The sequence below is a fragment of the Lederbergia citrisecunda genome (genome assembly GCF_018343695.1).
Lineage (GTDB): Bacteria > Bacillota > Bacilli > Bacillales > Bacillaceae_C > Lederbergia > Lederbergia citrisecunda.
On the sequence record NZ_JAGYPJ010000001.1, the window covers coordinates 3,030,258 to 3,145,600 of the forward strand.

A 115,343-nucleotide genomic window follows, 5' to 3' on the forward strand; every position below is an offset into this window, starting at 1 on the left:
ACTTCTTTTGAGAATTTTTTTTTGTTTATTTTCATTAATCTGGATTGCCGGCATTGATTTTTTTCCATCAAGATGCTCTTGATATTGTTCGAGTTTCTCTAATTCCTTTTCAAAATCAGTTAACTCTTCCCCATGTAATTGACCTTTTTCATAAGCTTCTAGTTTATTATTAAAATCATCACTCATTTTTTTCACTCACCTTTTTTCCTTCTCATCGCTTGCCTGCCACGAAATAGAACGACTTTAAAATTAGCTAATGACACATTCATAATTGTCGCTGCCTCTGTATAACTTAGATCATGAAAATCATGCAATAGAACAGCATACTTTTGCTTTTCCGGTAAATCCTCTAGTAGGTTAATGATTTCTTGAATATCTTCTTGGATAACGACTGTTTCCTCAGGAGTCTTTTTCCGGTCAAATAGCTTTGAGAAAAAGCTCTCTTGTTTCAGCTCAATACGCTTTTGTTTACGATGGTAATCAATAAAAGCATGATAAGCGACCGTAAATAACCATGACTTAATGCTAGCATTTTCATAATCTTCCACATGCAAATACGCCCGCAAAAAAGTTTCCTGAACCAGGTCTTCAGCCGTATGGTGATTGCGACATAGTGAAAGGAGGAAACGATAGATGTCCTTGAAGTAAAATTGATATATCGATTCTAATGATTCCTTCATTTGCTCCTCCCTTCACCAATAACACGAATTAAAATTAAAAAGGTTACACTAAAATAATTAATTTACAAAACATAAATATTCTTATATATGGTTTATCGTATTCCTATCCATTAATATTATATAGACAAACACTTTCAGCTTTAAATTTACTTTTAGTCGGATCAATTTGTATACTATTAAATTATATTAAAATGGGGGTTTTCTTTTGAAATTACCTTTTGTCGTCTCCAGAATTATTTCGTCTTTCTTGCTTTTAACCGGCCCAGTACTCGTAAATGCGTTTAACCTATCAGTCTTTTTTTATATTTTTTCTTTCATAGGTTTCTGCGGTTATTTTGTCATAGATACTTTTGAAAAGAAACAAAAAGTTAATTGATTTTGTAGCTAAGTATCGAGACATAAAAAAACACAGCTCCATGTAAGAAGCAGTGTAATCAACCCCTATTTTACTGGTATGTAAATATCAATCTCACTTTCTTCCGTTTCCAGTGAGTGAATATCTTCCCAATATTCTACGTCAAATGGCCTTAATGCATAATTGTTAATACGATCATACGTATGACTAATTTCCGATTCCAAACCTACATGTACGAATTTCGCATACCGTCCCGCCGGTACTTTATGAGTTACCATATCGGTAGGAATTTCTCCAAATGAAGAAACCTTTACAGCGATAATATTTTCAAATGGTGTATCTGGAGTCCATCCATTTTCAGAATAAATCTGAATTAAATATATCCCGTTGCCTTCTCGATTTTCAACTTCATTACTTCTTTTATCCAAATCCTCCCGTAATATTCCTACTGTCCTATTGGCCAGGATATCATTAAGACTTTCCATTACGGAAAAACCAACAAGAAGTATTTCTTCCTTCTCCAAGATTTCTACTTGGGTCGTTGTCACCTTATCCACTCCTCAAAAAAGATAATATTATTAATTTCTTCTTTTTTATTAAAAGTCCTTTTTTTCAGAAATTTTACGTTTATATAACAATTCTTCAATCAAAAATTAATATCCGTTTGATATTCTTTAATTACAGGAATAATATTACTCAGATAGGAGTGATGAATAGTATGAAAGTAAAAGTGAGCATATCTTTTTTACTTCTTATGGTTCATTTCTATTTGCTGTAGGAAGCCTTAAAAGGGCTTTTTTTATTTCCCCGTTGAAAACCTACAACCCTGCCGCTCGTTGTACAAACCAAAACAATCCTATCGTAATAATAGATACAGAACTGGCAGATACGAAAGCTGGAAAACGTTTATACTTTCTGAATAAGACTAACAACGGAAAGACGAGTGCAATGATGGCAATCTGCCCTACTTCAACGCCAACGTTAAAAAATAGTAATGAAGAGGCTATTGTACTACGAGATAGTTCCATTTCCTGTAAAATACCTGCAAATCCAAATCCATGAATAAGCCCGAACAAAAATGTGATGATCCAACGATTTTTCGTTTCCCACTTTAATAAATTGGACACTGCAACAAATATAATACTTAGCGCAATTGCTGGTTCAATGATCCTCTCAGGTAAAGTTAAAATCCCTAAAGTAGCAATTCCGAGCGTGATACTATGTCCAAGAGTAAAAGCTGTAATTACTTCCACCATTCTTCCTATCGTAATAGTAGCCGGGATGATAAGACAGAGAACGAACAGTATATGATCATAACCCGTAATAATATGCTCAATCCCTAGTACCATAAAGTTCCACGCTTGTCTAAACCAATTTCGTTCCCCTATGGCCCATTCTCGTTCCGCAATTGTAAACGTAAACTCCTGCGTTTCCTTATTTCCGATTAGAGTGGCGAAGTTTATATGCGATCGGTTTATGTCATCTACAAAAAGTTCATAGGCAATCCGGGTCGATTTCCCTTCACAAGGATATTGAAGCTGGAAATTAGCAACAGGATCTTTATCAATCAAGCGAACCTTCGTTGAAATAAATTGAGGTTCACAAATCATTTCGTCCCTATAGACCCTCATTCCTGTTGAAATATAACCTTTTACTTCATCCTTCTTGGTAGTTAGTGAGGCTTCCAACTGCTCTATTGACGTAGATTCTATATTAATAGGCAGATTCACCACATTAGCTAGTTCTTCATAATCTAGAGTTAGGTCAATTTTAACTTCTGTTGGGTTTTCATAAATGTTCATATAACCATAACTATTCGTATGGGCATTGGCACTGAGAGGAAAAAAACTATTAAATAGAAATGCTATTACAAGTCCTATAAAACTTATAGATAGTAACGAAGTTCGACACATAAATGAATCCCTTCCTTCACGTAATAACATTAATAGAGATGGAACAATTGCCCCATCTCTATTAATGTCTTTCTCAAAACTTACTTTCCTTGCTTTTCTTTTTCCCACTGAGTATTTGTCAACTCTTTTATTTGCTTTTCACCGCTCGGAGTTTTATTGATTTCAAAACCATCGAATAAATTTCCGGTAGCAGTGCGAGCTTCGTACGAGAGTTTATTTCCATTTACACGAATTAATTGGTAAAGCTGCGTATCCTTTATGGAACTTCTAACTTGCGCACCATTCTCGTCCCAATTTTTCGTTGTAAAATCATACATTTTAGGACCTGAAACTGATACAACAAATATAGTGTCACTCTTCGTGCTCATTGCATTTTTTCCTGAAGGCTTGTTGCTCACATAACCACGAGCATAGCTGTGATCATGGCCTTGAAGAACTAAATCAACACTATACTTTTCGATTATAGGTAGTACTTTGTTTCTAATTTCAACGTTATCTCGTCCAGGTGAATTGGCATAAATCGGATGATGGAACGTGATGACTGTCCACTTATTTGGATTATTTGAGAGCGTTTCTTCCAACCATTCCACTTGCTTATCCAAATCTTTCCCTTTGAGATTCGTATCAAGTGAGATAATTCTCATGCCTTGGTAATCTGTGTAATAAACTGTTTCCTCAAAACCAGCTGGTCCGTTTTCAGGCAAAGCAAACTGTGGACGCCAATATTGTGATAGGCCAGATGGTGCTCCTTTCACTATCTTGGAATATTCATGATTTCCTGGAGTAGGAATACTTGGTACCATACCGTTCAACCACCCACCTGCTTTAAACCATTCACCCCATTGCTCATCTGCATCACCATGATTGATTAAATCTCCTGCATGAATGATAAATTTTGCATCAGGGAGGTCAGAGTATGCATTTCTAATGACGCGAGACCAATGTTCAAGAATATCATTTTGAGCATCACCAACATATAGGAAAGAAAATGGTTCAGCTTTATCGGAAGCTGTTGTGAATTCAAACCATTCGCTCCAGTTTGCTCCGTCTCCTACTCGGTATAAGTACTTTGTGTTCGGAGTTAGGTTTTCAAAATTTACAGTGTGAAACTTAGCCGTGTATGGCTGATTTCCCTTTACTTCACTACTGCCTTCAGCTAATACTGTCTTTGCATTCGCTTTAAAAGCTGGTCCATCCTCTGCTACTGCAATTTGAGCTTGTGGGCTAACGACATTCATATCCGTTCGCCAAGTAACAGCTTGTGTTGTAGCTGTGTCACCCTTCCAGTTTAAAATAATCCGATCTGGAACAGGAGTGGGCTTGTACGTCTCTGCATCAGGATACTTTGTGGCAACTAGATCTGCCAATGCAACATTCATCGTCGGGACCGCACCAACAAGGAGCGCAGCAAGTAAAACTGTCCTTGACTTAGGGCTTTTCAGCATCTTTTTCAGTACCATTTACCTTCTCTCCTCCTATGAAAATGATTATTACATCCTCATAATAGCTTGGTAGTTTTAAACACGAATGGATGATTGGTAAATAGTGTGTAAAAAAATGGTTACATTATGTAAAGGTGGTGGAATTATCCTTATTGAAATGTTAGATATTACGAGTAAATCAATGAATGTGCATAAAAAATGACCTTTATTTCATGGTCAATTCAACATTATTTATTTAAAGGCACTTCTATTCTTTCTTCTAACGCTTTTAATATACTTATAAAGGATTTCCAATCTTTCATTATAGTAATATTTAACCCTAAGCCAACTTCTCGTAGATTTGTTCGTAACGCTTCAAAATATTCTTTATCTTCTTTGCTCAATTTTGAAAGAGCATAAAGTTCATCATGTGGATATTGCCTAAGTTTTGAAGAAAACCTTTCTAAGAACTCTCTATCCTTGTTGGATATTGAGTTTAAATACATCCCATTGCTTAAACCTAGATTCAATCCATTTAAAACATCACCCAATTTAGTTGTAACTAAGTTAGGTTCTGACCATTTATTATCTATTTGGTGGGCAATCAAGCCTTCTAACTCAACTAAATTTTCTTGTACTTCCGTAAAGAATAATTGTTCATTAGCAAAATTGTTATTTACTAACACCCATACAATTAAAAGGGCCAATATTATATTTACAAAAATAGAACTCCTAAAAATAATTTTTTGTTTTTTATTCAAAACCATTCTCCTTTAGATAGTAAAAGAACAATTACTAAAAAAGCTTCTACCATTTCTTAAATATTGATAAAAACTCTTCATCCTCCCGTATATTGGAAAACTCAGGTTGCTCTAAAAAACATATGGAAGTAACTAGAACATCAAATTTCTCTAAAAAAGTGAATTGCCATTCATTATGTATATCTACTGGTTTTTTTACAATTCCCCTTATCCATCTTGCGCGCCGCTAGTCCATAATTCCTGAATAACAACCAAAGGACCACGAATATCACAAAAGCCACCGCTTCGAGCGATAAAATATACCAAGGATAAGGACCCAAAAAATCTAGCAAACTTCCATTTACGGGCTTGGCTTTTAAAAACATATAGTTTCCTTGAAAGAAGTAATTAGTCGCAAATACGAACGGAAGTAACACGTTTAAAATAACAAGAGTTTTTATTATCCCTTTAAAGGTAGGAATATAGCCTTTGATCCACGTAAAATATAAGGCCGTTATTATAATGCCTATGTGGGTGTAAAAAAAGTGAAAGTACCTGAAATGAGGAAAACTCAGATCTAAAACTGGGGTTACCATTGCCTGAAGAGCTCCCCCTATTCCAGCGTAAATAACAAAATCATATAAATGCTTATTTCCTGTCCAAAGAAGAATAATAGCTACCATTAAACTAATACTACATAGCTCCAATGGAAGTGAGTCTATCAAACTCCATCTCCCTATCCTTATTAGCCAAATATGGTAAAGAACTTCCATTACCAATAAGGACAGTGCAAAAAGCCGTTCAATGAGGATTAGCTTTTTTGAATGGATTATTAATCTCTTTTTAAAAATAAAAAGTAGGGAGAGGGAAAGAAATGATACGATAATAGACGCAATGTGAGCGGTTGAAAACATTACGAATGTTGGGCCGATTTTTTCTTCCATATCATTCCCCCATTTCATCTGTAATTACATGTTAAGAAATCTATTTGGCAAAGTAATAGACCATCGTCACAGATGTTCCCGATAACCCATATTCCTCAAATCCAAGCTTTTTATATACATGAACTGCCTGCTCATTATGAGGGTCTACGCTTAGTGACAATGATTTATAACCATCTTCCTTAGCCTGATCCATCAATGCGTTCATTAAATGCGAGCCTATCCCCATGCCTCTTGCTTCCGGAGATACCGCAATTCCCAATTCTGGTGTAAAACGATCAATAAATCCATAGCCCTTATTTTGTTCATCAAACAATCGATACCAAGCCGCTCCTAAAGCTTTTCCATCACCTTTTTCTGCTAACAATGCCTGATCTCCAGGTCTCCCCCAATTCTCATTATATTTTTTCAGATGTGGGAGATTTAACAATATTTCTTTAGGAGGCTTATTTTCAAGAATGTGTATGGATTCGTACATCATATCTTGCAAAAATTCAATTTCGTGTTCTTCTAATTTTCTAATTTTATACATAGAAATCACCTCTTTGGATTCTCTACTATTAATTCAATAGTAACGGGGATTTCCCTTCTTTATTTATTTTATTATGTTTAATAAGAGCTTAGGTTTGAGAAATAAATACTCATACAAAGATTGATGACCTTCCTATAGGGTTTTATCACAATTGGTTCCCGCATTTCACTAATGGAAGTAAAAATTTGAGTTTTTCTGATACACTTAGGGAATCGATAACTGGATTGGTGATCTTTTTATTTCATGCTACCAGGAGTACCAACCAAGTTGATACCCATCACGCCTTTTCCATCCTCGAATGACCAATTAAAAAATCCCAGGAGAAACCAAAATTTCCCCCAGGATTTTTCATTCGCTTTATTCAAATCTTACAACTAACTGAGAATCTACTTTCGAATGCTTATTAGAATGAATGAATGTCATTCCATCAACAAGCTCTACTACATAATCATCGCTCGCCAAAACTGATTTATTCGTCTTAAGAGCGATGACATCTTGTGCTTGAGTTAAACGAAACTCGATGTTATCCTCACCGACATGCATGATTTCTGCAGTCGAATAGACAATTTCACCGATACCAAGTTTCACATTCACCGGTAGCATTACACCATCTTTGCTTTGAAGAAGTAACTCTCTGCCTCCAAATGCGACTTCTCCATCACTATATACTCTCAACGTTTTATCAAAACCATCGAGATTTAGAAGATGGATAAAGCGCTCGCCATCTGTATTCGCAGTTGAAGTGCTAAAAATACCATGCTCCTCACAATCATGAGTTAGCTTCGCCACCGCACCCAATTGTCCAAACACTTTTTTATAAAAAGCTAAATCACAAGGATATGCAGCGGCTACTACAACCGCTCGGCCTTTACCTACTACAGCATCAAAAGCGCACACTTCGTCAGTACCGTACACATTCAAAAGTGGTGTGGCGGAATCTGACTCTAAAACTTGTGCAAAGTGGGTTCTCGTTTCTGGACGAGGCCCAGCCCAATTTAGAGCGTTCAATGATAAGTAATATTCCGAGCTATCACGCTTTTCTCCAACAGCTTTTATACGAAGAGCATCCGCTAAAATCGTACAAGGATTTCCCTCCATATCAAATTGTGGGAGTTCACCGTATAAAAGAATCCGCCCACCCGCTTCTAAAAAGTCGACTAGCTTACTCTGAATGTTGGCTGCCATATATTTAGCAGAAGGTAATGCGAGTACTTCTGTATCATTTAAGGAAAGTGGCTTGTTTTGAATATCAATCGCACCAAAACGATAGCCTAGCAGAAGCATGGCCCGGGCCATACTTTCCCAAGAGCTGTATGCTCGATTAGCCTCAATATTCGACAGTACTTCCCTCATCTTTTCACTAGTTGGATAGCGGTATTCCGTCATATAGTAATCCGGAATAAAGGCAAAGGAAATATGATCTCGTTCCTCGTCCATTGCAGCTACCTTATCTGCAACAGCCATCATCGTTTTGATCGATCTTGCCATTCGTGGAAACGTATAATTCAATTTCCCTTCAGGTCCGACAGGTGCAGCGAAGCCATGATGCTCTCCTGTAAAAGCGATCCGATCATTTCCATCGCCTCTTGATGTATCAAAACGATAGTTTTTGCCACCAGCGAATAAGTAATAATTGATCAAACGATTTCCTTGAGCAATGCACATTCTCGCTTTTAAATCGGCCGCTGAAGGATCGTAGCGTCCACTCAAGTTATTACCGAAGTTTCCATCCCCACAATTAAATTCAACGGAAGTAAGCGGCTGATCTGGGAGATGGACTGAATCCATAAATCCGTTAATCAAATACAAATCTTGGAATGTTTCTACCGTTAAATCGCCAAAATAAATATCTGAACCGGATAGATATCCAGGATCCTGAGTATACGTTTCGTATAGCTGACTTATACCGATTGGGAATGTAAAGCCACGCCCGCCACCCGTTCCGTGAATATTGACAACAAACGGAATATCCTTTGCTCCAAATTCTTCCGCATATTCACGAAGCGTCGCAATATATCTTGCAAAGCGGTTCCTCATAAAATAACCGAGGTCTTTCATTAACTCTAAAGAATACGATTCTTTTGGTGAACGAATTGCTTCGTTACGAATATCTTTTTCTTCAATATTAAATGGGTAGCGACTCGCTAAAGTTCCTTGATCATAGGTACTTGATAACCAGGCTGCAAAATCATCTAATACAAAATCTGTTAAATCTGGGCAATTGCTGACCCAAGAAAGCATGCCAATTTCATTATCAAGCTGAAATGCAATAATATTTCCATTTGGATAAAGCTTAGGCTCTACAATCTCCATAACGGCACGATACCAATTTTTCACATCACTTAAAAATCCAGGGTGCAAATAGTCAATCGTTTTTGTCGTCGCTGGCTGCTTGTCCCATCCAGTTGGAATGATTTCTGGGTGCTTTTCGTACACCCAGAAAGGTAATCCTTCATTTTTCATTTCCGCCATAATGAATGGTCCTGGACGAACGAAGAAGTAAAGACCGTTTTCTTCGCAAAGATCCACAAACGCCTTAAAGTCCAATTCAGGACGAGTTTCTCCGGTTAAATCAATCTTCCCTTCCTCAAACTCGTGAATGACCCAAGGAACATACGTAGCAACCGCATTACATCCAGAAAGCTTTAATTTATCGATCCGGTCCTGCCAGTCTGCACGGTCAAGGCGAAAATAATGAATTTCACCACACATAATTAATTGAGGCTTGCCATCAATTAAAATTTGCTTATTTTTAATTTCAATCATAAAGCACCTCAGGCTTATCTTTTCTTCCAGCCCAGCATTTCAATCCCACGCTGAACATATTTGTTTTTCATATATAAATCCCAAACAAGACCTGATCTGTAGTTTTCAAGCATTAGAAGCGTAATTCCTTTGTCAATTCCGATTACATGTTCTGCATACCACGCTGGCTCTACATCCAAATTGTACGCATCCCAGAAACCATATTGTCCCCATAATTGTGGGTGGTTTTCATAGTAATATTCTAACGCTGCAATTGATTCTTCAGGAGTGAAAACAATGGATCCTGCAGCTCCACATGGAGGAACAGTCCCTTCATTATCCGGATTCACATTCGGATAAAATGGCGGAGTACCTGGCACGATATAGCCATTTGGAGAGCCACAAGCCGTTAAGCCCCACGCATTTTCGTGATATGTTTTTCGACCATTTGGATTTTCAATACTATAATGACGGCTTGCTTGTGAAGCTTGCACGGAATTCTCAAACCAATCCGTTCCGTCTTTATCCAAAACCTTTTTAAAATCAATGAACGCATGTGAAAATTGGTGTACGAACAACGCTCCACCTGGTGCGTTGATATATTCGTATGGACCGTATTTTGCAGTTTTTCTTTCAAACCCGTCATAGATTTTTACTGGAACTGGGTTTGTAGGCGAAGCAACCCCTAGAACATATTGAGTCATTTGCTCGGCATATGTTTCCCAGTGATGGAAGCCTCCCCTTTCAGGGTCGTATCCCATATAATACTGGTTTACACTTTCGTCGTAATAAATCGTCCAGTCGATACGCTCATAAATTTTTTCAAACAGCTCTTTAACTTCACCTTCAAAATACTCCGCAGATGTGATTGCTCCATTTAAAAATAAAGTTGTATCTATGATGGAAGCACAATCGTGGAAAGTTTCATTCTTTTTCGCCGTTTTCATATTCAAAAAGTGATAAAAGAAGCCTTCTTCGTGTTCTACATGGTTCAGGAAAGTTTCAAGTGTTCCTTTTGTGCGCTCATATCCCTCTTCACGAGTAATCCACCCTCTTTCGATCCCGATTACAATCGCGGTCAATCCGAAACCAACTGCTGCAATACTCGCTACTTGTTTATTTCCAGACTGATCAAGAATCAATCCGTAACCATCTGAATTTTTATCTGCATTTGCTTCGTTCCAAAAGAAGTCGAAGCACCCTTTTGCTTCTAAGTCCAAAATATTAAGCTGTTCCATGATGTTCTTCCCTTCAAATCATTATTCTCCGGTAATTCCCGTTCGGTCTACACCTTCGACAAACCATTTTTGCGTAATAAAATAAACAATTAATAACGGCAAGATAGACAGTAACGTCCCAGCCATCCTAATTCCTTCATTGATTTGACTGGCGGTTCCCTCCATCCCTGCAGGGAACATTTTTTTATAAGATGCAACAAACTTTTGAAGCTGTAATGGCAATGTCGTCAATTCATTTCCGAAATAAATCGATGCTAAATACGTTTCATTCCAATACCAAACGAAAGAAAAAAGAAATGAAATGATGATTGCTGGAACGGCCATTGGGATCGCGATAGTGAAAAAGATTCGCAGGTGACCCGCTCCATCGATTTGAGCCGCCTCTTCCAATGATTTTGGCATCATTCTAAAAAATTGATAAAAGATTAGAATGAAAATGGCGCTATTGATACCTTGTCCAGATATAGCAGGAAGCATAAAAGCATTCAAACTGCCTAAAATGTTTAACTCATTGAAAAATATATATCTCGGAATAAGCGTGACTTGAGGCGGAATAATAAATGTCGCCAATACGAGTACAAATAAAATATTTTTTCCACGAAAAGTAAACCGTGCTAGTCCATACCCAACAACCGCCGCTACAGCAGTCTGTGCGATGGATGGTAAAACAGTTACATACAAAGTCTCAAGTAATACAGGGAAAAAGTTCAATACTTGATTCGCTTTCGCGTAATTCCCTAGATAAAATTGAGTCGGAATCCAATTTACAAGTGGATTTAAAATGTCATCCAAACTTTTAATACTATACACTCCCATGTGTAAAAGCGGGAATAAATAGACAAAACCGATTCCGATCAATAAACCATATATGAGAATCTTTATAAGGTAACCATCATTTCCACGCATACCTAAGAGCCATTTTTTAGCTTTTAAATAATGATTTTCTATTTTTTGCACATTGAACCCTCCCTTTTTTAAAAGGTAAGAAAGTAAACATTTTTATAGATTTATGTTATTGAAGTTAGGCTTTCTCTTTCTAGCGCAAGCAGCCATCGACTAGCAAACTTCTTGTCTTCTTCCCTACGATAAGTCAACATTGATTCGCCTTATCAGGTTCATCGTGTTTCCTTTATCTCAGTCATAGGCCAAAGAAGGAACGTCGACTAAAACTGCCATGTCCTGTGGCGACGTCGACGGATCCACATCCTGTGGGCCTGTACGTCGATGAACAAGGCGTTTGCGCTTTTCTTTGTCTAGCTCCATCGCCTATCGACTAGCATAGCTTTTTTTCTTCTTTAACGTCATGGCGCCAACTGTGAGTGCAAGTGCAATTGTGATAATGACAAAATAGATCCACGATAATGCTGACGCGTAACCAAAACCAGTGTCTACTCTAAACATGTTTCGTTGAATATGATCAATGACGGGGTTCAATGAAAAGATTGAATACGTCACGACCGTGTAAATGATATTTACAAGAATCATAGGTGCTAAACTAGGTAAAGTCAGTTTCCAGAAACATTCCCATGGTGAGGCACCGTCAATCGATGCTGCTTCATATGTCTGACTGTCCATTTTTTGTAAAGCTGCAAGGAATATCAAAATTTGAACACCGGAAAACCAAAGGATCACAATTAGGTTTTTAATCAAATAAAGCAATATTCCATTGACAAAGGCATCCGGGTTTGAGTTTAACGCTTCGTAAATGGCGTATTTTTCAATGGACGGAATTGTTGTAACTCCTTGATCAATAAGCTCCTTAATTACTGGCCCACTGGAAATAATAACTGGGAGAAAGAAGATAGTCCGAAACATTCCACGGAATTTTACTTTCTGGTTTAACAGCAAAGCAATAATTAAAGAAAATACGATAATGATCGGTACTGAAATAACTAGTTCCTTTAAATAGGTTGTTAGTTTATCAACAAAAATGGCATCTACGCCAAACGCAAATTTATAGTTTTCAAACTTTACAAAAGTCGTTTGAACGCCGCTCGTCGTAATTTTTACCTTTTGAAAACTTAAATACAAAGAATAAAACAAAGGAACGGCAGTGAAGATCAAGAAACCAATGATCCAGGGTAAAACAAATAACCATCCAGTCATGCTATGTCTAGCTCTTAGTCCCCTTAGTCTCACTGCTCTCCCCCCTTGTCCATCACAGAAAAGCCTTTGGCGCTAACTTCAACTCCATCTTTCTTATAGGTTGAATTCGTATAGTTGACGATTAGCGTCTTCCCATTGGAATACGTCACTTCCACGATGCCGTTTTTCGGTACATTTCTACTCTCAATCGTTGTCGATTCTACTTGTCCAAGTGTTTCCTGTATTTGTTTATATTGTTTAATAATATCGTCCTTCCAAACGTTAAACTCTGACGTATACACATTTTTAGAAGGCGTTTTTGCCAGTAAGTGTGAAGACTCTTCTGTTAGTAGGAAGGATGGGTACGCTCCGTACTCAATCATGCGGAGCAACTGATCTTCCTGATTTGAGTTAAAATTTGTGAACGGTGCATAAAAAGGAATATACCCTTTCAGCACAATCTGCATAAATGGCACGGTATCTGTTTCGAATACATAATTCGATGAATTCATTGGAATGTCCAAATATTTATCTGTAGCTGCCCACGCATATACACTCGGTTCATAAAGTGCTGTGTTACCTACATTTTCTTTTAAGACCGAAAAGATATCATTATATGTTTCCAGCGTTTCTTCGCGGGTTAACTTTCTTGATTTGCTAAAATCAGAAAATAACGTATAACCACTGGAGTCAACAGCTAAGTTTTCCATTCCATAAGCATCGTAGTTTTTACGATCCTTTTCCGCGATTTCCAACGACTTTTTAGGCGATAAGTAATATGAAGTGAGATCATTTTCTTTATGGGAAATCGTTTCTGAACTAATTTTTTTAGCGACATCTTTACTTCCAGAAAATCCTGATGCTCTTTCATATGCTGTCGTGTAGTCAGTGTAGAAATACATAGGGATATTGTCATCTTTTAATGTATTAATAACCGCTTTTGTATCCTTTTTGTTGCCTAGTTTTCTTTCCATTGGAAATTTTCCTGGAAGTGATCCTGTTAAACCACCATCTGACCAGCCTTTATAAACAACGAACATATCCTCAACACCATTTTTCCTTAATTCGTTTGTGAAATAAGGAATGCGGTCGATTGGGGTCATCGGAATAACGGAATTCCAAAGTAGACCCTTTTTCATTTCTCCGCCTAAAAATTCTAAGCGGACATTTGCTTGATCTTCTTGTTTCGTCAAAATTTCTTGTTCTATTAAATAGTCTTGATATGATTTTGCCATTCCTACGTAATCAGCATCATTATCACTTAAAAAGATGAATCTAAGCTTTACGTCCATTTTATTCAATTCTTTTTGATAAACATTGATGCCAGTCATACTTTTACTTGTTGGCTGATAATACTCATATCGATAATTAAATTTTGATGAGATGCGATTAAAATCGGTAGAGGCTCCAGCAGGATAAGCAACGATATCTCCATATGAATATCCTTCCTCTACAATGGCGATAAATCCATTGTGCTTAACCCCATGGACTGCTCCAAAAACGGGCATTTTTATTTTTTGGACGGGGACGACATCTTCACTTGCTTTCGCTTTATTTTTGATTCCCTCATCAATTCCAAATATGGATCCTACAAAAGGAGTGCCGCTTGACTTTGCACTTTTTTCATAACGAATGAGTGCCCCGCTTCCATCAGGGATAAACATATAACCTTGGATGTCGTTTTGGTTTACCGCACCCAAAAACGGATAAACTTGCATAGACACAAGCTTATTGCGTTTATCTTCTTTCATTTTTTCCTGTGGAATAGAAATAACTAATTCATTGCCTTTTAGTTGTACATCAAGCTGAAACTTAAGCTTGGATTGAAATAATAACACGTCTGCACTAAAACCATTATCCGAAAGTTTTACAGTCGGACTGGAATCATTCGTTAAAATGCTCTCTGTTCTTAGTTTTCCTTGGCGATCAGTGTAATCAACCGTAATCGCGGACTGGACAATTTGTTCCCATGTTTTATTCAATCTAAAATTTTCCGGATGGTCTAAACCAGATCCCCAAACGTAGCCTGTTTTTTTATTTTGCAGCTTAATCGCCAACGATTTTTCATTCACGAAAAGAACCAAATCATCGCTTTCAGCTGCTTTTGTATATCCATCGAAAGAAGAATCTTGCTTAATTTCTTGACGGTTATCCGACTCTGGCTGAGTGAATTGAGCTGAAGAATACCTTATCGAATGATCGCTTAAATCCATCGTTTCTACAGACTCGTCTGACTTAGCACCAAATGAGTGATTTGCAATGAATAAAACGGGTAATACTATCACAGCAACTGCAAACATCCATTTTTTATACACGCAGCAAGGCCTCCTTTACGACGGAATAAACAAAGTCATACACTTGATCCAGTAAAACAAAAATAACGAACACGACTAATAGTAAAATCGCCATTCCGAATATCGTAACCAATATATTTCTTATCGTTTCCGAAATGGAATAGTTATGAATCTCTTTAACCATAATAAATAGAATAACTAAGCACCAAGCGTAGATAATCCGCATGGAGAATAAGTAAACAAAGTATTCATTTCCGCTTAGCATATTAGAAAGTAATGTAATAGGAAGAATAAATACTAAGTATGGCGCCAGAGAATAAATCGTTCCGATGTAAATATCTTTAAATCTTCCTTCACCGTCATTGATCGTACTTACTAAATAATTGACGATGATAAAAGCGAGCAGCGGAACAAAGATAATTGCAAACTCGAACAACACATTTGTTTCATCACTTCGATATGAAGAAAAGATGAAACCTGTTTGAAAACGATGGATTAAGTAAGCAACAAATAAAAATGCATATAGAATGGTTGCGGATAAAACGGACGCTTTTCCCATCCTCTGTAAATCATAAAAACTATCAATTGGATGCTTGAAAAAACGGAATAAAAAGAGAAGCTCAGATATAAGTTTTCTCTTTTTAACATTGCCCCAAACACGGCGATAACCACCGAAAATATTCTTCTTTTTATCTAAGAATCTGGCAACGTAATATAAGGCGATAAGAACAAACCCAATGACAAGTATTTTTTCAAGATGCTTCTGCATCCATGCATGGCGGACTTCCCAAAATGAATCTGAATAACCCCAAACATCTTCAGCTAGTCTATATTCCGCTAGTGCTTCATCATATTGTTGTTGCTTGTAATACGCCTTTCCCATCGCTGTATGAGCAAGACCAAACGAAGAGTTCAGCGAAAGCACAGACTCCCAGTATTTCTGACTTTGAACATACAGACCATCCTTGTATAAAGCGATACCTTCATGAACCAAATTTGCGAATGCAGTAGGCTCAAAAACTTGTATCATGCCAGTCTCTTTATCTGATACATAAATTCTTCCGGACTGATCAACAGCTATTCCACTTGGTTGTTTAAATAACCCGAGGCGATTCGTCCCATCATCTTTACCGCCGAAGATAAATAAAAAGTTTCCATAGCTATCAAATTCAAAAATTTTTCCAGAAGCATTCATGACGAACATATTGCCGTTTGCATCAACCGTAATGTCTACAAGAGCGGCATCATCTAAAATATAAGGATGTAGCATATTTTGTCCTGCTACATTCAATTTTTTAATGACTTCCGTCTTTGTACCTTGCGTGACGGAATAGATGAGACCTTCTTCATCTATTCCCAAGTTGTCTGGTGCAGGCGGGGTTTTCATAAATAAAGATGCCTTTTGCTTCTCTGAAGCTATTAAATTACGAAGAACTGAACTTAAGGAAACTTCCGTCCGATTTACACCATAGTAGCCAAGAAATTCGCCTTCACGACTAAGCTGCATCATTCCATTCGTTGAGCCTTCTCCGATGACGTAAATATTACCCCTACGGTCAACCGCTACTTTTTGTGGCTTATATGGCGATTTGCTACCGAATAAAGGAGAATCAGGCTTTCCATATTCTTGCTTTAGCTCCCCTTTATTTGAGAAGCGAAATACCTTTTCCTTTTCATAATCCGCTACATATATATCGCCTTGCTCGTCTACAAATACACCTTTAGGTACACCAAAGATTCCGGCACCAATTTCAGCGACAATGTCACCTTTGGAATTTGCAACAAGCACCTTTTTCTTTCCTGAATCCACTACATATATAGAACCTTTATCGTCTATGAAAATATCTTCTGGATTAACGATATCCGCACCAGTAAATAAGCGCCCGAGTGGTTCGTACGCTGTTTGTGTCTCTATCAAATCCCCACTTGGTGATACGGTTAATGTGGTATATGGAGCTGATGCCAAGGCAACCGTAAGAAAGGGAAAAAGGACGAATATCGATGCACATATGATAACTTTGAAAATTTGTCGCATTTGCCTCCCCCTTTCTTACTTGATTCCCGAATGCGCCATTGTATTCATGACTTGACTTTGTAAAATGATAAAAATGATTAAATTTGGTAAGAACATAATTAAAGAAGCTGCTGCTGCAATTCCTTGACCAGCAACTGTATTACCACCTGTTACCTGCGATGCAAGAGTCGACATATAAAATGAGAACGTCTTTAACCCTTCATCATTCACATAAAGTGTCGAGGTTTCAATATTGTTCCAAACTGTCTGGAAGGACAAAATAGCGACTGTAGCGATTGCTGGTTTTATAAGCGGAATAATGATCGTTACAAAAATCCTGAAATCCGATGCACCGTCCATCCTAGCCGCTTCTACTAGTTCATTTGGTATTTGATCAATGAACTGTTTTACCAAAAATAACCCAATTGGCATAGCCAAAAGAGGTAAAATATGAACCCAAAACGAATTAATCAATCCAATCTTTTCAATCAATAAATATCTTGGAATAGCTACAGCTGCAGGAACGAACATTAATGCAAGTGTGTTAATTTCAAAAATGGTTTTCTTTAATAAGAAATTTTTCTTCGATAACGCGTATCCAGCCATCGTACTAAATAGAATCGTTAGAAATACAACAATAATCGTCACAACGATACTATTGAATAAATACCGAGAGATTGGAATGCCTGACGCGTTCGTCTGTGCAAACAAATCAACAAAGTTTTGAAATGTTGGCTTTTGCACAAAAAAACGAGGTGGATAGGCAAACAACTCATCTATTGGCTTGAATGCATGAAAAATAATATAAATAATCGGCAAAGCCATAAATATGGCCAGTGGTACTAAAAACGCATAGAACTTCATCTGACTTTTATGAAACTTTGTCGGGTTTATCTTTGTACCTTGAAAGGCGGACATGTTGTTCCCTCCTTGATCAATGACGCCTTGGCGGAATAGTGAAGATATTATTAGGTTTGCTTGATATATTTTGGTTTTGTCAAAGCTCTGTTGATTATGAAACTTTTGATTTCCGCTACAGGCACTCGCTTTCCGCGGGCGGTTCGGAAGCCTCCTCGGCGCTTGACGCGCCTGCGGGGTCTCCCGTATACCGTTTTTCCCGCGACGGACAGGACGTCCTAGTGTCAACGCAGGCCACAGGACGTGGCCGGCTTTAGTCGACCAGAAGTCTCGCACCTTCCGCTCCAATCAACATGAAATCAACTTAATCTTTTTCCCCAAATAGTTTCCAAGCAAATTTTGAGAATGCATAAACGACAATCAATAATACGACAGAAATCGCTGCAGCATATCCCATTTCATAACGGATGAATCCGTAGTCCTCCAAATGGTTTACCATGAGCTGCCCGGCGTATTGTGGAGTCGGATTTGCGCCGGATAGGGCTACACCAATTGCTCCTGCTTGGAAGGTTCCAACGACAGCCATTACTGCGCCGAATAACATTTGTGGTCTCATGGATGGAATCGTAATATATATAACTTCTTGAAAACGATTTTTAATTCCATCAATATATCCAGCTTCATAAATCTCACTGTCAATGTTCAAAACACCTGACAGCATCGCTAGGAATCCTACTCCCATACTCCCCCATAATGTTACGAAAATCATAATCTTCATTAAGAAATGAGGTGATTGTAACCATTGAATAGGTTCAAAGAGTACACCCATCGTAATTAATAGACTATTTAAGTATCCTGTTTCATCTCCACTAAAAATTATCGTCCACACAACAGCCATTGCGATTCCCGCTGTCATGGATGGAGAATAAATAATTAATGCTAATATCGTTCTCATTGTTTTCGGTACTTGAGCGAGGGCCCAAGCGAGAATAAAAGAGAGGAGATATCCACCTGGTCCAACGATCAATGCAAACGTCAATGTGTTCGGCAAAACGATCTGCATAAACACTTCATCCTGAGTGAGGAGACTGACATAATTGCTCAACCCAATAAAGGATGGAGCTTGGATTGCATTAAAGTACGTAAACGATAAATAGATTGCCGCAACTACCGGGATAATAATGAACGCGGTAAATAAAATGATATACGGTCCAAGGAAGGCCCAATGTGACCAATCCATTTTTTTCTTAATCTTCATTTTTTTCGCCTGCCCAACTCTTCACTTGATCAATGGAAGGAATGTGATAAGGCTTGACCATCTTTCCATTTTTCATATAGCCAAACTCCTCCATTTTCCGGCTGATTTCACGATTAATGGCAATGACGGAATCATCTACTGCCGATCGTGGATTTTCTCCATCAAAGACAATCCGATTCCAAATATTACTTAATTCCCTTTCCACCATATAAGCTCCCGGTGTTTTCGGTACTTCTTGCAAATACTCCCATTGTTTTAAAATGGTCTCTTTATGTTCCTCAGGCCAAGGAAGCTGTTTGAATGCTTCTAAATTTGCTGAATTCCACATATACTCCGGCCCATATAATGTCTGTAAGGTCGTGGCAAAGTCAACTTGTGTATCTGTAGACATCCACCATTTTAAGAACTCCCATGATTTTTCTCGGTCTTTCGTACCTTTGAAAATCATCGATGATTGCCCAGATCCTGTTGCCCATCTCTCTACCGTTCCGTCTTGTTGTTTAATGCCTGGATATGGGGAAATATCCCACCATCCCGCAATTTCTGGAGCCGCAGCGGTTAATTGGACATATGTCGAGAAGTTTGCAATCCCTATTGGTAGCGTTGAATAGCGGAAGTGATTATAAAAATTAGGAACTTGCATCGGCATGCTGTAAATCGTATTTAACTTAGCCATGAATTCGATCGCTTTTAATGAATCTTCTTCACCGATAGCTGTTCGCATTCCATCTTCTTCATACAAATCACCACTAAATTGATATATAAATGGTGCTGTAGTTTGGAACGACTTGAATCCTCCCGCTCCAGCAATCGGAGTATAGTAATTCATCCCAAACCTTTGAAGTTCAGGTAAGATTTTTACAACATCATCCCACGTATCAGGGACAGGAATTTTTAATGCATTAAGAATATCCTTCCGATAAAATTGCACATAAAAATCTTGCGTTTCCGGTAAGGCATATACTGAATCATCAATCATGAGAGGTAAAAAAGCTCCTGGTGAAAATTGATTACTATAATCCTCAAAATCACTGAACTCATGTAAATCAACTGCTGCTCCACGAATTGACAATTCATAAGGAAGCCAGTTACTAATTCCAATCGCAACATCCGGCTGATTATTCGCAGCACTCGCCAAAATTAATTTTCCTTCATCAGGCATAATTGAAAACTTCACTTTAATCCCAGTCTTCGGAGTAAATGTCTGATCTGCCAGGTTTTGGATAATATCAACATATTGACGCTGACGATTGACCCATATTTCAATTGTTTGATCATCTGCACTTGATGCGGAATAATTACCCGCTGAAAACGACTGAACAAAGCGTTTCATTCCATTCCAAGTTTTTGCGAAATAGCCTGGAGTGGGAGCAGGCAACTGATTTTCCCCATGAATATAAAAGCGGTCTACTAGTAATGGCTGCTTTGGTAATTCTAATAATAAGTTTCCGAGTAATTGGGCGACAGAGGATGATCCTTCCGTTAATTCTGTCAATCGATTCGGAATTTCATTCGGATTCTTATTTAATGTCCGTAATTTTTTCACGGCCATGTTCAAAGAAACAATATCTTTTGACTCGTTCCCCTTGTTCAATTCAGTGAGATATTTACTCTCTTCTTCAAGGCGATTTGCCCAACCATCTATTTTCTTTTCGGCATCAGGAAAATACTCGTTAATCTTCCACCCTCTTGAACGGTCATTTTGATTTCCCGTCAGCTTTTTAATAGAAAGGGCGAATTCCTGCATTTCCTTAATCACTTCATTTATAGTAAAAATGGATCTTTCTACAGGAGAAGCATCTGCTTCTAAAGAAATCTCATGATTACCTTTTGTTAAATAGAATAAATAAGGATCTCCTTTTTCATCCTTTAGTGTTGTATTCACCCATTTTTTATTGAACTCAAATGGGAATAATGACACTTCGCTAAATGGAATCTCTCCGTCAATCAATAACTTTCTGAAAACCGTACCGCCTGTCTCTTTCTTTTGTAAAACTTTAAACGTGAGCTGATAATAGCCATCTTCCGCTATTGAAACGTTCCAATTCACGCGTTGACCACTTTCTCGCCAAGAATCTCCACCAACTGTGTTCAACAATAAGTATTTCGGGTTATTCGGAACTACGGAAGAACCGGTAGTAGCCACAGGTCGAATATAGGAACTGTTTTTTGTATATCCTTTTTCAGCCTCTTGGATGATCAAGGAATTAACTTTATGATCATTTTTATTATTTTGTAGATAATCTTTATACGAGATTAACTTAGTCGGAGAATGTACATATACATTCCCAACCAACATTTCACCTTTTAAGTGAGTTAGTGTGATCGTATTCTTACCTTTTTTCAAATAATACTTTAATGATTCTGCTTGGAGGTTACTTGCATCAGTAGCACTGATTTTGCCCCATTCAGGAATAACTTCTTGATTCGGAATAATTTCATTGCCAAAACGATCCGTGTCAAATGTATCCTTTACACTTTTCCACTTAAGTGGAAATACGATTCTTCTACTCTCGTAAAATGGATATTCGCCATTTATGAGGATTGAACCCTCTATTGGAACAACCTCTTTACTAATCGGATAATAGTCAAAAGAGATTTCATATAAACCATCTTCTGGCACCGAAACACTCAATGATAATGATTGATTATGCCAATAGAAGACACGATCCCCATAGTCCTTACTGTTTTCAGATGCAAGCAGGTCATCCTCTTTTACATCTAAAAAGGTAGATGGAGAGATAGACGCCTCAAAATTTGAGGCGTTCTCTACTCCATCTTCCTTCCATTGTTCTAGGATGGTATGATAGCGCTCTTCAACGACATTTTCGATTGTTTGGTCTTTGGAAGCGTCCTTTTCAGCAAACGTGCTTTCCTTTGGAATAACTAATAGCCATAATAAAGCCAAACAAATCATTATTTTCGTCTTCATACTATATATACCTCCTAGTGATGTGGCTTTATTTTAAAGCCTCTGCTGCTTCCTTACTTTTTTCATTTGCTAATTGATTTAATTGTGCTGCGTAATCTTCAACTTTCAAGTCGCCTCTTACAAAGCTGTCTATCATTTGAGCCATATTTGCATTTTCATTTTCTCCTGCTTTTACGCCTGTTGGAGCTTCCCATCTAGATTGTACATATCCAGGAACTGTTTTAACTGGCTCCAAGATTGCTTCACTTAGATTGTCGTATGCTTTACGTAAACCAGGTACATCTAGTTGTGAGAAATACTCATCAAGAATTTCAGGATCAGTATTTACAGGTAATGTATTAACTGTTTTTCCTTCTTTATCAGCAATTTCCATACGTTTCATAAATCCTTCTTTTCCAAAGGACATATATTTAGCAAACAAATATGCTTCTTCTGCATGTTTAGTAGATTTAGAGATTCCAAGTAAGTCATTTGTAATAACAGTTCTTCCACCTGGGATACCGATGAAATCAAATTCAAAGCTAGCATTTTCAGTTAAGCTTGAAATCGCCCAAGAACCATCCCATTGCATACCAATTCCGCCATTTAACCAAACTTGGCTTGGATCTTCTCCATTGAATTTTGCTTTTTGATCATCTGTCAATACTTCATATGCATAACCATTTGTCGTAATTTCTTTTGCCAAGTTTACGCCTGCGATGAACTCTTTGCTATCAAGTGCATATTGTCCATCTTTATATGTGTACCAACCCATATCAGGGTTTGCAGCTGCTGGGTACCAGTCAGGAATGGAGAATGGATTTGTTAGTCCAACTGCTCCTTCATTAACATTCGTTACATCTTTTACTGCTTTCGTAAATTCTTCAATAGATGCTCCCATTTCAGGGTAATCAAGATTTGCTTTATTGAATAAATCTTTGTTTACAAAATATCCTAAAAAGTGCTGTGCGTTTGGTACAGCTGCGACTTTGTCATTAAATACTGCAGATTGGCGAACAACTTCAGGAACATTTTCATAATCTGTATCTGCTGCTGTTAATTCGGTTAAATCTAATAGCCAATCATTAGAAAGAGCTAGTGGCAATTGTGAAATGCTAAATACATCTGGCATTTCCCCTGCACTTGCAGCAGTAGATAATGCTTCATTCCAGTCACCTGCTATTTCAAAAACTTTAATCTTAATATTTGGGTGTGCTTCTTCAAACGCTTTAACCATAAGACGCTCTAAATTTTGTTCTTCTTCTGTTCCAAGAGCCCAGTTTGCATAAGAAAGCGTTACGTTTTCTTGTTTTTCAGCAGGTTTATCATTGTTTTCTTCTTTTTCTTTCCCTGTTTCTTTCGTGTTAGAGCAAGCAGCCATTGTAAACACAAGTGCTAACACTGCTAAAATCGAAAACAACTTTTTCATGGATCATCTCTCCTAATTTAGTAATAATTCTTTTATTGAAATAGAATGGAGCGTACTCCATCTAGATTTCACTAGTTAATTAGCCTGAATTTCTGCTCATTAATTCTACTTTTAACGGTTCCGGCTCAAAATCAAAGTTTTGCTCCAGCATTTTAAATAATGTATTTGCAGCTGTTATACCCCATTTTTTTCGAGGTACACTTATCGTTGTTAAAGATGGGGTAAAGAAATGTGACATGTATATATCATCGAATCCAACAACTGATATATCCTCTGGAACTCTGATTTTACTCTCTTGAATCGCCTTGATGGCACCTATCGCCATTTCATCATTTGCACAAATGATAGCTGTTGGGTTATTACCATTAGCTTTTGCCAAGTAGTTTTTCATTTCGGTATAGCCGCTCATTTCCGTGAAATCAGCTCGGATTAAGTCACTCTCTAAAAACTCTAAACCTTGGTTTGCGACTTCTTTACTAAAACCTTTTAAGCGGGTTTCCCCGTCATATGATGCTTCCGACCCGGCGATAAAACCAATACGTTTATGTCCTTTTTCTTTCAAATGTCTAACTGCAATTGCGGAGCCTTCTTCATTTGGAAGGAGAACATTTTTTATGTATGGATTTATTAATTCGCGGTCAAGTACTACGCACGGTAGTTTTTCACTTGCTAATACTTCTAGCAGTTCGTCTTCCATGTGGTAATTTAATATGATGGCACCATCCACATACCTTTCCACAAGGAGCCTGTGCGTATCTGCGGTTGCACATACGACCAGTTCATACTTATTCTTCATGACTACATCTTGGATGCCTTCGACCATATCATTAAAGAATGGACCAGTAAATCCGCTTAAAAATAAACCGATGATATTCGTTTTTTGCTCTTTTAAATTTTTAGCGAGCCCATTTGGTCGGTAGCCAATTTCCTTTGCTGCTTGAAGTACTTTTTCTTTCGTATCGTTTGTAATAAGTGGACTGTTATTTATGGAATAAGATGCCGTCGAAACACTGACTCCGGCGCGTTTCGCCACATCTTTTAAAGTAACCAAATACCCTCCCCCTTTTAATTGAAACGTTTCAAAAAAATGGCAACACTTTCATTCGAAACGTTTCTATTGGCAGAAGAAAAAAAGAAGCGTCTTTTACTTTTTGCAGTTGAAACGTTTCGATAATATTATAAAACGATGTGTTATCGTTTACAACTATTTATAATATTTTTTTTTAAAATCTTTGCTATCGGTTCACTTTTATTATAATTGGATATATCAGTGATAGATACTGGAATAATCAACCAATTAGTATCATCCAAAAAATGGGGTAATAGTCTAGCCCCCTATAAGGCACTTGTATCAGGAATGTTTTTAAAAGATTTTCCGTTGCTTCACACAGTTCATTAGTAATGCCAAACTGGAGAAATAGAGGAATCGCTCACAATATCTTAATAGAGGCATTATTCTATTGGTCTCGAAAAGGTTGAGTTGGAAATTTTGATGGATAACGACTCCGCTTCAAACCTTTATAAATCAGTAGGATTTCAAGCTATATCAGAAAAAATGCGCTTTTGGAGCGGTCTATAGAAAGAAAAAACGTGAGGCCGTTGATTAACAGCCTCACGTTTTTTAACTCAAACACCATTTGATAGAGTCCGCTACTAGTTTTACTGTTGTCGGGTGTTGCAGAGCTTCCTGAGTATGTGCGGGAGTTAGGCAAAGAACTCTTCCATCGCCATAATGATGGTACCAACCTGCTACGGATTTACCATCCTTTGATTCAGATTGTAGGAATACCTTTGTATTTTCAACATCACAACATCAACAAAGTAATGCTCATCTATGATTTCGAATGACAACTTGGGATCTATGACTTCGTTTTGATTATCAGCACTGTATTTAATATTAGACATCTCAGGGTGATATTGAAAATAGCCTCTAAGCATATTTATGTATGTTTTGACTTCATAAGATGCCAAACCAGAATGCCAAGCAAACCACGCCCCACCATTCTCTACATAATTTGAAATAATGAATGCTTCTTCCTCATCCATCCATATTGCGGTTTGTGGATCTGTAGGATTTATCTTGTTCCCTTTAAATAGAATAACTAAATCCGGCTTCTCCTGAAGTCGGGTAATCAATTCTTTTCCATGAATATACTCTACAGTTACATCCTGATCTAATTGTTTTACTGCAGTGTCTAAAGCATGACGGCACATTGTTTCATCATGATAAAAATCACCTAATGCTGCAAAAACTTTAAAAGTCATACCCGCTCCTCCTATTATGATATTTGCTTAAAACCTTCTTCCTCCAAGTAATTTTCCGCATCGCTTTTCGAACCAAAACTATCAACTAAGTTTAGACCAGCGTAAATATTCCAAAGCATATCTTCATGTATTAATACGAGCGTCTGCCCTTCTTCGTTACTCCAATTATACTCTTGTAGATTTATCACTTCACTACTATCCACGATTTCTTCCGATAAGTATTGAATAGAATCCTTTATCATTTTTCGAAGTTCCTCTTCAGTAGCTTCCCTAATATTGACGAGACCTTTATGATCAGCTTGATATTGAGGCAAATCTCCAACATAGACGAAACCATTTCCATTTGGATGTAGATGATAAACTACAACTGTTTTATCGTATAAACTATCCGCAAAATGATAATTCAACCGCTTCATTGAAACTTCCTTTTTAGAAAGGTGGGGAAATGATTCTATAATTGCTTGTTTCTCTTCAAATGTGAGCATTTTTTGTTTCCTTTCTATTTTTGACTTTATTCTTATTCTATTTTATATAAATTTATTTTCTTAAATACTCGAACGTATGTTCTGATTGTGATAAGATAAAAATAGTAATTGCATAAGCAGGGCGGGCGGGTGGCTACTTCTCCATAAAGGAGGTGATGCCAATGACGATATTCGAATCGATGAGTCTTATGATACAACTTTGTGTTGGAATGATCACATTCCTTACGTTCATAATTACGATGGTCGTCATGATTTCCAAAAAGAAATGACCGTCCCCCTAGACCAAAGGATTGGACGGCCATTCTTGTTCTTTCAAAGGTCAACCGCTCTTCTTGCGGTGTGCAATTGCTTGACCGGGTGGTGGCACACCTGGTCATACCCATATTATGCTTCATTACCTCTATTATACATATGCAAATTCTACAATTCAATGAAAGTCATGTGACTTTAGACATATATCATAATCTATTAAATTAAAATATATCGATTCTGTTCATAGTCATCGCCATTTATCATGCAGAACTTATATTGTATGATAGGAGTAACAAATTTTCCCTATGCGTAAATTTTTTCCTCATAGGAACATTCCAATTTTTTTGCATAGATTATAAAAATAGAAGGCGCATGCCATATGAATCATAAAGGGAGTAAAAAGAATGACAGAAAATGTATTACTTGCATTTGGATTAACACTGTTTGCAGGATTGGCGACAGGAATTGGGAGCCTGTTCGCACTTTTTACATCCACAACGAATACTAAATTTTTATCTTTTTCTTTAGGTTTTTCAGCTGGTGTCATGATTTACGTATCCATGATTGAAATTTTTGTTAAAGCGAAGGATTCTCTTGTTCTCGCTCTAGGGATAGAAAAAGGAAACTGGGCGACTGTTGGAGGATTTTTCGGAGGAATGCTGCTAATAGCTTTAATTGACCAGTTTGTTCCAAAACAAGGAAATCCACACGAACTAAAAAAGGTGGAGGAAATGGACAAACAAGGAAATGGGATTAATGATCATGCATTATTAAAAATGGGAGCATTTACTGCGCTAGCCATTGGAATTCATAATTTCCCAGAAGGAATTGCAACCTTTACAGCAGCATTACAGGACCCCGGCCTAGGAATCGCTATTGCTATTGCCATTGCCATTCATAATATTCCAGAGGGAATTGCCGTTGCAGTACCAGTATATTTTGCAACTGGGAGTCGTAAAAGAGCCTTTAAATTATCCTTTTTATCTGGTTTGTCAGAACCTATCGGCGCAATAATGGCATTCCTTATCTTAATGCCTTTTTTAACAGATGTGATGTTTGGGATAATCTTTTCAGCTGTTGCTGGGATCATGGTATTTATTTCTCTCGATGGCTTATTACCTGCTGCTAAAAAATATGATGAAGCTCATACATCCATTTTTGGATTAGTAAGTGGCATGGTCGTTATGGCTATAAGTTTATTACTTATTATTTGAGAAAGAGGGTTCCCCCTTTCTTTTTTATGTTATGCTTTTAAAAAAATGGGAGAGTGCGAAAATCATGAACACTGGAATGCAAAAAATTGGTCAAATTGGTGTCCCTGTTCAAAACCTTATAAGAGCATTATCGTTTTATAAGGATTCGCTAGAATTACCGTTACTTTTTAACACAGATACAATGGCTTTCTTTGAATGTAATGGAATTAGACTTTTGCTAAGTCTCCCTGAAAAGGAAGAATTCGCCCATCCTAGCTCGGTTATTTATTTCCAGGTTGCAAACATTCATAATACATATGAGAAATTAAAGGCAAAAGGAGTTACTTTTATAGATGAACCCCATCTAATTGCTAAAATGGAAAGCGTTGAAACGTGGATGGCGTTTTTTAAGGATACTGAAGACAATACACATGCGATTATGAGTGAAGTGCAGGTTTGAATTTTGATTAACGATGAAAATTTGTAGTTTTCTCATTTTATTGTTCGCGATGAAACTTTCCATTTCGATTTCATCGCGAACTTTTTTTGAGGTTTCTCAATCCCTACTATTGGGCATCTACTTCTACAGAATTAAGAAAGAAAATTTACTTAGGTGATTCGTTAAATTGTAGAACGCCCCATAGATTACCTTCGGGATCATAAAATTTAAGTACCCAAGCAAAACCGTCATCCTGATACAGTTGGATTTTGGTATCAACTTTTGTCAACCGTTCATGAAGTTCATGAATCTCTGATGTTCGGAATAACAGGACTGGAAAATCTATCCCATTTACTAAATAATGTGCATAAGTTGAATCGTCATTTGTTTGCCATAACATCAGGCATGGTCCTTCCGGCAAGTCTAGGAATGCAATTCGCTCGCCATCGCGGCTACTTAATCGGAACCCCAATTGTTCGGTATACCATTGTATTGCCCGGCCCATCTGACGAACTGGAATTTGCACATGTTCAAGCGACGTTAGCATGATCAACTCTCCTTTATTGTTTTCTCACCGTCTTTTTTAAAACTACTAAATTGCAAATTTATTAGAGTCTACGGCACTAATAGCCTTTAGATAGAACTAAAAATTAGCATAGAGTGCATAAAAACTATTTCTTTAGAACGCCCTTTTAGAATTAACCAACTATCTGTTTGCCAATGCTAGGAAAGTCATTGTACAAGTGTCTCACGATATCTCGTAATATTTTTAACCCAGCCACTTCAGCTGCTCTTGCTTCAAGAAGTATTTTAATAGCTTCAGCTTTCAATAGAGGATCAGATGTGTCTGCACTTTCAGGGAACGGGAATAATTGACGCATCCTAACCCAAGCCTGATAGCTCAACATATAAACTTCAGCTGCTTTCATCATCAATCCTTGGAGTGTATTATCTTGAATTGCCATACAATGTGTAATGGCAGATTGAGTAAAAAAAGGAATTAAATATTGTCGTGAAGATGTAATCCATAAGAGGTTATAACTAGTGAAAAACTCATGTGCTGAACCCAGCTCAAAAGCTGAGATCCAGGCATCAATGGCAGCAATTCCGTTTTTGCTCTCGTTTTCTTCTTGTCCCTCATCATCTATGTGAGTAATGGCGATGTCAAGCGCAGTCCTTAAAGTTTTACGATAGCTTGCATCTTCTTCTTCGGTATATCTTGTAACGTTTAAATGTGGAGTCTCTTTCCGCTCTTTAAGTACCAATACAAACATTTCTGGATTAATTGGCTCTCCATTTCGTGTTCGCCTTCCGAATTCATCATAGGAGAGTTCTCCACCATTTTGTGCATTAATATCATGAATATTTAAAATTCTCCGCTCATCATCATACCCATATATCAGTCCGTGTTCATAGTTATCAAGATTCCACCCTACAACAGCGAGACCACGTTGTATACTTTCACGAATCATATCGAGTGCTTTTTCAACAGTATCTTCTTCCCAATCTCCACCATAAATATTAGCCGAAAGCACCTCCATATCGAAACCGAGATTATTCAGTGCAGCTCGAACTAAACTCCCATCTCCAAAAACATCCATCGGTAAAATAGAGGCATTCCCTGCATTAATGAAAAATGCTTGGCCCGTATATGCTAAAGTATCCTGTAAGCTAATCGACTTGTTCGAATACTTTATAGCTCCATCCAAGGCTTGGGCGAACGAGTTATAACAATCATTCCAATTCAATTGTTGGCGCTCAAGCGTATTCCTTAATGGAAATTTACTTGTTTCTTTTATGCTTTTTCTTTTCCTACGAACAACAATAGGTCTCATTTGCGGATCCCCGGAGTACCCATTCTCCGTAAAGAGATTAGAAACTTCATTATTTAAGAGTTCCCGATTATATATTCGAATATCATCAAGCATTCCATGAAACCAAAATCGTTTCTCCTTGGAATTCTTCTTACCGAAAAAAATAGGTTCTTCCAGATTTGGTACAAATCTTCCTATTTGCTCATCCTGCAATTCCCCATTTACATAAAGTTTATGATGAGTTCCGTTATAAATCGCAACCACGTGATACCATACACCTTGCTGAATAGGATGCTTTCCAACTACATCACGCGCCCCCATTCGATGCCATGTAAAAAAATCACCTTTAGTGCTTAGCTGAAATACACGTTGGGAATTGTTCTTTTGACGACCATGATCGTCCTGTGAAATGATGGCATTATTCCATCCTTTTAGGATTGTTTCCTCATCGTATTTCACCCAAACAGACACTGAAAATGCTTCTGGACTTAGTGCTGGTGGGGGGTCTAAAACAATATAATCTCCCTCTCCGGAAAAGGCATAAGCTTGATCTGTTTCCCCAAAACGGTTGGTTGTTAAAGCAGCACCTTCCACCCTGCCATGGTGACCATTTCCACTAGTATCTTCAGCATTCCCGTTAAATAAATATTCACCTACTAACCCTTGTCTTAAGTTACTCAAATACATTCCTCCTCTTTTTAAAAAATGTGATTGAAAACTTTGAAATTTTAAGCGTTTCATATGTTGTTACGGAAATCATATCATTTCCATTTACACATGTACAGAACATATATTCCTATATTTTAAATCTCTTATATTGATGGTACCTCCACAGGAAAAAGCACCATTACGAGTTATCCGTAATGGCGCCAAACCTTAATTATCAAGTTCAATAACAGAATCCCAACCAAGTTGGTCACACATTTTTTCTAATCTACGCATTTCGCGGGTGGCTGAAATTTTGGTACAGCCTAATTCAATTGCTTTCTTTGCTGTCCAACGAAGCAAATAAACCATAGCATCTGCTTGAGCTTCTCTTGTTGCAAAGTCCAAAAGAATGAGTTCATTATCTTTTCTTGCGATTCGTGCATAGCCCCAATATTCATTTGCCATAACCCAACCTACAAACAAATCTCGGTCCTCAGTTAAACCGTTTACTGTAAGTGGTTCTGATAACTGGTTAAGCCATTTATTTTCAGAATCCATCCCAGTAGGAGCTTGGGCAATTCCCCATTCCATAGACTGCTGTGCTAATATTTGAAGTTCTTCTTTATTTTTTACTACTTGCCAAGTCTGGATTGTGTGTGTGATCTTTTCTGGAGTTGGAACATCGATTGAGATCTTCCAAGTTCTCTCTGAAGGCGTCATATCCAAACCAGTCAATATTTCAGATACTTTGACAGGCTTCAAGCCTTTCTCACGGCCCTTGCGAATTAAAGCTTTTAAAGAACCAGGTGTACCTTTCGCTGCATCATTCGCATGAAAAACGACTATTGCGCCGTTTTTGAAAAAAGGTGTTACATTCTCAATAATTTGTTCTGATGTCAACCCCGCCCAATCTCCGGAGTCGTCACCTTCGATATCCACATATCCCAGTTCAGATAGCCAATCCAAGTTTTCCTCTCTAAAGCTTAAATACGGAAACCTCATAAATGTTGGACATGATTTTCCAGTTGCTTCTTGATACGCCAACTCAGTTTGCTTAATTTCTTCTAAAAAGACATCTTTAGGTATTTCAGCCATCCTTCTATGATAATAAGAATGTGGAGCAAGCTCGTGGCCTCTTTCAATGATCATTCTTGCTTTATCAGGATGTCGATCAATCCACTCACCTGTAAAGAAAAAAGTACCGACTGCCCCACATTGCTCTAACGCTTCTAACCAATTTTCCAATGGAACATGATGTGGTCCATCATCGAAAGTAAGAGCAAAATATGGGTCATTCATATTCCCTCTGAAAATTTGACTAACCATCTAAACTACCCCGTTTCTAAAGTTGTAATTGTTAACTTATGCTTTTATTTCTTTATGATAATCAATTTTATAGGATTCAAATTTCTCATAAACCTCATCAGCCACTTCAATTCCTAAATGATCCATCGCTAAAAGAACCGAACCATAAACGGGTTCAATTTCAGGAATGACGAGTGTAATATCTTTATTTTCTTTTTCAATAGTTGTTTTTAGTGAATCTAGTAAATACGGATCTCTTCCTTTTTGGAATACAGAGCCTACTAATACGATAGGAACATTTTCTCCTGCAAAGCCACCTAATCTCTTAATGACGGAGTTGGCTGCAATCCCTAACTCTTTTCCTGTTTCTCTTAAAATTCGAATGGCGACTTCATCGCCTTCGTTAGCAGCTTCATGAAGAACGACGGTCAACCTTGCAGTCACCCGATAAATTTCGCGGTCCAAATAGTCATTTACAAGCTGTTCCATATTTTCAAAACCGAAAAACTCAGGTACTTTTTTCGTTAAAATAGTAGGACCTTCTCGGAATTCCCAAGATCTAACGGCTGCACGAAACGTTTGTTGTGCCATGTCGGCTCCTCCAGCCCCATCGCCATATAGATATCCCATTCCACCTGTTTGAATGATCATTCCATCTTTATTTCTTCCAGCAGCATTCGTTCCCGTTCCGCAGACGAGCACCACGCCGGTATTCGTTTTACTGCCAATTCTAAGACCTTCATACGTGTCACAAACTAAATCCCAAGACTCAAATGGTAAAGTTTCAAGTGCAGGCAATAGGATGGAGAAATCATATGGTCGATCGGCACCAGCTAGCCCAAATTGCGCAAAAGAAATATCGCTATATTGTAGTCCAGCCATCTCTAATGCTTGATCAATCGATTCTTTTATATTTTTTAACGTACTTTCTATGCTGTGACCTTGATGATTTCCTCTTCCAGATAATCCTTCTCCTACCTTGTTTCCATTTTCATCAGTAATCACTGTGTATGTTTTCGTTCCGCCCCCATCAACACCCAATACATAACGCATCGTGTATCTATCCCCTTCTGTTTTTATTTATTTATACTTAGCATTTCAATCACGAACTTCTACAATCAATTCAATTTCAACTGGTGTATGAAAAGGAAGTTCGCTCGTACCAATAGCTGAACGTGCATGCTTGCCATTTTCACCAAATACCTCTACTAATAAATCAGACGCTCCATTCATTACATATGGTTGATCCGCAAATCCAGGAGCACTATTAACGAATCCAAGTAGCTTTACAATTTTCACTACTCGATCCAAATCTCCTAAATGTGCCTTTATTACGGCTAGACAATTGATAATTGTTTGACGAGCCGCTTCCTGACCTTGTTCAGTCGTCAAGTCTGGGCCAAGTTTACCCGTATACATTAATTCTCCATCAATTCGGCAATCCTGCCCGGAGGTATAAACTAAGTTCCCCGTTTGATTACATGGAATGTATGAAAATTTTGGTTCACCCGGAATCGGTAATGTAATCCCTAGTTCTTGTAATTTTTGTTCAATTTTTGACATATAAGAATCCCCTTTCAACTTTTATACTTAATGGTTACAACAACTACTTGAAGGTATGAAAACACCTTCCCTTACGTTCGTATGCACTCCATTTTGCATCGTCATTTTTCCATTCACCCAAACATAACTAATCCCATTCGGGTAGTTTTTGGGATTTTGATACGTTGCCTCGTCTTGGATTGTGTGTGGATCAAACACAACAATATCCGCCGCATAGCCTGGAACAATTAGTCCCCGTTTCCCCAAATTAAAGCGCTTAACAGGAAACGATGTAAGTTTCCGGACAGCTTGTTCCAAGGATAAAACGCGATCTTCTCTAACATATTTCGCAAAAATTCTTGGAAATGAACCATACAGTCTAGGGTGAGGTTTTCCCGTGTCACAATGTAAACTATCGGATGCAATCAAAGAGTTATCCCATTTCACGACTTGTCTAACATCGTCATCTGACATAAGAAAATAAACAATAGAAACGTTCCCATTTTCCTCTAACAATAAATCAAGCATACAGTCAACGGGATGAATTCCTCTCATCTCACTTATTTCTGCAATGTTTTTTCCTTCTAAACTACGATTCTTCTCAGTTTGTACAGAGGAAATCATGACGTTGTTCCAGCCAGTTGAACAGACTAAATTATCCCAGTCATCCTGCTCTCTACTTAATTCATCTTTAATTTTTTCACGAATTGTTTTATCCCTAAAACGGTTAAGTGTTTGTTGAACTCCGCCTTCAAGCACCCACGGAGGAAGTACCGTTAACAGCATAGTTGAACTTGCCGAATATGGATACACATCACAAGTTACATCAAGGCCTCTTTCCCTAGCGTCCGTAATGATTTCCATCGCGTCTTGAACTAATCCCCAATTCCTTTTCCCAGCTGCCTTCAAATGGCTTACATGCAATGGGACACCCGCTTTTTCGGCAATCCAAATCACTTCTTTTATAGAAGGAATTAAGTTATTTCCTTCACCCCTAATATGGGTGGAAAAAAGACCATTATACTTTGGCAGGACTGAACATAATTCTGCAATCTCTTCCTTTGAAGAATAGCTGCCTGGTGCATATAAAAGTCCAATGGATAAGCCAATCGCCCCAGCCTTTAACCCTTCTTCAAGCAGTACCTTCATCCGCTCGATTTCTTCTTTTGTAGCCGCTCTTTTGGCAAAACCCATCACTAAAATCCTTAATGTCCCATGGGCAACATACGTAGTAATATTTTCAGCAGGTCGTGCCTTTCGAATTGTAGCCACGTACTCCTCAACCGTATTCCACGACCACTCAATTCTTGAAGAGCCGATGACGGGTTGAACATATTCTTTAAGCAAATGCTTGTATTCACCAAAAAAAGGAGCAGGAGAAAGTCCACAATTTCCAACTACTTCTGTTGTTACACCTTGCTGCAGCTTAATTTCGCTATTAGGGTAATTTAAAATCATTAAATCTGAATGGCAATGTCCATCGATAAAACCTGGTGAAATCACTTGTCTTTTAGCATCTACTACTTGATAAGATTCTTGGTCTATGGAACCTACCTTTACGATCATTCCATCTTTAATTCCAATATCACCATAAAACCAAGGGTTGCCAGATCCATCCACAACTTTACCGTTCTTAATTAGACAATCGAGCATTATTCACACACCTTATGAGAGTTTTCCACGAGCGTAAACGATTTTTTCTTTGAATTGGTCGTCATCTTTTAGGAAAACCTTGTCATGTAAATTGACTGTGCTACAAATATGGTTTGGAATGACATGGACGATATCCCCAACCTTAAACCTATCCTCTTTGTTAATTTGGATCATGCCATGTTCTTCCGATAATCGTTCGAAAATGGCATGAGGAGCTTCAATTATATGCCCGAATCCTTTTAAAAATAACGGATCACTATTTGGGCCAACATCTGTTGCAAACGTCTTACTACCACCATCAATGATTATTAAGTTGTCTGAAGGACGACTGACAACTGTTGCTCGAATATAGGCTGCACATTCTTCAAGTGAACATGAACCTAATTCTGCCTGCATCCGGTCATAAAAAACGTATGTACCAGGTCGTACTTCTGTAATTCCTTTGACCATCGCTGCATATGGAGCCGTAGGGGTGGATCCAACGCTTATATCTCGTACCTGGATTCCTTCATTTCGCATCCGCTCAGCCAGATCAACCATTAATTGTCCTTCTTCAATACCGGCTTTTTCCAACTCTAATGTTGGTCTTCCATTCATAAAAAATCCTCGATACGTATAAATCCCTTGGAACTCTATATTGTCCATATTTTGCAGTTCGGCAGCGAGCTTAATCGCATCATCATATAGGACACCCGTTCTTCTAAAACCGATATCCACTTCAAGCCTAACTTGAATTACGATTTGATGACGTTTCGCCACCTCTGAAATTATGGTAGCCCCTTCAAGACTATCAACACCAACTATGAGATTGATAGACTTACTCAGATGGGCAACCCTTTCAATTTTTGACTCGGTGACAATCGGATACGCGATAAAAATATCATGAATGCCATGCTGGGCCATCACTTCCGCTTCCCCTACCTTTGCCACTGTGATTCCATTGGCTCCGGAAGCAATTTGCCTTTTAGCAATGTCAGGAATTTTATGAGTCTTTGTATGGGGGCGAAGCGATACACCATTTTTCTTAGCGATTTCGGCCATCTTTTCAATATTTCGTTGCATCTTTACTTCATCAATAATTAAACTTGGAGTATCAAGCATGTGGATCCTCCTATCATTAAAATTTGAAAGCCCTTAAATTTGTTATAACATATTTTGTGAGTATATGGGTAAAAATAATTTTTAAATTTTATATAAAAAGCTTTAATATATAAAAGTGTATTATTTTTTTATGAAAGGATTTTTCTTCACTTTTATAGAAGTATAAAAGGATTGAAAATTTAGTGAGGTGCTCATAATGACAGTAAAATTTGAAAACTACAAGTATACCAGACCTAATATTGACGAATTTGAATTAACTTTTAATGCTGCCCTTGAAAAGTTCAAAAATGCGGTAAATGTGGAAGAACAAAGTGAAGCGATGAATAAAATAAATGAAATCCGTAATGATCTAGGGACGATGTTCAATATTTGTTATGTTAGACACACGATTGATACAAATGATGAATTTTACAAAAATGAAAATGATTATATGGATGAAATTACTCCTATTATAGAAGGTTTCACTTCTAAATACTATGAAGCACTAGTTTCCTCAAAATTTCGTTCTGAACTAGAAAATAAATGGGGAAAACAATTATTTGATTTAGCTGAATGCCAACTTAAAACTTTTTCTCCAGATATTATTCCGCTATTGCAAAAAGAAAACAAGCTTTCCTCTGAGTACACAAAGCTTGTTGCATCCGCAAAAATAATGTTCGAAGGGGAAGAAAGAACTCTTGCAACGATCGACCCATTTATGGAATCGAAAGATCGGGAAATGAGAAAAAAAGCAAGTGATGCTAAATTTGGTTTTTTTGCTGAGCATGAAGAGGAATTCGACCGGATTTACGATGAGTTAGTAAAGGTAAGAACAGAAATCGCGCAAAAACTAGGATATAGTAACTTTGTTGAACTTGCCTATTATCGTATGACCCGTACAGATTATAATGCAGAAATGGTTGCAAAATTCCGTGATCAAGTGAAAGAATACATCGTACCACTAGCATCTAAATTACGTAAACGTCAACAGGAGCGAATCGGTGTTGATCAATTAAAATTCTATGATGAAGGATTTAAATTTGTTTCTGGTAATGCAACTCCTAAGGGTGCACCAGAATGGATTATCAATAATGGTAAGCAAATGTACTCAGAGTTATCGAAGGAGACAGATGAATTCTTCACTTTTATGAATGAAAATCACCTTATGGATTTAGTTGCGAAAAAGGGAAAAGCAAGTGGCGGCTATTGTACATATATTGAAAACTATAATGCGCCATTTATTTTCTCCAATTTTAATGGTACTTCTGGAGATATTGATGTTTTAACACATGAAGCGGGCCATGCATTTCAAGTCTATTCAAGCCGTGATTTTGAAATTCCTGAATATAGCTGGCCAACGTATGAAGCTTGTGAAATCCATTCAATGAGTATGGAATTTTTCACATGGCCGTGGATGGAATTATTCTTTCAAGAGGAAACAAATAAATACAAATTTGCACATCTGAGTGGAGCACTATTATTTTTACCATATGGTGTTGCAGTTGATGAATTTCAGCATTTTGTCTATGAAAACCCTAAAGTAACTCCTGCTGAAAGAAAGCAAGCATGGAAAAAAATTGAAGAAAAATATTTACCACATCGTGATTATGATGGAAACGAATATTTAGAGAATGGTGGAGTTTGGCAACGACAAGGTCATATTTATGAATCACCATTTTATTACATTGATTATACACTTGCGCAAATTTGTGCATTTCAATTTTGGAAAAAATCACAAGAAAATCATGAAGAAGCATGGAAAGATTACATTCACCTATGTAAACAAGGTGGTAGCAAATCCTTTACTGGCTTAGTGAAAGAGGCTAATCTGATTTCACCATTTGAGGATGGTTGCGTAGCATCAGTCATTGATACGATTCAGGCATGGCTAGATCAAGTCGATGATAAAGCACTATAATAATTACAATAACTATTTAATTAGATTGTTTTAATAAAACTCCTAAAGTGAAGTTGAATTAGGGAAACTACTTATGTCCCTATCCTTCTAATTTAGGAGCTTTTCTTATATTTGCTACTCTTCTAATCTATAGTGTGCATTAAACTTTTAAAGTAAGATTTAGTATCCATCCCCAGATTCTTACCTTTATATTCTTGATTTAAACTTAGTTACTTCTTCCTCACTCAAGTCTCTCCACTTCCCGATTGGAAGATTATTCAAACTAATATGCGCTATCCGTACTCGCTTCAGTTTGACTACTTTATAGCCAAAATGAGAGCACATTCTCCTGATTTGGCGGTTGAGACCTTGCGAAAGAGTAATTTTAAAGCTACGATCATTTATTTTTGCAACCTTGCATTTCTTCGTTGTTGTGTAAGCTTTTTTTACTGGATTAAATATCTTAACACCATTTACCATGCCAGTAATAAAATCAGAAGTGATCTCTTTATTAACGGTTACAATATAATCTTTCTCATAATGATTTTCTTCTCGTAAAATTTCGTTCACTATACTTCCATCACTAGTAAGTAAAATGAGGCCTTCTGAGTCTTTATCAAGTCTACCAATGGGAAAAATCCGCTCTGGATGATTGACAAAATCGATAATATTCCCTTCTATATGCTTTTCGGTCGTACAAGTGATTCCTACCGGCTTATTCAAGGCGATATAAACATCTTGTTGTTTCTTTGTTAATAGTTTACCCTCTACTTCTACTTTATCCTCTGGCCCAACTACAAGTCCTAAAACGGCAATTTCACCATTTACCTTTACTTTTTTCTGGGCAATTAATTCATCCGCTTTTCTTCTCGAGCAAAGCCCTGTTGAGCTAATATAGTTATTTAGACGCATATAAGCCCCCTGTTGACATTTTGTAGAAATAATAATAAATGAAAAAACACGCCCATGTCAAAGCGTGTCACTTATTATCTACCAACTTTGCAAAATCCTCAATTGTAGTCGAGTACTTTACGTAAAGCCTCGGTAAAAGATATCGTTCATCTTGTATTCCCTTTTCGATAAAAGGTTCTGGAATGGTTGTCAGTCCAAAGGAGTAGTACTTTTTTGTTTCTGCTAATACTTTGTCGTTGTATAATCCATACGGATAGGATAGTGCGATAACTGGATGGCCCGTAATACGTTGAATTTTTTCTTTCGATACCTTCAATTCATATTCATAATCTTTTATCTTCCTCAAATCCGGATGATTGGCAGTATGAGACTGGATTGAAAATAAACATGAATCTGCCATCCTTTTTAACTCCAACCACGATAAACGATTTGAACGACCGACAAAATCGGATATGACAAAAATGGTCCCCTTCGGTTTAAAATGATTCGTCTCTAGTTTTTTAAAAATAGCAAAGGCATTTAAATTGTTTTTATACCCATCATCAAAAGTAATAAAAATAGGTTTATCAATGTTTTTCGCATCATTCCACTGCTCGAAAGTTAATAAGGTAAAGCCATGGTCCCTCAAATAAATCATTTGCTTCTCGAAATTTGCCGGACTTACATATAAATCTTCAACACCATGGCCTTTAAATTCATCAATGGAATGATATATCAATATAGGAATTTTCCGCTCAGCCGAAACTGTTGAAGGAAGCATCAAAATAAAAATACATAAAAGAACTAACGCAAGCTTCTTCATATGAATTCTTCACTCCTGATGTTATACTTGCGGAATTCGTTCTTCCTGAATATCTTTTCTTTCTTTATTTTGAAAAACAAACTTTGAAAGGGCGATGCCGATTTCATATAAAATGAACAACGGAAACAACACAATTAATTGTGATACAAAATCTGGTGGCGTAATAATAGCAGAAACAACCGCCATGACCACATAGGCATATTTTCTTATGTTTGATAATTGGCTTGGGGTGACGATATCAACGGCTGTTAAAAACATTAGAACGAATGGAACTTCGAATAAGAAACCCATCGGAATGGTTGTCATTAAAAGAAAGGAAAAATAGCTTTGAGTCGTAATCATCATCTCAAAATTGTTAGTGCCTAGTCTCATTAGAAACTGATAAGCAAAGGGAAACACTACGAAGTAACCGAATGAAAGTCCACTTATAAAACTAAGAAGCATAGCTGGAATATATTTAATCGCATTTTTACTTTCCTTCTCTGTCAAAGCTGGCTGGATAAAACGCCAAAGCAAAAAGCCAATAAAAGGGGCAGACATGCCTAAACTTAAGCTGCCTGCAATCCCTGTGTAAAAACGAATAACATCTAATGGCCCGAGCATCGTCAATTTTTGACTTTTTGTAATGACTGGAATCATTTGCTGAATAAAAATAATAAAGATAGCGAAGCAAATGATGAAAAAAAGACCAGAATAAATAATCACTTTCCGTAAATCTCCCAAATGTTCCGTTAACGCTTTTTCTTCATCCATCATGATCCCTCACTTTTTGACTGGATCCGTTGCCTGCTGAATGACTTCTTCTGCTTTTTTCTCCGTTTCATTAGAGCTCATAATTTCATTTGCGGATTTTTTAAACTCGGATAACGTCTTTCCAAAAGCTGCTCCTATCTCCGGAAGCTTTTTAGGACCAAACAAGATTAACGTAATAATTAATATGATAATTAAACCAGGAACTCCTATTGATTGAAAAAACATATATATTCTCCTTTCTTCTACATGAAAGCAAACTTTTTATACGAGTTGTCCACCAGTTTTACTATACTTTTGTATTCCCTCCGCAGCTCTATAGGCGAGCGCCCCCAATGTTCCAGTTGGATTGTAGCCACTATTATGAGGGAAAGAAGATGCGCCAACGACAAACACATTATCAGCGTCCCACATTTGTGAAAAGTTATTCACTGCTGATGTAGCTGGATCTCCTCCCATGACGACTCCACCGACATTATGGGTTGTCTGATACGGAACAATATTGTAATCTTGCAGTGCTCCATAATTCGTAAGCGTATCTGCGCCCATTTCTTTCATCACTTTATCACTTTTAGTATTTAAATAATCGTTTAATTTACGATCTTGCTCCGTAAAGTTATATGTCATCCGCAACAGAGGTACGCCGTACGCATCTTTAAAAGTTGGATCCAAATCAAGAAAGTTGTTGCGATGTGGCATCGAAGCCCCTTGAAACCATGCATCAATCGTTCTTGTATAATATCTAATGGATTTTTGTTTGAATTCTTTTCCCCATAATGGTGTACCAGGGGGAACCGGATTACTTGCGATCGGCCGAAATCCAGATTGACTGACGACAAAAGATCCTCCATGAATGAAATCGACATCGCTATGATCAAAATTGTCGCCATTAAAATCGTCCACCACTTGGCCAAGAGCACCTGCACCCATATATGAATTAAAACGTTCCTTTTCAAAAAATCCTGTTGTCCCTGGATTAAGTTGATAACAATAGTTTTTTCCAATCACTCCTGCCCCTGTTTTCGGGTCATATGGCTTTCCTAGATTTGAAACGAGTAGAAGCTTCGCATTATTCATTACATAACTCGTTATGACAACAACATCTGCTGGCTGTATCACTTCCTCGCCTTTGACGGTGTCAATATACCTCACACCCGTAGCTTTTCCACCTTTATGAAGGATTTCAACGACATTGGCGTGTGTTCGCAATTCAAAATTCCCTGTTTTGGTCGCAGTTGGAATGACCGTTACATTTGGAGAAGATTTTGCTCCATATTCACAGCCAAAGCGCTCACAAAACGCACAATATTGACAGGCATTAAGCTGCTCACCATCAGGGTTTGTATAGGCTTGGGATAAATTTCCGGCTGGTAATGCAAAAGGATGTAAATTTAATTTTTTTGCTGCATCCCTAAACTTATTTGTCATTACTGTATTTTTCAAAGGAGGAGTTGGATAGTCGCTGCTTCTTTTACCTCCTAATGGATTCGGTTCACCAGAAATACCGCATGTTTTTTCAAACTTATCGTAATAAGGCTCGAGTTCATCATACGTAATGCCCCAGTCTTGGATGAAATAGCCGTCTTTAATTTTTTTCGCACCGTACTTATCAATCGTTTTCGTTTTAATTTCAAAATCATATGGTAAAAAGCGAAACGTATGTCCATTCCAATGAACACCTGCCCCACCCACTCCGGAACCTAGTAAAAAAGAACCCAACTGCCTCATCGGCAATGCACGTTGGTCAGGTTTATTCCGAAAAGTGATCGTCTCCTTTGATACATCTTGCATTAAATCATAGCGAATGGCATATCGCAGCTCATCGTGGACCATTGAATAATCGGCTGTATCTCGATTACCCCCACCTCTTTCCAATCCAACAACCTTTAAACCGTTTTTTGTACATTCGGCTGCTATAATCCCACCAGCCCAACCTACTCCGACTGTAACAACATCTGTTTTCGGTAAAGTTTTCGCCACTTTATTCTTCCTTTCTCGATTTACATATAGTGTCATTTGCCATGTGAAGGCATGTGGGCGTGAAGGCTAACTGGCTCAATTTCCAAAAAGTCTGTTGCTTCAATTTTGTCTAAATAGCTCATTTGATTACCTGGAAAGCCCTTCATTTTCCAACCAGCCATATCTCTGTTTCCTCCGTAAAGAGGATCTGCATAGACACCTTCTAAAACACCCATTCGAAACAAAGTAAAAAAGTCGCTAGATGTGACTCCTTCCATCGGAACATCACCTTTTTCAAACGCTGCTAACACTTCATCCTTCTCTTGATCTGTAAGTTCAGTGAATCTTTTATTATATTTTTGCTGGCTGTACGCTTTTATTTTTCCGATTCCCTGAGTAAAAATCTCATTTCTTTTTAAGTGAGATTGGAACCCCTGTGTTTCGATTCCCGGATAGAATGGCCCCATCATATAATCTCGAGCATTATGCCCCCAAGCTCCAGCTAACTGATGATCAATATAATAAGGAACATCCAAATCTATAGCTCCTGGACCTAGGTCATCTGCTGGAAATATTCGTTCTGAGGCTTCAGCGAGAACATTAAAATCTTCAGGATTTGAAAAATACATCATTGCTTGTGTAAATCGTTCTACTTCTCCTTTTTCCGGAGGGGCAGCACCTTGATTTTTATTAGTCGGCCTTAAAACCTGCTGAGTAATCAATCCTCCCAATACTCCCCCACCAATGGCTCCACCCGCAACATAGCTTCCTTTTCGAATAAACTCTCGGCGCGTCATTTGATTATTTCCTTTTTGTTCACTCATTACATAACTCCTTTCTCCAAAGTGTTGAAGTTATTATTTACAAAAGAAGGAATAATACACATAATCAGGATTAAAAAAAGAAAAGTGGTAGCGCCTTACTCGTTGACGTTTTAACAATAGAAACATGCCGAGCGAAAATAGAGTTCTCATGAACGGCAATAAAACCTGATTGAACGGGAATAGAAACCACTTGAACGAGAATAAAACACTGTCCAACGGGAATAGACGCCACTTGAACGGGAATAAAACCCAATCCAACGGCAATAGAAAGCGAATGAACGGCTTTTGAAAAGATGAATAGACAATTCAAAACCAATCATTGGACTGAATGGAGGAATCGGCCTATCATTTATTTAAAAGCAAATGGTGTGTTAATACCCATTGTGGATTTCGTTACCATATTGATAGGAGCGAAAATCAACATACAAATTTAACAACGCCAAAAGTTAACTAAGGAGTGAGAGAATGACTGGCCATCGAAAATTGTTTAATGACATTCCCTTATCTGTTCTTGATTTGGCTCCTATTAAAAAAGGAAGCACTGCGGAACAGTCCTTTAAAAATAGTGTAGAGTTGGCACAGCGTGTAGAAGCTCTTGGATTTAATCGTTATTGGCTAGCGGAGCATCATAATATGCCGGGGATCGCTAGTTCTGCTACTTCCATCCTGATTGGTCACATTGCAGGTGAAACAAAGAGAATTCGAGTGGGGGCAGGCGGCATTATGCTACCTAATCACGCATCACTTGTCGTCGCTGAACAGTTCGGTACACTGGAATCTTTATACCCAGGACGAATTGATCTTGGTTTAGGTCGGGCGCCCGGCAGCGATCAAGGAACTGCATATGCACTTCGACGAACTTTAGGTAGAGGAGCGGAGGAATTTCCGCAGCAAGTAGAGGAATTACAAGCATATTTTGAACTTAATCCTAATGCCCAAGTTCGCGCTATTCCAGGTGAAGGTTTGAATATTCCAATATGGCTCCTAGGTTCCAGCGGTTTTAGCGCACAGCTTGCGGCTCAAAAAGGCTTGCCTTTTTCTTTCGCTAGTCATTTTGCCCCTGATTATGTTTTGCCAGCGTTAAAGATATACCGTGAAAACTTTAAACCTTCGGCTGTTCTTAATAAGCCGTATGCAATGCTTGGCATCAATATCATCGCTGCAGATACGGATGAAAGAGCACTGTGGCTGTCAACCTCACAACAGCAGCAATTTTTAAGCTTAATCAGAAATCGTCCAACGCAATTGCAACCACCCGTTGAAAACATGGAGGATGTCATGTCTCCAATTGAACGTGCACATATTGAAAAAACGCTCGACTCTCGTTCTACCCTTGTCGGTAGCTATGATACAGTGAAACGAAAACTGGAAGCCTTTATCAAAGAAACGGAAGCAGATGAAATTATAATAAACTCACAAATCTATTATCAGGAAGATCGATTACGCTCTTATGAAATCGTCGCAGAAATGATGGATTGAGGTCTTCTTTGTTCTGGAAAAGTTGACATGTAATAAAGCAAAAATATAAAGTGATAAAGAACTTTCCAGAACGGAGGATTATCTTGTGGCAAAAAAGATTTTTTTGATCATCAGTTTAATAGTATTTTTTGGACTTGCTTTTTCATATGATCTTGCATTTTTTAGAAAAATCGATGTCAATACTCTTGAGTTTTTTGAAGGAATAAGAACTACGTTTTTAAATAGATTCTTTTACTTTTTCACGGAATTAGGATCTAAACACTTTATCATCCCACTTTCAGTAGTAGTGTTAATTTATTTAATCCTTAAGAAGAAATATCTGGAATCTACATTTTTAATCTTAGCATTCCTAGGAATGACCGGCTTAAACCACTTATTGAAAGGATGGATTCATCGTGAGCGTCCCTCCCTTAATCCCTTGATTCACGAAAGTGGCTATAGCTTTCCAAGCGGACATGCGATGGGTTCAATCGTAGTATTTGGATTCCTATTTTATTTGTTTCTCTATATATTAAAAATGGGCCAGAAGCTCTATTATGTATGGTTGACTGTCACCATTGCGCTCATCGTTCTTATTTCGATCAGCAGAATGTATTTAGGTGTACATTACCCAACTGACATCATTGCTGGACTTAGTGCGGGATATGCGTATCTATGTCTCATCATTCTTCCTTACCAGCTTACATCTAAAAGAAAAAATAGTTAAAGCAAAGGCCGCTATCTACTCGTGAGATAGCGGCCTTTCAATTAATTCATTTTTCCTTCTATCATTGTCCATATAACATTGTAATTAGAATCTAGCATAACGAGGTCTGCGTCCATTCGTGGAGCAATTACTCCTTTTGTATTCATCCCTAAAATAGTTGCAGGTGTCGTTGCTGCCATATAAACGGCATCATGTAACGGAATTCCACTTTCCACCGTTTTTCCCAATGCTTCATTCATTGTGACAGTGCTGGAAGCGAGTGTTCCATCAGCCAATCGTGCTTCTCCATTAGCCACTGTAACGTTATGTCCCCCAAATTTATACTCTCCATCCCCCATATACATGGCTTGCAACGCATCTGTAATTAAGACAACCCCTTCCGGTCCTTTAATTCGATGCATAAGGCGAACGATGGCTGGATGAAGATGTACGTGATCGACAATAGCTTGAAGGCTTACATGCTCCTCTTCAAAGGCAGCTACAACAAGTCCCGGGTCACGGTGATGAATTGGGCGCATTCCATTAAAGCAGTGAGTGACATGACTCGCCCCCTTCGAAAAGGCTTCCTTTGCTTCTTCGTACGTAGCATCTGAGTGGGCAATAGCAACAATAATTCCCTTATCTTTTAAAAACTCCACCATTTCAATCCCACCCGGTAATTCTGGCGCAATGGTTACCATTTTAACGAGGTCACCCGCTTCAGATAAGATTTCCTTCATCTCATCAATATTGGGATGGCGTAAATACAACTCATTTTGCATTCCTTTTCGCTTTACATTTAAATACGGGCCTTCCAAATGAATACCGGCAATTTTAGCTCCCTTTTCTGTACCGATAACGTTTTTAACATTTCTGATCATGAGCATAAGATCTTCTATTGATGATGAAACAGAGGTTACAAGAAAAGAAGTGCAGCCTGTTAAAGCACATGTTTTGGATACTTCAAGGATGCTTTCTTTTGTTCCGTCCATCATATCGAATCCATTGGCGCCATGAATGTGGACGTCAATCATTCCAGGGATTAATAATTGCCCCTTTGCGTCGATTACTTCGTATTGTTCAGGAATCTTAGAAGTCGTTTCGTGATCCACCTTTTCAATTATTCCATCTTCAATCCATACCACGGCTATATCATTAGATGTTGCAACTCTTGCATTGATAATGACTTTTTTGTTCACCCTATCTCCCCCACTTATAGAGTAAATTTCTCCTTTACTTCTCCCACAATAATTCCAGCATCATTTTTTATGACGGTAGGTCTAATGTTTCGTAAAGATGATATTGTTTCTTTATTGCTATAGCCGATTTGTTCAAGAATGGAAGCTAATACATTTGGCCATACATCTTCAGATCCTGTTAAAACTTTCAAAGCAAAGCCAATTCTTTCTTTCTTCAAACCGAAGCAATATACTCCTTGCGCTCCACCTTTAGCCACAATATTATCGTCTCTAAGTAAAACCGAGCAGACAAAATCTTCCGATGCCACAATATTAGGATGGAGATTCATGACGTTCGTCATTTTTTTGACCGCTTTTTGCATGTTTTCATCCTTGATTAAATCTGGACATGCTAATTTTAAGTAAGTAATGGCCATATTTTTTAATGGGATTGCAAACACAGGCACCCCGCATCCGTCAATTCCCGTTTTTATCTTTGATTGTGGAACTTCTGACAGTTCCGAAAGAATACCTAATATTTTTTGCTGAAGAGGATGAGTTTCTTCCCAATAGCCTTCTACAGGAAAGCCAAGCTCACGACACATCGTCACAAATCCTAAATGTTTTCCAGCACAATTATGGTACAGCCTTCTTTTACTTTTCTGCTCCCTGATCATCGCTTCTTTAGGAGCAGCGTTTAATGGAAGAGAAGCTGGACAAAAAAGTTCTTCCTCTTTTGCAGGAAGTTTCTTTAATAATGATTCCAAAGCAGCAATATGATATGTTTCACCACGTTGTGAAGCTGTGAACAACGCCGCCTCTTCATCTGTTATATTGTATTTTGAAATAATATCTGATAAAAATATCGGGATAGCTTGTATCGGTTTGGCAGCAGAACGAAAATAAACATATTGCTCTTCGTTGCCTACTTGATAAATAGATTGAAGCTGGTCATTGACCCCACAAATAATCCCATTATGAATATTTTCAACTAAACCGTTTCGAGTTTCTTCAATAAGTACTTCATATTGCATCGTAAATTACGTCCTTTCTGTATAGAGACTCAATTGCACTATATCACGAGATTGAAGCGTTTTCCACTTGAATAAATCCAATTTTACAGGGCAAATTATGAACTGCACAGTACCCTTCTGTGTTAATAAGATAAAACAAACGGAGGCTATTCATCCATGAGTAATAATCCTTCCAAATCTAAACAAAATCAATCGAGCCAGCCGAAGCCATTAAGTGGATCCCACAAAGTAAAAAATCAAAGCCATACACGACAGAAGAAAAATAGTAGTCATGATATGTAATTAGACAATCATTAGGCGCCTGCCTATTAACGACTTGCAAATGTTCTATTCCACCAAAGTCGCTCTTTGACTTTGAGTGGAATAGAACATTTGACCTCGAGCCGATGGCTCCTGAAACTGGACAATAATATTTTCCTAATGATGTCTACAATATTTCCACTTAATAATTTCTAAAATAACAACAAAAACCATGATCTAGTTAAGATCATGGTTTAGCTCATTTAATTGACATAAGCTACTTTGCTTTTTTCTTACAGATTTTACTGTAGACAAAGATTGTTCAGTGGAAAGCATTTCATTTTTCTTTTTCAACAATCTTTGAGTTTCTGACTCTTGTTGAAGTTCATAAATTCTTTGCTTAGCTTCCGTTTCTAAGAAGAAAAACATTTTGATACCTCCTATAGGGAGAGCTCGCCAATATTATTTAAATAAGATGATTTTTCATCCTTGGTTTTGTTTCTTTCTGTAATTTCTCCGTCATTTAATCTAAGAAGGTTTTGTAGACTCCCCTTTAATTTTTTATTTGAAACGATGATTTCGCCCATCAAATCAATTGCTACTATTTTTTCTTGTAGCACCTCCGAATCAACGTCCTCATCTAGCGTAAGCTCACCTCTTACAATGAAGTTTGAAGGCTCCTTTAAAGCTAGAAATTGGTCGTTTGACCATTCCTCTTCATTTTCAATTAAGATGAAGGATTTGTCGTACGCTAGTACTTCTGTATCCAAGAGGCTGCATAATTCGTATATGATATCCTCAACGTCCTCGTGACAAATGATAATTGATGATGAATGGATTTTTGAAAAAGCATTCGAAAGAGCTTCTCGGGAAACGTCAGCATCAATCACGATTGGTCTCCTCGTCATGATATTTTTATTTTTAAAACGGCGAATCGACCGACTATTTAAGCGAAGTTGACTCTCAACCAATTCGAAGCCTGCAGGAATGACTTCAGCAGGTGATGTCGCAAGTGAGGCCATTTTTTTATATAAATAAGCTTCTTGTTCTTCATGAATAATAATTTTTCCGTGAACTTCCATATTACTAATTTTTTCATTAAATAAATCCACATTAAGATCAGGGGAAAATGTGAGAAGTCCATTCACGACTAAATATTGCTGACTTTCTAGAGATTGAAGAAATGAATTGGATAGTGTAAACTTTCCATTCTCAATACGAGGTGGTTCTCCTGGATAAGTAGTGACATTAAGCTCACCATCAGCAAAAAGGTTACTTACAGATCCTGAAAGATGTGCTGGACTGTATACTTTCCCATTCAAAATAAAGTGGAATAACTCCTTTTTTATTTGATCTGCTTGCACATTTTTATCAATAATGACAATTCCGTTTATGAACAGCTTTACAGGTTCTTGGATTGACTCTATATAAGCTTGATCAATGTTCAATATTCCATTGAAAAAGGCATATCCATCCCGAATTGATACGGTCTTTCCAATATTCTCAATATTTAAAGCTGATAAAAGATGAGCGTTTTCCTTCTTATAGATAACAAGCCCTACATTATCAATCCCTTCAATTCCTTGAATGCTTTCCTCAGTTGCGTTTGTTAAATTTAATAATCCTATATTTCCAATTCGCTGTTTCATCATTTTCTTTCCTCCATTTCTATTATGTGTCGCAAGCGTTTGATCGCCATATGAAGCTTATACCTTATCGTCGAAGGCGGGAGTCCTAGTTGCTTCCCAATTTCCTTGCTATTTAGTCCTATCCAGTACCGTTTAAAAACAATATCGCTTAATTCTGCTGGAAGATGTGATAATAGCTCTGCTATCTCGATATGATTTCCGGTATATGCTGGAACAGATATATCGAAATCCTCTTCCCATTCTGATAAACGATTTTCTTTTCTTCGTTCATCAATGAGTTTGTTTTTCATGACGCGGTAGAACCAAGCTTTCTGTTTGTATTCTGGTAAGCTAAAAAGTTCGGTTTCTTTCAATGACTTCATTACGGCATCTTGGATAAGGTCGTATGCCTCATGCTCATGCCGAGATATCGATAAAGCAAATCGATGAAGATCAGTTTTTAACTTTTCATATAGATCACTCGCTTCCATATGGCTCACTCATTTCGTCATTTTTTGCTGGAATAATTGCTTTCGTATAGATAACGTTTGGCATCTAAAAAGTGTTGGGAAAAAAATATTTTTATTTTAAAAGTTTAGTAGACACGTTTTCGATTATATCCATAATTATTCATTATTAATTGGCAATAGGCTATAACTAGCATTATGATGGAACTAGATATATTTTTACAGGAGGTACTCATGACGCGTCTTACGGATCATTTAATCGTCATTTCATTTGATTGTCTTTCAGCATTGGATTTTCCCCTACTCGAGGATCTTCCCAACTTTCAGGAACTATTAAATAAAGGATCATATTGTAAACATGTAGAGACTATTTACCCATCTGTGACGTACCCGTGTCACACATCAATCGTGACTGGAAAATTCCCTAATCGACATGGTGTCATTAATAACACCTTTCTTCAGCCCGGAAATCCTTCTCCTGACTGGTATTGGCATCGATTCCATATAAAAGGGACAACTCTTTATGATGAAGCGAAAAAATCTGGCATGAAAACGGCTGCTTTATTATGGCCCGTTACCGCAAAAGCAAATATTGACTACAATATGCCAGAGATTTTTTCCAATCGTCCTTGGCTTAATCAAATTGCTGTTTCATTAGCAAATGGCAGTGTTTTTTACCAAATCGATATGAATAATCGTTTTGGGCATATTCGAAAAGGTCTCAGTCAACCAGAACTCGATGATTTTGTATTAGAGTCTACTGTCCATACAATTGAAACGAAAAAACCAAATTTATTGCTTGTCCATTTCACCGACCTTGATACGCAGCGACATTACCACGGATTTTCCTCTGAGGAAGCGCAGGCTGCCTTACAACGCCACGATATACGGTTAGGTAGAATCTTACATGCACTTAAAGATGCTGGAATTTATGAAAATTCTACAATCGTGGTTCTTGGAGATCACAGTGCTTTAGATGAATCAAAGGCAGTGAAATTAAATGTCCTTTTGAGGGAACAAGGTTTTATTGATGTGAATGAAAAAGGAAAAGTCGCACATTGGAAAGCATATTGTAAAAGTTGCGACGGCTCTGCCTATATATATGTACATGACATTAATGACACGGAAACGAAAACACGTGTAGGTGAACTATTACAAAATCTATCGCAGGATGAAAATAACGGAATAGAGTTCGTCCTAACAGGTGAAGAAGCAGGAAAAAGAGGTGCCGACGAGAAAGCAGCTTACATGATCGAGGCGCGAAGAGGCTTTTATTTCCATGAACAATTAGAAGGAGAGTTTATTGATTCGATCACGAAAGAAGATGTAGAGGAACGAAGGTATACAGTCGCTTCTCATGGTTATTCACCGAAAAAGGAAAATTACGAAACTGTCATCATCGCTGCTGGGAAAGGAATTCAAGAAAAAGTAAATATTCCTTCCATGAACCTAGTGGACGAAGGACCCACTTTCGCAAAATTGCTAGGTCTTGATCTGGGAGATACTGATGGAAAAATCGTAAAGGAAATGTTAATTTTGTAAAAATTCCAACATTCTAATCCGCTATTCTAGTACAATAAGGATATAAAAAAACAAGGGGGGAAATGGGTGAAAAAGTTTTATTCTAAAGAGGAGAATAGTTGGATTCTTTACGACTGGGCGAACTCAGCCTATTCGATTATCATTACGTCCGCGGTGTTCCCTATTTTTTATAAATCAATGGCTAGCTCTGCAGGAGTGAGCGACGTTGATTCAACCGCATATTTAGGTTATACAATCGCAATCGCAACCTTTATTTTGGCAATGCTTAATCCTATTCTAGGAACGATTGCTGATTATCGGGGGCTAAAGAAAAAGTTCTTCACTTTCTTTTTCGTAATGGGAGTAATAGCAACAGCATTACTCGCTTTTATCCCAGGAGAGCAATGGCAGCTATTATTAATATTTTATATGATATCCACTGTTGGTTTTACTGGATCTATTGTGTTCTACGATGCGTTTCTCGTTGATGTCACAACGGAAGAACGAATGAATCGTATATCTGCTCGCGGGTATAGTTTGGGATATATCGGAAGTACCATTCCGTTTATTATCAGTATTGCAATAATTATCCTCTCGCAGAAAGAGATCATTCCAATCTCACCTGGAGTGGCCAGTAAAATTTCCTTCCTTATTACAGCTGTTTGGTGGGGACTCTTCACAATCCCTATGTTTAAAGATGTTCATCAGCGCTATTATATTGAACGCGAACCGAATCCAATCGCAAATAGCTTTAAACGCCTTGGCCAAACCTTTAAAGATATTCGGAAATATCGAACACTGTTTTTATTTTTACTCGCCTATTTCTTCTATATCGATGGGGTCGGAACGATTATTTCTATGGCCACTGCGTATGGCACTGATATGGGGATTAGCTCTACTACTCTCTTGATTATTTTATTTGCAACTCAAGTGGTAGCAGCTCCTTTTGCTATTTTGTATGGGAAGTTTTCAGATAAATTCGGTGCAAAAAAAATGCTGAACGTCGGAATTATTGTTTATATTATCGTTTGTATATATGCCGTATTTATGAAAACAGCTCTTGATTTTTGGATACTTGCAATGTTGGTCGCAACTTCCCAAGGAGGAATTCAAGCATTAAGCCGTTCTTACTTTGCAAGGATGATTCCAAAAGAAAAATCCAATGAATTCTTTGGTTTTTATAATATTATCGGAAAATTTGCTTCCATCATGGGACCTCTTTTACTAGGGGTCACTGCACAAATTACAGGTCACACTTCATACGGTGTATTCAGCCTCGTCATTCTATTTATAATTGGGATTGCAATCCTTGCACGGGTGCCTGAACAACATGGAAATGAAGCGGATCTTGGGAATTCGAAGATCGTATAATTATATAAAAATAGGGACTGGTTTATAGCTAAGTCCCTATTTTTTATGACTGGACTCAAGTTTCTCCCATTTTAGCAATGGCATTTTCCATCAGTGCACGGTGATTCTATCGGTTTACCAGTGTCGTTATAATATTACTGGTCGTTTGGAGAAGTTTACTGGCTGGTATTTCTATTTTACTGGCCGGCATTCCTTTTTTACTGGCCATTCAGAGACGTTTACTAGCCGCCATTCCTATTAGAGCAAATGCTTATGTTCAAATTTTTCGTTTTAATCAAACGTTTGATTAATGCTCTGCTTCCTATTTCAATTTAATCAATCGTTTGATTAACTTTCTGCTCCCCTTTTCAATTTAATCAATCGTTTGATTAGCTCTTTACTCCCTTAGTAATCCACGGCTATACGGGAGTTTCGGAGCGTTATCCGTGAATTGTGCATCTATAGTCGAATGTTTGTTTAACACGATAATTGCTCCTTTTTTTAAATTCAATCAAACGTTTGATTAAGACTATACATACTGCAAAATGATGAGAACGGGCAACATAGCGTATCAATGATATGCTTTTAATAATCAATATTTTGATATAAAGGAGAATGATAGTTAGTGACGACTATTGGATTTATTAGACATGGAATAACCGAATGGAATGTACTTGGCAAAGCACAAGGAATATCGGATATTCCTTTAAATAATACAGGAAAAGAACAGGCACTAGCTTTAGGAAATAGATTGCAGAATAAAGATCGTTGGGACTTTCTTATTTCAAGTGATCTATCTCGAGCGTATGAAACTGCCAAAATTATTAGTGATCTGTTACATTTACCTGTTCATCTAGATAAAAGGATCCGCGAAATTCATTGTGGAAAAATTGAAGGAACGACAGAGGAAGAAAGAATAAATACCTGGGGGGAAAATTGGCGCGAACTAGACCTTGGGATGGAAAAGTATGAAGAGGTTGCTAAAAGAGGAATTGAGTTTTTAGAATATATGACAGCTAAGCATAAAGATAAAAAAGTGTTAATAGTAAGCCATGGAGCCTTAATCGGTTTAACGTTACAACATTTGCTCCCAGAAAAATTTCCTACTACTTATATCGATAATGCGTCCTTTACTATTCTTGAAAAAACGAATAATCGTTGGAAATGTCCATTATATAATTGTACGGCCCATTTTTTGAAAACGGGGGTATGAAAAATTGAATGACCAAAGCCGAAAAAATAAAATAGCTTGGGAATATCGAGCATATGAGTTTTGGACTCAGAGAGATGGATCACCTCAAGAAAAGACAAAAGTTATTTTAAAAGACCCATTAGCAGCATTAAAAAAACATCAACCGTATTTTGAGAAAATCGAGGGAAAGAAGATTGCGAATCTATGTGGTTCCAATGGACGAAAAGCCGTTCCACTAGCTTTATTAGGTGCTGATGTCACTGTGTTTGATATTTCGGAAGAGAACAAGAGATATGCAATGGAATTAGCAGAGCACGCTAATACCTCTATTCAATATATTGTTACTGATATTTATGATATTGATCTAGACAAATTTGGTGGCCACTTTGACATCCTTTATTTAGAAGGAGGGATTTTACACTATTTTTCTGAGATTGATCCATTCATGTATATCCTATTTTCTTTATTAAATGATGAAGGAATTATGGTATTGAGTGATTTTCATCCATTAAGAAAGTTTGTAAACTCTCAAAATCAATCCGGTTACTTTGACACTGAGCTACGTAATGGAGATTTAGCGTATAAACATTTTTTTGAAGAGGATGAACAGCAGGATTTTCCGGATGTTGTAGTTAAGTCGTATACTCTTAGTGAGATCATAAATTCAGTTATTTCATCTAGTTTTACATTGAAAAAATTTGATGAGCATCGCGGCTGGAAAAATGAAAACATTCCATGGGAATTTACGATTTTGGCAGTTAAATAGAAAAAGGACCTAATTGGCCCTTTTAACTATAAATCCTGTCAATCTCTTTAATTTCAGCTTCTGTTAAGCTAACTTCCAATGTTTTAAGATTATTCAATACTTGCTCTGGTCTTTTAGCGCCTGGGATAACTGTGTCAACGGCGTCTCTTGTTAAGTACCAAGCCAATACAATATGAGCTATTTCTACTTCCTTCGCTTCAGCTATTTTTCTAAGCTGGTCCACTTTTTCTAGATTTTTAATAAATTCTTCCCCTTGGAAATGTGGCTTTCTTGCACGGGCATCTGTAATTTGTGAGTTTTTATTAAATTTACCAGTGAGCAGGCCCGAAGCTAGTGGGAAATATGGCACAAACGAAATGTTGTGTTCCAACATATAAGGGAAAAAATCTTTTTCTGCTGATCGATTTAAAAGATTGTATTCCCCTTGATATACATCTACATAACCGTCAACATTCGCTTCTTTTAACTGGTCCAAGGAAAAATTAGACACACCGATAGAGCGAATTTTCCCTTGATCTTTAAGCTCTTTTAAAACGCCGACCGCTTCAGCTTTTGGAGTATCTTCATCGGGAAAATGGATGTAATACAAATCAATATAATCGGTTTGTAGTCTGTTTAAGCTTTCTTCAACAGAACTCCTCAAAAAGCTAGGAGAATTATCAACAACAATATCCTCCCCTTCAAAACGATGTGCACCTTTTGTAGCGATGATAATCTCACTTCGTTTACCCGTTTCTTTTAACACTTCTCCGATGATTTCTTCCGAGCGTCTCGGACCATAAATAAAAGCTGTATCGAGGAAATTCAAGCCATTTTGGATAGCCGTTCTAATAATATCTCTTCCAAGCTCACCATCTAAATCCGGATTTAAGCGTGCTGCCCCTACTGCATTCGTACCAAGACCGATCGGATTCACATACAAATCCGTTTTTCCAAGTCGTACTTTTTGAGCCATATGTATCTACTCCTTTTATTAATAATCTCATATATAAGCGTTTCGACAAAGATACGTAGATTCCTCCCAAGTTACGTGAAATGCTTAAACTTAAGAGGAACCCTCATTATACTGCCTTCTGGGCAGTCCCTGCATTCATTTGGAGCTCATAGTAAAATCCTTTATGCTCCATTAAAGCATCGTGGTTGCCCCGTTCAAAAATTTCTCCGTCTTTAATGACGAATATAATATCGGCTTCACGAATGGTACTGAGTCTGTGTGCGATGACAAAACTTGTACGGCCTGCCATTAATGTTTTCATCGCATCTTGTATTTGTCTTTCAGTCCTCGTATCAATGCTGCTCGTTGCTTCGTCAAGAATTAATATGTCGGGATCCGCCAAAATGGCACGCGCAATCGTAATAAGCTGACGCTGGCCTTGACTTAAATTACCTCCATCTGCAGATAGTTTAGATTGATATCCTTCAGGTAATTTGCGAATAAAACCATCCGCATTCGCCATTTTAGCTACTTTCACCACTTCCTCATCTGTAGCATCCAAACGTCCATAACGGATATTTTCCAGGACTGACCCACTAAATAAAAAGGCATCCTGCAAAACGATTCCTATACGTTTACGTAAACTATTCCGATCCCACATTTTAATATCAGTGCCATCCACCTTAATACTACCCTTTTCTATATCATAAAAACGGGTTAGCAAGTTTACAATCGTTGTTTTCCCGGCACCTGTAGGACCAACAAGTGCTATATTTTGCCCCTTTTCCGCCATGAAAGAAATGTTTTTCAATACTGCCCCATCGTCTTGGGAATAGGCAAACGAAACATTTTCAAACTCAATTGAATGATTGATACGTGAAAGGTCAGGTAATTTTTCGCGAATATCGTCTTCTTCCACTTCATCCATTACTTCAAATATACGCTCTGCCCCTGCAATTGCAGACTGCAATAAATTGAACTGATTTGCAAGCTCGTTAATTGGTCTACTGAATTGCCGAGAATAGTTTAAAAACGCAACCACAATTCCAATTGTTACAATCTCCTTGAGTGCCATGTAACCGCCAATTCCTGCGATGAGCGCAAAGCCTAAGTTATTCACAAAGTTCATGGAAGGTCCCATCACACCAGCAAAAATTTGAGCTTTCTTGGCAACGTTCCGTAAAGCCAAATTCTTTTCGCGAAATTCCTCTAGCGCTTTCTCTTCCCGGCGATACACCTTAATTACCTTTTGCCCAGATACCGTTTCTTCAATAAAACCATTTAATGAACCTAGTTCCTTTTGTTGGCTACTAAAAAATTTCCGAGTGAACTTCGCTACATTTTTTGTTATCAAAATAACGAGCGGAATGATTAGCATGCTTACAATCGTTAACCATACATCCATCACAAGCATAAAAATGACGACCCCCACCAGTGTCAGCACACTATTGATAAACTGTGCCATGCTTTGATTAAGAGTATTCGAAACGGTGTCCATATCATTCGTCGTTCGGCTCATTAATTCTCCGTGAGCTGTTTTATCAAAATAAGGGATTGGTAGTTTCTGCAATTTATCAAATAAATCCCGACGCATTTCTCTAACTGTATTTTGGGACACTGTAGCCATTACATGCATTTGCAACCACGAAAAAGCAGAACTGCCTATATAAACAAATAGTAAAGCCAAGCATAGCCAAAGTAGTCCATTGTAATTATGCGGAATAATATATTTATCAATCGATATCCCAATTAAATATGGACCTGTCAGCATAAGAACAGCACTTATCGCTGTAAAAATAGTTACGGCAATTAAGCCGGATTTTTGCATGCGTAAATAATGCCATAATCTTTTTAACGATTCCTTCGTATTTTTAGCTTTTACAACCGGTCCCCTTGGCATGTGACGACCTGGCCCATGATGAAAACCCGGAGGAGGCCCTGCTGGCTGGCTTCTTTCTTTGGAATTAGGCATGGAGTATTTCCTCCTTTCGCTGCTGGGATGCATAAATTTCTTGGTAGATTGGACTGTTTAAAAGCAATTCCTCATGTTTTCCTTCTGCTGCAATTTCTCCATTCTCTAACACAATAATTCGATCTGCATCTACAACGGATGAGATGCGCTGCGCGATGAAAATACATGTACTATCGCTCCAATTTGATTGCAAAGCTTTTTGGATGGCAATTTCAGTTTTCACATCAACCGCACTCGTACTATCGTCCAATATGAGAACGGCGGGTTTCAATAAAAGTGCACGAGCAATCGAAATTCTTTGCTTTTGCCCTCCCGATAAATTGACCCCACGTTGGCCTAAAACAGTATCATAACCGTTTGGCATTTTGCTAATAAATTCATGGGCCTGCGCCGCTTTTGCCGCCGCTTCCACTTCTTCCATCGAAGCATTTGGTTTTCCAAAACTAATATTTTCATAGATAGTCCCGCTAAATAAAATAGTCTGCTGAAGCACGAGACCGATATGTTTTCTGAGTTCTTCAAATGGAAAATCCAATACATTTTTTCCATCCAATATGACGGAACCACCTGTCGGTTCATAGAGCCCAGGAATTAAATGAATGAGCGACGACTTCCCCGTTCCGGCAGCCCCTAAGATGGCCACTCTTTCACCACGTCTCGCATCAAAACTAATATTCTTCAAAATTAGTTCTTGGTCTTGTTCATAAGCAAAGGAAACATTTCTAAATTCAATGCTGCCCCCTATATTTTTTAATGGTTGAGCTTTTGGAGTCTGTTTTTCCGGCTCAATGTTCAACACTTCATTAACACGATCAGCGGAAGCTTTTGCTCGAGAAATGGACATCATGAGCATCCCAACCATTAAAAGCGAGAACAAAACTTGAGTAACATAGTTAATAAATGCAACTAAATCACCCACAGGCAGATGACCTGCCCATGTTTGCCCAGCGCCAAACCAAAGGATGGCAACGATCGATACATTCATGATCAACATCATGACTGGCATATTTAAAGCCATAATCCGAAATGCTTTTATAGCAAAATCAGTGTACTCCGTATTTTGTTGATTGAATTTTTCACGTTCAAAATCACCGCGAACAAATGCTTTTACTAATCGCACTCCGCGAAGATTTTCCTGCAAAACGTTATTAACTCCATCTAACCTTGCTTGCACTTTTGAAAACATCGGAAACGCATAGCGGACAAGCAAATACAGTGCTGTAAAAAGCAGTGGCATTGACACAACTAACACTAATGCCAGCTTCGGACTAATGATAATCACCATTACGGTGCTTCCGATTATTAACAATGGAGCACGAACAAATATCTTTAAAAGCATTTCGACAAACAACTGAAGCTGAGTAACGTCGTTTGTAAGCCTAGTAACGAGCTGTCCCCCAGAAAAACGATCTAACTGCTTAAACGTAAAGGTCTGGACACGTTTATATAAATCCTCACGTAAATCTGCTGCAAAATGAACGGATGCAAAGCTTGCAAAAACCGTACATCCGACACCACCTATTACCCCTATAAAGGCGATCAGCAGCATCCAAGCCCCCGTTGACTTCACTAGGGAAAGATTTCCCGTCATGATTCCTTCGTCAATAATCGTTGCCATCAGCCTCGGCTGAAGTAAATCCATACACACTTCAAGCACCATTAAAAGGGGTGCAAGTAATACGAAAAGCCAATGTGGCTTTAAATAAGGGCTTAACTTTCTCACATTTATTTCCCTCCAATTACTTTTTATTTATATAGCGAACCTAAGTATTTATGAGCTTTACTTCTTATCTTCAAATGTCGAAGAAAGATTTGCCTTAAATCTTTCCAAAAGTTCAACGACCATTTGCTGCTCTTCTTTACTAAATTTTGAAAAAGGATCAGAAAGTAATTCAACCCCAGCGCTAGTTATCGTTTCTAAATGGTTTTTTCCTGAATCGCTCAACATGACGATTTTCGTACGTCCATCTTGTGGATCTGTCGTCCTTTGTACAAGACCTGCAAGCTCCATTCGATCAATCATTTGTGACATGGAACTCGAGCGGACTTCTAATTTTTCTGCTAATTCTCCGATTGTGCACGGCTTTTTCCAAAGGTGACGCAATATAAACCATTGAGTCTTTGTTATTCCTTGTGGGGATGCTTGATCACGGACATTTCTCTTTAACATTCTTCCCACATATTGAACTGCATCTATAAATCGTTCTAAATTTTCAGTCTCTTTCATTTGTATTCACCTCATTTGAAAAAGATTATATAGCTATCCTACATAAAATGCAAGCGCATTCACCAATAAAAAAGTGCCCGTTTCCTAAGAAATCAAGGCACTCCATATATTAAAACACATTTTGTATTAAATAAATAACCAACGGACCCATTAATACGATAAAAATCGCAGGGAAAATAAAGAGCATCATCGGAAAAACCATTTTTACAGGTGCCTTCATCGCTTGCTCTCGCGCTAGTTGTGTTCGTTGTTCCCTGATTCTTTCCGTTAATGTGCGCAGGACCTTCGCCATCCCTACACCTAACATATCAGCCTGAATCAAGGAAGTAATCACACCTTGAAACTGATGAACAGGAACGCGGGCTCTTAAATCCGAGAAAGCTTCTCTTCTCGATTTTCCAAGTTTCATATCTTCTAATGTTTGCAAAAATTCTTCGGAAAGCGGCCCCTTCATCTGATTACACACTTTTAAAAGGGAGGCATCCAGTCCCATTCCAGCTTCAATGGATAAATTGACCATATCAAAGAAATCAGGCATCTTCTTTTGAATCTCGAGTCTTCGCTTTTTGATGATTACACTTAAATAAAAGGCAGGATAATACATGCCAAGAGCTGCTACAATCCCAGCTAATAACGTACTGGAAAACGGGTTTGCATCTGATTTATTTAGCAGTAAGTAAAAAATAAAGAATAAAGCTCCTCCAATGATGAGCTGCAAAAATCGGAAATCGATTGGTGATAGTTTAAGGGGATAACCCGCTTCTCTTAACTTTTTTTCCAAGTCTTTTTTACTTGAAGTGGTCGTTTTCTGATCAAGAAACTTTTTTATTTGATCACTAACCGTTTTCAAAAATAAAAATTTCGGTTGATTTTGCTTTCTTTGTTTTGTTTCTTCCTTTTCTTTCTTCGTATCAATGTTGAAATAGTGAGAGATTCTTTTTGAGATAATGATTTCTTTTTTATATAAAAGACTCAGAATCCCTCCAACGAATAAAGTGAAAAATAGAGCACTAAATAGGAGAAAATATATCGTAATCACATTTTACACCTCAATGTGTACAATCTTTTTTATAAATAGCCAACCTAGCAAAATATTTAGACACCCAACAACAACCATCGCCCAACCTAAAGGATGTGAAAATAACATTTGAAAGTATTCAGGATTAACAAGTTTAATATAAAGAGCTAAGGCGATAGGCAAGATGGTAATAACAACTGCCGACATTCTTCCTTGAGCCGTTAATGTTTTTACCTCGTCCTTTACTCTTGTACGATCAATGATCGTTTCCTGCATCGTTTCCATTAAATAGGCCAAATTTCCACCACTCTGCCGCTGAATAAGCAATGTATTTAAGACTAGATCCAGTTCTTTATCCGGAAGTCTTTCTAATAAACTCTCAAAAGCATCTTCGATAGGGATTCCATAATTAATATCCTGCAATGCTTTTGTAAATTCCGGACCAAGCGGATCCTCGATTTCACTTGCGACCATCTTCATCGCTTGCATAAAGCTAAATCCCGCCCGTAATGCATTTGCCATTGTGCCTAAGGCAGATCCAAGCTGTTCCGAACATTTCTGCAGGCGTTTTTTTCGTTTGTTTTTTATATACATAGTAGGCAAGTAAAAGCCAATAATCCCGCAAACTAAAATGACTAGCATATGAAAATCGCGGACGTAACCAAAAAACATACATAATAACGATACAAGAAACCTGCCAATAATTAATTCTCCAGGGGACAGCTTCACTCCGGATTGTATAAGGAGATGTTCTTGTTTGGAAAGATTAAAAACAGACTCGATTCCTTTCGCCGCAGTCTTAATGAAGGAATTCTTTTTACGTCTAGGAGTCTCTTTTTTCTTTTCCATCTCAGCTTGGTTTAGCATGAAAACATATTTTTTTAATCTTTTTTCATATTTTCCTTTTTCAAAAATAAGAGAAAGCACTAATTTAAAGACGACTGTACAAATAATGAACGAGAGAGCAATAATAAGCGGAAGTGAATCTTTCATTTACCACTCCTCCTTAAACAGAGGACGTATTTGATTTCCAGCTAATTCAAGTTGCTCCACACAATGAGGAATAATTCCTGTTGAAACAAATTTTCCACTAACCTTCCCAGTGTGCGGATTTTGCTGTTCACTATATACAAAAATATCTTGGAGCGTAATGATGTCTCCCTCTAGTCCTTGGACCTCTGTTATTTTTGTAATTTTCCTTGTTCCATCTTTTAATCGTGATTGTTGAACGATAAGATTTAGCGCACCAGAAATTTGTTCACGAATCGCTCGTACAGGTAAATCAAACCCGGACATCAACACCATCGTTTCAAGTCTTGCAAGCATATCCCTAGGAGAGTTCGCGTGGCCTGTTCCAAGGCTTCCATCATGACCAGTATTCATCGCTTGTAGCATATCAAGCGCTTCTGCACTTCTAACTTCCCCGACGATAATACGATCTGGTCGCATCCGGAGTGAATTTCGCACAAGATCACGGATTGTAATCTCTCCTTGACCTTCAATATTTTGAGGACGGGATTCTAGTGATACAACATGATCCTGAGAAAGGTTCAATTCCGCAGCATCCTCAATCGTTACAATTCGTTCATTTTTTGGAATGAATGACGACAGGACATTTAACGTACTCGTCTTCCCCGATCCAGTTCCTCCACTTATAAATATATTTAACTTTGATTCTACTGCTGCTTTTAAAAAGTTCGCCATATTTTCACTTAAAGTGCCCATTCGCAATAAGTCATATATCGTAAAAGGCGTATCCGAAAATTTCCGGATTGTAACTGTAGGTCCATTCAAAGCTAGTGGCGGTATAATAGCATTGACACGGGACCCGTCAGGTAACCTCGCATCGACCATCGGAACACTTTCATCAATTCGCCTTCCAAGCGGAGAAACAATCTTTTCGATTACTCGCAATACATGCATATTATCACGAAAATGAATCGCTGTTTTTTCAATTTTCCCGTTTACTTCTATATAAACATCGTTTGGTCCGTTGACCATCACTTCCGTAACTCTTGGATCAGCCAAAAGAGGTGAAATCGGACCAAAACCAGTCAACTCATGAGAAATATCGCTCATTAATTGCTTTTTTTCTTCAAATGTGAGCTGTTCTCCTTCTATTTCTAAAAAATCATTTACGAGCGTTTCAATTAAAAGATCCATGTCCTTATCTTGGTTTTCAGGCTTTTTTATTTCATCAACGAGATGATTGTGGAGCTTCACCTCTAAATCCGTTAACTTTGAAAAGGACCTTGTTTTAATAAAACTTTCCTTTCGTTCTTTAAACTCTTGAGTGGGACCTCCCAATCTTGTCAGTAAAGACATTATGCATGCCCCCCAGCTTGGACTAGTTTTCTTGCCTTTTGCTTTTTCGCTCCAATCCGTACTTCTGGTTTTACTAAAGAATCAGCTACTTTACGAAAGTTCTTTGCTAGTTTTGATCTTGGGTATAAGTAAAAGAGTGGTTGTCCTTCGTTGATGGAAGCAATCACTTTTTTCTCCATAGTAGGGAGAGCAACGAATATTTTTTTGCCGACGACTTTTTCAACTGTCGCTGACGTGATTCCCTTCACTTTCATTTGTCTGTTTAATATTAGCTTCGTCCGCTCCGCTAATTGAAGTGATTCTAATGTTTCGATAAGCATTTTACTATTTTTGAGCGTTGGTAAATCGAAATACGTCATCACAAGAATTTCATCTGAATTTTCCAATGCGACAATCACATTTTCATCCATATGGCACGACACATCGATAATAACGATATCATATTGTTTTTTTAATGCATGAATCGCCTTTCTAACATGGTTGCCTGTAATGACTTCCGCAAACTCTGGACGCTGGGGGGCTGCCAAAATAGAAATTCCATTTTTAAACGGCGTCATGAAGTTATCAATTTGTAGTCCTTCCAGATCTTCTTTTATCCAGTCATAGATTGTCAGTTTTGGCTTCACATCCATAAACATGGCGATATCCCCGAATTGAAGGTCTAAATCAATCACCGCCACTTTTTCTAATTTCTTACTGAAAGAAGCAGCCAAATTTACCGCGACCGTCGTTTTTCCAACTCCCCCCTTGGTACTGGCAACCGTAATAACCTTTGCATTTTTTTCATCTCTAGTTAGAGCAAACGGACGGTTAAACTCTCTATTTGAAATAGCAAGCTGAATATCTTCTTTGATTTTCGCTAAAGAGGAGGTAAGAAAAATAACATCCGCTGCCCCCGCTCTCAACACTTGCTTCATATCAGGATCACGTTCTGACTGAAACACTAATAACACCGCCGATTGCGGGAATCGTTGAGTAACCTTTCGGCACAATGCATAAACATCGTAATGATCTGAGGGAGGTAACACTACAATCCCATTGTCTGTAGATTTCAGTAGGTCAAATAACTTGTATTCATTGGTAGCCCATCCGACTTCGCAACCAAGACTGAAGGAAACCTCTTCTAGCTTTGAGATTACTTCATCATTTTCTGCCATCGAAAAAATCTTCACCATTATCTAAACACCCCTTCGTGTAAATCATCTGCATGGATATGTGTATGTTCAGGTTCAAGCTTGTCATCGCCTTCATTTCTAAGCATTAAATACAAATCATTTTTGGTGGCAAACCCTAGAGCTAGTCCTTCTCTAGGTGTGACTTCAATCGTTACCATTTGATATCTTTTCCTTGTTTCTTCGTCATCCACAGCATGTCCAATCGCCAGTATCTTTACATTTTGTAAAAGAAGAGTCGCCGCATCATGTTGCTTGTCTTTATATTCTTCCGGCACTGTCATTATGGATACAATATCAACAAAAGAGCCTGGGGTAATAAAACCGGCTACCCCTTGGGGATCATTGACTGCGATACTTATTGCTCGATTGCCTTTTGAAAACGGAAGCATTTCATTTCCTTTAGGTTCCTCTACATCTACCTTCTCGGCAACTTTTTCTTCATTCTCTTTATCCTTCGCACCCGCAACTTCTGTAGGCGCTGGTTGTGCAGACTTCTTTGGTTCTCCACTCACCATCATAAACATCATCAAAGTGGCCAGTATACCGAAAACCATTGCAAACAGCCAAATTTTCTTTGTATTCATGTGTTCACCTGCTTTCTATTTCATTTCTAATTCACTAGCTTTACAGTAAAAATTCCGTAGTTTTCACCTTCACTAAATTCACCTGATCCAACCGTAGGGATAAATCGGCCTATTACCGACTTATTGTTTCCGTTTGGATTCACACTTTCAATCCAAAAGGAAGCAAATCCAACAATCTTAACCATTGATTTCCCGTTTGCCCCTTGGAAAGTTTCAACAATTGGAACTGTCACAACTCGACTGCATGTCTGATCGGCCGTAGTATACGATGAGCAATGTGGTTTAGTGTTATCTTGTCCGATTCGATATTCAAAGGCAGACTTTACATTTCCCCAAGATAGACCCGTTTTCGTATATTCAAATTCTTCATTTATTTCTCGGTTTGCTCCATGCATAATCCCTTCTTTTAAATCAGATCCACCGGGACCATTAATAGCCAAAAAACCAAAGTTTCCGTTAACAGAAGCATTGTTTGGATTCCCAGCTTGGAAGTGCATGGTATACGAATCTCCCGGATTATACACTACATCCTCCATAGCAACTGGAATAATTCCCTCTCCTTTTATTAACGTTTCAAGAGTTTCAGCTCGCGCATATGCGCCCACATCGCTATCACTAAATCCTAGTACTCTAGCAAATGTTAACTGTTTATTGACCGTCTTTTTTATTTCAATGAAGTTAGCTCCCGTATCAACTTCATCGGTTGTCACAGTAAACCCATTTTGGTTAGCTATATTAATAGCTACATTTTCAGCCTCACTTTCAGAAACTTTTAACCTTTGTGCACCAGCTAGGACAGCTGCATCAAGCGCTTTTTGAAGACGGCTTTTTTCAAAATAAAGATTTCCAACATCGACGACAAACGCAGTAAAGCCAATGAGCATGAACATTCCTAGTGCAACGAGGATCATTGAAACCCCGCTTTGTTCTCTTAAAATTCTTGCAATCATTTGAGCTAACCTTTTCATTACTCCACCCTCATGACCGTTTTATTTTCCACATCAATGCTTTTAACCGTTTGACCTAGGATTGGTGTTATTAAATCAACGGTATAGGTCAATGTAATTGTCACATCATTTCCGCTTGTTCGATTAGCCTTGCCAGCAGGAGAAATCGTGATCCCTACTCCATCTCCAAGACTTGTCGTAGCACTTTCAGTCTTGCTTTTTATTTCACCATCTTCTTTTCCAATTGCTGCATCCCTTGCGGCTTCTCTTCCCGCATGATCAAGTGTTAAGTAGGCATGAAAGACCCTTCCAAAATCTACGATTCCAAAAAGTAGCATAATTAATATTGGGAGAATTAATGCCGTTTCTACCAATGACTGACCTTTTTGAGATTTCATACGTAAATCTCCTTTAATAATGTTAAGAAAGAACCGATGGCGATTGGGATTGCGTAAGGGATGGAAAGCGACTTTGTATCACTACTAAATTGAAGTGATCCCTTTGTACTTTTCAGGAAAAGAACCGAGAACATCATAGATTTGAGAGTAAAACCGAGCTGCTTCCTTTTTAGCAAAATAAAAATAGATATAAGTCCTCCGATGATTCCTGCAAATAAACCTGTATAAAGAACAAACATCGTTCCTTTCAAAGCACCGATTGCGGCAAGCAACTTTACATCACCGGCACCGATTCCTCCCATTAAAAATGGGATGATTAACAACCCTAAACCTACTAAGAACCCTAAACCACTGAATGACAAACCTTGGAAACCAGATGTAAAAATATGATAGATGAGAGCAATTAGAATGGCTGGCAAAGTGACAATGTTTAATATTTTTCGGCTGCGAAGATCTGTAATGATGCAAATGGTGAGGATAAGAATAAGTGCAATATTAGACATAGGAATTCTCCTTTACTATAAAAATGAGCCCCGCCGGAGCAGGGCTGCTTGCTTATTAGTTTTGTTTATTAAACACCTTGTAAAGTAGTTGCGATTAATTCAAATATCCTGTCAAGTTCAGGCGCAATAAGCATTAATGTTCCAATAACCGCAATCGCAATCAGGCCAACCAACAACCCATACTCTGTCAATGCTTGTCCTTCTTCTTCCTTGAAAAGTCTCATTACTTGTTTCATCATTGTTTACTTCCCCCTATAAAATAGTTTTTTTGGTTTTGTTCTGTATCAAGAACTTAATTGTAGTATATAGTGAACGGAGGTGTTTGAAAATAGTCATTATCGCCCATTCGTTCTATATAATGAACTTTTATCTTTAATTTACTCTATTTATCTCACTTTTTCTCACTATTTCATTTTTTATAAAGAACTTTTCGTTCTGTATAATGAATAATATAAACAGATCTTAAGGAGTGATATTTATGCTAGGGAAAGAAATTCATTTGCCATTAACGATTCATAGAGCGGATACATCGTGGAAACGTTTGAAAGGATTATTATTTTATAAAGAACCAATAAAGGAGGAAGGGCTTCTTATTACGCCGTGCAATTCGATTCATATGTTTTTTATGAGATTTGCCATTGATGTCGTTTTTCTGGATCAAGCGAACAAAGTTGTGAAAGTCGTTTCTGGTTTGCAACCGTGGAAAATGGTCCCACCTGTTCGCAATGCGTATGCTACATTAGAGCTACCTACTGGGACGATTACACATCAGCATATTTCTGTTGGAGATACGATTTCTTTATAAAAATGACAAAAGCGAATGTTGGCTACCTTTCAACATCCGCTTTTTGTTATATTAGCTTTCCGATTTTTCCTTATGCTTGTAATGCGAAACTACTTTTCCATCACCAATTCGAACCCAGCTATCAAACTCGCGTTTTCCTTCATATAATTGGATGACCCGTCCTCCACGCTCCAGTCCACCATACACGTTATATCCAACTGAACGACCGTAGCATAAGGAGATTCCATAAAGCTCGCCGCAAAAATCGTTATCATGGTCATGCCCGACAAACGTCCCCATAACATCTCCCGACTCGAGCATGGCGGTAAATAGTCCACTATTTATTTTTGGAGAGCAGATCATCTCATTTTTAATCCCTGACATTTTCCCATATTGAAAAACATCATTGTATTCAGGTAAAGGAATATGGAAAAAGGCCAATGCTGGAAGTGGATTGCCGTCTATCCTAGCATACTTCTTAGATTCGTCTACATACCAATTGACTTGATCATGGTGTATCCACTCATATCCACCTATATGTGCAGGTGCATAAGCACCAGAGTCAATAAAATATAAAACAGATTCTACTACATCATTTTTCGACGATTGAATAGGTAAAGAGTAATTACCCACACCATGAATATGAGCTGGACCTGCCTGTGCCAGCGAATTTGCATAATCCTCCTGAATCTTAAATAATTCTTCGCGAGTGATATTTGCTTCAGAGTCATGATTCCCATACACAATTGCAAACGGAATATTCCACTTATCAATATGATCTAGCACTCTTCGATATGATTTTCCAGGCTGATCAACACCTTCACTCCAAATTAGATCACCAGTAATAGCAATTAAATCAGGGATTTCTGCTTCAATGACTTTATCAATTGTTTGAAAGGTTTTAATATCTTCTTCTTTTTCTACATCTCCACCAATATGTAAATCTGTGAACTGAAGAATTTTAAATGTACCATCTTCCCGAAATCTTAATTGTTCTCCCATTGTTCTTCCCCCTTATAAACCTATTTCTTGCATTGAGGTACTCTGCACTTTTTGCTTCCGTATTTCTTTTAACCAAAAGAGAAAAGCTATAAATAATAGCAAACTCGTAAACCCATATAGCCATGGTAAACCGACAAAATCTAAAACAATAAAACTCAATAAAGGTCCTACTGCTGCTCCAAGGTCGGCAAATAAAGTATAATTGGTCATCGTTTTAATGGATAGCGGACCTTTAGCCAAGTCAGCAGCCAAAGAATCACTCATTGTAATTAATAAAGTACAAATAATCTGGAAAGCTAAAATCATAGCAAGTAATAACGCATAATTTACCGCAAACGGAATAACCGCTAGAAACAAGGCCCCTCCCAAAAAAGCTATGGTTAAAAGTGGAACTCTTCCAAATTTAAGATCTGACCACCTGCCAATTGCTGGAGCTAAAAATGGATCGATGCCCATTTTAACCGATTGGACTACTCCTGTAATCGCTGCTGCTCCGATGGACATTCCCCATATCAAAACAGTCCCATCCAAATGAAACTCAATCACTTTACTAATCGTAGTGAAAAAGACTCCATACACAACGAAAGCAACGAATAACCCATTGAACAACACTTTTCTATGGAGAGCGCTTCCTAAAGTAGAACCCGTTTGCTTCTCCACTGAATGTTCCGCGTTCGGTACATTGGGAATAAACTTAATTGCCAGCGGTATTGTTAAAACTGCTAAAATGGCAAACCCGGTTGTAATGGAAGAAATGCCAACCAAATCGCTTAATAATCCGCCAATTAACATACCAAACAAAGTACCTAATCCCCATAGCCCATTATATAAGCCGATTAACTGTCCTCTCGTTTTTCCATCACTACTTGCAATAACGGTTAAATATCCCCCAAGGCGTAAAAAAGACCACGCAACGCCCCATAGAATTCTTACTAATAAAAGCAGCCAAAAACCTTTTAATACTCCATATGAATAGGTTGAAAACGATGCCAAAACAATCGCGAACAAAACCCCTGTTCGTTTACTTATTTTATGATAACACCAGCCAACAATAGAATTGATTGGTATTCTAACAAAACGATTTATTGAAAGTAGAACCCCTACCTGCCACAATGAATCTAGTCCAAAAAATTTCCAATAGATTGGAAGGACAATAAATAACATTTCATTTCCCAATAAACAGATGGCAGTAATTAAGGCAATAGTTATAACTGGCCTTTTTTTAAAAGTGTATTCTTGCATATAAGCAATCCCTTCCCTTTAATAATAAAATCCGAATCGTAACATTATGAGCTCCAATTAATGGGGACTAGAATTGCTTTTATATAACACATAAAACAATATACAATACATCGTCTGTTTTTTCCTACACTTTTTTACTTTTCTAGATTTTAGGATATTAGACTTAAGACAAATGGCATAGTTATGCCCTTTTAGGATGAAAAACAAAAATATTATATTAAAAAACTATATGAATATGTTACTATTTGTCGAATAATGGTAAAATTAAACAATAACGATTAAGGGGAAGATCCTTTGTTACATAAATTGAACATCATGAAACTTGTGAAAAAATGGTCGATCTATCTACTAGTTACATTGGTGCCGTCAATTATTATTAGTTGCATACTCGCGAACCAAAATATAGAAAATCTAAAAACTAAATATCAAAGCAAAGCTGACCAATGTGCAAAAATTCATGCGAGTAATTTAAATAATTTTATTGGAGAAACCATTGGAAGATTAGAAATGCTAGCCACTTTGATCAACACTCAGCATGATGACTTAGACAATATTTATGAAATTTTAAAAGAAACACACGAGCAGGACGATCGTTTTTCAGGTCTTTATTTAGTTGATCCTAAAGGGGATTTCATTGTGAGTTCAAACCCTTTAACTCATTATGTCAACGTAAGCGATCGTAGTTATTTTCAAGAATCAATTAAAACAGGAAAAACAACTTTTTCACAATCACATATAGGACGTGTAACAAAGCTGGAAATTATTACAGCAGCCACTCCTATCAGTCCAGATGCCATTACAAAAGGTGTTCTGCTCGTCAGCATTAGACTAGATGAAGTGGAACAATCAATCAAGAACATAATAAAAGATGAAATTATCATTGTAAAAAATGAAGATGGGAAGACGGAAATCGAAACAAATACCCCTATCCCAACTGAACAATATATTGAGGCCAGTACGGAGATTACACAACTTCCATGGACACTTACTGCAAAAGTGATAAATGAGGAAAATGACTCATTTTTTAATATCTTTTTTTATTACTTTGTATTAGTAATGTTTATCGTAAATTTAGTATTTTTAGTAGTTCATTATTTTCTATTGCACAAAAAAGGAAAAAAAGAGAGAGCACAAATTGAACATCATAAAATTGAATTACTTGGTAAACTTGCTGCTAGTACAGCTCATGAAATCCGAAATCCGTTGACTGGAATAAAAGGACTTATTTCATTATTAAGTGAAGAAAACCATGATCAAAAAGCACAATTTTATTACGGGGTTATCCAAAACGAAATCACCCGAATTAATGCCATTGTTAGTGAATTACTTTTACTTGGTCGGCCAACGGCATATACATTTGAAGTTTGCGATACGAACAACATCGTACAAGAAATTGCACCTATTATCCAATCAGAAGCCAATTACATGAATGTGGAATTAGTCATAAAATATTCTAAACACAAATTGCCTATATCATGTGTAAAAGATCAAATTAAACAAGTGTTGCTCAATCTTACTAAGAATTCTTTACATGCAATTGTAGAGGATGGGAAATTATCAATTGTATTGGAAAAAGTTCAAGATGAGTGTGTTATTCACGTGACCGACGATGGAAAAGGAATTCCTCGGGACAAACTTGATCAAGTATTTAATCCTTTCTTTACAATGAAGGAAGAAGGCTCCGGGTTAGGATTAACAGTTTGTAAAAGGATCATAGATTCTCATAACGGAACCATCACGATTCAAAGTGTTCAAAATAAAGGGACGCAAGTAGAAATACGCATCCCGCTCCACGAGTCCGAAAAATAAGGAGATGGAATCATCCTCTCCTTATTTTTACATTTGTTTTTGAAAAATAAAAATAACCTCATCCGGATTATATTTCATACGCAATTGTTCTTGAACTTTTTTACCTGTTTCATAATCATCTATTTTTACTCTTTCGTACTCCTCATGATTCGAATTTTTTGCCACCAGTTCGGACGGCTGAAAACCATTTTTCAAATAAAATTTTTCCACTTTCACATCATCAGCAGAGCCAAGATCCAGTTTCTTATAGCCTAAACGTTTGGCTGTTTTTTCAAAATCCGCAATCAGTTTGGAACCAATTCCTTTTCTAGCATATCCTTTTTCTTCTTCTAAATTTACCGCAATTCCTTGTAACTGTATGGCTTGCTCATCTCTATTTGAGGGATGCCCGTAACAAACCCCTGCTAGTTCCTGTTCATTCATTGCAATGAGATATAGGTCGGGATTGCACTCAACTCTAAATGAAAAATCTTGAAAACTTTCGTCATCTAAATATTCACATTGAAAGTCATGAGCGATTTCATAATTTTCTTTTTTAATAGTTTGGATTTCGATATTCATAATCCACCTCAGCATATTATTTTTATTGAAAAAAATTTAGACTTCTCCTTTTTCATCAAGGTTGACATACCCATCTATCAATCACTGATTGGTGACCTTCGTCGATGAATTTAGCCTTACTTACGACCACAATAGCTGAATTGACGACCTTCATCATCGGATTTTACTTTACTCAGGGCTTCAATCTACTGATAGGTGACCTTCGTCGTTGAATTTAGCCTTGCTTAGGGCCTCAATAGCTGGATTGACGACTTTCATCATAGGACTTTACTTTACTCAGGGCTTCAATCTACTGATAGGTGACCTTCGTCGTTGAATTTAGCCTTGCTTACGGCCTCAATAGCTGGATTGACGACTTTCATCATCGGACTTTACTTTACTCAGGGCTTCAATCGACCAATAGTCATTAAGCTTTAAAACCTAACATCCGGTTTATGACGAACAACATCAGAAGTTGCCAAATGGAACGTTAATAAACGATCTTTCATTTTCAATAATATATCTGCTAGTTCTGGATCGTTGATTCGATTGTTTACTTCATGGGGATCAGCATTTAGATCATACAATTCATCTTCTTCATATAATCGTTGTACATATTTATAATCCTTTGTTCGGCACATAATTGCTTTCGTATGCTCAGGACCTTTACTTCTCTGCAATTTTAACCTTGGATAATATAATGCCCCTGGCTGCTGTTGGTCGATTGCCTCCAATTCCATACAATGTGTCTCTCCGTGAAGTCTTCCTCCTTCAGAAAAGACCGCATCGCGGTGTTCATCAACTTCTCCTGCAATAATTGGAAGGAGTGATTTACCAAAATGGGTATGCTCTGGCACAATTCCAAGCAAATCTTCCACGGTAGCGGAGAAATCTACTAATTCCACTAAGGCATCACGTACACCAGGTTTAATAGGAACGTTATTAGGTGGTTTTATGATAAACGGAATATTTGTTAAACAATCTTCAAATGTATTTTGATTTTTTTCCGCTAGATTAAAATCTCCTGTGTAGTCACCGTGATCCGAGAAGAAGAAAATAGCTGTATCATCATAGATTCCCGCTTCTTTCAAGGCTTCCATAATTAAGCCGAACTGATGATCAACTCGAGCGCACATCCCGTAGTACGTGGCTCTTAATTCAGTCCAGTTCTCTTCTGGCCACGATTCTAAGTTTTGGATTTCAGCAATTCCTTTTAGCATACTTGCTTTGCCAGAAAAATCTTTAGGGGGTTTTACTCTTTCTGGAAGTTGATCGCGGTCAATCATACTAAACCATGGTTCTTCAACAGCATAAGGAGGGTGCGGATACAAGATTGGTAGATAAATACACAATGGTTTATCTTCCGGAGCATTTTTTATCCGATCGATTGCTCCGTGTATATAACCCCAATCATTTTCAGCAAATCCTTTTAAACCATGGTTGTCCTCTACTTTTCCTCCAAAAAAAGAATAATACCCAGGGCTATCTAGCTCACCTCGCCAATCCATATTATATGTAGCCTTCACTTTTGGGGGCTCTGGAACATATTTTTCATCACAGTACTCAGAGAAATCAGCATCATTAGGAATTAAATCATTTTTACCCCCCCACCATACGTAATACCCTAACTTTTTTAACGTCCGTAATAAAACAGGGTCTTCCGGCTGCATCATATGAAAAATCGTCCGATTCCCTTTTATATGAGGGTACCAACCGCTCATGAAGGAACAACGGCTAGGTGTACAAACAGGATTTTGACAAAATGCCCGCTCAAACGATACCGCTTCTGTTTCAACCAACCGATCCAAATTAGGTGTGACAGCAGCTTGGTTGCCTAAATGTCCCATCACATCACCCCGCCATTGATCCGGATTAAAAATAACGATATGTGGCAGCTTTTTTGACATATTCTTCCCCTCCAAGATATTTATTTCAAACTTTCCACTAACAAATAGAAGCCAGTGAAAATAAGGATGCTATATGTAAAGATTCGAAACAAACGTTGATTTATTTTTACAAACAAAAGCTGTCCTACATACATACCTATTATGACAAATGGCAAAGCATACCCGCTTGATATCCATATTGTTTTATTTGTTCCGGCAAAGATCACCTGTATCAACAAACTAATAAAATAGATAAACAAATAGAATGCCAATGTCGTGGCCCGTAATTTTTCCTTATTGGAATCTATTCCTGAAAAATAAAGTAATAAAGGTGGTCCGGGCATCCCTATACTTGTCGTCAGCAGTCCAGCTAGACTACCTGTTGTCATATCTCTACCTTCCGTCTGACTTATCCTTACTTTAAAAATTAATAAAAAAGTCAGCATTAGGACGATGATACTAATACTGAATTTTAATTTATTCATATCAAACATTAAGAAGATGATCATCCCAATAGGAAGTCCGGCAACGCTTCCAATTATGAATCTTTTTAATGCACCATAATCTATATCCTTACGAATCTTATAAATTAACGCACTTGATATAACGAAAGACAGTATTAGATTGATTTGAATGGCTTCTTTAGCGCCAAAAATCATGAGAAGAAATGGTGTAGCCAAAATAGAAAAACCAAAACCCGTACTAGTTTGCAAAATGGAAGCAACTAAGATGATAAAAATAAAAATGAAAAATGTATCCAAACATACACCTTCTTTTTCAGAATATCTCGTGTCCCTTATTATATCATTATGAAGTTGTAGACGATTATGAATTTTTTGTATTTCTGAAACATATTAATTGACCTGATGGGCTACTTGTAGCTTATAGTATGAATGAGAACAAAATAAGGGGGATTTTCTGTGAAATACTTTCCAATTAAGAATACAAATTTAAACGTTTCCAACATTATTATGGGGAATATGCGAATTACGCAGCTTTCTCTTTCCGAAATTGAGAATTTAATCCGTACCGCAATGGACCATGGGATTAATTTCTTTGATCATGCGGATATTTATGGCGGGGGAAAATGTGAAGAATTGTTTGCAGAAGCCATTCAAATGAATCCAAGCATCCGTGAAAAAATGATCTTACAAAGCAAGTGCGGAATCCGTTCAGGCTACTTCGACTTTTCAAAAGAGCATATCATTACATCCGTTGAAAGTATTTTAAAGCGCTTAAAAACGGATTATCTCGATATTTTACTACTTCACCGTCCCGATCCATTAATGGAACCTGAAGAAGTGGCCGAAGCTTTTGATGAATTGCATAATAGTGGAAAAGTAAGATACTTTGGTGTTTCGAATCATAACCCTGCTCAGATTGATTTACTTCAAAAATATGTTTCTCAGAAGTTGGTCGTTAACCAGCTTCAACTAAGTATTGCACACACACCAATGATTGATTCTGGAATCACATTGAATATGAATGTCGACCAATCGATCAATCGCGACAGTAGCATATTAGAATATAGCCGCTTACACGATATCACGATTCAAGCATGGTCCCCATATCAAACAGGATTCTTTAAAGGACCGTTCTTAGGTGATACGGAAAACTTCCCTGAGTTAAATGAAGTAATTGATAAAATTGCTGAAAAATACGAAGTAACCAATACCGCGATTGCAACGGCATGGATTACTCGACATCCAGCTAATATTCAAGTAGTGCTTGGTACAACGAATGCTGGAAGATTAAGTGACGCTTGTAAAGGTTCTGAACTTCCACTCACAAGAGAAGAATGGTATCAAATTTACAAGGCTGCTGGGAATATCGTTCCGTAAATATTAAATTAGGTAAAAAAGAGTCCGTTTTGGAGTATGAAATACTCTTGAACGGACTCTTTTTTTAGAGTTTTAGCGGGGGCTATGATATGTTTCGCAATTCTATTAGGTGATTCGAGAGCTATCTATTAGACGTTTTCAACTTCTATTAGCGGTTTCTCACGTTCTTTTCACCGTATCCCCCCGCTTCTAACGAGCTATCGAAACCCCACTGCTCTATAAGACTGTTCAATGCTTGTTCCAGGTCCGCAATGATATCTTCGGAATCCTCTAAGCCTGTCGATAAACGGATTAATCCATCAGAAATATTAAATTTTGCGCGTTCTTCAGCCGGGATGGAAAAGTGGGTCATCGATGCTGGATGCTGAACGAGTGTTTCCGGGTCGCCTAAGCTGAAAGAGATCATAGCGAGTTGTAGTGCATTAATAAAGCTTTTAGCAGACTCAAAGCCTCCCTTTACTTCAAACGAAACGATTCCGCCCATGCCTGACATTTGTTGTTTTGCCAGTTCATGCTGAGGATGAGTGCTTAATCCTGGATAGTAAACATTTTCTATAGCCGGATGCTTAGCTAGGAAAAAAGCTATTGCTTCAGCATTGTGGCAATGTTGCTTTATTCTGAGGCCTAGCGTCTTTAATCCACGCAAAATCATAAACGCATCCCAAGCGTTCATATTTTGGCCAAGATCACCCATAATATTTTTACGCATGAATTGAATATGTTCATGCTTTCCTACTATAAAACCAGCAATTACATCTCCATGTCCGTTCAAGTATTTCGTAGCACTATGGACAACTATATCTGCTCCTAATTCGAGCGGTCTCTGTAAATAAGGTGTCATAAACGTATTATCGACGATTACTATTAGGCCGCGTGCATGGGCAAGTTCTGATAGTGCCCTAATATCGAGTACGGTCAAACAAGGGTTGGAAGGAGTTTCTATATACAGTACTTTTGTATTTGGGCGGATGGCATCCTCTACCACTTGCAAATTAGTACAGTCGACAAAGTCGGTAGCAATGCCGTAACGCGGTACCAATGAAGATAGAAATTTATAACTGCCTCCATAGACGTCACGTGTACATACGACATGATCTCCTTGCTGTAAAAAGGCAAGCAGAGAGCTAGATATAGCAGCCATTCCACTACTGACTCCTAAAGCAGCCTCTGCACTTTCCAACGAAGCAATTTTTTCTTCCAGAACTTCTTGTGTCGGATTTCCGTACCGACCGTAATACGTACCTTCCCTCTCCCCTGCGACACACGATGCAGCTGCCTCAACATTCGGGAAAGCATAAGCCACGGCTGGAACGATAGATGAAGCGACTGCGCCGGTTTTTGAACAAGGTCTTTGGGCGTTATGGATGATGGCTGTATCGATTTTCCATTTATTTTTAGTTGTTTGATCCACGGTGGTTCTTCCCCCTTATAATGACTACAAATCGAAAGGAGTCTCATATTTTGATAAAATCATCGAGACTCCTTCCTATCTTTTATTACAAAACCTTATTTTAATTTCTCTTCAAGCAGTTTATATACGTCTTCATAATTTGGATGACCTTCAGCAAGGAAGAAATAGTAATGATCGATGACCAATACAGGAATTTCTCCTTTTTCTCCTGCATACTCAGCAGTCCCCATGCCAGTTTTTCTTGCATGCTCTAAGTTTTCATCAGCTGGATCTAAATCATACATTTGGAGCGTGAACATATCTTCACCATTAATTTCAATTTGTGCTGCCATTTTTGCGTTGAAAAAGGAATAGTCAGAAGGTGTTAATTCTCCAACTTCATAGCCATTTTCTTTTAGCAAATCATGAACTTTAATAAAGTACTCATTGTTTGCTGCCTCAGGATTAATTAGTTCTTCTGGCCACTCTTCTTCAGATGCTTGTCCTTCATCTGCTCCTTGATCTTCACCCTTAACTTGTTCTTCATTTCCTTTGCCATCTGCTTTTTCATTATTCGCTTTATCACCGCCACAGGCTGCTAAGGCAGTTGACAGAATAAGAGTCAACACTAATAGTAATAATTTTTTCATGTTCTTTTCCCCCTTGAAATATATAACAATATTAATAATTATCGCTATTTCTTTTTACAATATAGCTAACCTAGAATCTTTTTCTTGTTGGATTTCAGCTAGTCTACGGTATAAAGGATTATTCGCAAATAGTTCTTCATGATTGCCAATACCATTTACTTTTCCTGAATCAATGACGATAATTTGATCTGCATGTTTAACTGCGTTTAAATCATGCGCAACCATGATTGTTGTACGTCCAACCATAATATCTTTCAATGAATTCTCAACTTCGTTTTCTGAACGAGCATCCAAGCTAGCTGTTGCTTCATCTAGAATTAGATATCTTGTATCTTTGATAAAAGCACGGGCAATTGCAATTCGTTGACGTTGTCCTCCTGAAAGTTGGGAACCAAATTCGCCGACTTCTGTATCAAGCCCTTCAGGGAATTCATCAATAAATTCAAGAGCATCTGCCATCTCAGCTGCAATCCTAACTTCTTCATCACTCACTTCACGATCAATGCCATATGTAATGTTATCTCGTATCGTTCCTGATAAAAGCGGGCTCGATTGCGATACATATGAAATTGATTTACGCCATTCGTCGAGATGTATTTCATCTACAGGCTGGTTACCCATTAATATTCGACCAACATTCGGATCATAGAATCGTTCGAGCAAGTTAAGGATGGTTGATTTACCACCTCCACTTGGACCAACAATCGCTGTAAATTTCCCTTCAGGAATCGTGAAGTTGATATTTGATAAAATGTTTTTATCTTCATAGCTAAAAGAAACATTTTCAAGCCTTAAATCACCGCCGGCTTTTTTCTGTACTTCTTCCATTGATACTTGTTTCTTCATTTCTTCGCTATTTGTATCCAAAATAGAAGAAATTTTTTCCGATGCACCTTTTGCCTGTTTTAACATTTGCCAAAAGAGGCCATATTTCAAGACACTGTTATGGATAAAGGCTACGTACATAAAGAAAGAAATAACCTGGCTCACTTTCATTTCGCCCTTGCTTACCAAGTAGGCACCGTAAAGCAGCACAGTTCCTTGAATAATCGCCTGTACACTTTGCATGAGCGGTTCCGCAAATAAATCTACGTATGCCCGCTTTTTCTCTGCTTTATATTGTTCTCTTAAGATGTAGTTTGCATCATCTATTTCCTTCTGTTCTTTACCGAATGATTTAATTAAACGTACTCGTGGAAGTCTTTCGGCAAAGAATGCAGTGATCCCAGCAAACTGTTCTTGCACACCATGCTGCGTTTTTTGCGTAAAATGTCCGACAACAGCTGTGACAATCAATATATAAGGTATAACTGGAAGTAGCGCTAGAGTCAGTTTCACGTTCATGTTGTACATTATGACGAAAGAACCAATCATTCCATATGATGAGACTACAAGCATTTTAAAATAATCAATCACTTGGTCAATAAAAGATGTATCTTGTGTGACCCGACTGATCAATTGTTGTGATGGCTGTTTCTTATACTGGCGCATCGGCATACGAATCAATTTATCCCAGAGCGTTCTTTGAATATTTCGTTTCGTCACCGGACCAGTAATTGATACAAAAAAGGCAGAAACAGCAGCTAATGAAATAGCAATACTACTCAAGAGAATATACTTCTTTACTATCTCACTATCAAAAATTTTCCCTGCCATGATTTGTTGCATAACAAGCGGTAATCCCAGGGATAAAGTGGTCGACAAGATGGCCGCTACAAAACCGGCAATATATAAATGCCATGGCAATTTTGATTTAAAGATGAGTTTGAAAAATTCTCTCCAAGAATGTTGATTTTTTGATTCTTGCATCTCTTTTACCTCCTTTCAAAGTTGTATGGCATTGTCTTATCCTGCTTGTGAATTCATGTGAAGCTGAACAAACAGCTTATAAAGTTCATTCGTTTCCATAAGCTGCTCGTGAGTCCCAATACCATCCACTTTTCCAGAGTCGAGTAAAATAATTTGATCTGCATCGCGTATTGTTGATAGGTCATGAGCAATCATAATTGTTGTATGGCTTTCCATTAACTTTTTCATCGCCTCTTGTACTGACTTTTCTGATTGGCTATCGAGGCTTGCTGTCGCCTCATCGAATAGAAGAATCGGCGCATCTCTTAAGATTGCTCGAGCAATCGCTATCCGTTGACGTTGTCCGCCTGATAGATTAGCCCCACCTTCACCTACATTTGTTTCATATCCATTTGGAAATTCTCTAATAAACTGAAGGGCATTCGCTGCTTCTGCGGCACGATTGATTTCAAGCTCACTTACTTCACGGTCAACACCATAGACTATATTTTCACGGATAGAACCAGAAATAAGTGGACTGTCTTGCGCTACATAACTGAAAAGATTGCGCCAATCCCTTAAGTCAACATCACTAATTAATTTACCATCGCCAATCGTGATGGTGCCTGAATTAGGCTGATAAAATTGTTGTAGTAGAGAAAAAATGGTTGATTTTCCGCTTCCACTCGGTCCGACAATCGCTGTGACTTTTCCATTTAGTATTGTAAAATCAAGGTCAGATAGGACTTCATTATTATCAACATAACTAAAGGATACATTGTTAAATGTAATATCTTCGTCTAGGCTAGATATGTTAAATTGTCTTTCAATATCTTCTAATGGACTATCAATCAAATCTGCTATACGAGATGTAGCCCCTTGGCTTCGCTTCATTTCCATATAAGCATAAATAAATATCATTAACGTTGGCCATAGCATTCCTACATACATAAAGAAGCCAATCCATTGTGGTAGGGTAATCGCACCAGTCTTTACCAGATAAACACCAAAAGCTATGACTAAAACTTCTTGGGTGATACTCAAAATCCCGCTGATTGGGTTTTCTACCCAGTTTACAATTGCTCTTTTAAAACTCGCTTTATAATAACTTTGAAGATATTCTTTTCCACGCTGTTCTTCTTTTGTTTCGGTGACGAATGTTTTGATAAGAGGTACACTCATTAATAATTCCGAAAGAAATTGTGTTAATTGGGATAGACGGTTAAAAGCCAGCTTATTAGCACGATAATTCCATTTTCCATAATAAATATTAAATAAGAGATAAATAGGAACATAAATAAATACAGATAATCCCAATCGCCAATCATAGTTAAATAAAATGGCAATTGTTGCAATCGTATAATAAACACTGGCAATCAAGGTCGGCACCCACGATCCGAGTACTTGGCTGATAGTTGCAGCGTCATTTGTAACTCTACTAATCATTTCTGTCGGCTTCACACGATCATATAAAGAAAGTGGTGACAGCATGAGCCTTTCCCAAATCAAGCTACGATAACTTATGTCAATTTTATACATTAATAGCTTATTAAAATAACGAACAATCCCATCAACGAGGATCCCTACCACAAGTACCGTTATTGCTCCATATATGACTTCTTTTTTTAGAACTCCTTCATATATTTTTTGGACATATTGAGGGAATATTAAAGTCACTGTTGAAGAAGCAAGAAACGCGAGAATGACAAAAATCAGCCAACCCCAAGGTAATTTCGCTTTGAACATTAATTTGAAGTAAGCTTTCCAAATCCCTTTTTCATTGTGTTTTTTTAGAATGGGCATTTCATTTTCCAACATCGTTCACCCCTCTCCCTTTACTAATTAAATCTTCTGAAAAATCTTTTCGTAGAATAGAGTGACGTGCATGTACAATAACAAAGATGCACGTCCTCCAATTTTTATTCAGTCTTATTACCAGAAACCAACAACGGTTTTACTTTAATGGAAGGAGATGTAACAGAACCTAAAATGCGTAAATCACTTCCAACTTCTTCTATGTTGTGAATGAGATCAAAGAAGTTCCCTGAGACTGTAATTTGATCAACAGGTCGAACCACTTTTCCATTTTCGATTAAAAATCCAATTGCAGCTAAGGAAAAGTCACCGGCGACTGTATTGATGCCTGCGTTTGCTCCTTGTAACTCTACAATCAAGATTCCTTTATCTATCGTTGAAATCATCTCATCCAATGAACGATTCCCCGGTTCAAGGTATAAATTGTATGGTCCAACGGAGATGGTTCCACGATAACCTGATTTCATAGCGTTCCCTGTAGATTCTACACCATCTTTTTTCGCTGTTTTTCGGTTATGCATGAAGGTCATTAATTGGCCATTTTTTATGATTGCTTTGCACTTCGTTGCAAAACCTTCTGAATCGAAAGTAATATATCCAGGAACATCTTTCATCAACGGATCATCGATTAAAGTGAAATTTTCTCCTGCCACTTGTTCACCAAGTTTTCCAGCAAATTTCGAATAGCCTTTTTGTACATTTTCTGCAGTTAGTAACCCAAGGAAGGAACCAATTAGTTCAGTTGCAGTACTATCACGGAAAATGATTGGATATTTTCCCGTTTCAATTGAATCGGCTCCTAATTTCGACACTGCTTCATCTACTGCTTTCTTGGCGATTTTTTTAAAATTAAGCTTGGAGAACTCTGTTAAGGTGTAGTCAGATTCTCCACCAGTAGCTGTCGATTGACCATCATTGGCAACAAGATAAAGTCCACCACTAACGTAAGCTGTTTTTTCATGACAATGAAGTCCTTTTGAGTTAGCAATGAATATTTCGCTTATATTTTTAGTCAGATAGCAATATTGAACGAGTTGAACTCGATCATCTAAATCATATGCTGTCTGTTCCATTTCAAAGGCAGCTTCGATTAACTTATCTGCCTCCACCTGTTCGAGTTCTTCTGAAAAAGGTCTGTTAGGAGGGTATTCTTTAGATCCTTCAAATAAATCTTCTCCATCTTCGATTTCAAGAACCATCGCATTACTTAATGCTTCTTCAAGTAGAAGTGAGATTGAGTCACGATCAATCTTTTCAGCGTAGGAATATCCCATCTGACCATTGAATAAGCCTCGGAATGAGACACCGCCTGTTTCGGCGATATTGTATTCATCAATTTCTTGTTTATGGACGTTGACAGAAAGAGATTTATTGGAAGAATAATAGATTTCCATTTCAGTAAAACCTGATTCCTTACCTGCTTGAAACAATTCATTTTGAAACTCAAGGATATCCATGGATTAATTCCCCCCTCTTCCACCGACGGTCAATTCAGATACACGAATCATCGGTTGACCTACTGTCACAGGGATGTTTCCACTACTGGCTCCACATATGCCAAGGCCAAGTTCTAGATTATTCCCAACCATGTCGATTTTCTTTAATGTGTCAATCCCTTTTCCAATAAGCGCTGCTCCTTTGATTGGTTCAGCAATCTTACCATCTCGGATCATATACCCTTCGCTGATGGAAAAGTTATAATCACTCGTTGCTGGATTAACCGAGCCACCATCCAAATGTTTCGCATAAATCCCTAGTTCCGTATTAGCAATAATATCTTCTGGCTTAGAGTCACCAGGTGCTATATACGTATTATTCATTCGAGAAGTAGGCGCATATAGATACGATTGTCGTCTTCCTGAACCAGTAGGAGCCATTTTCATTTTTCGGCTGCCTAGTTTATCAATGAGATAGCCCTTTAAAACACCATTTTCAATCAATAAATTTTTCTGGGTTGGCATCCCCTCATCATCATTATTAACCGAACCCCAAGTATTTGGAATTGTCCCGTCGTCATAAGCGGTTACCAATGGAGAAGCAACAGACTCTCCTAATTTATCTGCAAAAATCGACGCTCCTCTTGATACAGCATGAGACTCTAGCCCATGGCCACATGCTTCATGGAAGATAACTCCTCCAAATGCATTATCAATTACGACTGGGAAATTTCCTGAAGGGGCATGGTCCGCAAAAAGGATTGTTTTGGCACTCCGCGCAACATCTTTGGCGTATGCTTCAATGTCAAGATTTTGCATATACTCTAACCCACCGAAATATCCTGGTCCCATAAAAGCAGATTCTTTTTCATTACCCGACTCGGCCATTGCCGAAATGCCAAGACGGCTATACACTCTGCGATCTTCCATGAATAAACCTTCTGAATTGGCTATTAAAATATCTTGAATATTATCTAAGTAAAAAATGCTCGTTTGCGCAATGACAGGATCATATCCTTTAGCCGCTTCATGCGCTCGTCTCATCCATTCTACTTTTCTATTTTTTTCAATTGTGTTTGGCAATACGATTATTTCGTGTTTGTTGTCAATGACGCTTTTTCGTAAATCAATTGAAAGCCCTAATGGATTGCTGCGGATTGACTGTGCAGCAGAACGTGCTACCCTGATTAAGTTATCTTCACTGGCATCATTCGTATAGGCATATACGGAATACTCACCCTTTAAAATGCGAATTCCCACTCCAAAGTCGCGGCCTGAAATAGCCTTTTCAACTGCTCCTCCTAGCATCGTAAGAGAAGAATTTTTCTTATCTTCTACGAATATCTCAGCAAAATCTCCGCCTGTTTCCAAGGCAGCATAAATAACCTTCTCTGCGATTGATTGTTGCAGCATGTTGTCACTCCTTCCAAACCTTTATAAGACGTCACTTAAAAACTTCATTAGTTCTTCTTCATACAAAGCGCCAATGAACATTTTCATAACTTCACCATTTTTAAATAAAATTAAGGTTGGAAAACCCATAACTTCATACTTTTTTACAATCCAGCTTTGATCTTCAAGTACATCCTCCATCGTAACGTGGTGCTTTACAAATTTCACTTTACCTTCAAGATTTACTGAAACCTCATCAAGAACAGGCACCATCGCTTCACATGGTCCGCAACCATCTGTATAAAAATCTACTAAAACAGGAAGCTCACATTCAAGAACTTCTTGTTGGAAATTATCTTTTGTTACTGCAGTTACTTTAGACATGCAGAAATCCTCCTTTTAATTAATATCCATCGTTTGAAGATTTTCGAATTTTATATTTTCTGAATGTTCAAACGAAAGATTGTATGTTTATTGTATTTTCTCTCTTCCTATTTATTAGTTCAATAGACAGCGTGCATTGTGGTTGTTTTGGAACCTATTCTGTACACATTCCTGCTTATTTGATACAATTGGGCAAAAATAAGTGGAGAAATTAGTAATAAAAAAAGAAAAAACCTGAACTTGGCCAGATTTTGGTTTTTGCTTGCTCTTTTTTTATTATGGTAAAATAGTAACAAATCGTAATGTGTGCTACCTGTTACGGAATGAAAAGGTGATCCGATTTCATGAATATTTTACATGCCTTTTTCTCGATATTAATATGGGCAATTGAAATAAATACCGGACTCCTTCTTGGATTCTCATTGGTCGAAACAGATCTTAAGAGCATTGTGAAAAAGCTGTTGCCAGTCAGTATCACAGCTGGTTGTATCTATTATTTATTTCATACTTATATAAGTCTACTTCCTGTACTATATTGCGCATTAATCCCTATATTATTTTTACTACTTAAATTACCCCTGAAACAAATAACTATTGGAGTGCTGTTAGCACTGACATTCGACTTAAGTATTGTAAAAATTTTAGAATATAATCTACTAGATATACTTTTATTGAGCAGCCATATAGAAAAGGATACAGGCATCAAGCTATCATTGGATCTATTTGTCGCTCTTAACAATGTTTTAATTGGTTATATTATTTTTCATAAAACCCCTTCCTTATTTCCTAAGGTTTGGTTTGAAAAAAATGTTCTTGGTATAGGAAACCAAAATGTAAATATTTTCTTTGTTATCGTTTTACTGTTCCTTGTTGATCTAGGACTCTACTATTCATATACGGAGCTTCCTTTTTTTAGATTAAGTTTTCGTATTTTTTTAACTTTTTGGATCACAATCATTTGTATTTTCATTGTATTTTTTTTAAGAACTTCTATTGTATACAAATTAGAGCGTTCACAATTCTTTCTCGACCGTCAGCATCAAGAGGACCTGCTTTCTTATTACAGCATCATTCGCTCCCAACGCCATGACTTCAATATTCATATAAATACGATCTATTCTTTGCTCAATCGTCAAGATTATGAATCTAGCAAAGAATATATTAAATACATGGTGGCGGATACGAAATATATCAATGATTTACTTCCCCTTCATCATCCAGCAATCGGGGCTATACTGAATACATTTAAAGAGCTTGCGGCTCAAAAAGGGATTCAAATTAAGTATTTTATTTATGATGATTTACGGACGACGCCCTGTTCTGTTTACGAAATGAATAAAATAATAGGAAATCTCATCCAAAATGCGGTTGAAGAAGTAGAATACAAGCAAAAAGAAGCACGGGTAATCGAAGTGCAAATTGCAAAAGAAAGAGACAATATTGTAATTACAGTCACCAATGCAACTGAAATGGCTGAGCAGGATTTACAGAAAATCTTTAATAGTGGACATACAACCAAAAAGGCACATGAAGGAATCGGGTTACCAACTGTACAAAATATCGTATCGAAATATAAAGGTGTCGTATATCCAATTCTTAGCGATGGAAATATTAGCTTTATTGTTCGAATTCCAACTTCCTTATAGTCTAGCTCGGAGGTGAAGACTCTGGAAATCAATGTGTTACTCGTAGATGACGATCAAACGTGCATTGAATCATTGAAAACAAGCTTAAGATCCTTTTCCTTTATTAATATAGTCGGTGAAGTAAACAACGCGTTTGATGCCATTTGTTTTTTGCAGAAAAATGGAGTTGACCTCATATTTTTAGATATCGAAATGGACGAAACGAATGGGTTGGAGTTGGCAAATCATTTAAAATCAACACATCCAGACATTTTAGTCATCTTTGTGACTGGGCATCCCGGCTTTGCCCTTAAGAGTTTTGAGGTACATCCTGTTGATTACTTAACAAAACCAATTAATATGCTCCGCCTCGAGAAAGCATTGGAAAAGGTAAAAGAAATTAAAAATCCTCATACTCCTAAATTCGATCAAAAAATTGGAATAAAGGTTTCCGGAGGCATTCGAATTGTAAATGTGAATGATATTTTATTTTTAGAAAAAAGAGGAAGAAAGGTTTTTATCGAATGTGACGAAGGGGATTCATTCGATTGCAGCGAGTCTATGCAAACATTAGAAATGATTTTTTCCCAATATGGGTTTTTCCGTTCGCACCAATCATTCCTTGTCGCCATTGACAAGATCAAGGCCATTTATCCGGATTCATTTACACGATCCTATTTAATCGAGATGAATCACAACGAAATGAAACTACCATTAAGCAGGAATAAGTACCAGGAATTAAAGGATTTGCTATATTCAAAAGGAGTTCATATTTACTAAAAGCAACCCTGCAATTTATAGCAGGGTTGCTTTCTTAATAGCTTTCATATTTTTTAAATAAATATACAGTTAATCCGAAAACACACAGTATTAGGGCAATACTAGAAAACATCATTGTTCCAAATGCATCTCCCCATGTTCCTGAAGCTAGATAGGAGCTAGCGTGATTTAATGCATTCGAAGGACTCCATCCCATGAATTTCGGGAAAAGGGAACCACATAAGGCAAGTGCTGCTACAGTTAGTAGGCTTGCTCCAGCAACACCCCCCACTTTTTTAAATACTGTCCCTGCAAGTAGCGTGGCAGTCAGTGTAAACAAAATCCAAATACTATAAACCCCTAGACTAGCAAAAAACCGCTTGATTTCCACTTCTTCGAATAATATATTCGTATAATAATAGGACAATCCATAACCAATAATAAAAGAGGCTAACAAGATAATGGCATTGGCGACCCATTTGCTGGTAATATATTGATATGCTTGAACAGGGCGCGCCATTACTAAGGAAAGCGCTCCGCTATTTCTTTCCTGCACAATGCTCCCCATCACACTTAAAACGAATATTGCAGTTCCAATCGTTCCTATTTGTGATAAGGTCCCTGCCAGCACTTCCGCTCCCGTTGGAACAGGAAATTCAATGATGGTTCCCTCTGGTAAGTTACCCGCGGCATCCAAAATTTGCGGCATATAATATTGAGTAATAGGTTGGGAAATGGCAAGTACACTGAGCACAATTGGCAACCAAATTAACTTTTTATCTCTCCACGCTTCTAACAGTTCTTTATTTAATAACGTAAGAAAGGTACTCATTGATTCACCACCTCCATGTATGCATCTTCTAATGTATGATTTTTTACTTCAAAGCGATTAATTGTCATATGATTGGTTATACAATCTTCAAGCAGTCGGTTTCGACTTGCTTCGTGTAATTTAATTTCTGCCGATGTTGGAGACGTTAACAGATACTCCTTTACATACTCCTTCGACTTAATCCAATCCTCCAATTTTTCCTCAGTGGACAGGATGAACGTTTCTTCTATTTTCCTCTTCCTTAACGAATCCAGTGATCCAGCCCACTTCACAGTTCCTTCTTTCAGCATGATGATGTGGTCACATACTTGTTCCGCATCATGTAAAACATGAGTAGAGAACAAAATAGCCATTTTCTTTTTTAATTCCATCATAATATTCAGGACGTCACGGCGCCCAGTCGGATCGAGAGCAGATACTGGTTCATCCAGTATGAGCAACTTTGGATCGTGAAGCATCGCTTGAGCTAGTCCCAATCTTTGTTTCATTCCTCCTGAGAATCCTCCGATCCGTTTGTTTTTGGCCTCTTCCAATCCTACAAACGAAAGCATTTCATTACTTTTATTCTGCAATTCTCTTTTTGAGAGATTAGAGAGTTTCCCAGCAAATTGTAAATATTCTATAGCTGTCATCCAAGAGAAAAAAGCTGGGTATTGTGGCAAAAATCCAATGTCTTGCCGATTGATTGTTGTTCCACCTTGAAAAACAATTTTTCCAGACGTAGGGGTTAACAATCCAGATAACATGTTCAAGGTTGTCGTTTTTCCTGACCCATTCGGACCTAGAAGCGCGACACATTGATTATGCTCAATGTTAAGTGTCAATTCCTTAACTGCTACATGTTCTTTATACTTTTTTGATAATTTTTCTACTGTTAATAGCATTTCCATTCTCCGATCAATATTTTTTCTTTCCGATTATAAAATAAAGTACCGGTCCTACAAGATTTCCAACGACAATGATAATAATCCATAACCATTTTGGGCCGTTTGTCTTCTCTTCCTTAATACAACTCGTAAGTGCAAAGGCCATCAGAATCACCTGCAAAATAATTAACGGTGCGATAACTTCCCATGAAATTGGCATATTACTCTTCCTCCATTTTTAGTTTTTTTTGATATGGTCGAATGACAATGAAATAATAAAAAATCGTTGGCAACGGAAATTGAATTAATCCCCATATTCCCCATAGCCAAGCAAGCGCTCCTTTTTTCTTGGCATCAATAAATAGTAACGTACTTTGTGCCAGTAAAATTGGGGAAACGAGCAATAAGGATATCATCACTTCAGAATCCATTGCTTTCCACCCCATCCCTTTTATTTCTACGTCTACTTTCCGCTATTAAAATAATCGGGATAAATACAAACGCCAGTCCCTGAACCCACAAAAAAATAGGTGGCATTTTAAAAGTAAATACAATATAGGAGGTTAATATCGCAAAGGCCGTGGCGATAAATAAAATCAATTCACGTATAAATGCCTTTTTCCGTTTTATTTTAAATTCATTTAAAGTATTTAAAAGCTGATATTGCTCTGGAATTGCTGGTTCATATACATCTTCCATCTTCGCCATATCCTTCTTAAAACGGTTTTGCCATTCTCCTTCATTATGATTCTTCATCACGACCACTCCTTTCGAATTTGTTTTATTCCGTTGTGCACACGTGTCTTAACCGTTCCTTCTTTAATGTTAAGCATTGTTGCAATCTCAGGATAAGTAAAACCATAGTAATGTCTTAGTAAAATGGGGGCTCGTATATCTGGATCTAACTCGGCAAACTGACTCATGTACTCCGTCCACTCATGGCCGCCCATAGATATATCCCATTTCACTTTACGAGTAGCATCATCTCTTGCCTTTTCAAAACGTTTTCGTTCGCGTTTTTCTTTTCTTTGATGATCGATATAAACCCGTGATGCTATGGAAATAAGCCAAGTTGAAAATTTGGAGTCACCTTTGAAATTCGGAAGATGAACATAAGCCTTCAGCATCGTTTCCTGAGTCAAATCTTCTGTTAAGCTAGGATCAAGGCTAAGCTTTATTAAATATTTATATAAAAACATATAGTTTTTTTGAAAAAGTGCCGTGAATGCTTCATCATTTCCCTTTTTCGCACGTGATATTAACTTTCTCTCTTCTGCCTGCTCCAACGAAACACGAACCCCCTCTCTGTTTGCTCTAATGATATGACGCTCGATATGCGACAATCGTTCATACAAAAATAAATATTTTTTCAAATTGTAGTTTTTTTGATTATAACTATATTTTAAACACAAAAAAGCTCCTTGCCATCGTAAGAAGCTTAAATGATTCTATCCCATTTTAGCTATTAAAGTTTCGTAACAATTATTTTTTCATGGGAGTGCTAGTGTAATATAAAGAAAGGAAACCACGTACCACTTTTTAAACTACTTATTTAGAGAGGATTTTTTTTATGACAAAGTTGCTCATCCAACAAGCTAGATTAGAAACAGGCTTTGAATACATAAATGATCGAGTTCAAGGAACGAAGACGGATCTATTCGATGTTCTCATTGAGGGCGGAAAAGTAATCGAAGTTGAACAAAACATACAGGTTGAGGCAGATATTGTCATTCAGTCAGAAGGTAAATTACTTATGCCTTCTTTTAGAGAGATGCATATACACGTAGATAAAACTTATTTTAGTGGTCCTTGGAAAGCCTGCATCCCGATTACAAAAGGAATATTAACTCGGATTGAAGAAGAAGAAACTTTACTTCCTCAGCAACTTCCTGTAGCTCAACAACGTGCAGAAAAAATGATTGAGTGGCTCATATCTCAGGGACATACACATATTCGCTCCCATTGTAATGTTGACCCAAATATTGGCACTAAACATATTGAAATTACTCGGGAAGCATTTAGTAAATTTGAAAATCAAGTTACATATGATATCGTTGCCTTTCCGCAACACGGACTGCTTCGTTCAAAAGTCGAGCCATTGATGAGGGAAGCAATGAGAATGGGAGCAACTCTTGTTGGCGGAGTAGATCCTGCTACGATAGATCGAAATATTGACAAATCATTAAATACAATGATGGATATTGCAGTGGAATCGAATTCCGGATTGGATATCCATATTCATGATCCGAACTCCTTAGGAGCATTTCAATTTTATAAATTAGCTGACCTTACTATAAAGGCTAGCAAAGTCGGGAAAGTCACGATTAGCCACGCCATGGCTCTTGGTGATTTAAATGGCAAGGAATTGGATGATATGATAGCAGCTTTAGTTGAAGCTGGGATTGATGTAACCTCAACTGTACCAATTAATCGACCAACGATTCCGATTCCATACCTTTACGAAAATGGAGTGCCCGTTTCTCTGGGACATGATAGCTTGACAGATCACTGGTCTCCATTTGGAACTGGCAACACTATCGAAAAGCTTTGCGTATTAGCTGAGCGCTTCCGCTTCATAGACGAATATTCTCTTAACCGTACCTGGAAATATGCCACTGGCGGCATTACACCTTTGAACGACATAGGTGAACAAGTATGGCCGAAAAAAGGCGATTCAGCGAATATGATACTCGTTGACGCTGTTTCTTCTTCACAAGCTGTAGCACGGCGCCTACCTATCACCCACGTATTATTCGAAGGAAATGTTGTCCGCTCAAAACTAGAGAGGGGAGAGAAATGACAATGAAACAAACAAAATGGCTAACAAATGTAAAATTAGAAGTTGGAGAACGTTTTTTAAGTAGTGGTGTTGTAGAAACTGAAACCGCTATCTTTCATTTAAAAATACATAACGGAAAAATTGTGGAACAACTATCTGAAAAAGAAATGATCCCTTCAGGTGAAGAACAACTAGATATGAAAAAAATGCTTGCAATCCCTACCTTTAAAGAAATGCATAACCATTTAGATAAAACGTATATGACACTTGATTGGAAAGCATGTATTCCCGTATCAAGTCTCAAGGAACGTCTATATTTAGAAGCCCAGGAATTAATGGAATTAGCAGGAAGCGCAAAACAGCGTGCAACGAAAATGATTGAAACATTACTAGGTTATGGTTCAACACATATTCGTACACATGTGAACATCGATCCTTATATTGGAATGAAAAATTTAGAAGGTGTCATAGCAGCGCTAGAATCATTTAAAGGAAATGTTACATATGACATTGTTGCCTTCCCGCAGCATGGGCTACTACGTGAAAACGTCCCTGCTCTGATGCGAGAAGCTTTAAGAAATGGAGCGACAATGGTTGGAGGGTTGGATCCTGCTGGAATTGACAATGCAATAGAAAAATCACTTTATGAAATAATGGATATTGCAACAGAGTTCGATGCCGATGTAGATATTCATTTACACGACGGAGGTTTTGTTGGCTATTATACCGCGGATAAGTGGATCGATATTGTGGAAGAAGCAAAATACAAGGGGCGCACCGCACTGAGCCATTCTTTTTGTCTTGGCGATGTACCGATTCTTCAACAGGAACAGATTTCCGCTCGTCTATCAGAACAAGATGTAGCTATTATGTCAACTGTCCCTATTGGCCTAGGACGCACCTTGCCTCCAATTGAACTTTTAGATCGTCACGGAGTCCGCGTTTACTTCGGTTGTGACGGATTTTATGATTCTTGGAGCCCCTACGGTACAGGTGATGTGTTAGAGAAAGTGACACGCTTTAGTGAATTAAACAGAAGAATTGATGAACGCTCTCTACGTTTAGGATTGAAATGGGCAACAGGAGGAGTGACACCTTTAGACTCTTTGGGAAATAAAGTGTGGCCAAACGTTCAAGATGATGCAGATTTTGTATTTGTTGACGCAGCTTCAACAGCAGAAGTCGTAGCACGAAAGCCAGCTAATCGAAAAGTTATGGTTAAAGGTGAGTTTGTTTCAATACCGGAAATTTAAAAAAACTTTTACATTCTCTCAAGTTGTTCGGAAGTAGAAAATAAAAAACGCCGATAATGATTAATTCGGCTCTTTCCAGCTCTTTCTTATATGTACCAATACGACGTTCATTATATAAAAAAAATCAGCAGAGGAATACTCCCCTGCTGATTTTATTTCTATCTATTTAATTTCCGTTTCAATTAATTTAAATTCCGTAACATCGACAATTCCACGATTTGATATACGAATTTCCGGTATAACTGGTAAGGCAATGAGTGAAAATGTCATAAATGGTGCGTGGATTGGACAACCAATTTCCTTCCATGCTTGTTCGAGTTGTTGAACTTCTTTTACAACAGTTTCAAGCGGTTGATCAGACATGAGTCCGGCAATACGCATGCTTACTTTCGCAAGGACCTTTTGATTTTCTACTACGATCATGCCACCACCCATTTTAGCAAGTTCGTTTGCAGCAAATGCCATATCCTCAGGGTTTGTTCCCATCACGAGTAGATTATGACTATCATGGGCTACTGTGGAAGCAACTGCTCCTTTTTTCAACTGGAAGCCATGCGCAAATCCAAGAGAAATCTGTCCTGTTGCATGATGACGTTCAATACAAGCAAGCTGCAAAATATCTTTTTCTACATCTGGTTGGATTACACCATCAACCACTTGTAAGCTTGATGTCATTTTTTCCGTACGAGCACTGTTTTCAATAATTTTAATCACATTTACATCTGTTGTTTCTTCAGCGTTACTTTTTAACAAAAAGTCTTTTGGAGTCAGTTCTGATTTCAAATTGATTGAATTTCTTACATGGTCAGGATAAGTAAACGTAGGGAATTGTTTTACAAGATTTCCATTATCAAAAACAACTTCCCCATCCGTAATTACTATAACTGGCTCGACTTTATGAAGATCTTCAATGATCAAAATATCTGCATACTTTCCAGGTGCTATAGCTCCTAGATCTTGGTCTAATTTAAAATATCGTGCAACATTGATCGTCGCCATTTGAATCGCCGTTACAGGGTCAACCCCTTCTTCAATGGCCCGACGAACAACATGGTTTAAATGTCCTTGCTCAATAAGTGTTTGCGGGTAAACATCGTCTGTCACTAAGCTGATATTATCAGTGTTTACTTTATCTTCTGTTACGACTTTGATTACTTCTTTTACATCATGCCAGGCGGAACCTTCACGAATCATCAGATGCATACCCAATCTGACCTTCTCAAGCCCTTGTTCCCTCGTAACTGTCTCATGATCGGAAGTAACTCCTGCGGCAATATAAGCTTGAAGCATATGTGAGTCATCTGCAGGAAAATGCCCTGTTACCGTTTTATTCGCTTTGATCGTTTCTTCAATTTCTCCAATCATAAGAGGATCTCCGAAAACAACTCCTGGGAAGTTCATGACTTCTCCAAGCCCAGCTACATTTTCCCACTGTAAGCCAGCTTTAATATCTTCAACACCCAATGATGCCCCCGCATCTTCGAAATCTGTTGTAGCTGGAACACATGATGGAAATGTTGTGAACACTTTTAGCGGAAGCTGCTGCCCTTCCTCATGCATTAAACGAACACCTTCAACACCGAAAACATTGGCAATTTCATGTGGATCCATAAAAATACCCGTTGTCCCTTTTGGTAATGCCGCTTTCGCAAACTCGGTCACAGAAAGCATCGTACTTTCAACGTGCATATGACCATCCAATAAGCCCGGAGTGATATATTTATGATTAACGTCAATTACTTTCGTTTGTTTACCAATTGTATGATCGGCATTCCCAATATAGGCAATTCTCCCTTGAGAGACCGCGACATCCATGTTTTCAAGTAATTCACCAGAGAATACATTCACTAACGTACCATTTTTTATTACTAAATCAGCCTTTTCTATTCCTCTCGCAACCTTGGAAAGTTGCTGACTAACTTCATATAGTTTTTTTCTATTGCTTTGCATAGATGTCACTCTCCCATTGAAATTAGAAAATAGGGAATGCCCATATATTATGTGCATTCCCATTCTTTGGGTTCCCAAAAAACTTTATATTATTATACAGCCCAACCTAGATATGCAATAAACACTAAGAATAAAACATACATAATTGGATGAACTTCTTTGTATTTTCCTCTGAATACCATTGTTAATGGATAAAGGATAAATCCTAGAGCAATACCCGTTGAAATGCTATAAGTTAAAGGCATAGTTACGACAGTCAAGAAAGCTGGAATCGCAAATTCAAATTCATTCCATTTGATTTCAGCCAATGCCGATGACATCAAAATTCCAACCACAATTAAAGCAGGAGCCGTAACTTGCGGTGTAACAACACTTAATAATGGTGAAAAGAACAATGCTAAGATGAATAATCCTGCAGTGACGATAGATGTAAAGCCTGTACGTCCACCTGCCGCAACCCCAGAAGTTGATTCTACATAAGAAGTAGTTGTAGAAGTTCCTAAAATAGCTCCAATCATCGTTGCGATAGAGTCAGCAGACAAAGCACGTCCGATTCTAGGTAGTTTTCCATCGACTAATAATCCTGCTTGACGAGTAACAGCTAATAAAGTACCTGCTGTATCAAAGAAATCAACAAACAATAATGTAAAAATAACAACAAGCATATGCGGTGTAAAAATATCACCTAAATGACTGAACATAGCACCAAAAGTTGGCTCAAGACTTGGAATTGGAGCAACAACTCCAGATGGTAGATCAATAAGGCCAAAAATAATACCTGCAACGGAAGTAACGATCATTCCGTAAAAGATTGCTCCTCTAAAACGTCTAATCATGAAAAATGCAGTAACAATCAAACCAAAGATAGCTAGTAAAGTTGTTGGAGCAGTGATGTCTCCTAGAGCAACAATCGTTGTACCAGGCTGAGCTTCTTTTACAATCCCAGCATTTTGAAAACCAATAAAAGCAATAAACAAACCGATACCAGATGCAACTGCAAGCTTCAATTGTTCAGGAATTGCATTGATAATTGTTTCGCGAATTTTTGTTAATGTTAAAATGAAGAAAATAAGACCAGAAATAAATGTTCCTGCTAAAGCTGTTTGCCAAGGAATACCCATTCCTAATACAACTGTAAAAGCAAAGAAAGCATTAATTCCCATTCCTGGCGCTAAAGCAACTGGATATTTCGCCCATAAACCCATGATTAAACATGCAAGAGCAGAAGCAAGACCTGTTGCTACGAAAATAGCACCTTGATCCATACCAGTTGCACTTAAAATGGATGGATTGACGAAAAGAATGTATGCCATGGCAAGAAACGTTGTCAGACCCGCAACAGACTCTTGACGGTAGTTCGTATTCAATTCCTTAAAATTAAAATAACGATTCATGATTTTCCTCCTAAGTTCTGGATGTAAATGCGAAGAAAAGCGTAAGCGCCTTGCCCATCGACGTACAAACTTCGGGGCCATCGACAGAGATAAAGGAAACACGACGAGCCTACAAGGCGAGTCGATGTTGACTTATCGTAGGGAGATGGACAAGAAATTTGCTAGTCGATAGGCGCTGTAACCAGACACAAAAAAACCTGGGTACAATGTCTACCCAGGTTCCGATCTACGTTGACGAACGAAGAAAATGACGTTTAAAAAGAGAAAAATAATGACAAAGCCTAACATATCATTTTCATTGTTCTTCATGTAGTCCGGTATTTTACGGTTACCTGGTAGAGACACTTGAGCCATATTCTCAAGCATATACATTGAATGAACTTTTTTAATTGTTTTCTATATTTCTATTAATAGCATAAAAGTCCTAGATTGGTCAATAGAAAAGACGAATATTTTTAATTGGAAAATAAATAATGTTCGTGAATCCCGCAAGTTTCCTATATAATATTCAGCGAAATATGTCGATTACATAAAATGTAAGTTACTTTCCTTAGTATAAGATTAGCAGAAATTAGAGTCTGTAGGCAATAATAAATAATTATAATTAGATTAACCTAAAGTTCAATTACCGTTTCGAGTACCCTACTACTTTTTTACATGTTTCAGTAACTATATTAGTAGTTATCTAAATGGATTTCCTTTTTTCCGCATCATTTTTTCCTCACAATTCATGTGATATAATAGTCTAGAAATGATGCAATGTGTATAACATGCATCACATTGTACTTATTCAAAATGTTGTATACATTTTATGTTGAAAGTGAGTGTTCATAATGGGTCGTAAATGGAACAATATTAAAGAAAAGAAAGCGTCAAAGGATGCAAATACGAGTCGTATTTATGCAAAGTTTGGGCGTGAAATATATGTAGCTGCAAAGCAAGGTGAACCCGATCCGGAATCGAATCAGGCGTTGAAAGTCGTCCTTGAACGAGCAAAAACGTATAATGTTCCGAGAGCGATTATTGACCGAGCGATTGAAAAAGCAAAAGGTGGCTCAGAGGAAAATTATGATGAGCTTCGCTATGAAGGGTTCGGACCAAATGGATCTATGGTGATCGTAGACGCTCTGACAAACAATGTAAACCGCACAGCTTCTGAAGTTCGTGCTGCTTTTGGTAAAAACGGAGGCAATATGGGTGTCAGTGGATCTGTTGCTTACATGTTTGATGCCACAGCGGTCATTGGGATTGAAGGAAAAACAGCCGATGAAGTGCTCGAGCTATTGATGGAAGCTGATATTGATGTAAGAGATATTTCCGAAGAAGATGAAACGGTGATCGTGTACGCTGAACCTGATCAATTCCATGCTGTGCAAGAAGCTTTAAAAGCAGCAGGTATCACAGAATTTGCAGTAGCAGAACTGACAATGCTTGCTCAAAACCATATAACACTACCAGAAGACACACAAGCGCAATTTGAAAAAATGATCGATGCCTTGGAAAACTTAGAAGATGTGAGTCAAGTGTATCATAATGTGGATTTTCCTGAATAATACATTGCAGCAGTCCTATCGTATAGGACTGTTTTTTTATATATTAATGATATATATTTTATACTTGATATATTTTTTATATCGAGGTAAGATGATTTCAAGAGGTGATGATCGTGGATATCTGTCCATACTTAGAATTCTCATTTCAGATTTTAGGGAAAAAGTGGAACGGTTTGATTGTACATTATCTTTCTCTTTGTCCGGGTGGGGCAGCGCGTTTTTCAGAATTAAAGAAGGATCTTCCAGATATAACACCTAGGGCACTATCGTCTAGGTTATCCGAGCTAGTCGAATACGGATTGATAGAAAAAAAGGTAAGCGGTGGATCCCCAGTAATGATTTCATATGAATTAACTGAAAAAGGTTTCGCCTTGACAAAGGCACTTGAACCCGTTCAAAAATGGGCTCAGACTTATAAAACACTATAAAGAAATGAGGTAATCATCTTGAAGAACAATATGATCTGTGATTTAGAAACAGGGATTTGCGGAGAAGTTGGAGAAGACAACGACATGGTAATGATTGATTTGAACAAACCTCAAAAAACAATCGATCTCTATTATGTTACTGACCCAATTTGTTCCCATTGTTGGGCACTTGAACCAGTTTTGCGACGATTTGAAGAACAGTATGGTCATTACATCAAATTTCATACTGTAATGGGAGGACTATTGGAAAGCTGGAATGGGTTTGCTGATAAAGCTAATGGAATCAATAACCCTGCAGATGTTGCAGAGCATTGGAGAGAAGTTGGAGAACATTCCCGGATGCCAATTGATGGATCTCTTTGGCTGGACAATCCAATTCAATCATCCTACCCACCTTCAAGGGTATTCAAGGTTATTCAGCAACGTGATGAGAAGTTAGCACAAGAGTTTTTACGAAGAGCAAGAGAAGCTGTTTTTGTATTTAATCAAAATATTGGCGATGACGAAGTATTAATCGATATTGTCAATCAACTTGGTCTTGATGGCTCGTCTATCGTAAAGGAAGCTGCAAGTTCCATCGGGAAACAATTATTGGACCAAGACTTTGCACTTGCCAGATCACTTGGAGTTCGTGGATTTCCTACGATTATCATGGCAAATGATGAAAATAAAGGAGTTAAAATTGTTGGAGCAAGACCGCTAGATTACTATTTAAAAGGCCTGCAGCAAACAATATCAGCTGAAGAGATTAAACCTAATCCCCTTCCTTCGTTATCTGACTTACTAGAAAAAGAAGCACTTCTATTTTCTAAGGAGATCGAAGTAATGTATGATTTGTCACAAGATGAAGTGAACTCTTTCATTCAAAAAGAGCTTTCAACTACTCAATATCAGCTCAAAGAAGCGCTTGGCGAGTATTATATAGAGAAAAATTAATGGAACAAAAAAGGAGACGGTGTTCATCACATCACTTACGTCTCCTTTTGCATTTTGGCTTATTTCGGGTTTGGGATAAAATTCCCACCACGACATTGTTTTAAATAATTTAATGCATGTACTTGTCCAGTCATTTCGAGTTCATCTTTATATACAGGGTCATGCCAGCCTTCAATCTCGATAGAACCCGTGTAGTTATTTTGTCTTAAAATCGTGATGATATCAGCCCAATTTGTATCTCCAAATCCAGGTGTCCGATGCCAAACATATTCGTGTGGGCCATGTACTCCATGTTCTTTTACAACATCCCAAGCGATGGTTGCATCCTTGCCATGGACGTTAAATACTTTAGGCGCCCATTTCCGAAGCTGTGGAATTGGATCAATTAGGCTAACCATTTGATGACAAGGTTCCCATTGTAGTCCAATATTATCGGAAGGCACTGCGTTAAACATCATTTCCCAAGCTGTTGGGTTATGGGCAATATTCCAGTCACCGCGTGACCAAGTCCCTCCCATATCACAATTTTCAAATGCAATTTTCACACCGCGGTCTTCGGCTCTTTTGCCTAATTCTCCGAAAACTTCTGTATACTTCCCAATTGATTCATCAATTGGACGATCCACTATTCTTCCAGTAAATCCACATACAATTTCAGCACCGAATAAATGCGCATTATCAATTAAACGTTCCCAGCTTGCCAATGTATCTGCATTATCTCCATGGCCAGTTAATGGATTCCCAAAAACACCTACTGTTGAAATGACAAAATCATGTTTATCCATTAACTCTCTTATTTTTTTGGCATTTTCTACGAAATCAAAATTCCCTGTCGTTTGCCAAAATGTTAGCCCAAATGATTCAAATCCATGTTGTACTATTTGTGGAATGACGTCCACAGCTGTATCTCCATTAACTAATGTTCCGATTCTGATTTGCTTCATCACAATAGCCTCCTATTTTTACATCCTACATTTATTGTATTATACTTTTCTAGTAGTCTACTATATCGTTTATTGCGGTATTTTTGTCTTATCTTGCGATTAAGAGGGTGTTTACGATGCGTGATGAATTATGGGAAAATACTAACCTGATTGACGACTCATTCCCGATTAATATTTTTCATACGGATACATTGGAATCAGAAACACTACATCTCCATTGGCATGAGCATTATGAAGTTATTTTATTAAGGAAAGGTGAAACTGTATTTTATATAAATGGAAACCGCCTCTCTGCCACTGCGGGAGATATACTGTTCGTAAATAGTGGTGAGCTCCATTCCGCCTTATCTGAATATCCTAACCGCGTACAATATGATGCGATTGTTTTTCATTCATCTATACTTGGCAATGAATTGGATGGATTGCGATCCGAAGATGTAGTTTCTTCCTATTTAACGAGAAAGGCTAAAGTGGCTAATATAATACATCAAAGTCACCCACAATATCGCATCATGAAAGAAGCCATTGAATCGCTTCTTGAAGAATTTACAAACCAACATACTGGATATCAGCTTGCGGTAAGAGCATATTGCCAATTAATCTTCACATGGCTGCACCGCTGGTTTGTCTGCAAGCATAGTGATGAACTACAACTTGATGCATTAAAGAAAAAAGCGGAGCGGTTTAAATCTCTTCTCCTCTTTATAGAGTACAATTATTCCAATAAAATAACCGTTGAAAAAGCAGCATCTATCGTGAACCTTAGTCCATATCACTTCTGCAAAGTATTTAAAGAATTGACTGGATCAACTTTCATTCAGTTTATTAATCTTCACCGTATTTATGAGGCCGATAAGTTGTTGGCAAATTCGATATTAACCATTTCGGAGATTGCGGAGCGTGTAGGATTTAACAATATCTATCGTTTTTCGAAAGTATATAAAACTATAAAGGGTTACCCACCATCGAAACAAAGAAAATAATACTTTAATAATACTTTTTTCCTGGTCGAGCCCAAATGACATACACCATATTTAAATAGTAATTTTCCATTTGTTCTACAGATAGTCCAGCATCCCTAGTCATTGCCATTATATTTCTTGTATGATGGCATCCAATAGTTCGGTATAAAAGAGGATTAAGTATTTTTTGTAGGAAAGCTACGAATCGATTGTTGCTAATGCCGTGCTCCAGAAGCAAAATCTTTCCTCCCGGCTTGCACCATTGTTGGATATTTTTCATCATGGACAATGGATTCTCATAGCTACAAAAAGATAGAGTTGAAACAATTGTATCGAAGGAATGCTGTTCAAAGCTTATCTCTTCTATATCTGAACAAATGAACTTTGCGTCTACATTATTATTTCGCGCTGTAATCTTTGCCTTTTCAAGCATAGCATTACTGAAATCAATCGCTGTCACTTTGACGCCAGATTGATAGTATGGAAAATTAGCACCTGCTCCAACCGCTAGCTCTAGCACCTCTCCCTCTGCCTTACTAATGAGGCTTTTTCTCATACTTTGTTGTTTTAGTGTCTCTTTGCTTTTATCATATCTCGATGCCTGTCTATCAAATATTCTAATGAGTTTCTTCTTTTCCACCTTGCCCTCTCCCCTTTTTTAGCTCTTTTTTATTTCAACAAAACATAATCGAACTCCTTTTTCCTTTTGCAGGTCCCAATATTCAAATTATTAAGAACAGTTAATTAGTCTCATTTGTTTCTACTATCTATCCTTTATAATAATAGTAATTTCAAGGAGGTGTGTGATAGAGTGAAAAAATTTAGACGAGGTTTTTATACTATTTTTGTCATTTTACTAGTAATAGCATGTTCACTTCCAGGAAATACACATCTAACAAAAGCAAAAGAGAACGATATTTCTACTAAGGTTCAACCAGGAATTGAAGTATTATTGGAAAGCCACCTTGATTGGATTAAAGGAAAGCGAGTTGGACTCGTTACTAATCCAACGGGGGTTGATAGCAACCTTGTGAGCACAGTCGATTTATTATATGAACATCCTGATGTAAATTTAACAGCATTGTTTGGGCCCGAACACGGGATTCGTGGAGATCAGCCAGCGGGCGCCTATGTAGAGTCCTATATTGATGAACGGACAGGACTTCCGGTATACAGCTTGTACGGTTCTACTTGGAAACCATCGAAAAATATGTTGGATAACGTGGATGTCCTATTGTTTGATATTCAAGACGTTGGCTCCAATGTGTATACATATATTTATACACTTGGATTTGTTATGGAAGCAGCTGCTGAATTTGATAAAGAAGTGATTGTACTTGATCGGCCAAATCCAACTGGCGGTGTTCGTGTAGAAGGACCTGTTCGTGATGCCGATACGGTAAGCTTTATGGGAAGATTCCTTCTTCCGGTTCGACATGGCATGACGGTAGGGGAATTGGCAACGATGTGGAATCATGAATATAACCTCGGTGTTAATTTGAAGGTAGCGAAAATGAAAGGTTGGAAAAGGACGATGCACTTCGAGGACACTGGTCTTCCTTTCGTTTTGACATCACCTAATATTCCAACAAATGATACGGCATTTTTATATACTGGAACGGAATTACTAGATGATACTTCCCTTTCCACAGGACTGGGGACAACGAAACCATTTGAAATGCTAGGAGCCCCGTGGATCAATGGCGAAGATTTAGCAGACGAACTGAATGGGCGAAAAATAAAGGGTGTCACATTCCGGGCGACTTATTTTACTCCGATGTTCGGTAAATACCAAGGCCAACGTGTGGGTGGAGTGCAAGTGCACATCGACAACAAAAGTAGTATTAATTTAGTCGAACTTGGCCTTCATTTAGTCGATGCAATGAAAGATCAAAATCCCGAAAAATTTCAAATGACTTCATCTTATGATTCTTTAATTGGGGACAAGCGAGTTCGTCCAATGATAGTAGAGGATCGATCTGTTGAGGAGATTACAAATCTATGGAAAGATGAACTAGAAGACTGGGTTCATAACATCAGAAATCAACATTTGCTATATGGCCCTTATCCTGCAAAAGCTCAGCCATATAAAATTGAAGGTGTTTTAGGAATCTTACCGTATGATTTGGAATTAGCACCTGGGCAGTCCAAAGAGTTGACGTTGTTGGGCTTTGATAAAAATGGGAAAAAACTTGATATTAATCCTTCTCAATTATCTTGGAAGGTAGAGGGAAATATTGGTTCAATTAATGGAAATACATTTACCGCAGAGAAACCAGGGACAGGCATGGTAACCGTCAATTATAAAGACTTCCAAGCTAAACGATCTGTTATCGTAGCTCAAAACATAATCAACAATATTAGACATAGTGTCAATCCAGGCTATGCGAGAGTTGTTTTCGATTTAAATAAAAACACAGATTACGAAATTTCCGAAGAAAAAGGACTACTCATATTAACCGTTCCTTACGCAGAAATAGGCTCCCCTCTTTTATCTAATGAAAGCAAAACAGTCACGATTGCAAACAGCCCTACCCTTTCAAAAGTGACATTTGATATTATCAATGGGCATACATTTGAAGCACGTTTCCATTTAAAAGTAGACAAAGTAAAGTATGAAGATCCGTATTTCTCAAATCGAATAGTGATTGATTTAATGAATAATTAAGCTTTTAAATGTGCAGGTGTGATGAAAGCGGGTGGCGTTTCTCCACCTGCTTTTTTTGTTCTTCCAAAGTAAAAAGGAACGCAAGAAGGTGCACGCGTTCCTTTTTTCATTTTATATTCTGATTGTATGAATGATTTATTGCGTGGCTTTTCCTGCTTTTTTTCGGGTTTGCGGGTCGAGAGGTCAAAAATCCTATGCTCCTCATCTGTTTTCAATCTAATCAAACGTTTGATTAACAATTTGTTCTCTGGGTTTCAAACTAATCAATCGTTTGATTAACACTTTATTCTCCTGGTTTTCGAACTAATCAATCGTTTGATTAGCACTTTATTCTCTGGATTTCGAACTAATCAATCGTTTGATTAACAATTTATTCTCTGGATTTCGAATTAATCAATCGTTTGATTAACACCTATTACCTTCATTGCTTTTTTTCGCACCTAAAGGCACGCAGGGGCTCCTTGCATACCCTTCTCGCTATTTTTTTCACATCTAAAGGCACGCGAGATACCCTTGCGTGCCCTTCTCCCTGCTTTTTTCATACCTAAGTCACGCAAGATCACCTTGCGTTACCTTTCCCCTTCTTTTTCCATGTCTACCGGCACGCGAGATAAATCGTTTTTAAGTTTCATAAAAAACAAGGAAAGAATTCTATCAAAACATTTAATTATTATCCAATTCCAATCGACTCATAAACTCTTCCATCGGACTGTATCCTTGTTGCCTTAAGTACCAGTTATTTGCAGCTGCTTCTATTAATCCAGCAACATCACGACCTGGTTGAAGCTGAATTTCAATATGGGGAATGCGGACTCCCATATATTCAGTAAATTTCTGCTCGACTTCTAATTCGTTATATAAGGAATTCTCTCGCCATTTTGTTAGTTCAATATCCAATGCAATCCTTGTTTCTTCCTGGAATGCTCTTCTTCCATATAAACGAACGACATTTAATAGACCGATGCTACGAAGGGCGAGGAATTCTTTATTGCTCTCATTATGAGTTCCAAGCAACGTTTGGGGGCTAAGTTTTTTAAGCATAACAATATCATCAGCTATAAGTCTATGCCCGCGGCGGATCAATGTATGGGCCGTTTCACTTTTTCCTACACCTGAATTCCCACGTAATAAAATCCCCATTCCCGATACATTTACACAAACACCATGGATGCACATTTCTTGCGCTAATTCTTTTATCATAAAAGCATCAAGCTTTGCTATAAATACAGATGTTCGTTCTTGGGTATGTAATAACGGAATCCCTTCTTCATCGCAATATCGCGTTAAATACTCCAACCCTTCTTGACCAGCAGTCACGATAAAGCAAGGTGGATGGTATTTTACAATATTCCCAATCCGATATTTCCTTTCACTTTTGCTAAGAGTATGCAAGTAAGTGATTTCAGTCCTACCTAGAATTTGCACGCGCTCCATTGGAAAAAAATCAAAATAACCGACAAATTCCAAGCCTGGGCGATGTGCTTTCGGTTTCGTTACAGTTCGCTGAAGCTCGTTCTCCCCTGCTAAAACTTTCAGTTTAAATTTTTTTACTAATCTTTCTATCGTTACAACACTCATATTTTCCACACCCATTTCATAAATCCTCAAAACACAACTTTGTTCGACATATCACAAACTAAGGTACATTTAAAAATAAAATATAGAGATACAGTCATTACCCCTTATCTTAGTGCAATATTATAACACACATTGAAGACTGATTGGAAGCATTTACAAAATCGTCAAATTTTATTTTTTATAACATATAGCTTCCGTCATTGTAATTGGTAAATTGAATATTTATAATAAAAGTGAGTAATCACTCACAAAAGGAGGCTGGAAAATGACATCGACGATTGTTGTTAATACCGTTAGCAAAAGCTTTGGAAAAAAAGTAGTCTTAAATAAGGTAGATTTAAACGTGGAACCTGGTCAAATATGCGGATTAATCGGTCCTTCTGGTTCAGGAAAAACAACTTTAGTTAAAATCATCGTAGGGATGGATCTTCCTTCCAAAGGAAATGTTCACGTACTCGGTACAGCTGTTCCAAACTTACATTTATTGCAAAAAATTGGTTATATGGCCCAAGCAGATGCCTTATATAATGATTTGACTGGTGAAGAAAATCTTGCTTTCTTTGCAACACTATATAAGTTAAAAAAGGATATAAAGAAAAAACGAATTGAATATGCCGCTAATCTAGTCAATCTTACTTCTGACCTTAAAAAGAAAGTTCGCGACTATTCCGGCGGTATGAAACGAAGATTATCTCTCGCCATTGCCCTCATCCAAGATCCACAAGTTCTTATCTTGGATGAACCAACTGTTGGGATTGACCCGGAATTGAGACAATCGATTTGGGCCGAGCTCCGCTTTTTAAAAGATAAAGGCAAAACGATATTAATCACAACCCATGTTATGGACGAGGCTGAAAAATGTGATCGACTAGCTATGGTTAGGGATGGAGAAATCATCACGAGCGGTTCGCCGTCGGAATTAAGAACGAAATATGGAATTACAAGTTTAGAAGAGATATTTTTAAAGGCTGGAGGGGAAAAAGAATGAGAATATTTGCTTTAGTTAAGCGTATTATCCTGCAGATGTTGCGAGATAAACGGGCTCTTGCGTTAATGATGGTTGCCCCACTACTTATTCTAACCCTTCTTCATTATTTGCTTTCCGGGGAATCAAACACACCTCGACTTGGCGTAAATATTTCAAAGGGCGACGCACTATTTGATCTATTAAAAGATAAAGATCTTGAAGTGATCCACTATGACAAGCTTAGAAATACTAAGACTTTCATCGAAGAACATGATTTAGATGGGGTTTTAGACATTAAGGAAGATAATATTACTTTAACACTTGTAAATGACGAAACGTCCAAAGCGAAAGCGTTGCAAATGAATGTTCAACAAACTATTGCAGCCATTAATGCAAAAAAACAGGCTGAAAATATGGAGAAGTTTGTTCATGACATACAGACCAAGCTACAAGTAAAACCTCCACAGATGGAACAAGTGTCAGCACCAAATCTCCATACTACATTTATTTACGGGGATAAAGATACAACCTTTTTCGATTTATTAAGCCCAATTTTGGTTGGATTTTTTGTCTTCTTCTTCGTTTTCCTCATTTCAGGAATTGCCTTATTAAGGGAACGGACGACGGGGACATTGGATCGATTAATGGCAACACCTATTCGACGATGGAATATCGTTTTTGGATATGTATTCGGATACGGCTTATTTGCCATCATCCAAACGTTAATTGTTGTCTTTTATGCAGTAAAAGTATTGGATATGACGCTAGTTGGCTCTTTATGGAATGTCATTCTCATTAATTTAACGTTAGCTTTAGTAGCTCTGTCACTTGGAATTCTTTTATCAGCCTTCGCCAATTCAGAATTCCAAATGATGCAATTTATCCCGGTCGCCATTGTACCCCAAATATTTTTCGCTGGTATCCTTCCTGTCGAAGGCATGGCAAACTGGCTGCAAGTCATTGCTAAATTTGTACCCATGTACTATGGTGGCAATGCTTTAGTAGATGTCATGTATAAAGGATTAGGTTTAAACGATATTAAAAATGATCTTTTTATTCTATTGGGCTTTGCTTGTATTTTCATTGTGCTTAATATTATAGCTTTGAAAAAGTATCGAAAAATATAAAGGAGAAAACAATGTCTGATAATGATTTGATGATGGAACACATATTTGATAAAGAAAATTTTACTGAAAAGCAAAAAAAAATCATTGAAGCAGCTATCGATTTATTTTCCGAAAAAGGCTATGCCTCTACTTCAACTAGTGAAATTGCCAAAAAAGCGGGAGTTGCCGAAGGGACAATTTTCCGACACTATAAAACCAAAAAAGAACTTCTTATGTCCATTGTGATGCCTCTTATTACAAGGTTAGTTGGACCAATCGTCGTAAATGATTTAAACAAAGTATTTGATCGTCAATATGATCATGTTGAGGACTTTTTAACGGCTTTGATTGAAAACAGAAAAGCGATTTTAATTAAACTATTACCTATTATAAAAATTATCCTTCAAGAAATCCCTTTTCAAGCAGAACTAAAATCTCATATTATTGAACATTTTGGTGAAAAAGCATTTAATCTTTTCCTTAACAAAATTAAAATCTATCAAGAAAAGGGACAATTAATCGACATGCCACCAACTAGTTTAGCTAGGCTTATGCTTACTAATATGTTTGGTTACCTATTTTCCCGTTACATCCTCTTTCCTAATTATGAATGGGATGATGAACTTGAAACCGAACGTACTATTCAATCTATCATGCATGGATTAGGGAAAAAAGAGTAGGAACGCCTCCCACAGGACTTGGCGTTTTAGTCGGCGTTTCTTTTTGTCCTTTGGCTTATCATAGTAAAAGAACAATTTGTTTGCCAGTCAATAGACGCTGGAAAAACTACATTATAGAGTTAGTCTTCTATATTAAAACTCCTAGTAAGTACGACAAAAACGCACTTTCTTTAATGAGAAAGTGTGTTTTTGTCAATCCTGAAATCAAAATGTAACACAATTCCTACCTTAATGAAATATCCCTGTCATATTCGCCTGTTATACTAATGCTAGATTCAAAGGTTAGGAGAGACTATTACATTGAAAAAAATAGTTATTTCGACGATTACCGCTTGTTTTCTGTTATTTAGTTTTTCTGGTGTTTCATCTGCCGCGGCTAGTACATATAAAGTTACTAAAGGCGATAGTTTATGGAAAATTGCAACAAAACACAAAATCACTGTCAACCAACTAAAAAGTTGGAATGGACTTAAATCAGATATAATCAAGCCAAATCAAGTTTTAAAGATAACAAAACCTAACGCTGCAACAGTGAAAAAAGCAGCTACAAAAAAGTCTACTACCAGTAACAAAGTTGTTTATAAAACTATGACGGTTAAAGCAACAGCCTATACAGCAAGCTGTAAAGGCTGCAGTGGAATTACTGCCACTGGCATTAATTTAAAGAAAAACCCTAACGCTAAAGTTATTTCTGTTGATCCAAAAGTCATTCCACTAGGAACAAAAGTATGGGTGGAAGGATATGGTGAGGCTATTGCCGGCGATACTGGTGGTGCCATGAAAGGAAATAAAATTGATATTCACTTGCCTACTAAGTCAAAGGCATTGCAATGGGGAGTTCGTACTGTAAAAATAAAAATCTATAAATAAATTATTATCCCGGATGCGTAGCATTCGGGTTTTTCATTGTCTTTTCACAAAAATCAGATTTCCTTAGAATGAAATATGATATTATTGTCCTAACAAAAGTGGGAAGAATATGTTATCAGAAGGAGATTAATGTTGAAAACACTTACTTTGAAGCCAATTGATAGAACTAACTGGGAATTGGCTTGCCAATTAAACGTTAAAGAAGATCAACATTCATTCATCGCATCTAATCTCTATTCTATCGCTGAGGCACAGTTTTATCATGATCGCTATGTTAAAGGTATTTATTTAAATGATAAAATGGTAGGATTCGCGATGTACGGAATTGATGAAGATGACGGAAATTACTGGATTTATAGACTGATGATTGATCAAGCCTTCCAAAGTAAAGGGTTGGGCATACAGGCAATACAGCTTGTCATTGGTGAGATTAAACAAATCAATTCAAAAGGTATTCCCGTTATTATAATTGGTTACAACCCAGAGAACAGAGCAGCTAAAAGGGTGTACCAAAAAGCAGGCTTTATTGAAACGGAAATCGCCCAGTGGGGAGAACAATTAGCAACATATTCTTTACTATAGAAAGGAATTTTATGAATGTTACAAGACCGTTTATATTATAAAGATGCATATGTTACAAGCTTCACATCACGCATCGTAAAGCAATCACAGGATTCAGATGGTAATTGGTATGTCATACTAGAAAATACTGCGTTTTATCCTACTGGCGGAGGCCAGCCACATGATACAGGTACAATGAACGGGATTGAAGTACTTAATGTAGAAGAAGTTGATGGAGAGATTCGCCATACCTTGGCTGAGAAGCTGAATGCTTCCGGAGAAATTAAAGGAGTCATTAATTGGGGCAGACGCTTTGACCATATGCAGCAACATAGTGGCCAACATATTTTAACAGCTGCTTTTGTAGAATTGTTTGGCTTTCACACAGAAAGCTTTCATTTAGGAAAAGAGCTGTGCACGATTGATCTTTCGGTGGAAAATCTGAAGGATCAACAATTAGAAGCTGCAGAAAAGCTTGCAAATGATATCATTTTAAAAAACGTTCCTATCGAAACGAAATGGGTAACAGAGGATGAACTTGATCAATACTCATTACGGAAGGAACTTGCAGTGACTGATGAAATCCGCTTAGTCATCATTCCAGAATTTGATTATAACGGCTGTGGTGGAACACATCCAAACACGACTGGACAAGTGAGCGGAATAAAAATATTATCTATAGAAAAACAAAAGCGGAAAGTTCGGGTACATTTTGTTTGTGGCGGACGTATTTTACAGCAATTACATAGAAAAAACACCATTTTAGCAGAGACTTCTAGGCAATTAAGTGCCTCTGAAGATAGCATAAATAACTCGGTTGCCAAGCTTTTAGAAACAAATCGGGTATTAGAAAGGTCTTTAGAAGAAGCACGCGAATCCCTTTTAACGTATGAAGCAAAGGAATTACTATTAAAAAGTGAGTCCCCTTTGGTAAAAGACGTATTCTACGAGAGAAATATGCAGGACGTGCAGAAACTAGCACGATTAATTGTATCGATGGACGATGAGGTAATCGCCCTATTTGTAGTCGAAACTGAAAATCGACTGCAGTTTGTTGCTGCGAAAGGGACAGCGATTGGAACGAGCATGAAGAAAGTTTCAGAAGTAGCACTATTAGCTATCAACGGCAAGGGCGGAGGCAAAGATGAGTTCGTCCAAGGTGGCGGAGAACGGACCATGACTGGGAAAGAGTTGTTAAATAGAATGGCGGAATGTGTTCAATAGACAGTTACCCTTTAAATAATGAGGCAGTCCGGGAAATTTGAATTTCCAGACTGCCCCTTCTGTGGTTAACTTTAATTAATCATATAAATGACAAGCAACAAAATGACCTTTAGAAACTTCCTTCATTTCCGGTCTCTTTTGTTTGCAAATTTCCATACAAGAACTACAGCGTGTATGGAATGCACATCCTTGAGGTGGATTTTCCGGACTAGGGACATCGCCTTGGAGAATGATCCGCTCGCGTTTTACGCCAACTTTAGGTACGGGAACGGCAGATAACAACGCTTGAGTATAAGGGTGCAACGGCTCAGAATAAAGATCCGACTTATTTGCAAGTTCCACCATTCTGCCCAGGTACATAACTCCAACCCTTGTACTAAAATGTTTTACAACACTTAGATCATGGGCAATAAATAAATATGTCAGTTTAAGTTTTTCTTGTAAGTCTTGCATTAAGTTTAAGACTTGTGCCTGAACGGATACATCCAGGGCTGAAACGGGTTCATCCGCCACTATTAATTTTGGTTCTAGCATTAAAGCTCTTGCGATACCAATACGCTGCCTCTGTCCCCCACTAAATTCATGGGGGTAGCGATCAGAAAAGCCTTGATTCAATCCTACAAGTTCAAGCATTTCTGCAACTTTTTCTTCTCTTTCTTTTTCTGTATATAAATGATGAATTCTTAACGGCTCTTTTAATATGCTTCTAATAGTTTTTCTAGAGTTTAGTGATGAGTATGGATCCTGAAAAATCATCTGAATATCTTTTCGGTACGGACGTAATTGTCTAAAATTCATATCCGCTAGATTTTCCCCATTATATATCACTTCACCTGAAGTAGGCTTCCATAATTGTAAAACCGTTCTACCTAACGTTGATTTTCCACAACCACTTTCTCCAACTAAACCAAGTGTTTCTCCTTCATTCAATGTAAAACTGACATCATCGACGGCTTTAACATAGCTTGAAGTTCGGCTGATCAATCCTTTTTTTACAGGGAAATACTTTTTCAGGTTACGTACGGCTAATAGCTCCTCCATTGGCCACCCCCCTTTCTTCCTCGGTGTATAACCAGCAGCTTGTATAATGGTTGTGTCCTACGTTTATACGTAAAGGTTCTTCAGCATAACAGCGTTCCGTTGCATGTGCGCATCGTGGTGCGAAAGGACATCCTGATGGCATTTCTTCTGGAAGCGGAACAGAACCAGAAATTGCATCCAACCTCTTCTTTTCATCTGTCAGGCTGGGGATTGAGTTTATTAATCCAACTGTATACGGGTGTTTCGGAGCGTTAAAGATTTCAGCAACTTCTGCTTCTTCCACCACTTTTCCTGCATACATGACAATTACTCGATCACAAACCTCCGCTACTACACCTAAATCATGTGTAATCAACATAACAGCTGTATGATATTCTTTCTGAAGTTTTTTCATCAAATCTAATATCTGCGCTTGAATCGTTACATCTAAAGCGGTTGTTGGTTCATCGGCGATTAGAAGCTTCGGATTGCATGATAAGGCCATAGCGATCATCACACGTTGTCGCATTCCACCTGAAAGCTGATGAGGATATTCATCTACAACGCTTTCGGCTCTAGGTATTCCAACTTTCTTCAACATATCAATGGCTCTCTTTTTTGCCTCTTTTTTTGAAAGCTTCATATGTGAAGTAATCATTTCAATCATTTGAAAGCCAATTGTAAAAACAGGATTCAACGAAGACATCGGGTCTTGGAAAATCATTGCCAACTCTTTACCCCGATATTGACGATATTCAATATCCAATAACTGTTTTAATGATTTCCCCTCAAACACAATGTCACTATTTTCTCCTACCTTACTAAACTCTTTCGGGAGCAAGCCCATAACACCAAGTGATGTTACACTTTTACCACAACCAGATTCACCAACAATTCCAAGCATTTCCCCAGGGAAAACCTGGAAATTAACTCCTCTTACCGTTGGAATAAAATCTCGATCTTTCTTAAAAGCTATTTTCAAATCTTTTACTTCTAATAGTGCTTTCATTGTCTTCATTCCTCATCTTGAAGTAAGAGATCGATGTATTCAACAACTTTATAGTCTACTTTTCCTTTGTCTTGAACTCTTTCATCAAAGTTTTCAATTAAATGGAAATCTTTAAGTGCCTCAAGTATTTCATCATCAGTCGGTTGATCTACCTTTATGAAGTTCAACTTTTGCAAAGCAGCAGAAAGCTTTGTTTTCAATTCACCTTCAACAAGTAGAATATCCTCCGGATTTGATTTTTTAAAATATAATTGGTGCAAGGCAAAGATTCTTTCTAATTCCTTCACAGGTTCTTTATGATCGTCCACCCGAAGGTCTAAATATCGATCTGTTACACCGCCGTATCCACCATTTTCCTTCACTACTAATAACGCGGCAGATTGCTTGCCTCTTCGATCGCCACCTGCTTCTTCGCCACTTTCCAAAGCCTTTAAAAGTCGTGTTGCCAAGTCTCCCTCTGTTTGTTGAAATGTAACGGCCATTGCCTCAACAACTTCAGGTCCAGCTAAAATATTCCCTTGGCAAGCAAAATTCTCACCGGCAATTCCTCCTGCCCACTCATAACATTCACTACCTGAAAAAGAGGCGCTATTCCCATTGGCGTCTACCATCCCAACTTGTCTGAGTAGCTTTTGCTCATCTTTCTCTGTCAGAATGTTTACCACTTCTTCAGCGCTTTTTCCTTCTGCCATTAGCTCTAGCCCTTCTAATCCATAAAGCGGATTAGCCCAAGATTGTGTAGCTACGGCTCCCACCCCAGCTTTTGCCCAAGGAACAATAGAACCTACAGAGAGAAATTTGGAGGCAACGGCTACTCCTAGCTCTTTCGTTTTCGGATCAAACCCAACAATTGAATACGTATTTACATAATCTTGAGGTACTTTATTTTTCATCATAAATGATCATCCTCCCATTTATTTTGATTTAGGATCTAGTGCGTCACGCAGCCCATCACCGACTAAATTGACTGCAAGAACGACTAGAAAAATAGCAAATCCAGGTAATAAACTTACATGAGGGGCCACCCTAATAAATTTTTGTCCCTCGCTTAGCATAACTCCCCATTCTGCCATTGGAGGCTGTGCTCCTAAACCTAGAAAGCTCATTCCTGAAGCCGCTAATATCATCCAACCAACATCCAAACTTGCCGCAACGATAATTGGAGGCAAACAATTAGGCAATATATGATGGAAAATAATATGAATATGCCCTGCCCCAAGTGCTCGTTCTGCAAGAACAAATTCCATATTTCGGAACATTAATGCACTGCTTCGTACAATTCTTGCGTAGTAAGGAATGCCTACAATACTGATAGCGATCATTGTATTCATCAAACCAGGTCCTAACGCGGCAATGATAGCTATAGCCAATAGAACATAAGGAAAAGCCATTAATATATCAATAAATCTCATAATCACTGTATCGAAGAATTTTTGAAAATATCCTGCAATAAGTCCTAAAATAGCACCGAAAAATAATGCTATAAACACCGCAATAAAGCCTACCGTAATGGAAACTCTTCCTCCCCATATTAACCTGCTTAAAATATCTCTTCCTAAATCGTCTGTACCGAATAAATGTCCTTCTGTTCCAATTGGCTTTAAACGATTCGCCAAGTCGACAGTTTTTGGATTATCAAGTGGTAAAATGGGAGCCAAATAGGTAATAACTAAAATAATCGAGAGTAACAGTAAACCAGCTACCGCAGCTTTATCGCGCAATAACTTCTTCCATGCTGTTCTCCAAGGACTTTTTCGGGTGATTGGTTTTCCTTCATTACGAGTTTCAGGGGAAACTAGTACATTATTAGGAGTCTTGCTCATATTAGGTTCCACTCTCTTCACCTCCCTATTTATAAGAGATCCGCGGATCGAGCAAGGCGTATAGAATATCTACAATTAAATTTACGATGACGTATGTAGTAGCTACAAAAAGAATGATTCCTTGAACTAAAGGAAAGTCTCTTGCCAATATTCCATTGATCATCAATGTACCTATTCCTGGCCAAGCGAAGACCATTTCGACCAGCACTGCTCCTGCAAGCAAAAATCCAACTTGCATGCCTAGTACAGTAAGGACAGGGATGAAGGCATTTTTTAATGCATGAATGTAAATAACACGTCGTTCTTTAATCCCTTTTGATCGAGCTGTTCGAATGTAATCTTGTTCTAGTACTTCGAGCATACTGGATCTAGTCATTCTCGCAATGACAGCTCCAGCTCCAGCTGAAAGTGCTAATGAAGGCAATACGATGTGCTTTAATAAATCGACTAATCCTGATTCTCCAGGAGAATACATACCTGAGATCGGGAATAATTCAAGTTTAAGACCAAATATAATTTGTAAAATGATACCTAGCCAAAAAACAGGTAAACAAAATCCAACTAGAACAAAAAACATAAGTCCACGATCTATCCAAGAGTATTTTTTATAAGCGGAAATAATGCCAACCCCGATTCCAATAACCGCCGCAAAAAGTGCACTGGAGATCGTTAAAATTAATGTTGCATTAAATCGATCAATGACAAGCGGCAATACATCCATTTTCATTTGAATCGATCTT

At 37.7% G+C, this 115,343-nt stretch carries 109 protein-coding genes and 1 riboswitch (2 of these 110 cut by a window edge); of the genes, 28 read left to right on the top strand and 81 right to left on the bottom strand.

What is annotated here, in order from left to right:
• The 21 genes from KHA93_RS14830 to KHA93_RS14930 all read right to left on the bottom strand — a co-directional run.
• Positions 1–186: the 5' end (the start) of an anti-sigma factor gene (locus tag KHA93_RS14830; RefSeq protein WP_213111439.1), read on the bottom strand. Its footprint begins 954 nt before the window's first position; the window shows 186 of its 1,140 coding nt (coding positions 1–186); it begins with the start codon at positions 184–186; its stop codon lies off the left edge, out of view.
• A gap of 5 nt (positions 187–191) precedes the next feature.
• Positions 192–680, bottom strand: coding sequence for a sigma-70 family RNA polymerase sigma factor (locus KHA93_RS14835; RefSeq protein WP_213111440.1), 489 nt, complete (start codon positions 678–680; stop codon positions 192–194).
• A gap of 441 nt (positions 681–1,121) precedes the next feature.
• Entirely contained in the window at positions 1,122–1,583 is a 462-nt protein-coding gene (locus KHA93_RS14840; RefSeq protein WP_213111441.1) for a GyrI-like domain-containing protein, read from the bottom strand.
• 270 nt (positions 1,584–1,853) lie between these two features.
• A complete protein-coding gene (locus KHA93_RS23735; protein WP_213111442.1) occupies positions 1,854–3,056 on the bottom strand; it encodes a HupE/UreJ family protein in 1,203 nt (400 codons plus the stop codon).
• Complete coding sequence (locus tag KHA93_RS14850; RefSeq protein WP_213111443.1) at positions 3,029–4,408, bottom strand: purple acid phosphatase family protein; 1,380 nt, start codon at positions 4,406–4,408, stop codon at positions 3,029–3,031. Before KHA93_RS14850 ends, KHA93_RS23735 begins: the two co-directional genes overlap by 28 nt.
• 209 nt (positions 4,409–4,617) lie before the next feature.
• Positions 4,618–5,130 (bottom strand): hypothetical protein, encoded by a 513-nt coding sequence (locus KHA93_RS14855; protein ID WP_213111444.1) that lies wholly within the window; start codon positions 5,128–5,130, stop codon positions 4,618–4,620.
• A gap of 173 nt (positions 5,131–5,303) precedes the next feature.
• A complete protein-coding gene (locus KHA93_RS14860) occupies positions 5,304–6,053 on the bottom strand; it encodes a YwaF family protein (protein ID WP_213111445.1) in 750 nt (249 codons plus the stop codon).
• Between the two features lie 40 nt (positions 6,054–6,093).
• Positions 6,094–6,582, bottom strand: coding sequence for a GNAT family N-acetyltransferase (locus KHA93_RS14865; protein ID WP_213111446.1), 489 nt, complete (start codon positions 6,580–6,582; stop codon positions 6,094–6,096).
• 357 nt (positions 6,583–6,939) lie between these two features.
• Positions 6,940–9,348, bottom strand: a complete 2,409-nt coding sequence (locus KHA93_RS14870) for a beta-galactosidase (RefSeq protein ID WP_213111447.1) — start codon at positions 9,346–9,348, stop codon at positions 6,940–6,942.
• 14 nt (positions 9,349–9,362) lie between these two features.
• Positions 9,363–10,565: a glucoamylase family protein gene (locus KHA93_RS14875; RefSeq protein ID WP_213111448.1), complete on the bottom strand. Its 1,203-nt coding sequence runs from the start codon at positions 10,563–10,565 to the stop codon at positions 9,363–9,365.
• A gap of 21 nt (positions 10,566–10,586) precedes the next feature.
• On the bottom strand, positions 10,587–11,522 hold the full coding sequence (locus KHA93_RS14880) for a carbohydrate ABC transporter permease (protein WP_349772302.1): 936 nt from the start codon (positions 11,520–11,522) through the stop codon (positions 10,587–10,589).
• 309 nt (positions 11,523–11,831) lie between these two features.
• Positions 11,832–12,704 (bottom strand): carbohydrate ABC transporter permease, encoded by an 873-nt coding sequence (locus KHA93_RS14885; protein ID WP_213111449.1) that lies wholly within the window; start codon positions 12,702–12,704, stop codon positions 11,832–11,834.
• Positions 12,701–14,965, bottom strand: a complete 2,265-nt coding sequence (locus KHA93_RS14890; RefSeq protein WP_213111450.1) for a DUF5696 domain-containing protein — start codon at positions 14,963–14,965, stop codon at positions 12,701–12,703. The genes KHA93_RS14885 and KHA93_RS14890 overlap by 4 nt, the downstream gene beginning before the upstream one ends.
• Positions 14,958–16,979 carry a YIP1 family protein gene (locus KHA93_RS14895; protein ID WP_213111451.1) on the bottom strand — a complete coding sequence of 674 codons (2,022 nt, stop codon included), beginning with the start codon at positions 16,977–16,979 and terminating at the stop codon, positions 14,958–14,960. Before KHA93_RS14895 ends, KHA93_RS14890 begins: the two co-directional genes overlap by 8 nt.
• A 15-nt stretch (positions 16,980–16,994) precedes the next feature.
• Complete coding sequence (locus KHA93_RS14900; RefSeq protein ID WP_213111452.1) at positions 16,995–17,876, bottom strand: carbohydrate ABC transporter permease; 882 nt, start codon at positions 17,874–17,876, stop codon at positions 16,995–16,997.
• A gap of 304 nt (positions 17,877–18,180) precedes the next feature.
• A complete protein-coding gene (locus tag KHA93_RS14905) occupies positions 18,181–19,074 on the bottom strand; it encodes a carbohydrate ABC transporter permease (RefSeq protein WP_213111453.1) in 894 nt (297 codons plus the stop codon).
• Positions 19,064–22,006 (bottom strand): extracellular solute-binding protein, encoded by a 2,943-nt coding sequence (locus tag KHA93_RS14910; RefSeq protein ID WP_233711175.1) that lies wholly within the window; start codon positions 22,004–22,006, stop codon positions 19,064–19,066. Before KHA93_RS14910 ends, KHA93_RS14905 begins: the two co-directional genes overlap by 11 nt.
• 28 nt (positions 22,007–22,034) lie before the next feature.
• Positions 22,035–23,414, bottom strand: coding sequence for an ABC transporter substrate-binding protein (locus KHA93_RS14915; protein WP_213111454.1), 1,380 nt, complete (start codon positions 23,412–23,414; stop codon positions 22,035–22,037).
• A gap of 79 nt (positions 23,415–23,493) precedes the next feature.
• The gene (locus KHA93_RS14920) at positions 23,494–24,465 is read right to left on the bottom strand and encodes a LacI family DNA-binding transcriptional regulator (protein WP_213111455.1); all 972 of its coding nucleotides are present in this window, start codon (positions 24,463–24,465) and stop codon (positions 23,494–23,496) included.
• 698 nt (positions 24,466–25,163) lie between these two features.
• Positions 25,164–25,679 carry a ThuA domain-containing protein gene (locus tag KHA93_RS14925; RefSeq protein ID WP_213111456.1) on the bottom strand — a complete coding sequence of 172 codons (516 nt, stop codon included), beginning with the start codon at positions 25,677–25,679 and terminating at the stop codon, positions 25,164–25,166.
• 14 nt (positions 25,680–25,693) lie between these two features.
• A complete protein-coding gene (locus KHA93_RS14930) occupies positions 25,694–26,164 on the bottom strand; it encodes a hypothetical protein (protein ID WP_213111457.1) in 471 nt (156 codons plus the stop codon).
• A gap of 656 nt (positions 26,165–26,820) precedes the next feature.
• Here KHA93_RS14930 and zupT point away from each other — a divergent pair.
• Together zupT and KHA93_RS14940 are read left to right on the top strand one after the other, a co-directional pair.
• Positions 26,821–27,630: a zinc transporter ZupT gene (gene zupT, locus KHA93_RS14935; RefSeq protein ID WP_213111458.1), complete on the top strand. Its 810-nt coding sequence runs from the start codon at positions 26,821–26,823 to the stop codon at positions 27,628–27,630.
• Positions 27,631–27,661: 31 nt separating this feature from the next.
• Positions 27,662–28,069, top strand: coding sequence for a VOC family protein (locus tag KHA93_RS14940; RefSeq protein ID WP_432806318.1), 408 nt, complete (start codon positions 27,662–27,664; stop codon positions 28,067–28,069).
• Positions 28,070–28,214: 145 nt separating this feature from the next.
• On the opposite strand, the gene KHA93_RS14945 is transcribed toward KHA93_RS14940, so the two are convergent.
• The 7 genes from KHA93_RS14945 to KHA93_RS14975 all read right to left on the bottom strand — a co-directional run bounded on the left by KHA93_RS14945 (position 28,215) and on the right by KHA93_RS14975 (position 36,111).
• Positions 28,215–28,595 carry a VOC family protein gene (locus KHA93_RS14945; RefSeq protein WP_213111459.1) on the bottom strand — a complete coding sequence of 127 codons (381 nt, stop codon included), beginning with the start codon at positions 28,593–28,595 and terminating at the stop codon, positions 28,215–28,217.
• A gap of 151 nt (positions 28,596–28,746) precedes the next feature.
• Positions 28,747–30,543 carry a LamG domain-containing protein gene (locus KHA93_RS14950; protein WP_213111460.1) on the bottom strand — a complete coding sequence of 599 codons (1,797 nt, stop codon included), beginning with the start codon at positions 30,541–30,543 and terminating at the stop codon, positions 28,747–28,749.
• Between the two features lie 195 nt (positions 30,544–30,738).
• The gene (locus tag KHA93_RS14955; protein ID WP_213111461.1) at positions 30,739–31,836 is read right to left on the bottom strand and encodes a polysaccharide deacetylase family protein; all 1,098 of its coding nucleotides are present in this window, start codon (positions 31,834–31,836) and stop codon (positions 30,739–30,741) included.
• A gap of 36 nt (positions 31,837–31,872) precedes the next feature.
• The gene (locus KHA93_RS14960) at positions 31,873–32,868 is read right to left on the bottom strand and encodes an N-acetylglucosamine kinase (protein ID WP_213111462.1); all 996 of its coding nucleotides are present in this window, start codon (positions 32,866–32,868) and stop codon (positions 31,873–31,875) included.
• A gap of 45 nt (positions 32,869–32,913) precedes the next feature.
• Complete coding sequence (locus tag KHA93_RS14965) at positions 32,914–33,378, bottom strand: RidA family protein (protein WP_213111463.1); 465 nt, start codon at positions 33,376–33,378, stop codon at positions 32,914–32,916.
• 27 nt (positions 33,379–33,405) lie between these two features.
• Positions 33,406–35,010, bottom strand: coding sequence for an N-acyl-D-amino-acid deacylase family protein (locus KHA93_RS14970; RefSeq protein WP_213111464.1), 1,605 nt, complete (start codon positions 35,008–35,010; stop codon positions 33,406–33,408).
• A gap of 12 nt (positions 35,011–35,022) precedes the next feature.
• Positions 35,023–36,111, bottom strand: coding sequence for an alanine racemase (locus tag KHA93_RS14975; RefSeq protein ID WP_213111465.1), 1,089 nt, complete (start codon positions 36,109–36,111; stop codon positions 35,023–35,025).
• Positions 36,112–36,307: 196 nt separating this feature from the next.
• On the opposite strand from KHA93_RS14975, the gene KHA93_RS14980 reads away from it, so the two are divergent.
• The gene (locus tag KHA93_RS14980; protein WP_213111466.1) at positions 36,308–38,008 is read left to right on the top strand and encodes a M3 family oligoendopeptidase; all 1,701 of its coding nucleotides are present in this window, start codon (positions 36,308–36,310) and stop codon (positions 38,006–38,008) included.
• A 186-nt stretch (positions 38,009–38,194) separates the two neighbouring features.
• Here the strand turns inward: KHA93_RS14980 and KHA93_RS14985 are convergent, their stop codons facing one another.
• The 6 genes from KHA93_RS14985 to KHA93_RS15010 form a co-directional block, all read right to left on the bottom strand.
• On the bottom strand, positions 38,195–38,899 hold the full coding sequence (locus KHA93_RS14985; RefSeq protein WP_213111467.1) for a pseudouridine synthase: 705 nt from the start codon (positions 38,897–38,899) through the stop codon (positions 38,195–38,197).
• A 67-nt stretch (positions 38,900–38,966) separates the two neighbouring features.
• Positions 38,967–39,701, bottom strand: a complete 735-nt coding sequence (locus tag KHA93_RS14990; protein WP_213111468.1) for a polysaccharide deacetylase family protein — start codon at positions 39,699–39,701, stop codon at positions 38,967–38,969.
• A gap of 21 nt (positions 39,702–39,722) precedes the next feature.
• Positions 39,723–40,457 carry a twin-arginine translocase subunit TatC gene (gene tatC / locus KHA93_RS14995; RefSeq protein ID WP_213111469.1) on the bottom strand — a complete coding sequence of 245 codons (735 nt, stop codon included), beginning with the start codon at positions 40,455–40,457 and terminating at the stop codon, positions 39,723–39,725.
• A gap of 6 nt (positions 40,458–40,463) precedes the next feature.
• Positions 40,464–40,679, bottom strand: a complete 216-nt coding sequence (tatA, locus tag KHA93_RS15000; protein ID WP_213111470.1) for a twin-arginine translocase TatA/TatE family subunit — start codon at positions 40,677–40,679, stop codon at positions 40,464–40,466.
• A gap of 36 nt (positions 40,680–40,715) precedes the next feature.
• Positions 40,716–42,431, bottom strand: coding sequence for a GMC family oxidoreductase (locus KHA93_RS15005; RefSeq protein ID WP_213111471.1), 1,716 nt, complete (start codon positions 42,429–42,431; stop codon positions 40,716–40,718).
• Between the two features lie 32 nt (positions 42,432–42,463).
• A complete protein-coding gene (locus tag KHA93_RS15010) occupies positions 42,464–43,234 on the bottom strand; it encodes a gluconate 2-dehydrogenase subunit 3 family protein (protein ID WP_213111472.1) in 771 nt (256 codons plus the stop codon).
• Between the two features lie 465 nt (positions 43,235–43,699).
• On the opposite strand from KHA93_RS15010, the gene KHA93_RS15015 reads away from it, so the two are divergent.
• Both KHA93_RS15015 and KHA93_RS23570 read left to right on the top strand, forming a co-directional pair.
• Positions 43,700–44,713, top strand: coding sequence for an LLM class flavin-dependent oxidoreductase (locus tag KHA93_RS15015; protein ID WP_213111473.1), 1,014 nt, complete (start codon positions 43,700–43,702; stop codon positions 44,711–44,713).
• Positions 44,714–44,798: 85 nt separating this feature from the next.
• On the top strand, positions 44,799–45,419 hold the full coding sequence (locus KHA93_RS23570; protein ID WP_213111474.1) for a phosphatase PAP2 family protein: 621 nt from the start codon (positions 44,799–44,801) through the stop codon (positions 45,417–45,419).
• 41 nt (positions 45,420–45,460) lie between these two features.
• Here KHA93_RS23570 and nagA read toward each other — a convergent pair whose 3' ends face one another.
• Positions 45,461–46,597, bottom strand: a complete 1,137-nt coding sequence (gene nagA, locus KHA93_RS15025; RefSeq protein ID WP_213111475.1) for an N-acetylglucosamine-6-phosphate deacetylase — start codon at positions 46,595–46,597, stop codon at positions 45,461–45,463.
• Between the two features lie 14 nt (positions 46,598–46,611).
• Positions 46,612–47,610 (bottom strand): asparaginase, encoded by a 999-nt coding sequence (locus tag KHA93_RS15030; RefSeq protein WP_213111476.1) that lies wholly within the window; start codon positions 47,608–47,610, stop codon positions 46,612–46,614.
• Between the two features lie 156 nt (positions 47,611–47,766).
• Here KHA93_RS15030 and KHA93_RS15035 point away from each other — a divergent pair, with 156 nt between their 5' ends.
• Complete coding sequence (locus KHA93_RS15035) at positions 47,767–47,892, top strand: small acid-soluble spore protein P (RefSeq protein ID WP_213111477.1); 126 nt, start codon at positions 47,767–47,769, stop codon at positions 47,890–47,892.
• 195 nt (positions 47,893–48,087) lie between these two features.
• Here the strand turns inward: KHA93_RS15035 and KHA93_RS15040 are convergent, their stop codons facing one another.
• From KHA93_RS15040 to KHA93_RS15050, 3 genes are read right to left on the bottom strand one after another with little or no spacing between them, the layout of a single operon-like run.
• On the bottom strand, positions 48,088–48,279 hold the full coding sequence (locus tag KHA93_RS15040) for a hypothetical protein (protein ID WP_213111478.1): 192 nt from the start codon (positions 48,277–48,279) through the stop codon (positions 48,088–48,090).
• An 11-nt stretch (positions 48,280–48,290) separates the two neighbouring features.
• Complete coding sequence (locus KHA93_RS15045; protein ID WP_213111479.1) at positions 48,291–49,502, bottom strand: hypothetical protein; 1,212 nt, start codon at positions 49,500–49,502, stop codon at positions 48,291–48,293.
• On the bottom strand, positions 49,499–49,969 hold the full coding sequence (locus KHA93_RS15050; RefSeq protein ID WP_213111480.1) for an RNA polymerase sigma factor: 471 nt from the start codon (positions 49,967–49,969) through the stop codon (positions 49,499–49,501). The genes KHA93_RS15045 and KHA93_RS15050 overlap by 4 nt, the downstream gene beginning before the upstream one ends.
• A 210-nt stretch (positions 49,970–50,179) precedes the next feature.
• Between KHA93_RS15050 and KHA93_RS15055 the strand changes: the two genes are divergently transcribed.
• The 4 genes from KHA93_RS15055 (at position 50,180) to KHA93_RS15070 (ending at position 54,774) form a co-directional block, all read left to right on the top strand.
• The gene (locus tag KHA93_RS15055; protein ID WP_213111481.1) at positions 50,180–51,487 is read left to right on the top strand and encodes an alkaline phosphatase family protein; all 1,308 of its coding nucleotides are present in this window, start codon (positions 50,180–50,182) and stop codon (positions 51,485–51,487) included.
• A gap of 66 nt (positions 51,488–51,553) precedes the next feature.
• Positions 51,554–52,837 carry an MFS transporter gene (locus tag KHA93_RS15060; protein ID WP_213111482.1) on the top strand — a complete coding sequence of 428 codons (1,284 nt, stop codon included), beginning with the start codon at positions 51,554–51,556 and terminating at the stop codon, positions 52,835–52,837.
• Between the two features lie 604 nt (positions 52,838–53,441).
• Complete coding sequence (locus KHA93_RS15065; RefSeq protein ID WP_213111483.1) at positions 53,442–54,029, top strand: histidine phosphatase family protein; 588 nt, start codon at positions 53,442–53,444, stop codon at positions 54,027–54,029.
• A gap of 4 nt (positions 54,030–54,033) precedes the next feature.
• A complete protein-coding gene (locus tag KHA93_RS15070; protein WP_213111484.1) occupies positions 54,034–54,774 on the top strand; it encodes a class I SAM-dependent methyltransferase in 741 nt (246 codons plus the stop codon).
• 22 nt (positions 54,775–54,796) lie between these two features.
• On the opposite strand, the gene KHA93_RS15075 is transcribed toward KHA93_RS15070, so the two are convergent.
• The 13 genes from KHA93_RS15075 to KHA93_RS15135 all read right to left on the bottom strand — a co-directional run bounded on the left by KHA93_RS15075 (position 54,797) and on the right by KHA93_RS15135 (position 67,096).
• Positions 54,797–55,729, bottom strand: a complete 933-nt coding sequence (locus tag KHA93_RS15075; RefSeq protein ID WP_213111485.1) for an aldo/keto reductase — start codon at positions 55,727–55,729, stop codon at positions 54,797–54,799.
• Positions 55,730–55,835: 106 nt separating this feature from the next.
• Positions 55,836–57,680, bottom strand: a complete 1,845-nt coding sequence (locus KHA93_RS15080) for an ABC transporter ATP-binding protein (RefSeq protein WP_213111486.1) — start codon at positions 57,678–57,680, stop codon at positions 55,836–55,838.
• Positions 57,673–59,403: an ABC transporter ATP-binding protein gene (locus KHA93_RS15085; protein ID WP_213111487.1), complete on the bottom strand. Its 1,731-nt coding sequence runs from the start codon at positions 59,401–59,403 to the stop codon at positions 57,673–57,675. The genes KHA93_RS15080 and KHA93_RS15085 overlap by 8 nt, the downstream gene beginning before the upstream one ends.
• 57 nt (positions 59,404–59,460) lie before the next feature.
• Complete coding sequence (locus KHA93_RS15090; protein ID WP_213111488.1) at positions 59,461–59,907, bottom strand: MarR family winged helix-turn-helix transcriptional regulator; 447 nt, start codon at positions 59,905–59,907, stop codon at positions 59,461–59,463.
• Positions 59,908–60,016: 109 nt separating this feature from the next.
• Positions 60,017–60,946, bottom strand: coding sequence for a type II secretion system F family protein (locus KHA93_RS23740; RefSeq protein WP_213111489.1), 930 nt, complete (start codon positions 60,944–60,946; stop codon positions 60,017–60,019).
• A 3-nt stretch (positions 60,947–60,949) separates the two neighbouring features.
• Entirely contained in the window at positions 60,950–61,918 is a 969-nt protein-coding gene (locus tag KHA93_RS15100; protein ID WP_213111490.1) for a type II secretion system F family protein, read from the bottom strand.
• The gene (locus KHA93_RS15105; protein ID WP_213111491.1) at positions 61,919–63,250 is read right to left on the bottom strand and encodes a TadA family conjugal transfer-associated ATPase; all 1,332 of its coding nucleotides are present in this window, start codon (positions 63,248–63,250) and stop codon (positions 61,919–61,921) included.
• Positions 63,250–64,425 carry a CpaE/TadZ family protein gene (locus KHA93_RS15110; protein WP_213111492.1) on the bottom strand — a complete coding sequence of 392 codons (1,176 nt, stop codon included), beginning with the start codon at positions 64,423–64,425 and terminating at the stop codon, positions 63,250–63,252. The genes KHA93_RS15105 and KHA93_RS15110 overlap by 1 nt, the downstream gene beginning before the upstream one ends.
• On the bottom strand, positions 64,425–65,009 hold the full coding sequence (cpaB, locus tag KHA93_RS15115; protein WP_213111493.1) for a Flp pilus assembly protein CpaB: 585 nt from the start codon (positions 65,007–65,009) through the stop codon (positions 64,425–64,427). The genes KHA93_RS15110 and cpaB overlap by 1 nt, the downstream gene beginning before the upstream one ends.
• A gap of 26 nt (positions 65,010–65,035) precedes the next feature.
• A complete protein-coding gene (locus tag KHA93_RS15120; RefSeq protein ID WP_213111494.1) occupies positions 65,036–65,977 on the bottom strand; it encodes a pilus assembly protein TadG-related protein in 942 nt (313 codons plus the stop codon).
• The gene (locus KHA93_RS15125) at positions 65,977–66,354 is read right to left on the bottom strand and encodes a TadE/TadG family type IV pilus assembly protein (protein WP_213111495.1); all 378 of its coding nucleotides are present in this window, start codon (positions 66,352–66,354) and stop codon (positions 65,977–65,979) included. Before KHA93_RS15125 ends, KHA93_RS15120 begins: the two co-directional genes overlap by 1 nt.
• Positions 66,351–66,857, bottom strand: coding sequence for an A24 family peptidase (locus tag KHA93_RS15130; protein ID WP_213111496.1), 507 nt, complete (start codon positions 66,855–66,857; stop codon positions 66,351–66,353). Before KHA93_RS15130 ends, KHA93_RS15125 begins: the two co-directional genes overlap by 4 nt.
• A 68-nt stretch (positions 66,858–66,925) precedes the next feature.
• Positions 66,926–67,096, bottom strand: coding sequence for a Flp family type IVb pilin (locus KHA93_RS15135; protein ID WP_213111497.1), 171 nt, complete (start codon positions 67,094–67,096; stop codon positions 66,926–66,928).
• Positions 67,097–67,335: 239 nt separating this feature from the next.
• Here KHA93_RS15135 and KHA93_RS15140 point away from each other — a divergent pair, with 239 nt between their 5' ends.
• Complete coding sequence (locus KHA93_RS15140) at positions 67,336–67,662, top strand: DUF192 domain-containing protein (RefSeq protein ID WP_213111498.1); 327 nt, start codon at positions 67,336–67,338, stop codon at positions 67,660–67,662.
• Between the two features lie 51 nt (positions 67,663–67,713).
• On the opposite strand, the gene KHA93_RS15145 is transcribed toward KHA93_RS15140, so the two are convergent.
• Both KHA93_RS15145 and KHA93_RS15150 read right to left on the bottom strand, forming a co-directional pair.
• Entirely contained in the window at positions 67,714–68,643 is a 930-nt protein-coding gene (locus KHA93_RS15145; protein WP_213111499.1) for a metallophosphoesterase family protein, read from the bottom strand.
• Between the two features lie 12 nt (positions 68,644–68,655).
• On the bottom strand, positions 68,656–69,885 hold the full coding sequence (locus KHA93_RS15150; protein ID WP_213111500.1) for an MFS transporter: 1,230 nt from the start codon (positions 69,883–69,885) through the stop codon (positions 68,656–68,658).
• A 315-nt stretch (positions 69,886–70,200) separates the two neighbouring features.
• On the opposite strand from KHA93_RS15150, the gene KHA93_RS15155 reads away from it, so the two are divergent.
• Positions 70,201–71,694 carry an ATP-binding protein gene (locus KHA93_RS15155; protein ID WP_213111501.1) on the top strand — a complete coding sequence of 498 codons (1,494 nt, stop codon included), beginning with the start codon at positions 70,201–70,203 and terminating at the stop codon, positions 71,692–71,694.
• Positions 71,695–71,721: 27 nt separating this feature from the next.
• On the opposite strand, the gene KHA93_RS15160 is transcribed toward KHA93_RS15155, so the two are convergent.
• The 3 genes from KHA93_RS15160 to KHA93_RS15170 all read right to left on the bottom strand — a co-directional run bounded on the left by KHA93_RS15160 (position 71,722) and on the right by KHA93_RS15170 (position 74,881).
• Positions 71,722–72,270: a GNAT family N-acetyltransferase gene (locus KHA93_RS15160; RefSeq protein ID WP_213111502.1), complete on the bottom strand. Its 549-nt coding sequence runs from the start codon at positions 72,268–72,270 to the stop codon at positions 71,722–71,724.
• A gap of 398 nt (positions 72,271–72,668) precedes the next feature.
• Positions 72,669–74,141, bottom strand: coding sequence for a sulfatase family protein (locus KHA93_RS15165; RefSeq protein ID WP_213111503.1), 1,473 nt, complete (start codon positions 74,139–74,141; stop codon positions 72,669–72,671).
• A gap of 20 nt (positions 74,142–74,161) precedes the next feature.
• Positions 74,162–74,881 (bottom strand): sulfite exporter TauE/SafE family protein, encoded by a 720-nt coding sequence (locus tag KHA93_RS15170; protein ID WP_213111504.1) that lies wholly within the window; start codon positions 74,879–74,881, stop codon positions 74,162–74,164.
• Between the two features lie 159 nt (positions 74,882–75,040).
• On the opposite strand from KHA93_RS15170, the gene KHA93_RS15175 reads away from it, so the two are divergent.
• Entirely contained in the window at positions 75,041–75,961 is a 921-nt protein-coding gene (locus KHA93_RS15175) for an aldo/keto reductase (protein WP_213111505.1), read from the top strand.
• A gap of 148 nt (positions 75,962–76,109) precedes the next feature.
• Here KHA93_RS15175 and KHA93_RS15180 read toward each other — a convergent pair whose 3' ends face one another.
• From KHA93_RS15180 to KHA93_RS15210, 7 genes are all read right to left on the bottom strand, one after another.
• Complete coding sequence (locus KHA93_RS15180; RefSeq protein WP_213111506.1) at positions 76,110–77,372, bottom strand: trans-sulfuration enzyme family protein; 1,263 nt, start codon at positions 77,370–77,372, stop codon at positions 76,110–76,112.
• 95 nt (positions 77,373–77,467) lie between these two features.
• On the bottom strand, positions 77,468–78,001 hold the full coding sequence (locus KHA93_RS15185; protein ID WP_213111507.1) for a hypothetical protein: 534 nt from the start codon (positions 77,999–78,001) through the stop codon (positions 77,468–77,470).
• A gap of 54 nt (positions 78,002–78,055) precedes the next feature.
• Entirely contained in the window at positions 78,056–79,810 is a 1,755-nt protein-coding gene (locus KHA93_RS15190; protein WP_213111508.1) for an ABC transporter ATP-binding protein, read from the bottom strand.
• Positions 79,811–79,846: 36 nt separating this feature from the next.
• Positions 79,847–81,607, bottom strand: coding sequence for an ABC transporter ATP-binding protein (locus KHA93_RS15195; protein WP_213111509.1), 1,761 nt, complete (start codon positions 81,605–81,607; stop codon positions 79,847–79,849).
• A gap of 101 nt (positions 81,608–81,708) precedes the next feature.
• On the bottom strand, positions 81,709–83,061 hold the full coding sequence (locus KHA93_RS15200) for a TldD/PmbA family protein (protein WP_213111510.1): 1,353 nt from the start codon (positions 83,059–83,061) through the stop codon (positions 81,709–81,711).
• A 3-nt stretch (positions 83,062–83,064) separates the two neighbouring features.
• Positions 83,065–84,453: a TldD/PmbA family protein gene (locus tag KHA93_RS15205; protein ID WP_213111511.1), complete on the bottom strand. Its 1,389-nt coding sequence runs from the start codon at positions 84,451–84,453 to the stop codon at positions 83,065–83,067.
• Positions 84,454–84,474: 21 nt separating this feature from the next.
• Positions 84,475–84,816, bottom strand: coding sequence for a thioredoxin family protein (locus KHA93_RS15210; protein ID WP_213111512.1), 342 nt, complete (start codon positions 84,814–84,816; stop codon positions 84,475–84,477).
• A gap of 344 nt (positions 84,817–85,160) precedes the next feature.
• On the opposite strand from KHA93_RS15210, the gene KHA93_RS15215 reads away from it, so the two are divergent.
• Together KHA93_RS15215 and KHA93_RS15220 are read left to right on the top strand one after the other, a co-directional pair.
• Positions 85,161–86,462, top strand: coding sequence for a sensor histidine kinase (locus KHA93_RS15215; protein ID WP_213111513.1), 1,302 nt, complete (start codon positions 85,161–85,163; stop codon positions 86,460–86,462).
• Between the two features lie 33 nt (positions 86,463–86,495).
• Complete coding sequence (locus tag KHA93_RS15220; RefSeq protein WP_213111514.1) at positions 86,496–87,221, top strand: LytR/AlgR family response regulator transcription factor; 726 nt, start codon at positions 86,496–86,498, stop codon at positions 87,219–87,221.
• Positions 87,222–87,255: 34 nt separating this feature from the next.
• On the opposite strand, the gene KHA93_RS15225 is transcribed toward KHA93_RS15220, so the two are convergent.
• The 6 genes from KHA93_RS15225 to sigY are packed head-to-tail and all read right to left on the bottom strand — an operon-like array spanning position 87,256 to position 90,184.
• Positions 87,256–88,032, bottom strand: a complete 777-nt coding sequence (locus KHA93_RS15225) for an ABC transporter permease (protein ID WP_213111515.1) — start codon at positions 88,030–88,032, stop codon at positions 87,256–87,258.
• A complete protein-coding gene (locus KHA93_RS15230; RefSeq protein ID WP_213111516.1) occupies positions 88,029–88,916 on the bottom strand; it encodes an ABC transporter ATP-binding protein in 888 nt (295 codons plus the stop codon). Before KHA93_RS15230 ends, KHA93_RS15225 begins: the two co-directional genes overlap by 4 nt.
• Before the next feature lie 13 nt (positions 88,917–88,929).
• Positions 88,930–89,118, bottom strand: coding sequence for a PLD nuclease N-terminal domain-containing protein (locus tag KHA93_RS15235; RefSeq protein ID WP_213111517.1), 189 nt, complete (start codon positions 89,116–89,118; stop codon positions 88,930–88,932).
• A 1-nt stretch (position 89,119) separates the two neighbouring features.
• A complete protein-coding gene (locus KHA93_RS15240) occupies positions 89,120–89,329 on the bottom strand; it encodes a transcriptional regulator (RefSeq protein ID WP_213111518.1) in 210 nt (69 codons plus the stop codon).
• Complete coding sequence (locus KHA93_RS15245; protein ID WP_213111519.1) at positions 89,319–89,654, bottom strand: YxlC family protein; 336 nt, start codon at positions 89,652–89,654, stop codon at positions 89,319–89,321. Before KHA93_RS15245 ends, KHA93_RS15240 begins: the two co-directional genes overlap by 11 nt.
• A complete protein-coding gene (sigY, locus tag KHA93_RS15250; protein ID WP_213112956.1) occupies positions 89,654–90,184 on the bottom strand; it encodes an RNA polymerase sigma factor SigY in 531 nt (176 codons plus the stop codon). The genes KHA93_RS15245 and sigY overlap by 1 nt, the downstream gene beginning before the upstream one ends.
• Before the next feature lie 284 nt (positions 90,185–90,468).
• Here sigY and KHA93_RS15255 point away from each other — a divergent pair, with 284 nt between their 5' ends.
• Together KHA93_RS15255 and KHA93_RS15260 are read left to right on the top strand one after the other, a co-directional pair.
• Positions 90,469–91,698 (top strand): amidohydrolase family protein, encoded by a 1,230-nt coding sequence (locus tag KHA93_RS15255; protein ID WP_213111520.1) that lies wholly within the window; start codon positions 90,469–90,471, stop codon positions 91,696–91,698.
• 2 nt (positions 91,699–91,700) lie between these two features.
• The gene (locus KHA93_RS15260; RefSeq protein WP_213111522.1) at positions 91,701–92,930 is read left to right on the top strand and encodes an amidohydrolase; all 1,230 of its coding nucleotides are present in this window, start codon (positions 91,701–91,703) and stop codon (positions 92,928–92,930) included.
• Positions 92,931–93,092: 162 nt separating this feature from the next.
• Here KHA93_RS15260 and ade read toward each other — a convergent pair whose 3' ends face one another.
• Together ade and KHA93_RS15270 are read right to left on the bottom strand one after the other, a co-directional pair.
• Positions 93,093–94,880 (bottom strand): adenine deaminase, encoded by a 1,788-nt coding sequence (ade, locus tag KHA93_RS15265; protein WP_233711176.1) that lies wholly within the window; start codon positions 94,878–94,880, stop codon positions 93,093–93,095.
• Positions 94,881–94,972: 92 nt separating this feature from the next.
• The gene (locus KHA93_RS15270) at positions 94,973–96,274 is read right to left on the bottom strand and encodes an NCS2 family permease (protein WP_213111523.1); all 1,302 of its coding nucleotides are present in this window, start codon (positions 96,272–96,274) and stop codon (positions 94,973–94,975) included.
• A 290-nt stretch (positions 96,275–96,564) separates the two neighbouring features.
• A riboswitch (purine riboswitch) is annotated at positions 96,565–96,666 on the bottom strand.
• A 441-nt stretch (positions 96,667–97,107) separates the two neighbouring features.
• Between KHA93_RS15270 and KHA93_RS15275 the strand changes: the two genes are divergently transcribed.
• From KHA93_RS15275 to KHA93_RS15285, 3 genes are all read left to right on the top strand, one after another.
• Positions 97,108–97,827 carry a YebC/PmpR family DNA-binding transcriptional regulator gene (locus KHA93_RS15275; protein WP_213111525.1) on the top strand — a complete coding sequence of 240 codons (720 nt, stop codon included), beginning with the start codon at positions 97,108–97,110 and terminating at the stop codon, positions 97,825–97,827.
• Between the two features lie 113 nt (positions 97,828–97,940).
• On the top strand, positions 97,941–98,255 hold the full coding sequence (locus tag KHA93_RS15280; RefSeq protein ID WP_213111526.1) for a winged helix-turn-helix transcriptional regulator: 315 nt from the start codon (positions 97,941–97,943) through the stop codon (positions 98,253–98,255).
• 18 nt (positions 98,256–98,273) lie between these two features.
• On the top strand, positions 98,274–99,191 hold the full coding sequence (locus KHA93_RS15285; RefSeq protein WP_233711177.1) for a DsbA family protein: 918 nt from the start codon (positions 98,274–98,276) through the stop codon (positions 99,189–99,191).
• A 59-nt stretch (positions 99,192–99,250) separates the two neighbouring features.
• Here the strand turns inward: KHA93_RS15285 and KHA93_RS15290 are convergent, their stop codons facing one another.
• Positions 99,251–100,135 (bottom strand): sugar phosphate isomerase/epimerase family protein, encoded by an 885-nt coding sequence (locus KHA93_RS15290; protein WP_213111527.1) that lies wholly within the window; start codon positions 100,133–100,135, stop codon positions 99,251–99,253.
• A gap of 116 nt (positions 100,136–100,251) precedes the next feature.
• Between KHA93_RS15290 and KHA93_RS15295 the strand changes: the two genes are divergently transcribed.
• Positions 100,252–101,118 (top strand): AraC family transcriptional regulator, encoded by an 867-nt coding sequence (locus KHA93_RS15295; protein ID WP_213111529.1) that lies wholly within the window; start codon positions 100,252–100,254, stop codon positions 101,116–101,118.
• A 4-nt stretch (positions 101,119–101,122) separates the two neighbouring features.
• On the opposite strand, the gene KHA93_RS15300 is transcribed toward KHA93_RS15295, so the two are convergent.
• Positions 101,123–101,737, bottom strand: coding sequence for a class I SAM-dependent methyltransferase (locus tag KHA93_RS15300; protein ID WP_213111531.1), 615 nt, complete (start codon positions 101,735–101,737; stop codon positions 101,123–101,125).
• Positions 101,738–101,908: 171 nt separating this feature from the next.
• Here KHA93_RS15300 and KHA93_RS15305 point away from each other — a divergent pair, with 171 nt between their 5' ends.
• The gene (locus KHA93_RS15305) at positions 101,909–103,765 is read left to right on the top strand and encodes an exo-beta-N-acetylmuramidase NamZ family protein (protein WP_213111532.1); all 1,857 of its coding nucleotides are present in this window, start codon (positions 101,909–101,911) and stop codon (positions 103,763–103,765) included.
• Here the strand turns inward: KHA93_RS15305 and KHA93_RS15310 are convergent.
• Positions 103,762–103,980 carry a hypothetical protein gene (locus KHA93_RS15310; RefSeq protein ID WP_213111533.1) on the bottom strand — a complete coding sequence of 73 codons (219 nt, stop codon included), beginning with the start codon at positions 103,978–103,980 and terminating at the stop codon, positions 103,762–103,764. The two genes, KHA93_RS15305 and KHA93_RS15310, sit on opposite strands and share 4 nt — an antisense overlap.
• Before the next feature lie 448 nt (positions 103,981–104,428).
• Positions 104,429–105,343, bottom strand: coding sequence for an HPr(Ser) kinase/phosphatase (gene hprK, locus KHA93_RS15315; RefSeq protein WP_213112959.1), 915 nt, complete (start codon positions 105,341–105,343; stop codon positions 104,429–104,431).
• 265 nt (positions 105,344–105,608) lie between these two features.
• Between hprK and KHA93_RS15320 the strand changes: the two genes are divergently transcribed.
• The 6 genes from KHA93_RS15320 (at position 105,609) to KHA93_RS15345 (ending at position 110,751) form a co-directional block, all read left to right on the top strand.
• The gene (locus KHA93_RS15320; protein ID WP_213111535.1) at positions 105,609–106,331 is read left to right on the top strand and encodes an ABC transporter ATP-binding protein; all 723 of its coding nucleotides are present in this window, start codon (positions 105,609–105,611) and stop codon (positions 106,329–106,331) included.
• Positions 106,328–107,437: an ABC transporter permease gene (locus KHA93_RS15325; RefSeq protein WP_213111536.1), complete on the top strand. Its 1,110-nt coding sequence runs from the start codon at positions 106,328–106,330 to the stop codon at positions 107,435–107,437. The genes KHA93_RS15320 and KHA93_RS15325 overlap by 4 nt, the downstream gene beginning before the upstream one ends.
• Positions 107,438–107,448: 11 nt before the next feature.
• On the top strand, positions 107,449–108,096 hold the full coding sequence (locus KHA93_RS15330; RefSeq protein WP_213111537.1) for a TetR/AcrR family transcriptional regulator: 648 nt from the start codon (positions 107,449–107,451) through the stop codon (positions 108,094–108,096).
• 300 nt (positions 108,097–108,396) lie between these two features.
• On the top strand, positions 108,397–108,966 hold the full coding sequence (locus KHA93_RS15335) for a 3D domain-containing protein (RefSeq protein ID WP_213111538.1): 570 nt from the start codon (positions 108,397–108,399) through the stop codon (positions 108,964–108,966).
• Between the two features lie 129 nt (positions 108,967–109,095).
• Positions 109,096–109,548, top strand: coding sequence for a GNAT family N-acetyltransferase (locus KHA93_RS15340; protein WP_432806319.1), 453 nt, complete (start codon positions 109,096–109,098; stop codon positions 109,546–109,548).
• 15 nt (positions 109,549–109,563) lie between these two features.
• Positions 109,564–110,751, top strand: coding sequence for an alanyl-tRNA editing protein (locus KHA93_RS15345; RefSeq protein ID WP_213111539.1), 1,188 nt, complete (start codon positions 109,564–109,566; stop codon positions 110,749–110,751).
• 75 nt (positions 110,752–110,826) lie between these two features.
• Here the strand turns inward: KHA93_RS15345 and KHA93_RS15350 are convergent, their stop codons facing one another.
• The 5 genes in view from KHA93_RS15350 to KHA93_RS15370 are tightly spaced (at most 21 nt apart) and all read right to left on the bottom strand, a layout consistent with a single transcriptional unit that may run on beyond the window.
• Positions 110,827–111,792, bottom strand: a complete 966-nt coding sequence (locus KHA93_RS15350; RefSeq protein WP_213111540.1) for an ABC transporter ATP-binding protein — start codon at positions 111,790–111,792, stop codon at positions 110,827–110,829.
• Positions 111,767–112,780 (bottom strand): ABC transporter ATP-binding protein, encoded by a 1,014-nt coding sequence (locus KHA93_RS15355; protein ID WP_213111541.1) that lies wholly within the window; start codon positions 112,778–112,780, stop codon positions 111,767–111,769. Before KHA93_RS15355 ends, KHA93_RS15350 begins: the two co-directional genes overlap by 26 nt.
• Positions 112,781–112,785: 5 nt before the next feature.
• On the bottom strand, positions 112,786–113,673 hold the full coding sequence (locus KHA93_RS15360) for a DUF1028 domain-containing protein (protein ID WP_213112961.1): 888 nt from the start codon (positions 113,671–113,673) through the stop codon (positions 112,786–112,788).
• Positions 113,674–113,694: 21 nt separating this feature from the next.
• The gene (locus KHA93_RS15365; RefSeq protein WP_213111542.1) at positions 113,695–114,615 is read right to left on the bottom strand and encodes an ABC transporter permease; all 921 of its coding nucleotides are present in this window, start codon (positions 114,613–114,615) and stop codon (positions 113,695–113,697) included.
• Positions 114,616–114,628: 13 nt separating this feature from the next.
• Positions 114,629–115,343, bottom strand: partial view of an ABC transporter permease gene (locus tag KHA93_RS15370; RefSeq protein ID WP_349772303.1) — the 3' portion only. 218 nt of this gene lie beyond the right edge of the window; only the last 715 of its 933 coding nucleotides appear in the window; the start codon falls outside the window, past its right edge; its stop codon occupies positions 114,629–114,631.

Excerpts from the sequence above, each read along its gene's own strand:
- zupT (WP_213111458.1), top strand. The coding sequence starts at position 26,821 with ATGACAGAAAATGTATTACTTGCATTTGGATTAACACTGTTTGCAGGA.
- KHA93_RS14940 (WP_432806318.1), top strand. The coding sequence starts at position 27,662 with ATGCTTTTAAAAAAATGGGAGAGTGCGAAAATCATGAACACTGGAATG.
- KHA93_RS15195 (WP_213111509.1), bottom strand. The coding sequence starts at position 81,607 with ATGTTGGAAAATGAAATGCCCATTCTAAAAAAACACAATGAAAAAGGG.
- KHA93_RS15165 (WP_213111503.1), bottom strand. The coding sequence starts at position 74,141 with ATGTCAAAAAAGCTGCCACATATCGTTATTTTTAATCCGGATCAATGG.
- KHA93_RS15150 (WP_213111500.1), bottom strand. The coding sequence starts at position 69,885 with ATGCAAGAATACACTTTTAAAAAAAGGCCAGTTATAACTATTGCCTTA.
- KHA93_RS15140 (WP_213111498.1), top strand. The coding sequence starts at position 67,336 with ATGCTAGGGAAAGAAATTCATTTGCCATTAACGATTCATAGAGCGGAT.
- KHA93_RS15035 (WP_213111477.1), top strand. The coding sequence starts at position 47,767 with ATGAGTAATAATCCTTCCAAATCTAAACAAAATCAATCGAGCCAGCCG.
- KHA93_RS15055 (WP_213111481.1), top strand. The coding sequence starts at position 50,180 with ATGACGCGTCTTACGGATCATTTAATCGTCATTTCATTTGATTGTCTT.
- KHA93_RS15130 (WP_213111496.1), bottom strand. The coding sequence starts at position 66,857 with ATGTCTAATATTGCACTTATTCTTATCCTCACCATTTGCATCATTACA.
- KHA93_RS15015 (WP_213111473.1), top strand. The coding sequence starts at position 43,700 with ATGACTGGCCATCGAAAATTGTTTAATGACATTCCCTTATCTGTTCTT.
- KHA93_RS15270 (WP_213111523.1), bottom strand. The coding sequence starts at position 96,274 with ATGAATCGTTATTTTAATTTTAAGGAATTGAATACGAACTACCGTCAA.
- KHA93_RS15080 (WP_213111486.1), bottom strand. The coding sequence starts at position 57,680 with ATGCCTAATTCCAAAGAAAGAAGCCAGCCAGCAGGGCCTCCTCCGGGT.
- KHA93_RS15235 (WP_213111517.1), bottom strand. The coding sequence starts at position 89,118 with ATGCCAATTTCATGGGAAGTTATCGCACCGTTAATTATTTTGCAGGTG.
- KHA93_RS15225 (WP_213111515.1), bottom strand. The coding sequence starts at position 88,032 with ATGAGTACCTTTCTTACGTTATTAAATAAAGAACTGTTAGAAGCGTGG.
- cpaB (WP_213111493.1), bottom strand. The coding sequence starts at position 65,009 with ATGAATACAAAGAAAATTTGGCTGTTTGCAATGGTTTTCGGTATACTG.
- KHA93_RS14905 (WP_213111453.1), bottom strand. The coding sequence starts at position 19,074 with ATGAAGATTAAGAAAAAAATGGATTGGTCACATTGGGCCTTCCTTGGA.
- KHA93_RS15230 (WP_213111516.1), bottom strand. The coding sequence starts at position 88,916 with ATGCTATTAACAGTAGAAAAATTATCAAAAAAGTATAAAGAACATGTA.
- KHA93_RS15120 (WP_213111494.1), bottom strand. The coding sequence starts at position 65,977 with ATGAAAAGGTTAGCTCAAATGATTGCAAGAATTTTAAGAGAACAAAGC.
- KHA93_RS14970 (WP_213111464.1), bottom strand. The coding sequence starts at position 35,010 with ATGCTCGATTGTCTAATTAAGAACGGTAAAGTTGTGGATGGATCTGGC.
- KHA93_RS14990 (WP_213111468.1), bottom strand. The coding sequence starts at position 39,701 with ATGAAGAAGCTTGCGTTAGTTCTTTTATGTATTTTTATTTTGATGCTT.
- KHA93_RS15030 (WP_213111476.1), bottom strand. The coding sequence starts at position 47,610 with ATGCAATATGAAGTACTTATTGAAGAAACTCGAAACGGTTTAGTTGAA.
- KHA93_RS14960 (WP_213111462.1), bottom strand. The coding sequence starts at position 32,868 with ATGCGTTATGTATTGGGTGTTGATGGGGGCGGAACGAAAACATACACA.
- KHA93_RS15040 (WP_213111478.1), bottom strand. The coding sequence starts at position 48,279 with ATGTTTTTCTTCTTAGAAACGGAAGCTAAGCAAAGAATTTATGAACTT.
- KHA93_RS15340 (WP_432806319.1), top strand. The coding sequence starts at position 109,096 with ATGTTGAAAACACTTACTTTGAAGCCAATTGATAGAACTAACTGGGAA.
- KHA93_RS15190 (WP_213111508.1), bottom strand. The coding sequence starts at position 79,810 with ATGCAAGAATCAAAAAATCAACATTCTTGGAGAGAATTTTTCAAACTC.
- KHA93_RS14985 (WP_213111467.1), bottom strand. The coding sequence starts at position 38,899 with ATGCGTCTAAATAACTATATTAGCTCAACAGGGCTTTGCTCGAGAAGA.
- KHA93_RS15330 (WP_213111537.1), top strand. The coding sequence starts at position 107,449 with ATGTCTGATAATGATTTGATGATGGAACACATATTTGATAAAGAAAAT.
- KHA93_RS15345 (WP_213111539.1), top strand. The coding sequence starts at position 109,564 with ATGTTACAAGACCGTTTATATTATAAAGATGCATATGTTACAAGCTTC.
- KHA93_RS15350 (WP_213111540.1), bottom strand. The coding sequence starts at position 111,792 with ATGGAGGAGCTATTAGCCGTACGTAACCTGAAAAAGTATTTCCCTGTA.
- hprK (WP_213112959.1), bottom strand. The coding sequence starts at position 105,343 with ATGAGTGTTGTAACGATAGAAAGATTAGTAAAAAAATTTAAACTGAAA.
- KHA93_RS14860 (WP_213111445.1), bottom strand. The coding sequence starts at position 6,053 with ATGGAAGAAAAAATCGGCCCAACATTCGTAATGTTTTCAACCGCTCAC.
- KHA93_RS15105 (WP_213111491.1), bottom strand. The coding sequence starts at position 63,250 with ATGTCTTTACTGACAAGATTGGGAGGTCCCACTCAAGAGTTTAAAGAA.
- KHA93_RS14945 (WP_213111459.1), bottom strand. The coding sequence starts at position 28,595 with ATGCTAACGTCGCTTGAACATGTGCAAATTCCAGTTCGTCAGATGGGC.
- KHA93_RS14850 (WP_213111443.1), bottom strand. The coding sequence starts at position 4,408 with ATGGTACTGAAAAAGATGCTGAAAAGCCCTAAGTCAAGGACAGTTTTA.
- KHA93_RS15100 (WP_213111490.1), bottom strand. The coding sequence starts at position 61,918 with ATGAAAGATTCACTTCCGCTTATTATTGCTCTCTCGTTCATTATTTGT.
- KHA93_RS15050 (WP_213111480.1), bottom strand. The coding sequence starts at position 49,969 with ATGGAAGCGAGTGATCTATATGAAAAGTTAAAAACTGATCTTCATCGA.
- KHA93_RS15075 (WP_213111485.1), bottom strand. The coding sequence starts at position 55,729 with ATGGCTCAAAAAGTACGACTTGGAAAAACGGATTTGTATGTGAATCCG.
- tatC (WP_213111469.1), bottom strand. The coding sequence starts at position 40,457 with ATGATGGATGAAGAAAAAGCGTTAACGGAACATTTGGGAGATTTACGG.
- KHA93_RS14865 (WP_213111446.1), bottom strand. The coding sequence starts at position 6,582 with ATGTATAAAATTAGAAAATTAGAAGAACACGAAATTGAATTTTTGCAA.
- KHA93_RS14965 (WP_213111463.1), bottom strand. The coding sequence starts at position 33,378 with ATGTCAAAAATTGAACAAAAATTACAAGAACTAGGGATTACATTACCG.
- KHA93_RS14900 (WP_213111452.1), bottom strand. The coding sequence starts at position 17,876 with ATGTCCGCCTTTCAAGGTACAAAGATAAACCCGACAAAGTTTCATAAA.
- KHA93_RS14875 (WP_213111448.1), bottom strand. The coding sequence starts at position 10,565 with ATGGAACAGCTTAATATTTTGGACTTAGAAGCAAAAGGGTGCTTCGAC.
- KHA93_RS14975 (WP_213111465.1), bottom strand. The coding sequence starts at position 36,111 with ATGCTTGATACTCCAAGTTTAATTATTGATGAAGTAAAGATGCAACGA.
- KHA93_RS14835 (WP_213111440.1), bottom strand. The coding sequence starts at position 680 with ATGAAGGAATCATTAGAATCGATATATCAATTTTACTTCAAGGACATC.
- KHA93_RS15275 (WP_213111525.1), top strand. The coding sequence starts at position 97,108 with ATGGGTCGTAAATGGAACAATATTAAAGAAAAGAAAGCGTCAAAGGAT.
- KHA93_RS14895 (WP_213111451.1), bottom strand. The coding sequence starts at position 16,979 with ATGCGACAAATTTTCAAAGTTATCATATGTGCATCGATATTCGTCCTT.
- KHA93_RS15110 (WP_213111492.1), bottom strand. The coding sequence starts at position 64,425 with ATGGTGAAGATTTTTTCGATGGCAGAAAATGATGAAGTAATCTCAAAG.
- KHA93_RS15255 (WP_213111520.1), top strand. The coding sequence starts at position 90,469 with ATGACAAAGTTGCTCATCCAACAAGCTAGATTAGAAACAGGCTTTGAA.
- KHA93_RS15290 (WP_213111527.1), bottom strand. The coding sequence starts at position 100,135 with ATGAAGCAAATCAGAATCGGAACATTAGTTAATGGAGATACAGCTGTG.
- KHA93_RS15010 (WP_213111472.1), bottom strand. The coding sequence starts at position 43,234 with ATGAGTGAACAAAAAGGAAATAATCAAATGACGCGCCGAGAGTTTATT.
- KHA93_RS15160 (WP_213111502.1), bottom strand. The coding sequence starts at position 72,270 with ATGCTGAGGTGGATTATGAATATCGAAATCCAAACTATTAAAAAAGAA.
- KHA93_RS15360 (WP_213112961.1), bottom strand. The coding sequence starts at position 113,673 with ATGAAAAATAAAGTACCTCAAGATTATGTAAATACGTATTCAATTGTT.
- KHA93_RS15155 (WP_213111501.1), top strand. The coding sequence starts at position 70,201 with ATGAAACTTGTGAAAAAATGGTCGATCTATCTACTAGTTACATTGGTG.
- KHA93_RS15325 (WP_213111536.1), top strand. The coding sequence starts at position 106,328 with ATGAGAATATTTGCTTTAGTTAAGCGTATTATCCTGCAGATGTTGCGA.
- KHA93_RS15145 (WP_213111499.1), bottom strand. The coding sequence starts at position 68,643 with ATGGGAGAACAATTAAGATTTCGGGAAGATGGTACATTTAAAATTCTT.
- KHA93_RS15240 (WP_213111518.1), bottom strand. The coding sequence starts at position 89,329 with ATGGATTCTGAAGTGATGATATCCTTATTGCTCGTTTCCCCAATTTTA.
- KHA93_RS14980 (WP_213111466.1), top strand. The coding sequence starts at position 36,308 with ATGACAGTAAAATTTGAAAACTACAAGTATACCAGACCTAATATTGAC.
- KHA93_RS15245 (WP_213111519.1), bottom strand. The coding sequence starts at position 89,654 with ATGAAGAATCATAATGAAGGAGAATGGCAAAACCGTTTTAAGAAGGAT.
- ade (WP_233711176.1), bottom strand. The coding sequence starts at position 94,880 with ATGCAAAGCAATAGAAAAAAACTATATGAAGTTAGTCAGCAACTTTCC.
- KHA93_RS15200 (WP_213111510.1), bottom strand. The coding sequence starts at position 83,061 with ATGGATATCCTTGAGTTTCAAAATGAATTGTTTCAAGCAGGTAAGGAA.
- KHA93_RS15185 (WP_213111507.1), bottom strand. The coding sequence starts at position 78,001 with ATGAAAAAATTATTACTATTAGTGTTGACTCTTATTCTGTCAACTGCC.
- KHA93_RS15355 (WP_213111541.1), bottom strand. The coding sequence starts at position 112,780 with ATGAAAGCACTATTAGAAGTAAAAGATTTGAAAATAGCTTTTAAGAAA.
- KHA93_RS15045 (WP_213111479.1), bottom strand. The coding sequence starts at position 49,502 with ATGATGAAACAGCGAATTGGAAATATAGGATTATTAAATTTAACAAAC.
- KHA93_RS15320 (WP_213111535.1), top strand. The coding sequence starts at position 105,609 with ATGACATCGACGATTGTTGTTAATACCGTTAGCAAAAGCTTTGGAAAA.
- KHA93_RS14870 (WP_213111447.1), bottom strand. The coding sequence starts at position 9,348 with ATGATTGAAATTAAAAATAAGCAAATTTTAATTGATGGCAAGCCTCAA.
- KHA93_RS14930 (WP_213111457.1), bottom strand. The coding sequence starts at position 26,164 with ATGCTCACATTTGAAGAGAAACAAGCAATTATAGAATCATTTCCCCAC.
- KHA93_RS14915 (WP_213111454.1), bottom strand. The coding sequence starts at position 23,414 with ATGAAAAAGTTGTTTTCGATTTTAGCAGTGTTAGCACTTGTGTTTACA.
- KHA93_RS14955 (WP_213111461.1), bottom strand. The coding sequence starts at position 31,836 with ATGGTTAGTCAAATTTTCAGAGGGAATATGAATGACCCATATTTTGCT.
- KHA93_RS15090 (WP_213111488.1), bottom strand. The coding sequence starts at position 59,907 with ATGAAAGAGACTGAAAATTTAGAACGATTTATAGATGCAGTTCAATAT.
- KHA93_RS15295 (WP_213111529.1), top strand. The coding sequence starts at position 100,252 with ATGCGTGATGAATTATGGGAAAATACTAACCTGATTGACGACTCATTC.
- KHA93_RS15215 (WP_213111513.1), top strand. The coding sequence starts at position 85,161 with ATGAATATTTTACATGCCTTTTTCTCGATATTAATATGGGCAATTGAA.
- KHA93_RS15135 (WP_213111497.1), bottom strand. The coding sequence starts at position 67,096 with ATGATGAAACAAGTAATGAGACTTTTCAAGGAAGAAGAAGGACAAGCA.
- KHA93_RS14910 (WP_233711175.1), bottom strand. The coding sequence starts at position 22,006 with ATGAAGACGAAAATAATGATTTGTTTGGCTTTATTATGGCTATTAGTT.
- tatA (WP_213111470.1), bottom strand. The coding sequence starts at position 40,679 with ATGTTTTTTCAATCAATAGGAGTTCCTGGTTTAATTATCATATTAATT.
- KHA93_RS15210 (WP_213111512.1), bottom strand. The coding sequence starts at position 84,816 with ATGTCTAAAGTAACTGCAGTAACAAAAGATAATTTCCAACAAGAAGTT.
- KHA93_RS15125 (WP_213111495.1), bottom strand. The coding sequence starts at position 66,354 with ATGAAATCTCAAAAAGGTCAGTCATTGGTAGAAACGGCATTAATTCTC.
- KHA93_RS15260 (WP_213111522.1), top strand. The coding sequence starts at position 91,701 with ATGAAACAAACAAAATGGCTAACAAATGTAAAATTAGAAGTTGGAGAA.
- KHA93_RS15205 (WP_213111511.1), bottom strand. The coding sequence starts at position 84,453 with ATGCTGCAACAATCAATCGCAGAGAAGGTTATTTATGCTGCCTTGGAA.
- KHA93_RS14925 (WP_213111456.1), bottom strand. The coding sequence starts at position 25,679 with ATGACTTTTAAAGTTTTTGCAGCATTAGGTGATTTTTATCATGATGAA.